The 112756-nt window shown below is 71.7% G+C and carries 108 protein-coding genes and 2 tRNA genes (1 of these 110 cut by a window edge); 61 read left to right on the top strand and 49 right to left on the bottom strand.

Annotation, left to right across the window (positions count from 1 at the left end; translation table 11 throughout):
- Positions 1–532, bottom strand: partial view of a hypothetical protein gene (locus KME79_RS08725; protein WP_219544004.1) — the 5' portion only. The gene continues 347 nt to the left of window position 1, outside the view; 532 of the gene's 879 nt are visible here — the first part of the coding sequence; it begins with the start codon at positions 530–532; its stop codon lies off the left edge, out of view.
- A 76-nt stretch (positions 533–608) separates the two neighbouring features.
- Between KME79_RS08725 and KME79_RS08720 the strand changes: the two genes are divergently transcribed.
- Positions 609–1040: a hypothetical protein gene (locus KME79_RS08720; RefSeq protein WP_148029233.1), complete on the top strand. Its 432-nt coding sequence runs from the start codon at positions 609–611 to the stop codon at positions 1038–1040.
- Between the two features lie 30 nt (positions 1041–1070).
- Positions 1071–2006 (top strand): MBL fold metallo-hydrolase, encoded by a 936-nt coding sequence (locus KME79_RS08715; protein WP_219544003.1) that lies wholly within the window; start codon positions 1071–1073, stop codon positions 2004–2006.
- A 4-nt stretch (positions 2007–2010) separates the two neighbouring features.
- Here KME79_RS08715 and KME79_RS08710 read toward each other — a convergent pair whose 3' ends face one another.
- The 8 genes from KME79_RS08710 to KME79_RS08675 all read right to left on the bottom strand — a co-directional run bounded on the left by KME79_RS08710 (position 2011) and on the right by KME79_RS08675 (position 14686).
- Positions 2011–4512, bottom strand: a complete 2502-nt coding sequence (locus tag KME79_RS08710; protein WP_246639544.1) for a penicillin acylase family protein — start codon at positions 4510–4512, stop codon at positions 2011–2013.
- Positions 4513–4777: 265 nt separating this feature from the next.
- On the bottom strand, positions 4778–5938 hold the full coding sequence (locus KME79_RS08705) for a cysteine--tRNA ligase (RefSeq protein ID WP_219544001.1): 1161 nt from the start codon (positions 5936–5938) through the stop codon (positions 4778–4780).
- Positions 5939–5954: 16 nt separating this feature from the next.
- Positions 5955–7796, bottom strand: coding sequence for a sigma factor-like helix-turn-helix DNA-binding protein (locus tag KME79_RS08700; RefSeq protein WP_148029236.1), 1842 nt, complete (start codon positions 7794–7796; stop codon positions 5955–5957).
- Between the two features lie 47 nt (positions 7797–7843).
- Positions 7844–9664 (bottom strand): UvrD-helicase domain-containing protein, encoded by a 1821-nt coding sequence (locus KME79_RS08695; protein ID WP_219544000.1) that lies wholly within the window; start codon positions 9662–9664, stop codon positions 7844–7846.
- Between the two features lie 4 nt (positions 9665–9668).
- A complete protein-coding gene (locus KME79_RS08690; protein WP_219543999.1) occupies positions 9669–12344 on the bottom strand; it encodes a hypothetical protein in 2676 nt (891 codons plus the stop codon).
- Between the two features lie 169 nt (positions 12345–12513).
- On the bottom strand, positions 12514–13290 hold the full coding sequence (locus KME79_RS08685) for a class I SAM-dependent methyltransferase (protein WP_219543998.1): 777 nt from the start codon (positions 13288–13290) through the stop codon (positions 12514–12516).
- 101 nt (positions 13291–13391) lie between these two features.
- On the bottom strand, positions 13392–14453 hold the full coding sequence (locus KME79_RS08680; RefSeq protein ID WP_187280948.1) for an ABC transporter substrate-binding protein: 1062 nt from the start codon (positions 14451–14453) through the stop codon (positions 13392–13394).
- Positions 14454–14470: 17 nt separating this feature from the next.
- Positions 14471–14686, bottom strand: coding sequence for a putative acetyltransferase (locus KME79_RS08675; RefSeq protein WP_271276306.1), 216 nt, complete (start codon positions 14684–14686; stop codon positions 14471–14473).
- Between the two features lie 120 nt (positions 14687–14806).
- On the opposite strand from KME79_RS08675, the gene fdxA reads away from it, so the two are divergent.
- The 3 genes from fdxA to KME79_RS08660 all read left to right on the top strand — a co-directional run bounded on the left by fdxA (position 14807) and on the right by KME79_RS08660 (position 17104).
- Positions 14807–15127, top strand: a complete 321-nt coding sequence (gene fdxA, locus KME79_RS08670; protein WP_148029241.1) for a ferredoxin — start codon at positions 14807–14809, stop codon at positions 15125–15127.
- A gap of 118 nt (positions 15128–15245) precedes the next feature.
- Positions 15246–16316, top strand: a complete 1071-nt coding sequence (gene dapC / locus KME79_RS08665) for a succinyldiaminopimelate transaminase (protein ID WP_219543997.1) — start codon at positions 15246–15248, stop codon at positions 16314–16316.
- A 113-nt stretch (positions 16317–16429) separates the two neighbouring features.
- Positions 16430–17104, top strand: coding sequence for a DUF4178 domain-containing protein (locus KME79_RS08660; RefSeq protein WP_246639503.1), 675 nt, complete (start codon positions 16430–16432; stop codon positions 17102–17104).
- On the opposite strand, the gene KME79_RS08655 is transcribed toward KME79_RS08660, so the two are convergent.
- Positions 17105–18013, bottom strand: coding sequence for a hypothetical protein (locus tag KME79_RS08655; RefSeq protein ID WP_246639502.1), 909 nt, complete (start codon positions 18011–18013; stop codon positions 17105–17107).
- Between KME79_RS08655 and KME79_RS08650 the strand changes: the two genes are divergently transcribed.
- The 6 genes from KME79_RS08650 to KME79_RS08625 all read left to right on the top strand — a co-directional run bounded on the left by KME79_RS08650 (position 18006) and on the right by KME79_RS08625 (position 22825).
- Positions 18006–18836, top strand: a complete 831-nt coding sequence (locus tag KME79_RS08650; RefSeq protein WP_372452409.1) for a 2,3,4,5-tetrahydropyridine-2,6-dicarboxylate N-succinyltransferase — start codon at positions 18006–18008, stop codon at positions 18834–18836. The genes KME79_RS08655 and KME79_RS08650 overlap by 8 nt on opposite strands.
- Complete coding sequence (gene dapE / locus KME79_RS08645) at positions 18836–19903, top strand: succinyl-diaminopimelate desuccinylase (protein WP_219543995.1); 1068 nt, start codon at positions 18836–18838, stop codon at positions 19901–19903. Before KME79_RS08650 ends, dapE begins: the two co-directional genes overlap by 1 nt.
- Positions 19904–20124: 221 nt before the next feature.
- Positions 20125–20922, top strand: a complete 798-nt coding sequence (locus KME79_RS08640; protein ID WP_219543994.1) for an LOG family protein — start codon at positions 20125–20127, stop codon at positions 20920–20922.
- Positions 20923–20933: 11 nt separating this feature from the next.
- On the top strand, positions 20934–21518 hold the full coding sequence (locus tag KME79_RS08635) for an LOG family protein (protein ID WP_219543993.1): 585 nt from the start codon (positions 20934–20936) through the stop codon (positions 21516–21518).
- Between the two features lie 69 nt (positions 21519–21587).
- Entirely contained in the window at positions 21588–22280 is a 693-nt protein-coding gene (locus KME79_RS08630) for an ICP22 family protein (RefSeq protein ID WP_219543992.1), read from the top strand.
- Positions 22277–22825 (top strand): DNA-3-methyladenine glycosylase I, encoded by a 549-nt coding sequence (locus KME79_RS08625; protein WP_219543991.1) that lies wholly within the window; start codon positions 22277–22279, stop codon positions 22823–22825. Before KME79_RS08630 ends, KME79_RS08625 begins: the two co-directional genes overlap by 4 nt.
- 12 nt (positions 22826–22837) lie before the next feature.
- On the opposite strand, the gene KME79_RS08620 is transcribed toward KME79_RS08625, so the two are convergent.
- A complete protein-coding gene (locus KME79_RS08620) occupies positions 22838–23614 on the bottom strand; it encodes an enoyl-CoA hydratase-related protein (RefSeq protein WP_148029250.1) in 777 nt (258 codons plus the stop codon).
- Positions 23611–24387 carry a PaaX family transcriptional regulator gene (locus tag KME79_RS08615; RefSeq protein ID WP_148029251.1) on the bottom strand — a complete coding sequence of 259 codons (777 nt, stop codon included), beginning with the start codon at positions 24385–24387 and terminating at the stop codon, positions 23611–23613. The genes KME79_RS08620 and KME79_RS08615 overlap by 4 nt, the downstream gene beginning before the upstream one ends.
- 188 nt (positions 24388–24575) lie before the next feature.
- On the opposite strand from KME79_RS08615, the gene KME79_RS08610 reads away from it, so the two are divergent.
- A complete protein-coding gene (locus KME79_RS08610; RefSeq protein WP_020545024.1) occupies positions 24576–24743 on the top strand; it encodes a DUF3117 domain-containing protein in 168 nt (55 codons plus the stop codon).
- A gap of 76 nt (positions 24744–24819) precedes the next feature.
- Positions 24820–26229, top strand: a complete 1410-nt coding sequence (locus KME79_RS08605) for a leucyl aminopeptidase (protein WP_148029252.1) — start codon at positions 24820–24822, stop codon at positions 26227–26229.
- Positions 26230–26235: 6 nt separating this feature from the next.
- Here KME79_RS08605 and KME79_RS08600 read toward each other — a convergent pair whose 3' ends face one another.
- Positions 26236–26874 (bottom strand): O-methyltransferase, encoded by a 639-nt coding sequence (locus KME79_RS08600; RefSeq protein WP_148029253.1) that lies wholly within the window; start codon positions 26872–26874, stop codon positions 26236–26238.
- Between the two features lie 248 nt (positions 26875–27122).
- Here KME79_RS08600 and sigE point away from each other — a divergent pair, with 248 nt between their 5' ends.
- The 4 genes from sigE to KME79_RS08580 all read left to right on the top strand — a co-directional run bounded on the left by sigE (position 27123) and on the right by KME79_RS08580 (position 30759).
- Positions 27123–27692, top strand: coding sequence for an RNA polymerase sigma factor SigE (gene sigE / locus KME79_RS08595; RefSeq protein WP_372452411.1), 570 nt, complete (start codon positions 27123–27125; stop codon positions 27690–27692).
- Position 27693: 1 nt separating this feature from the next.
- Positions 27694–28218: an anti-sigma factor family protein gene (locus tag KME79_RS08590; RefSeq protein WP_148029255.1), complete on the top strand. Its 525-nt coding sequence runs from the start codon at positions 27694–27696 to the stop codon at positions 28216–28218.
- Positions 28219–28383: 165 nt separating this feature from the next.
- On the top strand, positions 28384–30195 hold the full coding sequence (locus KME79_RS08585; protein WP_246639501.1) for a trypsin-like peptidase domain-containing protein: 1812 nt from the start codon (positions 28384–28386) through the stop codon (positions 30193–30195).
- 210 nt (positions 30196–30405) lie between these two features.
- Entirely contained in the window at positions 30406–30759 is a 354-nt protein-coding gene (locus tag KME79_RS08580; RefSeq protein ID WP_148029257.1) for a sec-independent translocase, read from the top strand.
- Between the two features lie 18 nt (positions 30760–30777).
- Here KME79_RS08580 and KME79_RS08575 read toward each other — a convergent pair whose 3' ends face one another.
- From KME79_RS08575 to KME79_RS08565, 3 genes are all read right to left on the bottom strand, one after another.
- A complete protein-coding gene (locus KME79_RS08575) occupies positions 30778–31917 on the bottom strand; it encodes an Mrp/NBP35 family ATP-binding protein (RefSeq protein ID WP_148029258.1) in 1140 nt (379 codons plus the stop codon).
- Between the two features lie 186 nt (positions 31918–32103).
- Entirely contained in the window at positions 32104–32571 is a 468-nt protein-coding gene (locus KME79_RS08570) for a DUF1003 domain-containing protein (RefSeq protein ID WP_148029259.1), read from the bottom strand.
- Position 32572: 1 nt separating this feature from the next.
- Complete coding sequence (locus KME79_RS08565; RefSeq protein WP_308248843.1) at positions 32573–33769, bottom strand: magnesium transporter MgtE N-terminal domain-containing protein; 1197 nt, start codon at positions 33767–33769, stop codon at positions 32573–32575.
- A gap of 96 nt (positions 33770–33865) precedes the next feature.
- Between KME79_RS08565 and KME79_RS08560 the strand changes: the two genes are divergently transcribed.
- Positions 33866–34837: an EamA family transporter gene (locus tag KME79_RS08560; protein ID WP_148029260.1), complete on the top strand. Its 972-nt coding sequence runs from the start codon at positions 33866–33868 to the stop codon at positions 34835–34837.
- Here KME79_RS08560 and KME79_RS08555 read toward each other — a convergent pair.
- Positions 34765–35166 (bottom strand): hypothetical protein, encoded by a 402-nt coding sequence (locus tag KME79_RS08555; RefSeq protein WP_308248842.1) that lies wholly within the window; start codon positions 35164–35166, stop codon positions 34765–34767. The two genes, KME79_RS08560 and KME79_RS08555, sit on opposite strands and share 73 nt — an antisense overlap.
- Positions 35167–35208: 42 nt before the next feature.
- Here KME79_RS08555 and KME79_RS08550 point away from each other — a divergent pair, with 42 nt between their 5' ends.
- Positions 35209–36150, top strand: coding sequence for an HpcH/HpaI aldolase/citrate lyase family protein (locus tag KME79_RS08550; protein WP_219543989.1), 942 nt, complete (start codon positions 35209–35211; stop codon positions 36148–36150).
- Here the strand turns inward: KME79_RS08550 and KME79_RS08545 are convergent.
- On the bottom strand, positions 36147–36692 hold the full coding sequence (locus KME79_RS08545; protein ID WP_148029262.1) for a DUF6529 family protein: 546 nt from the start codon (positions 36690–36692) through the stop codon (positions 36147–36149). The two genes, KME79_RS08550 and KME79_RS08545, sit on opposite strands and share 4 nt — an antisense overlap.
- The gene (locus KME79_RS08540) at positions 36689–37396 is read right to left on the bottom strand and encodes a hypothetical protein (protein ID WP_219543988.1); all 708 of its coding nucleotides are present in this window, start codon (positions 37394–37396) and stop codon (positions 36689–36691) included. Before KME79_RS08540 ends, KME79_RS08545 begins: the two co-directional genes overlap by 4 nt.
- Positions 37397–37488: 92 nt before the next feature.
- Between KME79_RS08540 and KME79_RS08535 the strand changes: the two genes are divergently transcribed.
- Together KME79_RS08535 and KME79_RS08530 are read left to right on the top strand one after the other, a co-directional pair.
- Entirely contained in the window at positions 37489–38487 is a 999-nt protein-coding gene (locus KME79_RS08535; protein WP_219543987.1) for a CPBP family intramembrane glutamic endopeptidase, read from the top strand.
- A 349-nt stretch (positions 38488–38836) separates the two neighbouring features.
- Positions 38837–42196 (top strand): hypothetical protein, encoded by a 3360-nt coding sequence (locus tag KME79_RS08530; protein WP_219543986.1) that lies wholly within the window; start codon positions 38837–38839, stop codon positions 42194–42196.
- A gap of 21 nt (positions 42197–42217) precedes the next feature.
- Here KME79_RS08530 and KME79_RS08525 read toward each other — a convergent pair whose 3' ends face one another.
- Positions 42218–42613, bottom strand: a complete 396-nt coding sequence (locus KME79_RS08525) for an NUDIX hydrolase (RefSeq protein WP_219543985.1) — start codon at positions 42611–42613, stop codon at positions 42218–42220.
- A gap of 74 nt (positions 42614–42687) precedes the next feature.
- Here KME79_RS08525 and KME79_RS08520 point away from each other — a divergent pair, with 74 nt between their 5' ends.
- The 3 genes from KME79_RS08520 to KME79_RS08510 are packed head-to-tail and all read left to right on the top strand — an operon-like array spanning position 42688 to position 45044.
- Positions 42688–43314, top strand: a complete 627-nt coding sequence (locus KME79_RS08520) for a DUF6758 family protein (protein WP_219543984.1) — start codon at positions 42688–42690, stop codon at positions 43312–43314.
- Between the two features lie 49 nt (positions 43315–43363).
- Positions 43364–44080 carry an MBL fold metallo-hydrolase gene (locus tag KME79_RS08515; protein ID WP_219543983.1) on the top strand — a complete coding sequence of 239 codons (717 nt, stop codon included), beginning with the start codon at positions 43364–43366 and terminating at the stop codon, positions 44078–44080.
- 28 nt (positions 44081–44108) lie between these two features.
- Complete coding sequence (locus tag KME79_RS08510; protein WP_219543982.1) at positions 44109–45044, top strand: RecB family exonuclease; 936 nt, start codon at positions 44109–44111, stop codon at positions 45042–45044.
- Positions 45045–45049: 5 nt separating this feature from the next.
- On the opposite strand, the gene KME79_RS08505 is transcribed toward KME79_RS08510, so the two are convergent.
- Both KME79_RS08505 and KME79_RS08500 read right to left on the bottom strand, forming a co-directional pair.
- Positions 45050–45934 carry an alpha/beta fold hydrolase gene (locus KME79_RS08505; protein WP_219543981.1) on the bottom strand — a complete coding sequence of 295 codons (885 nt, stop codon included), beginning with the start codon at positions 45932–45934 and terminating at the stop codon, positions 45050–45052.
- 155 nt (positions 45935–46089) lie between these two features.
- On the bottom strand, positions 46090–48054 hold the full coding sequence (locus KME79_RS08500) for a DEAD/DEAH box helicase (RefSeq protein WP_219543980.1): 1965 nt from the start codon (positions 48052–48054) through the stop codon (positions 46090–46092).
- Positions 48055–48403: 349 nt separating this feature from the next.
- Between KME79_RS08500 and KME79_RS08495 the strand changes: the two genes are divergently transcribed.
- Entirely contained in the window at positions 48404–49048 is a 645-nt protein-coding gene (locus tag KME79_RS08495) for a ferritin-like fold-containing protein (protein ID WP_148029271.1), read from the top strand.
- A 50-nt stretch (positions 49049–49098) separates the two neighbouring features.
- On the opposite strand, the gene KME79_RS08490 is transcribed toward KME79_RS08495, so the two are convergent.
- From KME79_RS08490 to ligD, 4 genes are all read right to left on the bottom strand, one after another.
- Positions 49099–49332, bottom strand: a complete 234-nt coding sequence (locus KME79_RS08490; RefSeq protein ID WP_246639500.1) for a DUF3107 domain-containing protein — start codon at positions 49330–49332, stop codon at positions 49099–49101.
- Between the two features lie 83 nt (positions 49333–49415).
- Complete coding sequence (locus KME79_RS08485) at positions 49416–50036, bottom strand: TetR/AcrR family transcriptional regulator (protein ID WP_148029272.1); 621 nt, start codon at positions 50034–50036, stop codon at positions 49416–49418.
- Positions 50037–50098: 62 nt separating this feature from the next.
- Complete coding sequence (locus KME79_RS08480; protein ID WP_246639498.1) at positions 50099–50311, bottom strand: Rv3202a family protein; 213 nt, start codon at positions 50309–50311, stop codon at positions 50099–50101.
- A gap of 33 nt (positions 50312–50344) precedes the next feature.
- Positions 50345–51229 carry a non-homologous end-joining DNA ligase gene (gene ligD, locus KME79_RS08475; RefSeq protein ID WP_219543979.1) on the bottom strand — a complete coding sequence of 295 codons (885 nt, stop codon included), beginning with the start codon at positions 51227–51229 and terminating at the stop codon, positions 50345–50347.
- Positions 51230–51452: 223 nt separating this feature from the next.
- On the opposite strand from ligD, the gene ku reads away from it, so the two are divergent.
- Both ku and KME79_RS08465 read left to right on the top strand, forming a co-directional pair.
- Complete coding sequence (gene ku / locus KME79_RS08470; RefSeq protein WP_219543978.1) at positions 51453–52388, top strand: non-homologous end joining protein Ku; 936 nt, start codon at positions 51453–51455, stop codon at positions 52386–52388.
- A 316-nt stretch (positions 52389–52704) separates the two neighbouring features.
- On the top strand, positions 52705–52989 hold the full coding sequence (locus KME79_RS08465; protein ID WP_219543977.1) for a hypothetical protein: 285 nt from the start codon (positions 52705–52707) through the stop codon (positions 52987–52989).
- Positions 52990–53773: 784 nt separating this feature from the next.
- Here the strand turns inward: KME79_RS08465 and KME79_RS08460 are convergent.
- Entirely contained in the window at positions 53774–54127 is a 354-nt protein-coding gene (locus tag KME79_RS08460) for a hypothetical protein (RefSeq protein ID WP_219543976.1), read from the bottom strand.
- A gap of 636 nt (positions 54128–54763) precedes the next feature.
- Positions 54764–55129, bottom strand: a complete 366-nt coding sequence (locus KME79_RS08455; protein WP_148029277.1) for an SH3 domain-containing protein — start codon at positions 55127–55129, stop codon at positions 54764–54766.
- 118 nt (positions 55130–55247) lie between these two features.
- On the opposite strand from KME79_RS08455, the gene KME79_RS08450 reads away from it, so the two are divergent.
- The 11 genes from KME79_RS08450 (at position 55248) to KME79_RS08400 (ending at position 71750) form a co-directional block, all read left to right on the top strand.
- Positions 55248–56144 (top strand): alpha/beta fold hydrolase, encoded by an 897-nt coding sequence (locus KME79_RS08450; protein WP_219543975.1) that lies wholly within the window; start codon positions 55248–55250, stop codon positions 56142–56144.
- 42 nt (positions 56145–56186) lie between these two features.
- Positions 56187–57368, top strand: coding sequence for an adenylyltransferase/sulfurtransferase MoeZ (gene moeZ, locus KME79_RS08445; RefSeq protein ID WP_148029279.1), 1182 nt, complete (start codon positions 56187–56189; stop codon positions 57366–57368).
- Between the two features lie 56 nt (positions 57369–57424).
- Positions 57425–58141, top strand: a complete 717-nt coding sequence (locus KME79_RS08440) for a hypothetical protein (protein ID WP_261808307.1) — start codon at positions 57425–57427, stop codon at positions 58139–58141.
- A complete protein-coding gene (locus tag KME79_RS08435) occupies positions 58135–59391 on the top strand; it encodes a S8 family serine peptidase (protein WP_308248841.1) in 1257 nt (418 codons plus the stop codon). The genes KME79_RS08440 and KME79_RS08435 overlap by 7 nt, the downstream gene beginning before the upstream one ends.
- Positions 59392–59448: 57 nt before the next feature.
- Positions 59449–60357 (top strand): hypothetical protein, encoded by a 909-nt coding sequence (locus tag KME79_RS08430; RefSeq protein WP_261808309.1) that lies wholly within the window; start codon positions 59449–59451, stop codon positions 60355–60357.
- Entirely contained in the window at positions 60351–61508 is a 1158-nt protein-coding gene (locus KME79_RS08425; RefSeq protein WP_219543974.1) for a S8 family serine peptidase, read from the top strand. Before KME79_RS08430 ends, KME79_RS08425 begins: the two co-directional genes overlap by 7 nt.
- 22 nt (positions 61509–61530) lie before the next feature.
- On the top strand, positions 61531–61890 hold the full coding sequence (locus tag KME79_RS08420; protein WP_148029281.1) for a hypothetical protein: 360 nt from the start codon (positions 61531–61533) through the stop codon (positions 61888–61890).
- Complete coding sequence (locus KME79_RS08415) at positions 61878–62198, top strand: MGMT family protein (protein WP_148029282.1); 321 nt, start codon at positions 61878–61880, stop codon at positions 62196–62198. The genes KME79_RS08420 and KME79_RS08415 overlap by 13 nt, the downstream gene beginning before the upstream one ends.
- Positions 62199–62292: 94 nt before the next feature.
- Positions 62293–65145, top strand: coding sequence for a CDP-glycerol glycerophosphotransferase family protein (locus KME79_RS08410; protein ID WP_246639497.1), 2853 nt, complete (start codon positions 62293–62295; stop codon positions 65143–65145).
- 186 nt (positions 65146–65331) lie between these two features.
- Positions 65332–68502: an ATP-dependent helicase gene (locus KME79_RS08405; RefSeq protein WP_219543973.1), complete on the top strand. Its 3171-nt coding sequence runs from the start codon at positions 65332–65334 to the stop codon at positions 68500–68502.
- The gene (locus tag KME79_RS08400; protein WP_219543972.1) at positions 68496–71750 is read left to right on the top strand and encodes an ATP-dependent helicase; all 3255 of its coding nucleotides are present in this window, start codon (positions 68496–68498) and stop codon (positions 71748–71750) included. Before KME79_RS08405 ends, KME79_RS08400 begins: the two co-directional genes overlap by 7 nt.
- 81 nt (positions 71751–71831) lie before the next feature.
- On the opposite strand, the gene KME79_RS08395 is transcribed toward KME79_RS08400, so the two are convergent.
- Positions 71832–73388: an IucA/IucC family protein gene (locus KME79_RS08395; RefSeq protein ID WP_219543971.1), complete on the bottom strand. Its 1557-nt coding sequence runs from the start codon at positions 73386–73388 to the stop codon at positions 71832–71834.
- Positions 73389–73503: 115 nt separating this feature from the next.
- Here KME79_RS08395 and nudC point away from each other — a divergent pair, with 115 nt between their 5' ends.
- Complete coding sequence (gene nudC / locus KME79_RS08390; protein ID WP_219543970.1) at positions 73504–74478, top strand: NAD(+) diphosphatase; 975 nt, start codon at positions 73504–73506, stop codon at positions 74476–74478.
- A 45-nt stretch (positions 74479–74523) separates the two neighbouring features.
- Here the strand turns inward: nudC and KME79_RS08385 are convergent, their stop codons facing one another.
- Both KME79_RS08385 and KME79_RS08380 read right to left on the bottom strand, forming a co-directional pair.
- Positions 74524–74772: a glutaredoxin family protein gene (locus KME79_RS08385; protein WP_148029287.1), complete on the bottom strand. Its 249-nt coding sequence runs from the start codon at positions 74770–74772 to the stop codon at positions 74524–74526.
- A 76-nt stretch (positions 74773–74848) separates the two neighbouring features.
- The gene (locus tag KME79_RS08380) at positions 74849–75751 is read right to left on the bottom strand and encodes an alpha/beta hydrolase (protein WP_308248840.1); all 903 of its coding nucleotides are present in this window, start codon (positions 75749–75751) and stop codon (positions 74849–74851) included.
- A gap of 152 nt (positions 75752–75903) precedes the next feature.
- On the opposite strand from KME79_RS08380, the gene KME79_RS08375 reads away from it, so the two are divergent.
- From KME79_RS08375 to KME79_RS08355, 5 genes are all read left to right on the top strand, one after another.
- Positions 75904–77940 (top strand): ATP-dependent DNA helicase UvrD2, encoded by a 2037-nt coding sequence (locus KME79_RS08375; protein ID WP_219544094.1) that lies wholly within the window; start codon positions 75904–75906, stop codon positions 77938–77940.
- Positions 77941–78073: 133 nt separating this feature from the next.
- On the top strand, positions 78074–78958 hold the full coding sequence (gene tesB, locus KME79_RS08370) for an acyl-CoA thioesterase II (protein WP_219543969.1): 885 nt from the start codon (positions 78074–78076) through the stop codon (positions 78956–78958).
- A gap of 96 nt (positions 78959–79054) precedes the next feature.
- The gene (locus KME79_RS08365) at positions 79055–79351 is read left to right on the top strand and encodes a hypothetical protein (RefSeq protein ID WP_219543968.1); all 297 of its coding nucleotides are present in this window, start codon (positions 79055–79057) and stop codon (positions 79349–79351) included.
- A 131-nt stretch (positions 79352–79482) separates the two neighbouring features.
- Entirely contained in the window at positions 79483–79752 is a 270-nt protein-coding gene (locus KME79_RS08360) for a WhiB family transcriptional regulator (protein WP_148029290.1), read from the top strand.
- 40 nt (positions 79753–79792) lie between these two features.
- The gene (locus KME79_RS08355; protein ID WP_148029291.1) at positions 79793–79990 is read left to right on the top strand and encodes a hypothetical protein; all 198 of its coding nucleotides are present in this window, start codon (positions 79793–79795) and stop codon (positions 79988–79990) included.
- Positions 79991–80082: 92 nt separating this feature from the next.
- On the opposite strand, the gene KME79_RS08350 is transcribed toward KME79_RS08355, so the two are convergent.
- Complete coding sequence (locus KME79_RS08350) at positions 80083–80673, bottom strand: hypothetical protein (RefSeq protein ID WP_219543967.1); 591 nt, start codon at positions 80671–80673, stop codon at positions 80083–80085.
- 25 nt (positions 80674–80698) lie between these two features.
- On the opposite strand from KME79_RS08350, the gene KME79_RS08345 reads away from it, so the two are divergent.
- Positions 80699–80950 carry a hypothetical protein gene (locus tag KME79_RS08345; protein ID WP_219543966.1) on the top strand — a complete coding sequence of 84 codons (252 nt, stop codon included), beginning with the start codon at positions 80699–80701 and terminating at the stop codon, positions 80948–80950.
- A 28-nt stretch (positions 80951–80978) separates the two neighbouring features.
- On the opposite strand, the gene KME79_RS08340 is transcribed toward KME79_RS08345, so the two are convergent.
- The 3 genes from KME79_RS08340 to KME79_RS08330 all read right to left on the bottom strand — a co-directional run bounded on the left by KME79_RS08340 (position 80979) and on the right by KME79_RS08330 (position 85983).
- Positions 80979–83126 carry a heavy metal translocating P-type ATPase gene (locus KME79_RS08340; protein ID WP_219543965.1) on the bottom strand — a complete coding sequence of 716 codons (2148 nt, stop codon included), beginning with the start codon at positions 83124–83126 and terminating at the stop codon, positions 80979–80981.
- Between the two features lie 150 nt (positions 83127–83276).
- Positions 83277–84614 carry an ABC1 kinase family protein gene (locus KME79_RS08335; protein WP_219543964.1) on the bottom strand — a complete coding sequence of 446 codons (1338 nt, stop codon included), beginning with the start codon at positions 84612–84614 and terminating at the stop codon, positions 83277–83279.
- A gap of 16 nt (positions 84615–84630) precedes the next feature.
- A complete protein-coding gene (locus KME79_RS08330) occupies positions 84631–85983 on the bottom strand; it encodes a ThiF family adenylyltransferase (protein ID WP_219543963.1) in 1353 nt (450 codons plus the stop codon).
- A gap of 324 nt (positions 85984–86307) precedes the next feature.
- Here KME79_RS08330 and KME79_RS08325 point away from each other — a divergent pair, with 324 nt between their 5' ends.
- Entirely contained in the window at positions 86308–86823 is a 516-nt protein-coding gene (locus KME79_RS08325) for a M48 metallopeptidase family protein (protein WP_261808313.1), read from the top strand.
- Positions 86820–87404: a glycosyltransferase family protein gene (locus KME79_RS08320; RefSeq protein WP_219543962.1), complete on the top strand. Its 585-nt coding sequence runs from the start codon at positions 86820–86822 to the stop codon at positions 87402–87404. The genes KME79_RS08325 and KME79_RS08320 overlap by 4 nt, the downstream gene beginning before the upstream one ends.
- Here KME79_RS08320 and KME79_RS08315 read toward each other — a convergent pair.
- The 3 genes from KME79_RS08315 to KME79_RS08305 form a co-directional block, all read right to left on the bottom strand.
- Positions 87391–88392, bottom strand: a complete 1002-nt coding sequence (locus KME79_RS08315; RefSeq protein WP_308248838.1) for an endonuclease/exonuclease/phosphatase family protein — start codon at positions 88390–88392, stop codon at positions 87391–87393. The two genes, KME79_RS08320 and KME79_RS08315, sit on opposite strands and share 14 nt — an antisense overlap.
- A gap of 63 nt (positions 88393–88455) precedes the next feature.
- Positions 88456–89028: an NUDIX hydrolase gene (locus tag KME79_RS08310; protein ID WP_148029298.1), complete on the bottom strand. Its 573-nt coding sequence runs from the start codon at positions 89026–89028 to the stop codon at positions 88456–88458.
- On the bottom strand, positions 89025–90230 hold the full coding sequence (locus KME79_RS08305; protein WP_219544092.1) for a zinc-dependent metalloprotease: 1206 nt from the start codon (positions 90228–90230) through the stop codon (positions 89025–89027). Before KME79_RS08305 ends, KME79_RS08310 begins: the two co-directional genes overlap by 4 nt.
- A gap of 130 nt (positions 90231–90360) precedes the next feature.
- Between KME79_RS08305 and KME79_RS08300 the strand changes: the two genes are divergently transcribed.
- From KME79_RS08300 to KME79_RS08275, 6 genes are all read left to right on the top strand, one after another.
- On the top strand, positions 90361–91434 hold the full coding sequence (locus KME79_RS08300) for an NAD-dependent epimerase/dehydratase family protein (RefSeq protein ID WP_219544091.1): 1074 nt from the start codon (positions 90361–90363) through the stop codon (positions 91432–91434).
- Positions 91435–91454: 20 nt separating this feature from the next.
- Positions 91455–91880, top strand: coding sequence for a molybdenum cofactor biosynthesis protein MoaE (locus KME79_RS08295; protein ID WP_148029300.1), 426 nt, complete (start codon positions 91455–91457; stop codon positions 91878–91880).
- Positions 91881–91890: 10 nt separating this feature from the next.
- Positions 91891–92931, top strand: coding sequence for a YlbL family protein (locus tag KME79_RS08290; protein WP_219543961.1), 1041 nt, complete (start codon positions 91891–91893; stop codon positions 92929–92931).
- Positions 92932–93063: 132 nt separating this feature from the next.
- Positions 93064–96015, top strand: coding sequence for a UPF0182 family membrane protein (locus tag KME79_RS08285; RefSeq protein ID WP_219543960.1), 2952 nt, complete (start codon positions 93064–93066; stop codon positions 96013–96015).
- 54 nt (positions 96016–96069) lie between these two features.
- Positions 96070–96146: transfer RNA gene (locus tag KME79_RS08280), tRNA-Met, on the top strand.
- Between the two features lie 165 nt (positions 96147–96311).
- Positions 96312–96385 (top strand) — tRNA-Met (locus tag KME79_RS08275).
- Between the two features lie 109 nt (positions 96386–96494).
- Here the strand turns inward: KME79_RS08275 and KME79_RS08270 are convergent.
- The gene (locus KME79_RS08270; protein ID WP_219543959.1) at positions 96495–97418 is read right to left on the bottom strand and encodes a CPBP family intramembrane glutamic endopeptidase; all 924 of its coding nucleotides are present in this window, start codon (positions 97416–97418) and stop codon (positions 96495–96497) included.
- Positions 97419–97615: 197 nt separating this feature from the next.
- Here KME79_RS08270 and KME79_RS08265 point away from each other — a divergent pair, with 197 nt between their 5' ends.
- Positions 97616–99208 carry a peptide chain release factor 3 gene (locus tag KME79_RS08265; RefSeq protein ID WP_219543958.1) on the top strand — a complete coding sequence of 531 codons (1593 nt, stop codon included), beginning with the start codon at positions 97616–97618 and terminating at the stop codon, positions 99206–99208.
- 13 nt (positions 99209–99221) lie between these two features.
- On the opposite strand, the gene KME79_RS08260 is transcribed toward KME79_RS08265, so the two are convergent.
- The 4 genes from KME79_RS08260 to KME79_RS46195 all read right to left on the bottom strand — a co-directional run bounded on the left by KME79_RS08260 (position 99222) and on the right by KME79_RS46195 (position 103281).
- Entirely contained in the window at positions 99222–100025 is an 804-nt protein-coding gene (locus tag KME79_RS08260; RefSeq protein WP_219543957.1) for a hypothetical protein, read from the bottom strand.
- A gap of 201 nt (positions 100026–100226) precedes the next feature.
- Positions 100227–100964, bottom strand: a complete 738-nt coding sequence (locus KME79_RS08255) for a hypothetical protein (protein ID WP_219543956.1) — start codon at positions 100962–100964, stop codon at positions 100227–100229.
- Complete coding sequence (locus KME79_RS08250; protein ID WP_219543955.1) at positions 100961–102187, bottom strand: vWA domain-containing protein; 1227 nt, start codon at positions 102185–102187, stop codon at positions 100961–100963. The genes KME79_RS08255 and KME79_RS08250 overlap by 4 nt, the downstream gene beginning before the upstream one ends.
- A complete protein-coding gene (locus KME79_RS46195; protein ID WP_219543954.1) occupies positions 102184–103281 on the bottom strand; it encodes an AAA family ATPase in 1098 nt (365 codons plus the stop codon). The genes KME79_RS08250 and KME79_RS46195 overlap by 4 nt, the downstream gene beginning before the upstream one ends.
- Positions 103282–103396: 115 nt before the next feature.
- On the opposite strand from KME79_RS46195, the gene KME79_RS08240 reads away from it, so the two are divergent.
- Positions 103397–103864: a class I SAM-dependent methyltransferase gene (locus tag KME79_RS08240; protein ID WP_219543953.1), complete on the top strand. Its 468-nt coding sequence runs from the start codon at positions 103397–103399 to the stop codon at positions 103862–103864.
- Positions 103865–103882: 18 nt separating this feature from the next.
- Here the strand turns inward: KME79_RS08240 and KME79_RS08235 are convergent, their stop codons facing one another.
- Positions 103883–104185, bottom strand: coding sequence for an EthD family reductase (locus KME79_RS08235; RefSeq protein WP_219543952.1), 303 nt, complete (start codon positions 104183–104185; stop codon positions 103883–103885).
- A gap of 293 nt (positions 104186–104478) precedes the next feature.
- Here KME79_RS08235 and KME79_RS08230 point away from each other — a divergent pair, with 293 nt between their 5' ends.
- The 4 genes from KME79_RS08230 to KME79_RS08215 are packed head-to-tail and all read left to right on the top strand — an operon-like array spanning position 104479 to position 108043.
- Positions 104479–106710 carry a sensor histidine kinase gene (locus KME79_RS08230; RefSeq protein WP_219543951.1) on the top strand — a complete coding sequence of 744 codons (2232 nt, stop codon included), beginning with the start codon at positions 104479–104481 and terminating at the stop codon, positions 106708–106710.
- On the top strand, positions 106703–107128 hold the full coding sequence (locus tag KME79_RS08225) for a roadblock/LC7 domain-containing protein (RefSeq protein ID WP_148029312.1): 426 nt from the start codon (positions 106703–106705) through the stop codon (positions 107126–107128). The genes KME79_RS08230 and KME79_RS08225 overlap by 8 nt, the downstream gene beginning before the upstream one ends.
- A complete protein-coding gene (locus KME79_RS08220) occupies positions 107125–107475 on the top strand; it encodes a DUF742 domain-containing protein (RefSeq protein WP_219543950.1) in 351 nt (116 codons plus the stop codon). The genes KME79_RS08225 and KME79_RS08220 overlap by 4 nt, the downstream gene beginning before the upstream one ends.
- Entirely contained in the window at positions 107456–108043 is a 588-nt protein-coding gene (locus tag KME79_RS08215) for a GTP-binding protein (protein WP_148029314.1), read from the top strand. The genes KME79_RS08220 and KME79_RS08215 overlap by 20 nt, the downstream gene beginning before the upstream one ends.
- Here KME79_RS08215 and KME79_RS08210 read toward each other — a convergent pair.
- Positions 108040–109383 (bottom strand): glycoside hydrolase family 6 protein, encoded by a 1344-nt coding sequence (locus tag KME79_RS08210; protein WP_219543949.1) that lies wholly within the window; start codon positions 109381–109383, stop codon positions 108040–108042. The two genes, KME79_RS08215 and KME79_RS08210, sit on opposite strands and share 4 nt — an antisense overlap.
- A 192-nt stretch (positions 109384–109575) precedes the next feature.
- Between KME79_RS08210 and KME79_RS08205 the strand changes: the two genes are divergently transcribed.
- Positions 109576–110151, top strand: coding sequence for a hypothetical protein (locus KME79_RS08205; protein ID WP_219543948.1), 576 nt, complete (start codon positions 109576–109578; stop codon positions 110149–110151).
- On the opposite strand, the gene KME79_RS08200 is transcribed toward KME79_RS08205, so the two are convergent.
- A complete protein-coding gene (locus tag KME79_RS08200; RefSeq protein ID WP_219543947.1) occupies positions 110148–110726 on the bottom strand; it encodes a class I SAM-dependent methyltransferase in 579 nt (192 codons plus the stop codon). The two genes, KME79_RS08205 and KME79_RS08200, sit on opposite strands and share 4 nt — an antisense overlap.
- 56 nt (positions 110727–110782) lie before the next feature.
- On the opposite strand from KME79_RS08200, the gene KME79_RS08195 reads away from it, so the two are divergent.
- Positions 110783–111250: a group II truncated hemoglobin gene (locus KME79_RS08195; RefSeq protein WP_219543946.1), complete on the top strand. Its 468-nt coding sequence runs from the start codon at positions 110783–110785 to the stop codon at positions 111248–111250.
- Here the strand turns inward: KME79_RS08195 and KME79_RS08190 are convergent.
- The 3 genes from KME79_RS08190 to KME79_RS08180 all read right to left on the bottom strand — a co-directional run bounded on the left by KME79_RS08190 (position 111247) and on the right by KME79_RS08180 (position 112183).
- Entirely contained in the window at positions 111247–111471 is a 225-nt protein-coding gene (locus KME79_RS08190) for a hypothetical protein (protein WP_148029319.1), read from the bottom strand. The genes KME79_RS08195 and KME79_RS08190 overlap by 4 nt on opposite strands.
- Positions 111472–111476: 5 nt before the next feature.
- Entirely contained in the window at positions 111477–111650 is a 174-nt protein-coding gene (locus tag KME79_RS08185) for a hypothetical protein (RefSeq protein ID WP_246639496.1), read from the bottom strand.
- 128 nt (positions 111651–111778) lie between these two features.
- Entirely contained in the window at positions 111779–112183 is a 405-nt protein-coding gene (locus KME79_RS08180) for a hypothetical protein (RefSeq protein WP_219543945.1), read from the bottom strand.
- Positions 112184–112756 lie beyond the last annotated feature (573 nt).

Raw genomic sequence — 112756 nt, 5'->3', positions numbered from 1 at the left:
CCGTCGCTGTAGGCGTCAACGTGGGGGTTTCCGTCGGAGGCGCGGGCTGACAGGTGAACGTGACCGTCGCCGTGGCCGTCTCGGTGACCGTTTCCGTGACCGTCACCGGGGGTTCCGTGACCGTGACCGTGGGGCCGGGGAGCGGCCACATCCTGATCCTCGGCTTGCCGCGCAGCCAGTAGTCGCCGCGGCCGAGCCGCTTGGCGGCCTCGCCCGTGCCCGAGGCCACCGTGAGCCCGACACGCACCGTACGGCAGGACTTGCGCTTGCAGACCCGCTGCCTGACGCTGAACTTGGCCGCGGTCTCGTACGTGACGGCGACGTCCAGATAGGTCACGCCGTCTCTCTCGACGATCTCGGTCTTCGCCACGTACGCCCCCGGGGCGGTGGTGGCGGGTAACGCCGCCGCGGCGGCGGCTGGGGAGTCGGCGACGCGTAAGGGGACGGTGGCTGATGTCTGGGTGATCGCGATTCCGCCGGCTCCGGCCAGTGCCGCGGAAGCCAGCAGCGCGCCCAGGATGGTGAATCTCATAAATCCTGCTCTTCTGGGAGATTTCAGGACTCAGATCATTATTCCGATTTGTCAAGATTGGTCAAGACTGAGACGCATGGACAGGCGATATCGGTTCCGCCGAGTCATCAATTTTCTTAATCTCACCACTCCACTCGGCCTGCTCATCGCCGCTATCGGCGGCGCGACCAGGCGATCCGGCCCGGACGGGCTCGTGCTCGCCTGCGGTTACCGCTTCCGCTTCCCCATCGCCGGGGCGTTCACGGTGGGGAACGTCGTGATCACCAGACGTGACGGTCTCGACGAGACCCTGATCGGTCACGAGAGCAGGCACGCCACCCAGTGGGCCTGGTGCGCCGGTCTGCCCATGCTCCCGCTGTACCTCCTGGCGATGCTGGTCTCGGTGATCGTCTGCGGCGACCAGGCGTCGTACAACCCCTTCGAACGGCTCGCCGGTCTGGACGAGGGCGGCTACCGGCGGGCGCAGCCCCGCTGGCGCGGACGCGCAGGTGAGCCTCCACGCGCGTGACTGATCCATTACGCGGGGCAGGGGATCTCCATGACGCAGATCATCCGTGCTCCGAAGAGACCCGAGAGCTATCGGGACCGCCTCACCGACACCCCGTCGGGGCTGCGGGAGGTCCTCAGCATCGCCTGGCACACCGCCTTCCCTCCTGACTTGAGCGAAGCCGCCCGCATCCCCGTGGCGGGCGGCGAGCTGCCCCCGGTCGCGCGGGGGGAGACGTCCGTGACGTGGGTCGGGCACGCGACCTACCTGCTCCGGACGGGCGGACTGTCGATACTCACCGACCCGGTGTGGTCGCGGCGCATCCCCGGGGTGCGGGCCCGCGTGAGCATGCCCGGCCTGGACTGGGAGGACCTGCCGCCGATCGACGCCGTGGTCATCAGCCACGACCACTACGACCACCTGGACTGGCCCACCGTGCGCAGGCTGCCCAGGACGACGCCGATGCTCGTGCCGGCCGGGCTCGCGAAGTGGTTCACCGATCGCGGCTTCACCGAGGTGATCGAGCTGGACTGGTGGGAGTCGGCCACCGTCGGCGGCGTGAGCTTCGAGTTCGTGCCCGCCCACCACTGGAGCAGGCGCACGCTCTTCGACTTCTGCAAGACGCTGTGGGGCGGGTGGGTGATCGGCGGGTCGGTGTACTTCGCCGGCGACACCGGTTACGGCGAGCGGCTCGCCCAGATCGGCGCCCGCCACCCCGGCCTGGACCTGGCCTTGATGCCGGTCGGCGCCTACCAGCCGCCGTGGGCGATGGAGCCCGCCCACGTCGACCCGCCGCAGGCCGTACGGGCCTTCCTGGACGTGGGCGCGCACCGGATGGCCACCATGCACTGGGGCACGTTCGTGCTGTCCGGTGAGCCGCTGCTGCGGCCCCTGGAGTGGATCCGCGAGGAGTGGGCCGCCCACGGCCTGCCCCGCGAGTGCCTGTGGGACCTGGCCGTGGGCGAGTCGCGCGCCTTCGCCACCTGAACGGTCAGGGGCGGAGCCGGAGCGTGTGCACGGCGGCCTTGGTCACCGAGCCCGCGTCCGAGCGCATCGGCAGCATCTCGCCCCTGGCCCACAGCTCCGCCTGGTCCCAGTAGTTCTCGTGGAAGGCGTGCCCCGACGCGCCCGTCAGGTTGATCCACCGCGACTCGTCCAGGTCACCCAGGTCCACGACCATGCGCATGGACGGCACCGTCGTGACCGCGTACCCCTCCAGCACGTTCCAGCCGGTGGCGTTCACCGCGTCCTTGCCGCCCGCCGAGGCCAGCGGCCCCCGGTTGAACAGCGCCTCGATCGGCGCGATCCCCGAGGTGCCGAGCGAGCCGTGGGTGAGCTTCAGCCCGTGCAGGTCGCCCCAGCGCCACGCCTTCACGTCGTCGCCGAGCAGCTCCGACAGCTCCTGGAAGGCCGAGGCCATGGCCTGGCGCAGGATGTCGTCGCGCCGCTCGGTGATCCCCTCGGTGCGGGTGTCGTCCCAGTACGGGTCGTCGGGGTCGCGCAGGAGCCCGGCGACGACCTCGTACCAGCGGTCGCCCCCGTTCGGCCTGGCGCCCTCCGGCAGCTCGTCGTGGAAGGTCAGCTCCAGCAGGTGCCGCCAGACCGCGTTGAAGTACGCCGCGGCGGCCGATCCCGCGTCCTGGGCGCCGTCCCAGCCGTCGAGCAGCCCGCGGGCCTCCTTGGCGGGCCCGGCCAGGTCCACGGCCATCAGCGAGGGCACCAGGGTCCCGGCGAACAGGTTGCGGTCGTCCCGCTGGACGCGCGCCATCGTCGCGGCGTCCACCTGGCCCTTGCCGATCTCCTCGCGCAGCAGGTCGAGGATGCGCTGCGAGCGGTATCCGTACGACCAGTCCTCCGTCAGGTGCGGCCGGTAGCGCCGGGGGTCGATGACGGCGTTGTTGGCCGTGACCACGAACCCCTCCGCCGGGTTGCGCACCGACGGGAGCTGGTCGTACGGGATGGGCGCGGTGTTCCAGTCGTACTCGCCGGTCCAGCCGGGCACGGGCACGGTGCCGTCGCCCGACTTGCGCACGGGGATGCGGCCGGGCGCCTGGTAGCCGATGGTGCCCGAGGTGTCGGCGTAGACCAGGTTCTGCGCGGGCACCTCGAAGAGCGCGGCCGCCGCCCGGAACTCGTGCCAGTCGCCCGCCTGGTTCAGCTCGAAGATCGCGTCGACGGTGCGGCCGGGCATGAGAGCGGTCCACGACAGGGCCACCGCGTTGGCCTCGCCGCTCGGCTCCACCGCGCCCATGACCTCGTTGACCAGCGGCCCGTGCAGGGTGCTGCGCACGGTGATGGTGACCGGGGCGCCGCCCGCCACCTCGATCCGCTCCTGACGGGTCTCCAGCGGGACCTGCTCGCCCTGGTAGAGGTACGTGTCGCCGTCGACCTTCTCCAGGAACAGGTCGGCCACGTCGGGACCCAGGTTGGTGAACCCCCAGGCGATCTTGTCGGTGTGCCCGATGATCACACCGGGGACGCCCGAGAACGAGAACCCGGTCACGTCGTACGGGCACGCCTCGCTCGGCACGCGGCAGTGCAGGCCCACCTGGTACCAGACCGAGGGCAGCTGCGCCGACAGGTGCGGGTCGTTGGCCAGGAGAGGCTTGCCGCTCTTCGTGTGCTCGCCGGAGACCACCCACGAGTTGGAGCCGATGCCCTCCCGGTCCGTCGCGCCGATCGTGCTGGGCACCGCGTCGAGCGCCCGCGCCGCCTGGGCGAGGGCCCGCGCGCCGGTCCGCGTGTCCTGCCGGGTGCGAGGCTCGGCGGTCTGGTCGAAGCGCTCCCGGTCGATCGTGCCCCGGGTGACGATCGGCTCGTGCTCGTCGTACGGATAGCCGGGGTAGAGCTGGGCCACCCGCTCCGGCGGCAGCGTGGTGAGCGCCAGGGCGCGGTCGATCTCGTCCTCGAGGTTGGAGCGGAGGTCCCAGGCCATGGCCTTGAGCCAGGCCACGGAGTCGAGCGGGGTCCACGGCTCGGGGTCGTAGGCGCCGTTCTGCGCCTTGAGAATCGAGTATTCGAGACTGCGGTCGGAGGCGTTGGGGTTGGCGGCGGTCCAGGAGTTCACGCCCTTGGCGTAGGAGTCGAGGAAGCGCCTGGTGCGCTCGGTCAACTCGGGCAGCTCCTGCTCGGCCACCTTGCGCCAGCCCATGGTCCTGATGGCCTTGTCGCTGTCGAGGGTCGTCGCGCCGAACAGCTCGGAGAGCCTGCCGGCGGTCACGTGGCGGCGGAAGTCCATCTCCCAGTAGCGGTCCTGGGCGTGCACGAAGCCCTGGGCCATGAAGAGGTCTTCGGCGGTGTCGGCGTAGATGTGCGGGATTCCGTATTTATCACGATAAATCTCCACATTCCCGGTTAAGCCGGGGAGCCGCACCGTACCCGCCACCTGCGGGAACGACTGCCGCACGGTGATCACGAGCACCGCCGCGAGCACCAGCGCGATCGCCAGGAGAAGGGTAACCACCCGCGCGAACCACCGCAGCGGCCCCGGCATCCACGCGTACGGCCTCAACCTCACGAAAACCTCCATACTCCCCGCGCTGGCACCCAGTGTGGCAGTCCTCGCCGACTCCTCTCGCCGCCGTCACACCGCGTTTTCCTCCACGCACCGGGAGGTACCTCGCAACCCAGATGCAACCCGAGATCTGCCTATCGTTTCGCTTGGCGCGCTACCGTCCACACCCCCGCACCAGGACGGCGCCATCCCGGGCGGACGGCTCCTGCCATGCCGTCCGCCCGACCCGCGACGGGCCGCCCGCTCAGGGCCGGGGCTTGCCGATGTCGGCGGGCAGGTCGAGAGCCAGGACGTGGTCCAGGTGCAGGAACGCCTCGAACTTCGCGCCCGGCGGCACCGCGTCGTCGCGCTCCAGCTCCTCCAGGACACGCAGCGCGACAGGGGTGTCGAGGTCGTCGTCCAGCGCGGACTCGGCCCGCCGGACGTACGCGGCGGCCATCGGCGCGCTCGGCGACTCCGACCATTCGGCCACCCGGGCGCGCAGGCGTCGCAGGGTGCCGTCGGCGGCGCGCAGGACGTCCCAGGTGAGGTCCAGCGGGCCGCGGTAGTGGTGCCGCAGGAACGCCAGCCGCACCGCCAGCGGGTCGAGCCCGGCCTCCGCCACTTCGGCGAGCTCCCGCGGCCCGTCGCCGGGCGTCACCCCGTCGGGACCGGGCACCCTGCCGCCCGGCGCCAGACCCGCGCTGTGCGCCCAGCGGCGGACCACCTCGTGCCCGGCCGCCGCGTCCGACTGGGCGCGCATGGCCTCGTGGTGCGGGAAGATCAGCTCCGTGCCGCCGGTCTGGATGTCGACCCGGTCGCCCAGCCGCCGCGACGACATCGCCGAGCACGCGACGTGCGGGCCGGGCACTCCGCGCCCCCACGGCGAGTCCCAGGCCGGCTCGCCGTCCGCGGGCCGCCACAGCACCCAGTCGGCCGGGCGCCGCCGCTCCGGCCCGTCGTGGGGGAATCCATCCCCGCCGTGCGGGTCCTTCTCCCCGGACAGCTCGCCGTACGAGGGAGAGCCGGCGGAGTCGAAGAACACCCAGCCGCCGTCGGCCGCGTACGCGTGACCGCGCTCGACCAGCGCGGCGACCAGCTCGACCACCTCGACTGCGTGCTCGGCGGCGCGCGGGGACAGCTCTGGCGAGCGCAGGTTGAGCGCCGCCGCGTCGCGGGCGGACGCCTCCTCGTACGCCCGAGCGCTCTCCACCGGGCAGCCCACGTCGTCGACGCCCAGGCAGACCACCATGCGTACCCGATGCCGTTCCAGGACCCGGCGGATCAGATCGGACAGCAGCGCCGGGCGCAGGTCGCCGAGGTTCGCCCGGCGGTGGACGGGCGGCGCGCAGGCGTACATCCGCAGCCCCCGGGCGGGCGCGATCTCCTCGACCTGCCCGGTCAGCGTGTCGTAGATCCGCAGCATGCCTCGACCCTAGCCGTCATCTCCCCAGGAAGCCGAGGATGTCGCGGTCACCCCGCTCGCGCAGCCGGGCGAGGACCTCCTCGCGGGTGGCGGTCTCGGGCAGCCCCACCCGCGCGCCGATCAGCCGCAGCCCCTCCAGCTCGGAGTTCACCGGCGCGGTGTAGCCGATGAGGTAGAGGGCCCGGTTGAGCGCGGGCATCCCGGGAGGGGCGGCCGGCAGGTAGCGGGTGAGCAGCTCGCCGCCGTCGGAGACGGTGAGGAACACGTGGTCGCCCTCGCTCGCCTTGAAGTCGGCGAGTACGTTGCGTATCGAGCCCATCGTCGGCTGGTTGTGCCAGCTGATGACCACGTCACCCGAGGGCGTCGAGGCGGTGAGCGACCCGCCCGGCGCCATGCCCAGGTGCGCGGCGAACCCGGTCGGCAGCGGCGAGCCGGAGCCGCGCAGGTGCTCGGCGTTCACGTCCACCCGGTGCCACCAGCGCCCGTCGCGGCTGCGGAAGCTGCGCCGGGTCTCCGAGACGTCCTTGCGCGGCTGGTACGCGCCCGCCTCCCCGGAGGGCGAGGTGCCCGCCACCCGGATCCAGCCGCGCTGGCTGCGCTCGAACCCGGGACCGCCCGAGTAGGCGCGCACCGAGCTCTCGCTGACGTCGTAGCGGGAGGTCAGGTTGGCCACGATCGTGCTGACCGGGGCCTCGCCGCCGGCCCGCTCGATCTCCCTGACGATCATCTCCCGGATGCCCAGGTACTGGTCGCCGCCCCAGCGGGTCAGGCCGTACTTGTTCCTGTCGAGCCGCAGGAACCGGTCGTCGGCGGTGAGCTGGTTGCGGATGCCGACGAGGCTGTAGTCCTCGCCGATGCGTTCCTGGATCTCCTCCGGGGACATCGGCTTCCCGGAGACGGCCAGCACCGCCTCCGCCTTGTCGTTGATGCTGCGCGGCCACGGCACCACGTGCCCGTCGAGCACCCGCAGCTGCGGCACGGCGAGTATCCACCGCTCGGCCACGTCCTCGCGGACGCCGAGCTGGGTCACCATGGTCACCGCCTCGGCGAGCGGGTGCGGCCCGTCGGCGAACAGCTGGCGGGTCTTCTCGCGCAGGTCGTCGGCGCCGCCCGCGATCAGCCAGCCGTCGGTCTGCTCGTAGCCCGTCAGCAGCGTGCGCACGAACCGCCAGGCCGGGATGCCCAGCGTGCGCAGCTCGGCGCGGTGCCACGGCACGGCCGCCGTCAGGTCGTCGGCGGGCGCGGCCGAGCCGAGCCGGCCGCGCAGCCAGGTGACGTGCGCGACCAGCGCCGCCGCCTCCGGCCCCGCGAGCCACAGCTCCACGTGGTCGCGCAGGTCGCGCTCGATCTGCCTGATCCGCTCCCTGGTCACCGAGAAGCGCTGGGCCAGCTCGTCCAGGGTGGCCCGGTCGGCCGCGTACAGCCGGTCGCGGGCGATGGCCCGCTGCCGCTCGTCGAGCGCCGCGAACAGGGCGTCGACCAGCTCAGGCAGCGGCTTGTCCTGCTGGACGGGCGCGGCGACCGCGGCCGCGGGTTCGAGCAGCCGGTCGAGCACGCCGCCGAACAGCTTCTGCACCACGTCCTTGCCGAGCGTCTCGGGTGTCCGCTCGGCCTCGGCGGGGTCGGAGAAGCGCAGCAGCGGCAGGATGTCGCCCAGCACCAGATGCCCCCAGAAGGCCACGGCGAGGTCGGCGAGGCGGCCCGCCACGACCTGCGTGCCCACGATGGCGCACGCCCGGTCGAGCGGGATCGCCTGCCACCATGCCTCGGGCAGCTGTGGCTCCTCCGCGATCGGTGCGATCTGGCCAGGTGCGGTCCAGCGCAGTGGTGGCGCGATGTCGCTCAGACTGAGGTTCATTGGGGTCCAACCGGCAACGATAGATATCCGCAGTTCAGACTATGTGATCAGAAGGACAGAAAAGGGCTACCTCTTCCGGAATGCGAAATGTAGAGCATCGTCCGGGCCCGGGTGCACGCCACGAACAGCATGCTCCGTTCCCGTTGCAGCGCGCGGGCCCGGGCGCCCGGATCGTCGGGAGGGCGCTCCGGCACGACCCCCTCGGCCACGCCGATGAGCGCCACCCTGTCGAACTCCAGCCCCTTGAGGTTGGCGAACGTCGACACCCGTACCGGAACGTCCCGCAACACCCGCTTGGCGGCCCGTACCAGCCCCTGGTTGCGCGCCCCGACCGCGATCCGGTCGGCGGGCACGCCCTCGTCGAGCCAGTCGGCGACGGTGCGCTCCAGGCCGGCCAGCTCCGCCTCCTCGCTCTCGTACGCGCGGACCACCGGCCGCGGCCCGAACCGCCCCGACCGGAACCCGTAAAGCGCCGACATGCCCTTGACCAGCCCGTCGGCGGGCCCGCCGCCGCGCAGCCGGACCGCGAACGTCAGCAGCTCCTGCGTCAGCCGGTGCGAGACCTTGAGCGTGTACTGGACGGCCGGGATGCCGACGGCGCCGAGCGCGACCCGCGTGTCGGTGACGCGCTGGTGCGGGTCGCCGACGATGAACAGGTCGTCCGCCGCGCGCGGCGCCGCCGCCCGCAGCAGCCGCCACTGCGCGGGGCTGACGTCCTGCGCCTCGTCCACCACGATGTGCCGGTACGGTTTGCGCCCCGGTTCGACGTCGTCGAGCAGATCTCCCGTGGTCCTCGACAGCAGCCGGAGCGCCTCGTCGATCAGCTCGTCCATGGTCCGCGCGCCAGGCCCGACCAGCGCCGGGCGGCGGCCCTCCACCTGGGCCACGATGCGCATCGCCAGCCGCTCCGGGTTGTCCACCTCGATGCGCTTGCGCATCGGCTCGTCCTGGACGAGCTGGTCCAGCCGGCCGGTCAGCTCGTCGCAGAGCCCCTGGGAGAACGTCACCAGCAGCACCGGCCCGCTGCCGTGCGCGGCCAGGTGAGCGGCGCGGCGCAGCGCGAGCACCGTCTTGCCGGTGCCGGCCCCGCCCACCACCAGCACCGGATGGTCGTAACGGGCCCTGGACAGCCGGTGCTGCGGCGGATGCGGGAACACGCACCACTCGGGCGCCGTCAGCAGCCGGTCCAGCTCCGTCTTGTCGGCGGCGAACGCGGCCCGGTCAGGGCTGCGCAGCAGCGCCTGGTGGAGGTCCTCGGCGTCGACCGGATCCTCGGGGTCCTCGTCGAAGGCGCGGCAGCCGTCCAGCTCCCGCCACGCCTCGGCCAGCGTGCCGCCCCTGGCCAGCACCGCCAGCGGAACGTACTGGGTGGGCGGCAGCAGCGGCTCGAGCGCGGCCACGTCCGCCTCGGTGGTGATGAGCCGGACCAGCGGCAGCGCGTGCACGTCGATGCCGAGGGCCAGCAGGTCGCCGTCGCAGATCGGGTCGAACAGCCTCGCGACGCCCGCCGACCGGCGTAACGCGGGCTCGACCCGCTCCAGCGCCTCGGCGTCCCACTCCTCGACCACGCCGAGCACCGGGTTGATCCCGTACCGGTGCCGCGCGGCGTACGACCAGGCCTCGGGGTCGGGCAGCACGGTGCGCAGCCAGTAGACGTCCCGCCGGCGCACCACCACCCCCCGGTGCCCCCCGGCGAGCCGGAGAGTCGCCACCCGGGGGTCCCTGGCGCCCCTGACCGACTCGGGATGCGGGGCGCCCGACACGTTCAGCAGGAACCGCCGCAGCGCGACCACGGCGTCTCGGCGCACCGGCTGTGCCAGTGCGCCGAGTTCCCTGGGAACCTCAGGGCCGATCGCGAGCCGCGGCACCGCATCAGTCCAGGAGTTGGAGAAGGTCGCGGTCCCCGCGCTCGCGGAGCCTGGTGAGCAGGTCCGGCAGCTTCACCGGGCCCGTCATGCCGATCCTCGTCGCGATCACCCGCGCCGCCTGGTCGCGGGTGCCGCCCGGGGCCGTGTAGCCGACCAGGCGGAGCGCCTTGGTGATCTTCTCCGCGCCGGCCGCGGCGACCGGCAGGTGCCGGGCCCTGAGCACGCCCTCGTCCGACAGCGTGAGGAACAGGTGACCGCCCTCCTTCGCGCCGACGTCCGCCAGCAGCCTGTCGATCGACTCCAGCACCGGCCGGCCGTGCCACGTCATGGTCAGCTCGCCCGCGGCGCTCCTGGCCGCCTTGCTCTCGCCCGGCGAGAGCCCCAGGTAGGCGGCGAACCCGGTCGGCAACGGGCACTCGCCGCCGCTCAGCTGCTCGGCCGTCACGTCCACGCGCAGCCACCACCGGCCGTCGGGCTGGCGGAAGCAGCGCCTGGTCTGCGAGACGTCCTTCAGCGGCTGGTACGGCTTGCCGGCCGCGCCGTTCTCCTCGCTCTGCACCGGCACCGCCGGGGCGAACGCCTGGAACTGCGACGGCACCGGATCGGGCGGCATGAACCCCGGCGGCAGCCCCGTCGGGGCCGGCTTCTGGACCGGCTTCGGTACTGGTTTCGGGGCCGGTTTGGGGGCGAAGGCGGGGGGCGGCGGCTCGGGCAGCTTGCCGTACGGCGCGCTGAACGCCGACGGCGACGCCGGCGAGCGCTGCGGCAGCGGCCGGTCAGGCAGCGTGGCGAGCACGAACTGCCAGGCGGGCACCTCCAGCGCCTTGATCTCCTTGCTGTGCCAGTCGGCGGCCTTGATCAGGCGCTCCTTGGGAGCGGACGGGCCGATCTTCTCCCGCAGCTCCTCCAGGTGCGCCCGGTACGGGGCGGCCTCGTCGCTGGCCAGCCACTCGTCGAGCATGGCGCGCAGCCGGTCCTCGGTGGCGGTGATCTCGGCGGGGGCCACGGCGAACAGCTTGGCGAGCTGGTCCACGGCCGACGGCTGGTCGGTGAACACCCGGTTCTGGGCGACCGCCCAGCTCTTGTCGTCGAGATGGGCGAACGCGGCCTCTATGAGCTGCGGCAGATCCGAGTCTTCCTCCGGAGCCCCAGGGGCGGCCTCCACCGGCTCCCCACCGGCCTCCTCCTGCCGCCCATCCGAGCCCTGCACAGCGAAGAACCCCGGCGCGACGCCCTCCTCAGCCCCATCCTCCCGGCGGCCTTCCGGCGTCTCCGCCCCACCGGAGTCGCCACCTTCCTCGGCAGCCTCGGGCCGCTCGTCGTCGGCGGTGTCACCGTCCTGAAGATCGGCGCCCACAGGAGCAAGCTCGTGCCCCGCCACACCCTCTTCACGGGAGCCGCGCTCATCGGAGACGCGCCCCTCGACGGAGTCGTGCCCTTCGTCGGAGCCGAGGTCCACGCGAGCCGCCTGCTCCGGGTCGGAACCGAGGTCCGTGCGAGCCGCCTGCTCTTCGTCGGGGCTGAGGTTCGCGTTAGGCGCTCGGCCCTCGTCGGGCGCGAGGTCCGCGCCAGGCGCCCGGTCCTTGTCGGAGGCGAGGCCCGGACGAGGAGCCCCGTCCTCGTCGAGGGCGCGGCCCTCGCCAGGCGCTCGGGGCTCCTGTGCGGGGTCGCCCTGGAGGTCCTCTTCGGGGGTTTCCGTCCCGTCGGGGGCGTCGCCGTCTACGGAGGCGAGCTCCTTGTGGGACGCGGGGACCTGTGCCGCCTCGGGATGCTCTTCGTCGGCGGTGTCGCCGTCTACGGAGGCGAGCTCCCTGTGGGACGCGGGGACCTCCGCCTCGGGTCGCTCGTCATCGGCGGTGTCGCCGTCCGTACGGGCCGCGCGGTCGTGCTCTTCGCCGGAGGCGCGGTCCTCGTCGGGGCTGAGCCCCGCGCGAGGCGCCCGGTCCTCCTCGGAAGCGCGGTCCTTGCCGGAGTCCTCTTCTGGGATGCGGTCCCCGCGAGGCGTCCGGTCCTCGTCGCGGCTGAGGTCCGCGTGAGGCGCTCGATCCTGCTCGGGGGCGAGGTCCCCGCGAGGCGCTCGGTCCTGGTCAAGGACGAGGTCCCCGTGAGGCGTTCGGTCCTTCTGCGCGGGGTCGCCCTGGAGGTCGTTTTCGGCCGCGCCGTCGACGGGGGTGAGTTCCCTGGGGGTGGCGCTGTGCGGGAGGGGCGCGGGTCCGTCCACCGGCTGTTCGGCGAGGAGGGACGCGGGTTCCCCGGCGGACTCGCGCACGAGCGGCCGGGCGGTCCCCTCGCCCGGGGCGGCGCCGGACGACGGCGACAGACGCACCAGGGCGGCGGAGAACAGCGCCGTCAAAACCGGCCGGGCCTGGACGAAGGGCTGGTCCCTCAGCTCCCGGCTGGTGAGCGCCAGCAGCCCGGGCCACGATCCGGCCCGGTCGAGCGCGATCGCCACGTGCGGCTCGTCGGCCTCGTCCGGGTCGAGCATGTGCAGCGCCGGCAGCACGTCGCCCACGGCGGCCGCGGGCCAGTGCTCGATGGCGATCTCGGTGAGCAGCTCACCCAGCGACTCGGGCCCGATGGCCGCGAGCACCCGCGGCATGGGCAGGCTGCGCCACCAGGCGTCCGGCAGCCCCGGCTGCCCGGTGAGCAGCGTGATCGTGGACGTGTCGCTCCACCTCAACGGTGGTACGAGGTCGCTCAGGCAGAAATTCATCCCGTTCCGTTCACCAGCCCCTCACGCCGCCGTGCCGTCGCGGGCCATGCGACGCCGTGTCGCGGTGCCATCATCGCGCCACCCACTGAAGAGACCATAGTCCGGCAAAACAGCCCTACGCATCCTGCACTACGCATCAGCGCCGAACGGCGGCAAACCGTAGGCGCACGTAGTCGGCCATCCAGCCGGACTCCCGGCGCAGCGCGGGCGCCGCGAGCTCGTTCACCCGCCGGAGCAGGGGATCGACGAGGCCGGGAGCCAGCCCGTCGAGCGCCGAGGACGCGAACATCCTCACCCAGTCGGCGGCCCCTCCAGGGCACTCCTCCAGCGGCGTCGGCCGGTCGAAGTACTCCAGCAGCCGCACGACGAAACCCTCGGACTCCAGCCGCCGGGCGTACTCGGCGGGGGAGGGGAAGTACCACGGCAGCTCGGGCTCGCGCAGCCCGTGCTCGCGCCAGGCGGTCAGCATCGCCGTGGTCAGCTCGGCGCAGTTGCCGGCCCCGCCCATCTCGGCGACGAACCGCCCCCCGGGCAGCAGCGCCTCCCGCACGCTGGCGATCACGGCGTCGGGGTCGCGGCTCATCCAGTGCAGCGCGGCGTTGGAGAAGACGGCGTCGTACGGGCGGGCCACGGTGAAGTCGTGCGCGTCGCCGACGATGAAGTTCATGCCCGGATACTGCGCGAGCGCCTTCTCGATCATGGCGGAGGACCCGTCGATCCCCAGCACCTCGGCGCCGCGGAAGGCGATCTGGGCGGTCAGCACGCCGGTGCCGCAGCCGAGGTCAAGGACGCGCTCACCCGGCTGCGGGTCGAGCAGGTCCACCAGCGGCGCGCCCTGGGTGGAGACGTAGCCGAAGCTGCTGTCGTAGGCGCGACTGTTCCACCGCTCCAGGCCCGGTGTGTCATATCGCAAGACGATCAGCTCTCAATCGTGAGACATCGGGCCCCCGTGGCCGTAGTGTCGGTTCACTTTAGAGCCAGTTTGTCGCAGCGACATACCTGATCACACCGGTATCACCCCGTGCTTTTTGCCCACTGTTTCTTCACGTAGGTCTTCCCGGCGTCGGTCTGCGGGATCGTCAGCAGCACGGGCGGCCCGGGAGCCTTCGGCAGCTTGCTCGCCTGCTCGGTGTCGAGCGTGCCGCGCATGAGCATCGCCTCGCCCCGCGCCGGTCGCGTCCACCCCTTCTGGAACAGGTTCTGGCCCTGGTCGGAGAAGAGGAACTCCTGCCACAGCCGGGCGGCGGCGGGGTGCGGCGCGGCCTTGTCGATCGCCTGCACGTGGAAGGCGCCGAGCGGCGCGTCCCTCGGGATCACCACCTTCCAGGCGGCCGAGTCGCGGGCCTCGCGGGCGGCGTTGACGTGGTCCCAGGTCACGACGGTGTTGGCGGAGGCCGGACTGGTGAGCTGCCCGGCCTGCTTGAGCCTGGCGAACAGCGCCACCCCCTGCTGCGGCTGCGGCGAGCCGGCCCGCAGGGAGGCGGCCATCACGCCGGAGAACGCCGCCTGGGAGCGCAGCGGGTCGCCGTCGAGCGCCACCTTGTATCCGGGCTTGGCCAGATCGGCGAAGGAGGCGGGGGCGGGCACCGCGCGGGGGTCGTACCCGATGGACATGTAGCCGCCGTAGGCGGCGTACCAGGCGCCGGCCGGATCCTTGACGTGGTCGGGCACGTCGAGCCAGCCCTGCACCTTGTACGGCGCGAACCGCCCGCCGGCGCCCACCGCCTCCTCAAGGGTGAGGTCGAACACGTCGGGCTTGAGCTTGGCGGCGGTGTCGAGCGCCCGGCGGCTGCTGGCCCCCGGTTCGAGCTGCTTGACCTCGATGCCGTACTCCTCGGCGAAGGCGTCGATGATCTCGCCGTAGTTCGCCCAGTCGCGGGGGAGCCCGACGACGGTGAGCGTGCCCTCCTTCTGGGCCGCCTGGACCAGCCGTTCCATGGTGCCGAAGCCCTCTTTGAGCGAGGCGGCATGGACGTTGACGGGTGGCCCGGAGCCGGGCTGCTCAGCGGACGGCGACGCGCCGCATCCGGCGCTGGCGAGGATGGCGGCTACGGCGGCGCAGGTACGTACGGTCACACAATGAATACTTACCGTTACTTCCGTCCAGGTCGAGGAGGCGCGGCCGGAACCACCCTGCCCGCGACCAGCGTCTCCTCCGGGATCTCGACGAGAGTGCCGTCGCGCTTGCGGACGCGCAGCACTCCGCCCTCCCACGATTCGAGCGTGCCGACGGCGTCTCTGAACCCTTCCGGGACCCGCCTGCGCGTGGTGACGCGCGCTCCGACGTCGGATGCTGAGATAGTGATCACGAGGCGAGCGGCCACGAGTTTGCCACCCTCCGTTTCAGTCGCCTGGCAGGCACGGCAATACTAGGGCGTAGCAAACCGCGGTCAGAGTCATGCCATGGTGCGGAGAAGAAGGAGCTCGAGGTGACCTACGTCATCGCGCAGCCTTGCGTGGACGTCCTGGACAAGGCGTGCATCGAGGAGTGCCCCGTCGATTGCATCTACGAGGGCGAGCGCATGCTTTACATCCACCCCGACGAGTGCGTCGACTGCGGAGCGTGCGAGCCTGTGTGCCCGGTCGAGGCGATTTTCTACGAGGACGACCTTCCCGAGCAGTGGAAGGACTTCTACAAGGCCAACGTGGACTTCTTCGAGGACCTCGGATCGCCCGGTGGCGCGTCCAAGGTCGGCAAGATCGAGAAGGACCACCCGGTCGTGGCGGCGCTCCCGCCGCAGAGCGAGTAACCGGAGCGGCCCGCGCGCGGGCCGCTCACACGGCGGGGCGGCAGGCCGTTGCCGCACGCGCCGCGTGCCCGCCGTGCGGGTGCGCGGTCCCAGCCCGTACGTATGAGCCTGGAGAACCGTGAACAAGCTGCCTGACTTCCCCTGGGACCGGCTGGAGCCGTACAAGGAGCGCGCCCGCGCGCACCCCGGCGGCATCGTCGACCTCTCGGTCGGCACTCCCGTGGACCCGGTGCCGGGGCTCGTCCAGGAAGCGCTGTCCCGGGCGGCCGACAGCCCCGGCTACCCCTTCACCCACGGGACCCAGGCGCTGCGGCAGGCGGCGGCGGGCTGGCTGGCGCGCAGGCACGGCGTACGGGTCGACCAGCGCGACGTGCTGCCGGTGATCGGCTCCAAGGAGTTCGTCGCCTGGCTGCCGACCTATCTCGGCGCCAAGCGGGTGGTCTTCCCCGAGCTGGCCTATCCCACCTACGACGTGGGGGCCAGGCTGGCGGGGGCCGCGGGCACGGCCGCCGACGGGCTGCTCGCGCTCGGCCCGCAGCAGGCCGACCTCGTCTGGGTCAACTCGCCGGGCAACCCGACCGGCAAGGTGCTCCCCGTGGAGCACCTCCGCAAGGTGGTGGCCTGGGCGCGCGAGCGCGGCGCGATCGTCGCCTCCGACGAGTGCTACATCGAGCTCGGCTGGGAGGAGCGTCCGGTGTCGATCCTGCACCCGGACGTGTGCGAGGGGTCCCACGAGGGCCTGCTCGCCGTCCACTCGCTGTCGAAGCGGTCCAACATGGCCGGATACCGCACCGGTTTCGTCACCGGCGACCCCGCGCTGATCAAGCGCCTGCTGGAGATCCGCAAGCACGCCGGCATGCTGATGCCCGAGCCCGCGCAGGCGGCGATGACCGCCGCGCTGGGCGACGACCGCCACGCCGACGAGCAGCGCGAGCGCTACGCCGCGCGCCGCGCCCTGCTGCGTCCGGCGCTGGAACGGGCCGGCTGGCGCGTCGACCACTCCGAGGCCGGGCTCTACCTGTGGGCGTCCGACGGCCGGAACTGCTGGGATCAGGTCGGCAAGCTTTCCGAAACCGGCATTCTGGTCGCGCCCGGTGAGTTCTACGGACCGGCAGGTGGGCGGCACATCCGGGTCGCGCTCACGGCCACTGACGAACGCATCGATGCGGCAGTGCGCCGCCTCCAGTAGGATCGCCCCTCAAACGCCCCTCCCGCCGTCGGAAGGGGCGAGCCGGATAAACAGCAACACAAGTAGATACCGGGCGTTCGCCGAGGCGAACCGCGAGTGGAGCGAGCCGTACGATGAGCATGACCTCCATGGTCGTTCTCGGGCTGAGCATCGCCACCGTCCTCCTCCTGCTTGGGGCGTTCCTGGCCACCCTGCGCCAGGACAGGAAGGACCGCACGGCGGTCGAGCAGCCGGTCGAGGTCGCTCCCGCCGAGCCCCCGCTACCCGCGCCGGTCGCGGCGGCCGGGCATGCCGGCATCGACTACACCGACCCGCGCACGCTCAGGGTCGGCGACAAGATCGAGGTTCTCGGGTCGCCGGTGCGCGTGCTCGGCGCCCTGTACGTGTCGTGGCAGGGCCAGCAGTGGGTCGAGTACCGCCTGCGCGACGGCGCCCGCCGCGTCCAGTGGCTGACGGTCGAGATGCGCAAGGGCCAGACCCCCGACCAGCCGCCGCACCTGGAGGTGCTGCTCTGGACCGACGTGCCCACCCAGGGCATGGTCCCGGCGCGGAGCAGCCTGATCATGGATGACGTCGAGTTCCACCCGCTGGAGCGGGGCACCGCCGCGTTCCGGTCGGAGGGCAGCACGAGCAAGCCCGACCGGGGGCTGCTCGACTTCGCCGACTACCGGTCTACCGACGGGCGGCTGCTGTCGTTCGAGCGGGTGCAGGGCCAGGCGTGGACGGCAGCGTACGCGCAGCCGCTGCCGCCCGGCTCGATCGGCATCATCAGCCGCGCCTCCTCCTAGTCAGGCCAGCTCGACCTTCCGGCTGCCGGACGCGCTGCCGTCGACCCAGCCTTCCACCCGCGTGTCGTTGGACCAGCGGGCGCCGGCGTACTCCACCCGGCTCAGCCCGTACTTCTGCGCGTGGGCCACAGACCAGGCGGCGATCAGCCAGCCGCGCTTGCTGCCGGTGACGGTGGTGCTGCCGAGCGCCCGCTTGAGCTGGCGGCGGGCCTGGGCCGTCTTGGGCCGGGGCGCGGCGGCCTGCTCGGCGCCCGCCTTGCCGCCGCTCGCCTGCGCATCGCCGGCCTGGCCCGTCTCCGGCGGATACCAGCAGTGGACGGCGCGCGGGACGCGCCCGGTGAACGCCGCCGCGAGGATCTCCGCCTCCTCCTGGTGGGGGCCGTAGGCGTAGCCGGCCGCCGAGCGCTGCACCTCCTGGGCCGCCTCCGCGACCGGCATCTTGCGGTAGCCCTTGACCTTGACCAGGGCGGCGAAGAAGCGTTCGGTCGCGTAGACAGGGTCCATGATCTGCTTCTTGGTGCCCCATCCCTGCGACTCGCGCTGCTGGAACACGCCGACCGAGTCGCGGTCGCCGTAGTCGAGGTTGTAGAGCTTGGACTCCTGCAGCGCCGTCGCGTACGCGATCACCACGGCCCGCTCCGGCAGCTTGCGCCGGGCGGCCACGGCCGCGATGGTGGCCGCGATCTGGGCCTGCTCGATGTCCATCTCCCGATCGCCGCCGGGGGTGCGCACGACGCAGTGGGCCTCGGGGACGGCCAGGGGCTTGGGCGCCCGCTTGAGCAACTGGTAGACGCCGAACGAGATGCCCACCGCGAGGATCAGCACGATCGCCGCGATGGTGATGACTCCCCGTGAGAAGCGCAGGTGCACGCTGTAGAACCTACCCGGCGGGATAGGCTCCGTGGCCATGACCGAAGTGAGCACCCTGTCACCGGCGATCGACCGGTTGTGGGCGCGGCGCGCCGAGCTGTCACCCGCCGACGCGGAGGCTCGCGCCGCGGTGGTGGCCGCCGTGGACCTGCTCGACCGGGGGCAGGCGCGGGTGGCGTGGCCGTCGGGTGACGAGGTGGTCGTGGACGAGCGGGCCAGGCGGGCGATCCTGCTGGCGTTCAAGGTGCTCGGCATGGCCAGGTCGCAGGTGGGCGACTTCCACCACCACGACAGGGTGCCGCTGAAGACCTCCTTCGACGGGGTCAGGGTGGTGCCGGGTGCGATCGTCCGCTGGGGCGCCTACCTGGCGCCGGGCGTGGTGCTGATGCCGTCGTTCGTCAACACCGGCGCCTACGTCGGGCCGGGCACCATGGTCGACACCTGGGCCACGGTCGGCTCGTGCGCCCAGATCGGCGCCGACGTCCACCTGTCCGGCGGGGTCGGCATCGGCGGCGTGCTGGAGCCGCCGAACGCGGCGCCGGTGGTGGTGGAGGACGGCGCGCTGATCGGCAGCCGGGCGATGATCGTGGAGGGCGCCCGGGTGGGCCGCGGCGCCGTCGTCGGCGCCGGCACGATCCTGTCGGCGTCCATGCCCGTCGTCGACGTCCAGACCGGCGAGGAGCTGGCCCGCGGCCGCGTCCCCGACTGGTGCGTGGCGGTGGGCGGCACCCGCCAGAAGGAGTACCCCGGCGGGACGTTCGGGCTGCCCTGCGTCCTGGTGCTCAAGCGCCTGGAGCCGGGGCGGCGCCACGACAAGGCAGCGCTCAACGAGGTGCTGCGCGAACACGGAGTGAACACCTGATGCTTGACCTGACGCAGGACGTCCGCACGCTGACGGCGGCCGTCGTCGACATCGAGTCCGTGAGCGGCGCGGAGGAGCACCTCGCCGGGCTGGTCGAGCGGGCGCTGACCGGGTTGCCGCACCTGAAGGCCGACAGGTCGGGCAACACCGTCGTGGCCCGCACCACGCTGGGCCGGGCCGAGCGGGTGGTGATCGCCGGTCACCTCGACACGGTGCCCGTCGCCGGCAACCTGCCCAGCCGGGTCGAGGACGGCCTGCTCTACGGCTGCGGCACCTCCGACATGAAGGCCGGGGTGGCCGTCGCGCTGAAGCTGGCGGCCACGGTGCCCGACCCGGTCCGCGACGTCACGTACGTCTTCTACGACTGCGAGGAGATCGAGGCCGCGCGCAACGGGCTGACCCGGGTCGCCCGCGAGCACCCCGGCTGGCTGGCGGCCGACTTCGCCGTGCTGATGGAGCCGACCGACGGCGTCATCGAGGGCGGCTGCCAGGGCACGCTGCGCGCCGAGATCCGGGTCACCGGCAAGCGCGCCCACAGCGCCAGGTCGTGGTTCGGGGTCAACGCCGTCCACGGCATCGAGCCGGTGCTCGCCAGGCTGAACGCCTACGAGGCGCGGCGGCCGGTGGTCGACGGGCTGGAGTACCACGAAGGGCTGAACGCGGTCGGCGTGCGCGGCGGCGTGGCCGGCAACGTCATCCCCGACGAGTGCGTGGTCACCGTCAACTACCGCTTCGCCCCCGACCTGACGGTCGAGCGGGCGCAGGCGCACGTGCGCGAGGTGTTCGACGGGTACGAGGTCGCGTTCGTGGACGCGGCGCCCGGGGCGCGGCCTGGCCTGACCCACCCGGTGGCCGCCGCCTTCACCGCCGCCGTCGGCGGCACGCCGCGGGCCAAGCTGGGCTGGACCGACGTGGCGCGCTTCTCCGACCTGGGCGTCCCGGCCGTCAACTACGGCCCCGGCGACCCCAATCTGGCACACCAGCAGGGCGAGTACGTGACGCTGGAGAAGATCGTGGAGAGCGAGCGGGCGATGCGCGCCTGGCTCACCGGGGGCCGGAAACAGTGAAAGTGGCTCTCCTCGCCGGCCATTTGACGGGGAGAGCCACTTTCAGTCCCGAGCAGCACCCTCGCCGGTTAGACGCAGGGGTCGCGAAATCTGGTTCCAGGTTTCCCGGGAAGTTTTTCAAGATTCTTCCGGAGGCCTTCCTGGCGGCATCCCGGCCATGTCCCCGCAGGGTAGGCAGATACCGGACATCCAGCGAACTGTTGAGGGATAGCGTGGTCCGTATGAGAGCGAATCGCCGCGAACGGCGGCAAGGCCAGGCGGTGGTGCGCGGCAACCTGGTGCCCGAGTCGACCCATGACCAGAGGCTGCTGGCCCGTCAGGGGCCCGCCGACTGGGTGCACCAGGACCCGTGGCGCGTGCTGCGGATCCAGGCGGAGTTCGTCGAGGGCTTCGGCCAGCTGGCCGAGCTCCCCCGCGCGGTCACCGTGTTCGGCTCGGCCAGGACCCCCGCCGACTCGACGGAGTACAAGGTGGGCCGGGAGCTCGGCAGGGCGCTGGCGCAGGCCGGTTTCGCGGTGATCACCGGGGGCGGGCCCGGCGTCATGGAGGCGGCCAACCAGGGCGCCACCGAGGTCGACGGCGGCGTGTCGGTCGGGCTCGGCATCGAGCTGCCGTTCGAGCAGCGTTTGAACGACTACGTGGACCTCGGCATCGAGTTCCGCTACTTCTTCGTACGCAAGACCATGTTCGTGAAGTACTCGTGCGGGTTCATCGCGCTGCCCGGCGGGTTCGGCACGCTCGACGAGCTGTTCGAGGCGCTCACCCTGGTCCAGACCCACAAGGTCACCAGCTTCCCCGTGGTGCTGATGGGCTCGGAGTTCTGGGGCGGGCTGCTCGACTGGGTCAAGAGCCAGCTGTGCGGCACCGGCAAGATCGCCCCCCACGACCTCGACCTGATCACGGTCACCGACGACGTCGACGAGGCGGTGCGGATCATCACCGACTCCGAGCTGAACCGGTCGCGCCGGCGGGAGGACGAGGAGGAGTCCGTCAGGGCGCAGGTGGCCGAGCCGCAATAGGCTGGCTCTCCGTGAACATCTGCGTCTTCTGCGCCTCAAGCCGGCACATCGACGACAAGTACCTCCGCCTGGCGGCCGAGGTGGGGGGTGAGCTGGCCCGGCGCGGCCACACCCTGGTGAGCGGCGGCGCGACCGTCTCCTGCATGGGCGAGGTCACCAGGGCGGCCCGCGCCGCCGGCGGCCGCACGATCGGCGTCATCCCCCAGGTCCTCGTCGAGATCGAGATCGCCGACGAGGATTCCGACGAGCTGATCGTCACGGCCGACATGCGCGAGCGCAAGGGCCAGATGGACGCCAGGTCCGACGCCTTTTTGGTGCTGCCCGGCGGCATCGGCACGCTGGAGGAGCTGTTCGAGATCTGGACGGCCAGGGTGCTCGGCATCCACGACCGTCCCCTGGTGATCCTCGATCCCTGGGGGCTCTACCGGCCGCTCAGGGACCTGGTCAGCGGCATGTACGACGCCGGGTTCACCCGCGCCGGCGTCTTCGACGCCATCTCCTGGACCACCACGGTCGACGAGGCGCTGGCCCATCTCGAAGCCCGCGCGCAGCCCGTCCGGCCGAGCGTGGAGGAGCTCAGCGAGGCCGTCGACTGAGCGCCCGGCTGCGCACCGGGTGGGGCAAGTGCGGGACTCGTGCCCCGGTGGTATGAGTACGATGCCAATGTGCTGCTGGTCATCCTCGCCATCGCCGCGCTCGCCATCCTGGCCGGCGTGGTTCTGGTGTCCCTGGGCAAGGGCGGTGAGCTGACCGAGTTCCCGCCGGACGTGCCGCCGCTCAACCTTCCCGAGGCGGGCAATCTCGCGGCGGTCGACGTCCTGGCGTTGCAGTTGCCGGTCAACCTGATCGGTTACCACACGCAGAGCGTCGACGAGTCCCTGCGCCGGATGGCCAACGCCATCAGCGCGCGTGACACCAGGATCGCGATCCTGGAGCAGCGGGTGTCGGAGCTGCTGTCGAGCAGGCTGTACGCCCGCCAGGAGGTCTACGCCGCGCCGGGCAACGGGCCGCGCACCGAGCACGAGCCGCCCGCCTCGCCCCTCGCGCTGACCGCCGAGAGCGGCCCGCCGTCCAACGGCCACGTGCCCCCGTCCGCGCTGGAGGCGCCGGCCGGCGTCGAGCACGAGCCGGTCTCCTGGGTGGGTCCCGACGGCCAGGACCTCGCCGCATCATCCGAACACGACGAGCCCGAAGACCTTGAGACCGGGGAGAGTTCCGCGGAGCGGGACGGGTCTGAACCGTCCGAGGCCGAGCAGGGTCCGGCGGAGCGGGACGAGTTGGTGCGGGTCTCCGGCGACAAAGACGGCGACGACAAAGCGCGCGACGAGGACGGCAAGGAGGGGGACGGGCGGGCGTGAGCGAGGTGATCCGCTGCTCGTGGGCGGGCATGGCCGACCCGCTCTACCTCGCCTACCACGACGAGGAGTGGGGCCGCCCGGTGCGGGGCGACGACCGGGTCTTCGAGCGGGTGACGCTGGAGGCGTTCCAGTCGGGCCTGTCCTGGCTGACGATCCTGCGCAAGCGGGAGAACTTCCGCGCCGCCTTCGACGGCTTCGCCATCACCAAGGTGGCCGCGTACACCGAGGACGACGTGCGGCGGCTGCTCGCCGACGTGGGCATCGTGCGCAACCGGGCCAAGATCGAGGCCACGGTCGCCAACGCCAGGGCGGCGATGGAGGTGCCGGGCGGTCTGTCCGACCTGATCTGGAAATATGCCGACCCGTCCGCGCCGGTGCCCGCGACCATGGCCGACGTGCCCGCCGTGACCCCCGCGTCCAAGGCGCTGGCCAAGGAGCTGAAGAGCCACGGGTTCAGGTTCGTCGGCCCGACCACCTCGTACGCGCTGATGCAGGCGATCGGGCTGGTCAACGATCACATCAAGGGCTGCGTGGCGCGGGCCTGAGCCCGCGCGCCGTCAGCGGCCGTGGAAGACCGGCTGCTCCTTGGCCAGGAACGACGCCGTGGCCCGCAGGTGGTCGTCGGTGGCCGCGCACGCGTCCTGCAGGTCGGCCTCCAGCGCCAGCGCCTCGGGCAGCGGACGCGCGGCGGCGTGGGCCAGCGCCCGCTTGGTGGCGCCGTAGGCCTTCGTCGGCCCCTGCGCGAGCCGTACGGCCAGCTCGTGCGCGGTCTTGAGCACGTCGTCGGCGGGCACCACGCGGGTGACCATGCCCAGCTCCAGCGCGCGGGCGGCGGTGACGGGCTCGCCGAGCAGCATCAGCTCCGTCGCCCGGCCCAGGCCGACCAGGCGCTGCAGCGTCCACGAGGCGCCCGAGTCGGGCGCCAGCCCGATGCCCGCGAACGCCAGCGCGAACTTGGCCTTCTCCGAGGCGATCCGCAGGTCGCAGGCGAAGGCGAGGGCGGCGCCCGCGCCCGCGGCCACCCCGTTGACCGCCGCGACGACCGGCTGGTCCATCGTGGTGATCAGCTCGATGATCGGGTTGTAGTGCTCGCGCACCGTGTTGTCCAGGCCGCGGCCGGCCTCCAGGTTGGCGGCGTGCTCGCGCAGGTCCTGCCCCGCGCAGAAGGCCCGGCCCGAGCCGGTGAGCAGGACGGCGCGCACGCCGGGGTCGGCCGCCGCCCGCCGCAGCGCGTCCAGCAAGGCGGTCTTGACCTCCGCCGTCAGCGAGTTCATCGCGTCGGGCCGGTCGAGCGTGATGGTGGCGACGGCGTCGGCCACGTCATAACGGATCAATGCAACTCCCTGTCGACGAACGCGGCGGCTGCGGGCAGCAGCCGGGCTGCCTCCTGCTCGAAGAACGCCCTGGCCTTCTCACCCGGCCAGCCCGCGGGCAACAGCTCGGGCGGCAGGCCGGGGTCACGGAAGAGGAAGTTCCGCCATCCGTGCACGAGCTTGCTCCTTGTCGCGAAGACTAGGTCGGGCCTGGCCTGGGCGGGCAGGGCGGTGATCAGTGTGTCGGCCTCGGCGTGCCACTGCTCGTAGGCCTCGCCGATGGCGTCCAGATCCCAGGCCCGCGCCACCAGCTCGCGCGGGTCTCCCTCCAGTGCCGCCTCGAACCTATCGGCCCGCACTCCCTCGCTCTCCAGCAGGTGGTCCAGCTCGGCGGAGGAACGCGGGCCGATCCAGGTGCTCTCGGAAAGCGCCGCGTAGCCGAGGAAGGCCAGCGTGATCCTGATCCGCTCGCGGCGCGGCCGTTCCTTGACGGGCGGGAACACGATCAGGTGCCAGCGGCTGTTCCAGCTCAAGGTTCCGGCTCGGTAAATTCTCAGCGCCGCCTCATCCAGCCGTCTGACGCACTTCGGGGTGAGACCGTAGCCGGGCCCGCGCGGCAGCCGGACCGGCCGCAGCCAGCCCTGCCTGACCATGCGGGAAACGGCTGTACGCACGGCCGGCGCGGCGATTTCCAGGGGTTTCATCAATCGGACGAGAGCGGCCACGGACGCCTGCCCACCGCGAGAGCGCAGGTGGTCTCCATACAGGTCGAACAGGGCGGCGCGTGCGTGCACGAAGTCCAGTTTGGATGGCTTCGCCCCGCTCGACAACGCATTCTGGGAGGAGATCGTTACCCATGAGGGCTCTCGATGCGGGAGAATAGGACATCACAGAAGACGTGAATACGCCGACCACCCGTTTCGGGAGGTCGGAGGTCGGAGATCGCGGGCCGCGGGAGCCCAAGGCAGGAAGGGATGCACGCATGGCGGCGATGAAGCCGCGGACCGGCGATGGTCCGCTCGAGGTCACCAAGGAAGGGCGCGGCATTGTCATGCGGGTCCCCCTGGAGGGGGGCGGACGGCTCGTCGTGGAGATCTCCGCGGACGAGGCCAAGGCTCTCGGCGAAGCATTGAAGAACGTCGTCGGCTAGAGCTTCCGACCGATCTTCACCCCACGGCCCTGGCGTGCACCCGCGTGCCAGGGTCGCCGACGTATGAGGAGAGAACGTGCCGATCGAGACCGCTGCCTCGGTGGTCGCCCAGGTTCCCGACGACGCCCCGCTGCTGGCCGTCCCTTACGACTCCGCGCTCGCCCCGGCGCTCCGGCTCGACCTGCACGTGCCGGTCGCCGGGCTGCTCGCGCACTACGAGGCCGAGGGAGAAGCGGGCGAGGTCGTCGAGGTCCCGGTGGCCAGGGGCGACGGCGTCGGCCGCGTCCTGCTCTACGGGGTGGGCGACGGCTCTCCGCGGGCCCTGCGCAAGGCCGCGGCCACGCTGACCCGCCGCGCCCGCGGCAAGGAGTCGCTGGCCGTGGTCACGCCCGAGGGCGACCCGCGGGCCTTCGCCGAGGCCGCGCTGCTGGCCGCCTATTCGTTCAAGATCGGTTCGGCGGGGAAGCGGCCGGTGGGCGCGATCACCTTCGTCGGCGCCGACGAGGAGCAGGTCCGCAGGGGCGAGAGCGTGGCGCGGGCCGTCGCGCTGGCCCGCGACCTGGCCAACATGCCGTCGTCGGTCAAGGGCCCGTCGTGGCTGGCCGAGCGGGCCGCCGAGCAGGGCGTCCCGATCCGCGTCTGGGACGAGGAGCAGCTCCAGGCCGAGGGCTTCGGCGGCCTCCTGGCCGTCGGCCGCGGCTCGGCCCGGCCGCCGCGGCTCATCCAGCTCTCCTACACTCCCGACGAGCCCGCCGAGCGCCACGTGGTGCTGGTCGGCAAGGGCATCACCTTCGACTCGGGCGGGCTGTCGCTCAAGCCCACCGAGAACATGAAGACGCAGAAGACCGACATGGCCGGCGGCGCCGTGGTGATCGCCGTGATGGGCGCGCTGGCCCGGCTCGGCCTCCCGATCCGGGTGACGGGCCTGGTGGCCGCCGCCGAGAACATGCCGTCCGGCACGGCCCAGCGCCCCGGCGACGTGATCAGGCCGTACGGCGGGCGCACCGTCGAGGTGCTCAACACCGACGCCGAGGGGCGCCTGGTGCTGGCCGACGCGCTCGCCTACGCCGACGCCCGGCTCGACCCCGACGTGGTCGTCGACGTCGCCACGCTCACCGGCGCCGTCACCGTCGCGCTCGGCCGCCACCGCGGCGGCCTCTACGCCTCCGACGACGAGCTGGCCAAGCGGCTGCTGGAGGCCGGGGAGGCCAGCGGCGACCGGCTGTGGCGGCTGCCGCTGATCGACGACTACGCCGGGGCGCTGGAGTCGCCGGTGGCCGATCTGGCCAACGTCGAGATCGGCTCCCGTTACGGCGCCGGTTCGATCACGGCCGCGCTGTTCCTGCGCGAGTTCGCCGGCGACCGGCCGTGGGCCCACCTCGACATCGCCGGGGTGGGGCGGAGCACGGTCGACGAAGGGCTCCTGACCAAGGGCGCCACCGGGTTCGGCGTGCGCGTGCTGCTGGAGTGGCTGTCCGGGCTGTGACGCGCCTCAGCCGGAGACCTTGACCGCGGCCAGCAGACCGTCGCCGAGCGGTATGAGCAGCGACCGCAGCCGGTCGTCGGCCTGCACGAGCTTGCCCAGCTCGCGCAGCGACACGGTGTCGGGGTCGCGCTGGGCGGGGTCGGCCACCCGGTGGTGCCAGAGCACGTTGTCGAAGGCCACGATGCCGCCGACGCGGAGCAGGCGGACCGCCTCGGAGAGATAGTCGGCGTACTCCTGCTTGGCCGCGTCGGCGAAGACCAGGTCGTAGCCGCCGTCGGAGAGCCGCGGCAGCACGTCGAGCGCCCGTCCGGTGATCAGCCGCACCCGGCCGCCCGAGAAGCCCGCCTCCGCGAACGCCTGCCGGGCGAGCCGCTGGTGCTCGGGCTCGACGTCGACGCTCGTGAGTGTGCCGTCGGCGCGCATGCCCCGCAGCAGCCACAGCCCCGAGACGCCGCAGCCGGTGCCGACCTCGACCACCGACTTGGCGTTGATCGCGGTGGCGAGGAAGCAGAGCGCCGCGCCGCCGCCGGGAAGGATGGGCGGGGCACCCATCTCCAGCCCGCGCTGCCGCGCCGCGTGCAGGATCTCATCCTCGTGATGGAACTGCTCCGCATAGGCCAGAGTGGCCTCCAACGGACTGGTCATCGGCCTCCTCCCCCCACTTTCGTGCGATTGGTCACCGATCGCAGCCTAGGGGAGTAGTGCCGGGACGGGAACTCAGGAGGGCCTCGAGGCGTTGCAGGTTTAAACGGGCTTTGCCGGTCCGGATGGCAGTGAGTGCGCACGAAGGGACAAAACCAGGCACTATGACGGTAGCGGTGGTCCCAGAGAGAGGAGTGCTGGTGGACGAAAGTGACCACCAGGCCGATACTCCGTTGTCCGATGTCCCCGGCATGGTCCCCGAACCGGAATGGACCCCTCCCACCTGGGAGGAAGTGGTGCGGACCCACTCCGCGCGTGTCTACCGGCTGGCGTACCGTCTCACCGGCAACGTCCACGACGCGGAGGATCTCACCCAGGAGGTCTTCGTCCGGGTCTTCCGATCTTTGTCCAGTTACACCCCCGGCACGTTCGAGGGCTGGCTGCACCGGATCACGACCAACCTGTTCCTCGACATGGCGCGGCGCAAGCAGCGCATCAGGTTCGAGGGACTGGCCGACGACGCGGCCGAGCGGCTTCGCGGCCGGGAGCCGTCGCCGGCGCAGGCCCTGCACGACGCTCACCTGGAGCCTGACATCCAGGCCGCTCTCGACGCGCTCGCACCCGAGTTCCGGGCGGCGATCGTGCTGTGTGACATCGAGGGATTGTCCTACGAAGAGATCGCGGCCACGCTCGGCGTCAAGCTGGGAACGGTCAGAAGCCGGATTCACCGTGGCCGGGCACAGTTGCGCGAGGCGCTCGAACATCGGGCACCCCGTAATTCCCAACTCCCCCCGACCGTAACCCGTGGGGAGGAAGTCTGACATGGCTCACCTTGAAGAACGCATATCCGCGCTCGTCGACGGCGAACTCAATCACGCCGAGCGAGAGCGCGCGCTGGCCCACCTGACGTTCTGCGCCGACTGCAGGAGAGAAGTGGAGTCGGTGCGGGCGCTCAAGTCCCGCCTGCGCTCGCTGGAGACCCCCGCGCTGCCCGCGGACCTCACCATGTCGCTGCTGCGCATGGCCGAGCCCGGCGGTCCGCTGCCGCCCAGGGAGCGGCCTTTCCCTACGCGTACGTTCGGAGGGGTGCCCATCCCGGGGCCGCACAGCATCGCCCCTTTGGACAACCGGCCCCGAAGGAACGGCACTGGTGGCGCCTCCTCGGGCCCTGGCCGCGCGACTAGGCGCGGCACGTACGTCGCCGTCAGCGTCGTGTCGGCGGCCGTGGCGCTCGGCACGTTCTTCGCCGTCTCCGGCGTCGGGCAGAACACCCAGACCCCGCCGGTCGAGCTCGTCAAGCGCGTGCAGCCGACGCCCACGGGCGCGCCGTCCACCGCCACTCCTTGAGACCGATCCCGGCTGGGATACTCGTGATGGCGTAGTCCATGGCGTGAGGGGCATACGATCTGAGATCGGGATATGTCAGGAGAATCGGGCTGACAATTGCTTTACAGCACCCGTATGCCGTACAGACCATGGTTGCGGTGTCGTGAGCAAGGAGTGGTGGATTAGATGACCGACGAGACGCGCCCCGAAGGACGCACGCCGTCGGGACACCCTGAGCCACAGGGCCGGCCGGAGTTCCTCCCCGCCGGAGACCGGCAGGACGGGCGGCCGCCCACCCCCGGCGGTGACGACGCCGGCGAGACCTCCGTCTTCGGCACCTCCCGCCCCTACGACGAGCCGGCCCGCCCGGGCGACACCCGCGCGTACGAGCCCCCCGGCCCGCCCCCCGCCTTCGGCCACCCCAGCGGCGAGAGCTCGTCCTTCGGCAACCCGAGCGGCGAACGCCCCTCTTTCGGCCACCCCGGCGGCGAAGGCCCGCCCTTCGGCCATCCGGGCGGCGAGCGTCCGTCCTTCGGCCATCCCGGTGGCGAAGGCTCGCCCTACGGCGAGTCACCCCGTTTCGGCGACTCAGGCGAAGGCCCGCCCTTCGGGCATCCGAGTGGTGAGCGTCCCTCTTTCGGGCACCCCGGTGGTGAAGGACCGCGCTTCGGTGGCCCGGCCGGCGAGAACGCGTACGCGACCGGCGAGTGGCCGTTCTTCGGCAGCGGCGAGAAGCGCCCCGGCTCCTTCACCAACCCCAGCGGCGAGGGCCCGTTCGGCGGGAGCGGCCCGCCGCCGCCGCCGAACGCCCTGCCCATGGGCGCCAACTGGGCGCCGCCGCCCGGCGCCACCAGGGTCGCGGCACCCCGCCGCGGCCCCAGCACCCCGATGCTGCTCGTGCTGGCCCTGGTCGTCGCCCTGGTCGCGTCCGGGCTCGGCAGCGTCGGCACCTACCTGCTGACCCGCCCGAGCGGCAGCACCGACCCCTCCTACAGCCTCGGCCCCATCCCCACCGGCAACGTCGACCGCGCCCCCACCTCCGTCGCCGGCGTGGCCGCGCGGGTGCTGCCCAGCGTGGTCTCGCTGGAGGTCGGCAACGGCAGCAACACCGAGGGCGCCTCCGGCTCCGGGTTCCTGATCAAGAACGGGTACGTGGTGACGAACAACCACGTGGTCGCCCTGGCCGCCGGCGGCGGCGACATCAAGATCATGTTCAACAACCGCAAGACCACGACGGCCCGCATCGTCGGCCGCGACCCCGGCTCCGACCTCGCGGTGCTCAAGCCCGAGGAGACGTTCGGCACTCCCGAGATCACGCTCGGCAACTCCGACCAGGTGGTCGTGGGCGACCCGGTCATCGCGATCGGCTCGCCGCTGGGCCTGACCGGCACCGTCACCACCGGCATCGTCAGCTCGCTCAACCGGCCGGTCATCGCCGGCGACGAGAGCGGCGGGGGCGGCGAGGAGACGGCGTACATCAGCGCCATCCAGACCGACGCCGCCATCAACCCCGGCAACTCGGGCGGCCCGCTCGTCAACGGCCGCGGCGAGGTCGTCGGCGTCAACTCGGCGATCGCCACCCTCAGCCGGTCCATGACGAGCCAGAGCGGCAGCATCGGCCTCGGCTTCGCCATCCCGGTCAACCAGACGCGCCGCGTCGCCGAGGAGCTCATCACCACCGGCAAGGCCAAGCGTCCCAAGATCGGCATCGTGCTCGACACCGAATACCGCGGCGAGGGCGTACGCATCGCCTCCGGCATCCAGAACGGCCGCCCGCCGATCGACGAGGGCGGCCCGGCGGAGAAGGCCGGGCTCAAGCCCGGCGACATCATCCTTGAGGTCGACGGCCTGCGCCTCCAGGACGGCAACGAGCTCATCGCGCTGATCCGCAGCAAGGCGCCGGGCGCGAAGATCAACATCAAGTACGAGCGCGACAACGAGGAACGCACGGCCACCCTCGTGGTCAGCGCCGACGCTCCCACGCCCACTCCGTCCTGATCTCGCGCGCTCCCGCCGAAGGGAACCCCCTCGGGTGAGGCGCCGTGACGCGTGCCTCCGGCCCGCTCGGCTGAAAAGCCGGGGAAGGTCCTGGAGCCTCTTCGGAGGCGGGATTCGTCCGCGAGGAGGAGACCGAGCTACCCGTTAGAGCCCTTAGTCTGTGGGATAGCCGGGGTTGTCCCCGGGGCGGTTGACTGCTTGGAGCTGACGGTGTTCGGACTTGGCTGGCTGGAAGTCGGCGCGCTGATCATTATCGCGCTGCTGGTCTTCGGCCCGGATAAGCTGCCCCAGGCGGCTTCCCAGGCCGGGAAGACCCTGCGCAACCTGCGCCGCATGGCCAACAACGCGCGTGACGACCTGCGGGCCGGCCTGGGGCCCGAGTTCTCCAATTTCGACCCGGCCGACCTCAACCCGCGCAACTTCGTCCGCAAGCATCTGCTGGAGGACGACGAGGACGACTGGAAGAAGCCGGCCGCGGCCGAGCTGGAGCCCGCCGACACCGTCCCGGTGGGCGGCGAGCTGGGCGTGGGCGAGATCCCCCCGTACGACAACGAGGCGACCTGACCCACGCCCGTCGCGGGGTCAGCCCCGGTTGGGCGAGAGCCCGAGCTGCATGCCCTTGAGGCTCGACGAGCGCTTGCCGAGCGTGGCCGCGATCGAGCGGAGCTGCGTCGCGGCGGGGGAGTCGGGGTCGGTGAGCACCAGCGGCTTGCCTTCGTCGCCGCCCTCGCGCAGCCGCAGGTCGATCGGGACCTGGCCGAGCAGCGGCACGCGCGCGCCGAGGATGCGGGTCAGCGCGTCGGCGACCGTCTGACCGCCGCCCTCGCCGAAGACGGCGATGCGCTCGTCACAGTGGGGGCAGGGCAGCCAGGCCATGTTCTCGATGACGCCGGCGATCTGCTGATGGGTCTGCGCCGCGATGGAGCCGGCCCGCTCGGCCACCTCGGCGGCGGCCATCTGCGGGGTGGTGACGACCAGGATCTCGGCCCCGGGCAGCCGCTGGGCCACCGAGATCGCGATGTCGCCGGTGCCGGGCGGCAGGTCGAGCAGCAGGACGTCCAGGTCGCCCCAGTAGACGTCGGCGAGGAACTGGTGGAGCGCCCGGTCGAGCATCGGCCCGCGCCACACGACGGGGGTGTTGCCCTCGGGCTTGAACATGCCGACCGAGATGACCTTGATGTCATGGGCCATCGGCGGCATGATCATGTCTTCGACCTTGGTGGGCCGTTCGGCCGCGCCCAGCATGCGGGGGACGCTGTGGCCGTAGATGTCGGCGTCGACGATGCCGACCTTCATCCCGCTCGCGGCCATGGCGGCGGCGAGGTTGACCGTCACGGACGACTTGCCGACGCCGCCCTTGCCGCTGGCCACCGCGAAGACGCGGGTCAGCGAGCCGGGCTTGTTGAACGGGATCTCCTTCTCGGGACCCCGGTCGCCGCGGAGCTTGGTCTGCAGCTCCTTGCGCTGCTCCTGGCTCATCACGTCGAGTTCGAGCTCGACGGCGCTGACGCCGTCGACCTTGGCGACCGCGGCGGTGACGTCGCGCCGGATGGTGTCCTTCATCGGGCAGCCGGCGACCGTGAGGTAGACGCCGACGCGCACCTTGCCGTCTGCGGCGATGTCGACGCCCTTGACCATGCCGAGGTCGGTGATCGGGCGGCGGATCTCGGGGTCGATGACGGTGGCGAGGGCGGCCGTCACCTGGTCCTGGGTTGGTGCCATCGAAGTCTCGGCACGCCCGGATGAGGGGGTGCCGTCCCTCCTTTGCCGGTATATGTGTGACAGGCGCTGGACGCCAGTTGAGGATGCCCCTCCATGGTATGAACCTGGAAGCCGGTCCCGTTAATCCAGTCGGATCCGTCGGTTTTCCGGGCAGCCCTCCAAGGTTACTCCCTGGCTCCCACGGCGTCAGCGCCGCTCCTTGAGCTCCTCGCCCAGCCGCTGCAGTTCGGAGCGCAGGTAGTCGCGGGTCGTCACCTCGCCGAGCGCCAGCCGCAGCCCGGCGATCTCGCGGGTGAGGTACTCGACGTCGGCGCGGTTGCGCTCGCCCGTCTCCCGGTCCTGCTCGTACTGGACGCGGTCGCGGTCGTCCTGCCGGTTCTGCGCGAGCAGGATCAGCGGGGCCGCGTACGAGGCCTGCAGCGACAGCATGAGCGTGAGGAAGATGAACGGGTACGGGTCGAACTGGAACCGGGCCGGGGCGGCGACGTTCCAGCTCACCCAGACCGCCACGAACACGGTCATGTAGACCAGGAAGCGCGCGGTGCCGAGGAAGCGGGCGATGCGCTCCGCCAGCCGCCCGAACACCTCGGGGTCGTAGTGCGGGCGCAGCGAGCGGCGCAGTTCGCGGGGCTGGTCCAGGCGTTCGGTGGTCACGTCAGAGCCTCTCGCGCCAGTCTTCGGGCAGCAGATGGTCGAGGACGTCGTCGACGGTCACCGCGCCGACGAGCCGGGTGTGCTCGTCGACGACCGGGGCCGCGACGAGGTTGTAGACCGCCAGATAGGCGGCCACGTCGTGGAGCGGCAAGTCCGGTTTGATCGGGTCGATCGACGGGTCGATGACGCTGCCGAGGAGAGTGGAGGGCGGGTCGCGGAGCAGCCGCTGGAAGTGGCTCATGCCGAGGTAGCGGCCGGTCGGGGTCTCGTTGGGCGGCCGGGTGATGAACACCTGGGCCGCCACCGAGGGAGTCAGCTCCTTCTGCCGGACGTGCGCGAGCGCCTCGGCGACCGTGCTGGTCGGCGGCAGGATGACCGGATCGGTGGTCATCAGGCCGCCGGCGGTGTCGTGCGGGTAGGTGAGCAGCCGCCGCACCGGGGCGGCCTCCTCCGGCTCCATCAGCGCCAGCAGCGCGGCCGCCTGCTCCGGGGGCAGGTCGTGGAGCAGGTCGGCGGCGTCGTCGGGGCCCATCTCCTCCAGCACGTCGGCGGCCCGCTCCGGTTCGAGCGTGCGCAGGATGCCGACCTGGTCGCCGGGCGGCAGCTCCTCCAGCACGTCGGCCAGCCGGTTGTCGTCGAGCGCGCGGGCCACCTCCTCGCGCCGCTTGCCGGACAGCTCGTGCAGCGCGCTGGCCAGGTCGGCGGCGCGCAGCGACTCGAACGAGGCGATCAGCCCGGCGGCGCCCTGGTCCTTCTGGAGGATGTCGAAGCCCGACACCTCGCTCCAGTCGACCACCCGCGCGTCACGCCGCCTGCCCCGGTGGACCGCGATCCGGGTCACCTGCCACTCGGACCGCTTGACCTCGGCGACGGCCACGTCGTAGACGGTCATCGGCTCGCCGTCGACCCGCACGGTCAGGTCGAGCATCTCGCCGATCACCAGGGTCTCGGTGGGCCGCTGCTCGAACCGGCGGACGTTGAGCCTGCCGGTGAAGATCACCGCGCCCGCCTGGATGCCCCGTACGCGGGTGATGGGCAGGAACACCCGGCGGCGCGGGCGGACCTCGACCACCATGCCGTGCACCCGGGGCGGGCGCGTGCCGCGCAGCCCGACCACCACGTCTCTGATGCGCCCGATCTGGTCGCCCGCCGGGTCGAAGACCGGCGTGCCTGCCAGGCGGGCGACAAAGATCTGCACGTCAGCAGGCTAACAGTGCTATGGCATTGCGCCGCGGACCCCCGGCGTGTCAGTATCAAACCCGCTAAACAGTGATTACTTCTCACGGGGGTTCGCGTGCGCTACGCGGGACTCGCGATGGCGTTCGCGTCCTCGCTCTGCTTCGCCTTCTCCGGGCCCATGGCCAAGTATCTCAACGAGGCCGGCCTGGCGCCGCTGGAGGCGGTCTGGGTGCGGATGGCCGGCGCCGGGCTGCTGCTGCTCGCCGTGCTGGCCGTGGTGAAGCCGTCCGCGCTGCGGATCGCCCGCTCGCGGCTCCCGTTCTTCGCGGTGTACGCGATCGTCGCCGTCGCCGGTGTGCAGTCACTGTACTTCGCGGCCATCACCCGGCTGCCCGTGGGGATCGCCCTGCTGCTGGAGTTCATGGCGCCGGTGATGGTGGTGGCGTGGGTGCGGATCGTGCGCAAGATCCGGCTGGCCAGGGCCGCCTACATCGGCGCGGTCATGGCCGTGGCCGGGCTGGCCATCGTGGTCGAGGCCTGGGAGGGCATCCGGCTGGACGCGATCGGGCTGGTGCTGGCGCTGATGGCCGGGGCGTGCTGCGCCGGATATTTCCTGATGAGCGATAGCTTCGGGGACGACGTCGACCCGCTCGGCCTGATCGCCTGGGGCATGACCGGCGCCGCCGTCGTGCTCGCCCCCATCTCCCAGCCCTGGAACATCCCCTGGGACGCCTTCACCCTGACCGTCGCGCCGGCCGGCGGCGCCACGCTCCCGGTGCTCGGCGCGTACCTGTGGATGGTGCTGGCCGCCACCGTCGTCGCCTACATCCTCGGGGTGAACGCGGTGCGCAGGCTCTCGGCGGCCGTGGGCGCGACCGTCGCCTCGCTGGAGGTCATCGCCGGCGCGGTCGTGGCCTGGCTGCTGCTCGGCCAGGCGCTCGGCGCGTATCAGATCCTCGGCGGGGCCATCGTGCTGACGGGCGCGCTCCTCGCGCAGACCGCGACCGTCAGCCGTCAGGCGCCCGCGCTCGCCGAGCCGGTCGCGCCCGTGGACGCGGGCGTGAGCCGCAGCACCGTCGACTCCTGAGCCCAGCGCCCGGGCAGGCCCTCGCTGTCGCGGGCGTTGAGCCGCTCCTTGGCCAGCACGGCCACCACCTCGGGCGCCGCCGCCTGCTCGACGACCGCCACGGCGGCGTCGAACTCCACCAGCCGGGCCCCGTTGTCCTTGCTGCGCAGCGTGACCCGTACGCGCTCACGGCTGGTCAGCCCCGGCAGCTCCTGCTCCTCGCCGCCGGTCACCAGATAGATCGCGCCGTCGTGCCACGCGTGCCAGGCCAGTCGCGGCCGGTCGAGATCGAGCCAGAGGATGCCGGACTTCTTGGCGCCCTCCTCGATTGCCAGGGTGTTGTCGGTCACAGCTTGAATGTAACCGGCCCGGGTGCCGTTACGGTGTGGCTCATGTTGCGTTCGCGTAGATCCGTCCTGGCCGTGCCCGGTAGCAACCCCCGGTTCGTGGAGAAGGCCCGCGGCCTGCCCGTCGACGAGGTGTTCCTGGACCTGGAGGACGCGGTCGCGCCGCTGGCCAAGGAGGAGGCGCGGCGCAACGTGGTGGCCGCGCTGTGCGAGGGCGGCTGGGACGGCAAGACCGTCGCGGTGCGGGTCAACGACCTGGCGACGCAGTGGGCGTACAAGGACGTGATCGAGGTCGTCGAGGGCGCCGGCGACCGGCTCGACTGCCTGATCCTGCCCAAGGTGCAGGACCCGACCGAGGTCGTGTGGCTCGACACCCTGCTCACGCAGATCGAGAAGGCCATGGGTTACGAACCCGGCCGGATCGGCATCGAGGCGCAGATCGAGAACGCGCGCGGGCTGGTGAACGCCGACGCCATCGCGGGCTCGTCCGGGCGGCTGGAGACGCTGGTCTTCGGGCCGGCCGACTTCATGGCCTCGATCAACATGCGCACCCTCGTGGTGGGCGAGCAGCCGCCCGGCTACGAGGAGGGCGACGCCTACCACTACATCCTCATGCGCCTGCTCATGGCCGCCCGTACGCATGACCTCCAGGTCATCGACGGCCCCTACCTGCAGATCAAGGACGTCGACGGGTTCCGCAGGGCCGCCCGCCGCTCGGCCGCGCTCGGCTACGACGGCAAGTGGGTGCTCCACCCGCTGCAGGTCGACGCGGCCAACGAGGTGTTCTCGCCGCCGCAGGACGACTACGACCGCGCGGAGCTCATCCTCGACGCGTACGAGCACTACACGACGGTCGAGAAGCGCGGCGCGGCCATGCTCGGCGACGAGATGATCGACGAGGCGTCCAGGAAGATGGCGCTCGTCGTCGCGGCCAAGGGGCGGGCCGCCGGGCTGAAGCGCACCACGCGCTTCAGCCCGGAGGGTTAGACCTTCAGCCCGACCGCGGTGAAGAACCAGAACGACGAGGTCAGCCAGAGACCGACGAGCGCGGCGAACACCAGCCCGCCGATCACCGGCAGGGTCCAGCCGGGGGCGTCCTCCTTGCGCAGGGCCAGCATCTTCGTGGTGAACACCCCGTAGAAGAAGCAGCCGAGCAGCGAGTGGACCATCACCCTCGGCACGTCGTACTGCAGGCCGAGCGCGTACAGGCAGTGGAAGGCCACCGGGATCGTGAGCAGGAACGCCAGCCTGCCCGACCACCGGTGGACCCCGGCGGGGATGTCCACCCCGAGCTTGCCCCACATCGACAGGGCCGAGACGACCTGCACCACGGCCAGCGCCGCCGAGGCCGTGGTCAGCCAGACCTTCATCGGCAGCGCGGCCGAGAAGCCCGCGACGCCGACGGCGAAGCCGGTGGGGGCGTGCACGCGCCCGTACACGCCGAGCGCGACCATGAGGACGCCGCCGGCCAGCAGCGGCACCAGCAGCGAGACGGCGCCCCGGGCAGGGCGGTGGTGGAGGGCGGTCATGACATCTCCTCGATGAAGCCGTCGACGTCCTCGGGGGTGACGGTGGCCCCGTTGACGGAGACGGGGCTGGTGGGGTCGTCGCCGTCGAGCCGCGGGATGTCCACCGGCTCGCCGTCCTGGGAGGCGGCGCCGACCTGCGTGTAGCCGCCCGACGGGTTCCTCACCACGATCCAGCCCGCGCGGACCTGGGCGCCCCTGACGACGGCGCTGGCCCGGTACAGGCCTGAGGGCTTCTTGGCGGTGCCGGCGACGAAGCTCCACTTCCTGCCGCCGACGGCGACCTGCCCCTCGGCCCCGCCGTCGCCGAGCTCGGCCTTGACCGTGGCCTTCCCCGAGCCCTTCAGGGTCAGCCGGCCGCTGGTCGCGTTCCCCTTGAACCAGGCCTCGGTTTTGCCGTCGCAGAAGTATCCGACGGCCTTGCCGTCGCGGATCGAGATCGCGATGAGGCCGCCGTTGTCCTTCACCCGGCCCGCGTAGTCGGCCTTCTCCGGGACGAGCGGCTCCGGCTCCTCGAACGTCGGCGTCTCACTGGGCGAGGGCTCGGCCGCGGCCGTCTCCTCGCCGGTTTCCGGTGATCGCGTCGCCTCATCGGCGGTGGCGACGGCCTGCTCCGCCGCCGGCGCCGCGGTGATGCTGGCGACACCCAGCCCCGCGGCGAGCACCGCGCCCGCCGCCAGGGTGACGATAGGTCCCAGCCTTGACATGGCTTGCTCCCAGGGTCGACATGCGTACGTCCCGAGCATCCGCCGAAAAGGCCGCGCCGTCTGTGAACTATTGCGCACCGGATGGACAGAATATGGAGATGCAGGATAATCCCGAGCCTTCACCAGGCCCTTACGGCGGTCCGCCGGCGGGCTATTACCCGTACCCGCCGCCACGGCCGTCCTGGTACGCGCCCGTGCCGCATGACGCGCGGTACGACCAGCTCGCCAGGACCCCGGTCAGCCGGGTGTGGCGGCAGGTCGTGGGCACCCTCGCGGTCGCGGCCGCGTTCTTCGTCATCGGCGCGATCGTGCTGCTGGCGGGGGTGATCATCGGGGCCGTCCTGGGCATCCCGCAGCCCGAGCGGCCCGAGCAGATCTCCGGCGATCCGGTGTACGGGATGATCCTGCTGCTGTTGTCGATCGCGGCCGTGCTGCCGGTGGTGTTCGGCGTGGCCGCCTTGGTGCAGCGGCGGCGGCCGGGGACGCTCTCGTCCGTGGCCGGGCGGGTGCGCTGGTCGTGGCTGCTGATCTGCGTGGGCGCGGCCGTGCTGTCGATGGTGCTGGCCCAGATCGCGCAGGTGGTCCTGCTGGTCGCCACGGGGGAGCGGACCGAGGGCATCTTCGGGTGGACCGGGTGGGAGCGGTTCCTGCCGGCGCTCGTCGTCATCGTGCTGCTCGTGCCTTTCCAGGCGGCCACCGAGGAGTACCTGTTCCGGGGGTGGCTGCTGCAGGCGTTCGGGGCTCACCTGCGCAACCCGTGGTGGGGGATCGTGATCAGCTCGGTGCTGTTCGCGTCGTTGCACGGATACCAGTGGGCAGGGCTGCTCGACGTGTTCGCCTTCGGCCTGGCCATGGCGGTCCTGACGGTGTGGACCGGCGGTCTGGAGGCGGCCATCGCGCTGCACGTGCTGAACAACACGGTGGCGTTCGGCATCAGCGCGGCGGCGGGGCAGCTGGACCAGGCGCTGGATCAGGCGTCGGTGCCGGTGCCGTGGCAGTCGCTCGTGGGGACGGTCGTGCAGTTGGGAGTGTTCATCCTCCTGGTGCTCTATTTCGCTAAAAAGCGGTCAATCAGCACTACTTCTGGATAAATCAACCGGCGGGTGCCGGGAATCTCGCTAGAGAGGTCTCGCCATTCCGGCTCCGGCGTGCTGGTCTGGTTCTTGTGGACTCGGGCGTACGAGATGAGGGGTGATCGTTTCGGGCGGCGGGGTAGGAGTAGTCGTTGTGCGAGCGATCCTGTGGCGCGATGCCGGAGGAGGGGACGCGAAGATCGAATTCAATCCATATAGCGCATATGTTCGGATAAGTCATCCTTGGAACGGTCCCCCTGTTCCTGCCGGTTCCGCCGAGCAGACTCGAACCCGACCCTTCGAGCCGACCGGCCCGCCCGCTCCGGGCCCCGTCCCGCTCGACCCGTCCGACTAGGAGGTACGGCGCGTGGCCTCCGGCGCCAGTGACCAGCATCGGCAGCCGCCAGACGACCCTCGTCCCGGCGACGCCACAGCCCCGGACTCACCCCCCGCCGACGAACCCGCCTCCCCCGGCCCGGGAGCCCCCGGCGACGCGCTCGCGCCCGGCCCGGGAGCCCTCGACGACGTGGTCGCGCAGGGCCTGGGCGGCGCCCCGTCCGACCCCGCCGGGCTGGAAGCCTTCGGCCGTGGCGAGCCCGTCCCGCCGGCCGAGTCCTCAGCCCCGGGCGGTGCGCATGCGCGGGAGCCCCGCATCCGGCACAGCCCGCCGGGGCCGACGGACGACCGGGCGCGCGGGTTACCGCTGACCTCGCCCTGGGGGATGCCGCCGTTCGCCGCGCCCACCCCGGAGGACGAGCCCCAGGAGCTCCCCAAGGGCCGCCGCCCGTACAGCTCCCCCACCGCGGAGCCGGACACGGAACCCAGGCGTCGCCGCCGCACGGTCGACCGCCCCGACAAGCTCGTGGCCAGCGGCCCGCCACGCCCCGTCCCACCACCCCACGACCCGCCACGAGAGCCCGAGCCTTCCCCGCCCGGCGAGGGGGCGGGGAAGGACCTCGGCTCCCCCCACGACACCACCGGCACCCATCCCGATGCCGTCGCCGCCGGGAACAACCCCCCCACGGAAGCGGAGCCCGCCCCCGAAACCCGGACCAGGCGAGACGCCCGCACGGCCCCGTACGGAATCGCCCACCAGCCTCCGGCGCCAGACCGAGGAGACGACGCTCCGAGGGGTGGGGAAGCCCTCGGCACACGGGCTCCCGGGAGCGGCGAGGTCACTGGCACCTCGGCTCAGGCTGGAGAGGAAGTTCGTACGGCTCCGTACGGGATCGCGCATCAGCCCGGCCGAGGGGAGGAGACCAGCGGTGAGCCGTCACGGGGGGTCGCTTCCGGCGGAGCCGGGAACGCGGGGGACGGGCAGGACGAGAACGCTGACAAGGACGAGCCGGTGCGGCGGGTGGGGAGGCCGCCGGGCGGCAGGCCGGCGCGGCCTGATCTGCTGGTCGCGTCGGGCCCCGAACGGCCCGGGGGAAGGCACCAAAGGGGCCCGGCCCCGGCGGCGATGCGGCGGGCGAGTCCCGTGCGGCGGGGGCGCAGCCCGGCCGCGCCGATGGCCGTGGCGCTGGCGGTCGCGCTGCTGGTGGCCGCCGGCGTGCTGGTGTGGCAGTGGCGCGCCGACGACGAGGCCCGGCTCAGGCTCGCCACCGGCACCGGCAGGTCAGGCGACAACCTGTTCACGGTCCCGGCGGCGGCCCAGGGCACCGACCAGAAGCTCAACGACGTGGCCGCCGTCGGCCGCGCCGTGGTGGTCGTGGGCAGCGACACCACCGGCCCGACGCCCAGGCCCCTGTTCCTCTACTCCGCCGACGGCGAGAAGTGGCAGCTCGGCCGCGTCACCGGCGCGAGCACGCCCATCGTGCAGCGGGTGGCCGGCGGCGACGGCCGCTGGCTGGCCACCGGCGGCGACGGGGTGCGCGAGCGGGGTCTGTGGACCAGCGCCGACGGCCTGAACTGGCAGGCGGTCGGCGGGGGAGAGGCCTTCAGGGACGGCGATCTGATCCATGACATCGCCAGGACGGGCTCCGGGTTCGTCGCGGTGGGCGAGGCGGCGCTGCGCGACGGCGGCGCGGGCCCGGCCGCCTGGCACTCCGCGGACGGCCACGCCTGGGAGCGGGTGGAGACCCGGGGCCTGGAGGCGGGCGAGATCCGCGCAGTGGTCGCCAGAGGCGACACGGTGGTGGCCATGGCCAGGCCGGCGCAGGGCGACGGCTCCCGCGTCCTCAGGTCGGCCGACGGCGGACGAACCTGGCAGGCGACCGGCTTCCAACTGCCGGAGGCGATGCCCAAGGCGGGTTCGCTGGCGGTCGCGTCGAAGCGGTTCGTGCTGGTGGCCACCAGGCAGCGCACGATCACCGGCGACGTGCGCGCCTACTGCTCGCCCACCGGCGCCGAGTGGTCGCAGTGCGGCACGATCGACGGCCTGCCCGCCGCCAGCCCCGGCGTGGAGCGGCTCGTCTCGTACGAGGACGGCGTGGCCGCGGTGAGCCAGGCGGGGATCGGCTCGTACGCGGTGCTGACCAGCACGGACGGCCGCTCGTGGAGCGGGCGGGCGGGCATCGGGGAGCTCCGGGGCGCGACGCTGCGCGGGTTCGCGATCGCCGCGGGCGGCACCCTGTACGCGGGCGGCGACCGCGCGGTCTCGGACGTGGACAACGAGCCGGTCCTCATGGCGGTGCCCCGGCGCGGCGAGCCCGTGCGCGTGCCGCTCGACCAGGTCCGCGGCCTGACCAGGATGGCCCGCGAGACCAGCGGCCTGGCCAGCCACGACGGCCGCTACGTGGCCGTCGGCTCGGCCGGGGGCGAGGCCGGCGTCTGGACCAGCCAGGACTGGAAGGACTGGAGGTCCATCGGGCTCGGCGGCCCGCGACGGCAGCAGCTGAACGACGTCGCGTTCGGCCGCCGCGGCTGGCTGGCCGTGGGCGGCACCCAGGCCGGCCTCCAGGAGACGGAGCCGCTGCTGGTCAGTTCCGGCGACGGGCGCGCCTGGAAGAAGGTGCCGCTCTCGGGCGATCTGGCCAGGCCGGGCGACCACCCGTACCTGGACGTGCGGACGGTCGCGGCGGGCCCGGACGGCTACCTGCTCGCGGGCGAGGATCGCGGCCCGGCGGGCACGGCGGCGGCCGTCTGGTTCACCCCCGACCTGCGCTCGTACACCCGCTCGGAGCGGCTGCCGCAGGGCGGCTCGGGCGTGCGCCTGCACGACGTGGCCGCCACCCCCGACGGGTACGTGGCGGTCGGCGGCGCGGGCGCGGGCGGGAACGAGAGCGGCATCGTCTGGGTGTCGCCGGACGGGCTGAACTGGACGGCCCGCGAGCGGCTCTCCCCGCCGGACGCGTCCTCGGCAGGGCTGCGCCAGGTGGCGGTGTACCAGGACAGGCTGGTGGCCATGGGGACCGCCTCCACCACCTCGGGCGCGTCCCGGGCCTTCTCGGCGGTCTCCGAGGACGACGGCGTGACCTGGGAGACGTCATGGCTTCCCGCCGAACGGGCGGCGGGCGTGTACGACCTGGCGGCGGCCGGGCAGGGCCTGGTCGCGGTCGGCTGGCACGGCGAGCAGGGCGAGGGCGACAGCGCCGCCTGGATCTCCCAGGACGGCCTCTCGTGGAGCCGGCTCGACCTGAAGGAGGACCGTCTGGCCGGGCCGGGCGCCCAGTGGCTGGCGGCGGTGACGATCTCGGGCGAGGAAGTGGTGGCGCTGGGCCGGTCCACCACCTACAGCGACGACCACCTCATCCTCTGGACGTCCACCCTCACCGCCGGCCGCTGAGTCCCGCCAGGGGCCGCGGCGTCACGTGGGCAGGACCCGCCAGGCGCGCAGGGTGTCCAGCAGGCCGGTGGTGAGCGGCAGCCGGGCGAGCTCCTCCCGCGTGCACCAGCGCGCGTCGGCGGCGTCGTCGCCCGGCGTGAGGGTGCCGCCGACCACGGTGGCGCGGTAGTCGCGGACCGCGTACGTGTCGCCGCCGGGAGCGGGCAGGTTCACCGTGCCCGCGAGCGGGCCCACGGCCACCTCCAGCCCGGTCTCCTCCAGCACCTCGCGCCGCACCGCCACGGCGTCGGACTCGCCGGGCTCCACCCGGCCGCCCGGCAGCGACCAGCGACCCACGTCCGGAGGATGCCCGCGCCGGATGAGCAGAAGGCGGCGCGCGTCGTCCAGGACGATCGCGCCGACACAATTTACGCGCACATGGTCAAGATTACGACGTGATAACGGACTGCGGTCTTGACGGGGCGGTGCCCGACGAAGCACCGTGGGTAGCTGTGAGAGCGGCTCCAACCTGCCCACGGTGCTTCGGCCCGCTGCACGCGCCGAGCGTGTGGTCCAGTGCCTGGCGTTGCGATGCGCACGGCGACGTCCTGCCGTACCAGCCGCCCTGGCCGCCGTCGCAGACGGCCGCGGAGGCGATGCGCAAGACCTCGCTGGTGCCGGTCTGGCTGCCCTGGCCGCTGCCGTCCGGATGGCTGGTGACGGGGTTCGGCGAGGTCGGCGACGAGCGCAAGGGCATACGGGCGAGCCTGGTCGCGCTGTCCGGGCCGTCCTTGACGCAGGGGCCCGCGGACATCCTCGTCATCGCCGAGGAGCCGGGCATCGGCCTCGGGGCCGCGTTCGCCGGTCTGGACGGGGCCGACCCCGGCGAGGGGTTCGACTCGGGCCCGCCCAACGCCAAGATCGAGGTCCTCGGGCATCCGGCCCCGCTGTGGTGCGTGAACGGCGCCGCCGACCGGGCCGTATATGCCGGTGAGGCGCTCGGCAACTGGCTGTGGGTCATCGCCTGGCCCGCCGAGGCCGGCTGCCTCATCGTGCTCGCCGAGCTGAGCCTGATCGACCTGCGCGACCACGACCTCGACATCCCCTTCGGCGCGTTCTCCCCCCGGCTCGAAGACTGATGCCCAACGGGATTCGCTCACCGGTGCGGACGGGCTAGAGTTCGGAGGCGTGACAGCGCGTATCGAGCGAGTGGTGACCGAGGGCCTCGTCGACATCGACGGCACCGAGCACAAGGTCGAGAACAACACCTGGATCATCGGCGACGACGAGGAGGCCATCGTCATCGACCCCGCCAGGGACGCCGAGAAGATCCTTGAGCAGGTGGGTGAGCGCGAGGTGCTCGCGGTCATCTGCACCCACGGCCTGCCCGACCACGTCGGCGCCGCCATCGAGGTGGCGGCCAGGGACGAGGCGGTCGTCGCACTCCACCCCAAGGACAAGCCGCTCTGGCGGGAGACCTGGACCGAGACCTGGCCCGACATCGACATGGAGGACGACGGCATCTTCCAGGTTGCCGACGTCCAGCTCGACGTCATGGAGACGCCCGGCATCACGCCCGGCGGGGTCTCGCTCTACTGCGAGGGCCTCGGCGCGGTCTTCTCCGGCAAGACGCTCCAGGCCGACGGGCCCGGCAAGCTCGGCGGCGAGTACCCCCGCCTGGCCGACCAGCTCACCGCCATCGGCGGGCGGCTGTTCACGCTGCCCGGCGACACGCGGGTGCTGCCCTCCCACGGCGAGGAGGTCACCATCGGCGACCTGGAGCCGCACTTCGACGACTGGATCGGCGGTTCGCTGACGCGGGTCGAGACCGAGCCCGAGGAGGAGGGCCCGCTCGTCGACGGCACCAGGGCCGCCCGCATCAGGCTCGACTCCGGCGACGACTAGGGTGTACGACCAGCTTCCGCTGGATGGGATGCCGCGGCGGCTCTACTCGTGCACGCCGTCGCGGCTGAACGCCTGGCTCGACTGCCGGCGCCGCTACCGGTTCACCTACCTGGACCGGCCGCAGCCGTCGAAGGGCCCGGGCTGGGCGCACAACAGCGTCGGGGCGAGCGTCCACAACGCGCTGGCGGCGTGGTGGCGGGAGCCGTACGAGCGGCGCACGCCGTTGACGGCGGCCGTCTTACTCACCAAGGGCTGGATCACCGAGGGGTTCAGGGACGAGGCCCAGTCGGCGCAGTGGCTCGGCCGCGGCCGCGACCTGGTCTCCGGATACGTGGCCACGCTCGACCCGTCCGACGATCCGGTCGGCGTCGAACGCACCGTGGCCACCCGGACCTCGGTCATCGCGGTCTCCGGCCGCATCGACCGGCTCGACCGGCGCGGCGACGAGCTGGTGGTGGTCGACTACAAGACCGGGCGCCGGCCGCTCACGCAGGACGACGCGCGCTCCTCGCTGGCGCTGGCGATCTACGCGGTGGCGGCGTCCCGCATGATGCGCACCCCGGCCCACGCCGTCGAGCTGCACCACCTGCCGACGGGCGAGATCGTGCAGTGGCGTCACACGGACGAGTCGCTCGACCGCCATCTGCGGCGCGCCGAGGAGATCGCGCTGGAGGCGGCGGAGGCGGACGAGCGCTACCGGACGGTGATGGGCGAGCCGGCCCAGGCCAAGCGCCCTCGGCCCCGCGACGCGGGCCGTTCCTCACCGGCGGCCCGTGACGACGCGCCGGCCCCTGAACGGCGTGACCGGCCCCTGGTGAGCCCGCCACGCGTGCCCGCGGAGCTGGACGAGGTGTTCGCCCCCAGCCCCGGCCCGATCTGCGGCTGGTGCGACTTCCGCCGCCACTGCCCCGAAGGCCTGACCGCCGCCCCCGAGCACCGCCCCTGGGACGGCCTGGCGGAGTGACGCTGTCAGGTGGCGCGGGTGTCGAGGGTGTGGCTCTCGGCCTCGTTCCAGAACCTGACGAGCGCCGCCGCCGTGGTCTCCGGGGCCTCCACCGCGGGTGAGTGGGCCGCGCCCGGCACCACCACGCAGTCGGCGCCCAGGGCCGCCGCCATCTCCTGCTGCGTCTCGGCGGGCCAGCCGTCGTCGTGTTCCCCGTACAGAACGAGCGTGGGCACCTCGATCTGGCGCAGCTCCTCGGTGCGGTCGCGCACGGACACCACCTCGTCGGCCATGCGCGCCAGACCCGTCGGCGAGTTGGACAGCAGCCGTTGGCGCAGGAAGGCCAGGATGTCGTCGGGCACGCCCGCGGCCAGCGCCTCCGGCTCGAAGCCGGCATGCCACACGTGTTCCAGCCCCGACAGGGGGATCGTGCGCGTCAGCCATCGGGCGTGTCCGGCGCGCCGGCCGGTGATGCCCGCCGGGCCGGAGCCCATCAGCGTGAACGAGGCGAACTTGGTGCGCCCGTCGATCGCCGCCTCGCGCGCCACCAGCCCACCGAAGGAGTGGCCCACCAGGTGGACCGGCTCGCCGTCGCCGAACCGCTGGGCGAGCGCGTCGACGTCGGCACCCAGCGCCGCGCAGGTGTAGGCGGCGGGGTCGTCGAGGCCCGGCGTCTCGTACTGGCCGCGCAGGTCGACGGCCAGCACGCGGCGGCCCGACAGGGCGAGCGTCTGCAGGACCGCGATGAAGTCTTCCTTGCTGCCCGTCAGGCCCGGAAGAAGGATCGCGGGCCATCGCTCCACCACGCCGGTCGCCGGCAGCGCCTCGAGGGCCGCGAACATGCCGCGGTCGGTCTCGATCTTGCGTGGGGTGACGCCAGGAGGCAGGTGCAGGAATCGCGGCGTACTCACGTGGGGCAACAATACCCAGAGCCCACCACCTCGACACCGGTGAACACGGTACGCCGGTGCGATCTGGGGCGAGTCGTGCCCATGTCCGTGAGAAAGCCTGTGACATGCGGAAAGGCGCGCACCCCGGTCGGGATGCGCGCCTTTCGCCGAACGTGTCAGCCGGTGCGGCGGCGGTTGCCGCGGTTGCCGCCGCGGCGCTGCTGCTTGCGCTCCGTGGCCGCCGACGGCGCGATGTCGTCGTCGTCCGTCGCCAGGTCAGGTGACTGGAAGATCACCGTGAACGGGCTGGCCGGGATGATCCGCTCCGGCTCGCGCCGCGGTGCGGCGAACTCCGGCTCGCCCGGCGCCGTGGCCTCGTCACGCGACGAGGACTCGGTCTCCTGGCGTGCCGGCGGCACGACCTCGTCCCGCTGGGAGGCGGCGATCCGGTCACGCGACGCCGTGGCGACCTCGTCCCGCTGGGCGGCGGCGATCCGGTCACGCGACGGCGTCGCGATCTCGTCCCGCTGGGCGGCCGTGACCCGGTCACGCGACGGCGTGGCGACCTCGTCACGCTGGGCGGCCGTGACCCGGTCACGCGACGGCGTCGCGATCTCGGCACGCGGCGGGGCCGCGATCCGGTCGCTCGGCGGGGCCGTGACGGACCGCTCCTGGCGGGCGGTGACGTCCGCGACCTGCTCCTCCTGGACGGCGGACCGCCGGGTGCGGCGGCGCGGCTCGGCGACCGTCGCCACCTCCTCGGCGGTGATGATCGCGGGCGTCTCCTCCTGGTGCTGGCTGGAGCGACCGGTCACGAGCTCGACCTCCGGCGTCTCGACGGCAGGGCTGCCCGCGGGGCTCTCCTCCGCGGACCTGCCGCCGCGGGTGCGGCGGCGCTGGCGCGTGCGGGCCGGACGCTCCCGCTCCCGCTCTCGCTCCTCACGCTCGTCGCGGCGCCGGCCGCGCGCGCGTGGCCGGCCCGTCTCGCCGAGGTCCTCGATGCGCTCCGCGGAGAGACCCGCCCGGGAGCGGCTGGCGTGCGGCAGCACGCCCTTGGTGCCCTCGGGGATGTTGAGCTCGGTGTAGAGGTGAGGAGAGGTGGAGTAGGTCTCCTCGGGCTCCGGGAAGTCGAGGCCCAGCATCTGGTTGATCATCTTCCAGCGGGTCAGCTCCTCCCACTCCACGAACGTGACCGAGATGCCCGTGCGCCCGGCCCGGCCGGTGCGGCCGATGCGGTGCACGTAGGTCTTGTCGTCGGTGGGGCAGTCGTAGTTGACCACGTGGGTGACGTCGTCGATGTCGATGCCGCGAGCCGCCACGTCGGTGGCGACCAGCACGTCGACCTTGCCGTTGCGGAACGCCCGCAGCGCCTGCTCACGCTGGCCCTGGCCGAGGTCGCCGTGGACGGCCGCGACCGCGAACCCGCGGGTGTCGAGCTGCTCGGAGACCATGTCGCAGGCGCGCTTGGTCTCGCAGAAGATCATCGTGAGCCCGCGGCCCTCGGCCTGCAGCAGCCGGGACACGATCTCGATCTTGTCCATCCGGTGGGCGCGCCACACGATCTGGCGCACCTGCGGGGTGGTCTCTGCCTCGCCGCTCTCGTTCTCGGCGCGCACGTGGGTGGGGCGGCTGAGGTACTTGCGGGAAAGGGTGACGATCTCGCCCGGCATGGTGGCGGAGAACAGCATCGTCTGCCGCTCCGCCGGGATCAGCTTGAAGATCCGCTCGATGTCCGGCAGGAAGCCCAGGTCGAGCATCCGGTCGGCCTCGTCGAGGACCAGCGTGTTGACCTGGCCGAGGTCGAGATGCTTCTGCTTGACCAGGTCGAGCAGCCGGCCGGGGGTGCCGACGATGACGTCGACCCCCGCCTTGAGCGCCTCGATCTGCGGCTCGTACGCGCGCCCGCCGTAGACGGTGAGCACCCGCGAGCCGAGCTTGCCGGCGGCGGTGACCAGGTCCTCGCTCACCTGGGTGGCGAGCTCGCGGGTCGGCACGACGACCAGCCCGCGGGGCTTCTTGCGGTTCTTGCGCGGCTTGCCGATGCTCTGCAGCATCGCGATGCCGAACGCGTAGGTCTTGCCGGTGCCCGTGCGGGCCTGGCCGATCAGGTCCTGGCCGTTCAGCGCCAGCGGAAGCGCCATTTCCTGGATCGGGAACGGTGTCGTGATGCCCTCGGTCTCGAGGGCATCGGCGATTTCTGGTGTGACTCCGAGGTCTCGGAAAGTCGTCAGCGTGGCCTGCCTCAGTCTCAAATGAAGGCGGGCCTGCCGGGACCTACGGGCGGAAATCCGACCTCGTATCTGGGTCCTCGCGGTAGAGCCAGCCCTCTCGCGTCATTACGACCGCGCACCCGGGGATCGGGGGATTCGGGGGAGAGACCCCCGAATGTACACAGTGCGGTCGCACTTTCTCAGAGCAGTGTACTCGATACCACAACGCTGACCAGGCTTACGGATGTTCCCGAAGATTCCCGGAAGTACGCTGCCTTCCATGAACGAGTCTCCTGGGGTCGCCGACCTGCTCGGCGTCCTGGCCTATGCCGAGCTGAGCGCATTCACGAGGATGACCGAGGACGCCGCCACGCTGGCGCCCACGCTCGCCGACCGGACGGCGCTGTGCGAGCTGGCCGTCGCCGAGTATCAGCACTTCCGGCTGCTCTACGACCGGCTGCGGGAGCTGGGGGCGGACCCGGAGCGGGCGATGCAGCCGTTCGCCGGGGCGCTGGACGCCTGGCACACCCAGACCAGCCCGGCCGACTGGTTGCAGGCCCTGGTCAAGGCCTACGTGGGGGTGGGCATCGCGCTCGACTTCTATCGCGAGGCGGCCCGGAGGCTGGACCCGTCGATCGTGGAGCTGGTCGACGAGGTGCTGACGGACGAGGGGCGGGCGGAGTTCGCCGTCGAGCGCGTACGGGCCGGCGTCGCGGCGGACCCGGCGGTGAGCGGGCGGCTGGCGCTGTGGGCCAGGCGGCTCGTCGGCGAGGCGCTCAGCCAGGGCCAGCGGGTGGCGGCGGAACGCCCGGAGCTGGCGCTCATGCTGGTGGAGTCGGGCGCGAACGACCAGGCGGAGATCTCCCGCCTGTTCGCCAAACTGACGGAGCAGCACGGCAAGCGCATGGCGGCGCTCGGCATCTGAGGCGTCACGCCCGGGAGCCGCACCTCAAGGCGGCTCCCGGACGGCGGCGCCTAGAGGGTGCCGCCGAAGCCCACCGGACGCGACTCGTCCTCGCCGATCTCGATGAAGCCCAGCGACGCCACCGGCACCACCACACGCCTGCCCTTCACGTCGGTGATGGCGAACACGCCGCGATCGGCGGCAAGGGCCTTCCGGATTTCCTCCTCAACCTGCTCGGACGACAGGTCGGTCTCCACAACGAGCTCACGGTGCACCGAACGCACGCCGATCTTGATTTCCATCATGCTCCCTTTCCACGGGGCGGGGCTTCCCTCATCGTGGCCGTTCGACGCCGGAAAAACGCAGCTGATCGCGCCCAGCGAACGGGTTAAGCCGTACGCGGAAAACCGCTGATGCCCCGCCAGGCGAGCCGGGCCATGAGCTGCTCGGCCGCGTCCTTGGGGATGGAGCCGTGCTCGCTGACCCAGTAGCGGGCGCTCACCTCCGCCATGCCGACCAGCCCGACGCCCAGCAGGTGGGCCTCGTCGCTGGTGCAGCCGGTGTCTTCCTGGATCACCGCGCTGACCATCTCGGCGCACTCGTTGAGCGAGCGCTCCACGCGCTGCCGCACCGGCGCCACGTTGCGCAGGTCGGACTCGAAGACCAGCCGGAACGCCTCGCCCTGGGTGGAGACGAAGTCGAAGAACGCGCTGAACGTCGCCTGCACCCGCAGTTTGTTCTCGGTCGTGGAGGCGAGCGCCTCCCTGCACCGGGTGACCATGTCGTCGACATGCAGGTCGAGCAGCGCGAGGTAGAGCTCCAGCTTGCCCGGGAAGTGCTGGTAGAGCACCGGCTTGCTGACCCCCGCGCGGTCGGCGATCTCGTCCATGGCGGCCGCGTGGTAGCCGTTCTCCACGAACACTTCCTGTGCCGCGCTCAGCAGCTGCCTGCGGCGGGCGAGTCGGGGCAGCCGGGTGCCCCGGGGCTTGGCGTCCGGGGTAGCGGTCACACGGGTCTCCAACGGGTTTCGTGCCGGGTCTGCCGACATCCTACGGGCGGGTAGTCATCACCTCAGCGATAGTCGTCGTCGTCGTACCCGACCACGCGGTCCTGCTCGATCGCGTCGGCCGGGTTGACCTCAAGGGGAAGCTCGAGGCGCCACTGCTCGTCGTCCTCCCGCAGCGGACGCTGTTGCTCGGCGGCGTCGGCCGGCGTCGCCTCGATCGGCAGCTCCTGGTCATCGGCGAAGTTGTCGTCGTCCCCGCGTACGTCCATCTCCGACATGTCGGTCCCCCTCTTCGTGTGGACTGAACCAGATTACGCTCGGCTGAAAAGGTCGCCGTGCTTCTCCATCCTGGCCAGCACGTCGGACGACGTGAACACCAGGTCTTCCGGGCTCTCGCAGCGTTCGACCTCCTTCCACAGCAGTGGCGTGGAAACCGTCGGACGCGTCCTGGCCCGCAGCGAGTATGGCGCGACCGTGGTCTTGGCGGGGTTGTTCTGGCTCCAGTCGATGAAGACCTTGCCCGGCCGCTGCTTCTTCGCCATCACGCTGACGATCCGCCCGGGGTGCCGCTTCGCCAGCGCCTGGGCCAGCCGCTTGGCGTACGCCGACGGCTCCTCGCGGCCGTCCCACGCGGCGTACAGCTGCATGCCCTTGCTCCCGCTGGTCTTCGGCCTGGCCTCCAGGCCGTCGGCCGACAGCACCTCGCGCAGCATCAGGGCGACCTCGCAGCACTCCACGATCGTCGCGGGCGGCCCGGGGTCCAGGTCGAACACCAGCGTGTCCGGCGGCAGCGCGCGTCCTTGCCCGTCCACCCGCCACTGGGGCACGTGCAGCTCCAGCGCGGCCAGGTTCGCGTAGTAGACCAGCCCCGGCAGGTCGTCGATCAGGGCGAAGTCGATGGTGTCGCGGTCCTTGGTGCTGCCGGGCGCCGGCAGCCGCGCCCTGCGCACCCAGCCGGGGGTGTGCTCGGGGGCGTTCTTCTCGAAGAACGACATGCCCTCGACGCCGTTCGGGAAGCGCTTGACCGTCAGCGGCCGGCCTTCCAGGTGCGGCAGGAGCACCGGGGCGATCCGACTGTAGTAGTCGATGACCTCGGCCTTGGTGAAGCCGGACTCGGGATAGAGCACCTTGTCCAGGTTGCTCAGGACGAGCTCCCGCCCGTCCACCCGCACCGGGACCTTGCTCGCCGGGCTCATCGGGCCGTCACCTCCGGGGGCAGCTTCTCCGGGCCCGCGCCACACGGGACGGCGCGGCCTTCGTGTACGCCACCTCCCCGGCGAGATCGGGTCTAACCCATCGATAACGCCACAGGACCGGGTCGTGGATACCCGGCATGGGTTCGACGAGCTATGGCATTGGTCGCACCGGGACGGGTATGTCCCCGTTGGCGAACCGCCCGACACTACTGAGGAGTTGCCCATGCGCAGCATCTGGAAAGGTGCGATCTCCTTCGGGCTGGTCACGATCCCGGTGAAGCTCTACTCGGCCACCGAGCAGAAGGACGTCAGCTTCCACCAGGTGCACCGCGAGGACGGCGGCCGCATCCGCTACAAGCGGGTGTGCACACTCGACGGCGAGGAGATCGCGTACGCGGACATCGCCAAGGGTTACGAGCTGGCCACGGGCGAGATGGTCGTGCTCACCGACGAGGACTTCGAAGGGCTGCCGCTGAGCACCTCCCGCCGGATCGACGTGCTGCAGTTCGCCCCCGCCGAGCAGATCGACCCCATCTACTTCGCCAAGTCCTATTACCTGGAGCCCGACGCGCAGGGGGCCAAGCCGTACGTGCTGCTGCGCGACGCGCTGGAGAGCTCCGGCCAGGTGGCGGTGGTCAAGGTGGCGCTGCGCCAGCGCGAGTCGCTGGCGACGCTGCGGGTGCGCGACGGGGTGTTCGTGCTGGAGACCATGCTGTGGCCGGACGAGATCCGCAAGCCGGACTTCGAGTTCCTGGACGAGGACATCGACGTGCGGACGCAGGAGCTCAAGATGGCCGAGTCGCTGATCTCCACGATGGAGGCCGACTTCGACCCGGCCGAGTACCACGACACCTACCGCGAGGCGCTGCAGGAGGTCATCGAGGCGAAGGTGGCGGGCAAGGAGGTCATCACGCCTCCGGAGGCCGAGGAGGAGGGCGGCCCCGCCGTCGACCTCATGGCGGCGCTGCGGGCCAGCGTCGAGGCCGCCAAGCGCGAGCGCGAGGGCGCTCCCGCCAAGCCGAAGCGGGCCGCCTCGGGCAAGGCGAAGGCCAAGGACGACGAGGCCAAGCAGGACAGGGCCAAGGAAGAGAAGGCCAAGGAAGAGAAGGGCCAGGAAGAGAAGGCCCCCGCCAAGCGGAAGGCCCGCAAGTCGGCCTGACGCCTCCTGCCGCTGAACTCACCCCCGCTGTCCGTTCTCACGCGCGGCCATACGGCCGCGTACACGGATGATCCTGCCGGCGCTTGCCTTGCATTAGCGGACATATCGGACAATTCGTGCAGTTACATTCTATAAACGCTTAATTTAAGCAATAGCAACGCTAATGCATAGCAAAATGGAAGGATGACCGTTTGCTCACCCAGAGTGACGGGAATATCACTTACCGGATGAGTCTTCAGCATCATCCGGGGACCTTTCTTGGACCTTAAGAAAGGTCCTGAGTACGGGGCAATCGAACCTTTAGGGGGAAAACGCAATGCCCAAGCTCAAGAGTGTTCTCGCGGGCCTCGCCCTCAGCACCGCCGTGACAGGTGGCGTCGTGGTCGCGGGCGCGACCATGACCACCACCAGCGCAGCTGCCGCCACTCAGGTCAGCGCGGGCACGTCGGTCCTGACCGGCGGGCACTGCGGCCACCGCTGCTGGTGGCGTAAGCACCACCGCAAGCACGTCCGGGTCATCGTCGAGAACTTCAACATCAACCGGAACCCGTTCGAGCACCGGCGCCACCACCGGAACTGGGGCTGGGACGACCTCGACTGACGTCGACAACCTCGCCGGCCGTCGCATGGCGCAGCCAGTGGATGACACGTCGGCTGGTGTTCGATCGTCGTTGACGGCGCAGGAATGAGTGCTCGTTCTCATTGAGGATCGGTTCGGGGCCCCTTTCTGGGGATACGGTTTCCGCTCTGTGGTGAATTCCGGGCTCTCGGGGACGGGTCGCGTTCTATGGCGCGGCCCGTCCTGAGTTTTTCCTTCTCGTCTCCACGGCAACTTCGAGGGCTCCACCGGCACTGGCGCCGGGGGAGCCCTCTCTTTTTGCCGTGTACGGGCGCAGTTCCGTTCGGCATGTCCCTGTCCGGGCGGTGTTACGGAGCGCTGAGAGCTCTCGTGACGCGGAACGCGCGGACGCGAACCGGCCGCGGCCTGGTCCCGGGGTGCGCAGAGGACATGAAAGAGCCCGTATCCAGCGGTGCGGCCTTTCGTGGGAAGGGCCGCACCGTGGGATACGGGCGTTTGCGGCTCGCCGGAGCTCGGCGCCTGAGCGGACTCCGGGAGCGGATCCTGGCGGCTCAGAGGCCTCGGTCGTCCATGAGGCGACGCAATGAGGGCTCCGCCGGCGCCATTGCCGGCGGAGCCCTCGAAGTTGCCGTGGAGACGAGAAAGGAAATCTCAGGACAGGCCGCGCCATCGCACACGGCCTGTCCCGAGAGCCCGGAATTCACTCCAAGCCGGGAAACCATATCCCTGGAAAGGGATCGGACGACCATCAATGAAAACGGGCGCTCATCCCATCCGTACCCGACGGTCGGCGAGGTTGCTCGCCTTAGTTGATGAGGTTGCCGTGGTGACGGTGGTGGTGACGGTCGTGGTGGCGCCGCTTGTTGTCGTTGAAGTTGAAGTTCCGCACCACGACGCAGATGTTCTTGTGCTTGCCGCGACGGCCCCAGCCGCCGCCGTGGTGGCGGCCGCACTTGTGACGGTGGCCGAAGTGGTGGTGACCGAAGAAGCCGAAGCCGAGGCCGTTGTTGAAGCCGAGGTCGTCGCCGAAGTCATCGTTGGCGACGACGGGCGCGGTGGTCGGCATGGCGACGGCTGCGGTCGCACCTCCGGCGACCAGGGCGCCGGTAAGTGCGGTGCTGACGGCGAGGCCCGCGATAACACTCTTGAGCTTGGGCATTGCGTATTCCCCCTAAAGGACGGATTGCCCCGTTCTCGACGATCTGGACGGCTACTAATGAGTCATCCTGTGAATGTCATTTCCGGCCTGTGGCCTATGAAACGGAGTTCGCCCTATTTTGCTATGCAATAACAGTCTTATTGCTCAGCTTGTAGATCTTTCTCGCAAAATGGCACGATATGTCCGATTCGGGCGGAAATGCGGTGCGACTTCGCGGGGCGGTGAACCGTCATTCCGGCCTGTTCTCCCGCAACGAATTCCCTGTGGAGAAAGGCGGGCCGTAGCGCCCCCGTAAATGCTGCTCTGAAAAAGCAGAAACGCGCGTATGTCATGTTCGCGCTGAAACGGCGGCACCCAGCGAGCGAATTATCGCGGGGGCGCTTCCGTGACCGGCGTCAACCGGAGGAGGCATGTGACGGGCTCCTCCGGCGCATGCCGTGGATGTGGCGCCATGTGCCGCGTCGTCGACCCTGACCGTTCGTCACGATGAGTGCCGTTGACATCACGCTGGGTGCCGCTGCTCTCATGTTTTCCGGCGATGGCTGCCATAAACGGCATGTGGTGGCTTTTGCCATGTTCTCGGCGTATCAAAAGATCGATTAGATCCCTAAACACGAAAAATCGGGATCTGTCCGGTCAGCGGGTGTCGATCCGCCTCAGGTAGTACGCGTGGCTGAACCCGAGCCGGTCCGCGTCCACCCCCCGCACCTTCCGCCACCTGCCGAACTTCCGGCAGCTACCCCACGCGTAGTCGCCCGGGTAGAGCTTGTCCACGATCCGGTACCGGGTCCCCGGCCCCCCGCGCACGTTGAGTCTCGTCTCGATCCGGCGCACCGCGTACCTGCACCGCTTCGGCGCCCGCCCGTCCCCGTCCCGCGCTCCTCCGACGGCGGCGGCCACCGTCGGGGCCGGCCCCCGGGCGGCCCCCGCCGTGCCGGTCGCGAACCCGCCGCCCGCCACGACCGCGACCGCGAGCACCACCGCGACACGGCTGAACCTCATCACATTTCCCCTGTCCGTATCGTTGGACGTACGCGGCTGATGTCCTGCGGCGCGAGGCGAAAACGCGTCTGTACGGAATGCAGACCGCCCCTAAGCAGGATGGTTATGAGGAGGAGCCATGGCAGAGCCGGTCCCGCACTGGCCGGGACGGATGATCGGACCCGTGCACGTCAGATCGACCCCGCAGGGCGCCCCCGAGCAGGCGGTGTTCGTGCACGGCCTGGCCGGCTCCGCGACCAACTGGACCGACCTGATGGACGAGCTGAAGGACGTCGTCACCGGTCACGCCGTCGACCTGCCCGGATCCGGATGCTCGCCCGCCGCCTCCGACGGCGACTACGGCGTCCCCGCGCACGCCCGCGCGGTCATCGGCCTGCTGGAGCACACCGGCCCGGCCCACCTGTTCGGCAACTCGCTCGGCGGCGCGGTCTCCGTGCGGGTCGCCGCCACCCGCCCCGACCTGGTGCGCTCGCTCACACTCGTCTCGCCCGCGCTGCCCGACCTGATCCCCAGGTACGGTCCGGTCCGGGTCGCGGCGGCCGCCACGCCCTGGGTGGGGGAGTGGCTGGCGGGCAGGCTCAGGCTGCTCCCGGCGGAGCGGCGGGTCGAGGCCACGTTCGCCATGGTCTGGGCGAACGCGCGGGCGATCCATCCGGTACGGCTGAGCGAGGCGGTCGAGGAGCTGCGCCGCCGCGACGACCTGCCGCACACCATCGCCGCCATGCTCGGCTCGGCCCGCGGCATCGTGGCCGAGTACCTGCGCCGCGGCCCGCAGTCGCTGTGGCGGCTGGCCGCCAGGGTCGAGGCGCCCACGCTGATCATCCACGGCAGGCACGACCGGCTCGTCAGGCCCGCCATGGCCGCCCGGGCGGCGCGCACGTTCCGCCAGGTGAGGCTGGTTCTGCTGCCCGGATCCGGGCACGTGGCGATGATGGAGCAGCCTCGTCTCGTCGCGCTGGAGACGCGTCGTCTGATCGGTGAGACGCGATTGGGGAATGCCCCACTGCCCGGCTAGGTTTCAAAGGGAGATAAGACCCCTGGAACGGGAGCGTAGAAAGTGTCGTTGCCACCGCTGGTCGAGCCGGCTGACGAGCTGACCGTTGACGAAGTGCGCCGCTACTCGCGCCACCTGATCATCCCCGACGTGGGGATGGCCGGGCAGAAGCGGCTGAAGAACGCCAAGGTGCTGTGTGTGGGCGCCGGCGGCCTCGGTTCGCCCGCGCTGCTGTATCTCGCCGCGGCGGGCGTCGGCACGCTCGGCATCATCGACTTCGACGTCGTCGACGATTCCAACCTGCAGCGCCAGGTCATCCACGGCCAGGCCGACGTCGGCCGGCCCAAGGCCGAGAGCGCCGCCGACTCCGTGCGCGCCATCAACCCGCTGATCGACGTGGTGATCCACAACACCACGCTCACCACCGAGAACGTCATGGAGATCTTCTCCCAGTACGATCTCATCCTCGACGGCACCGACAACTTCGCCACCCGCTACATGGTGAACGACGCCGCGGTGCTGCTGGGCAAGCCGTACGTGTGGGGCTCGATCTACCGCTTCGACGGCCAGGCCAGCGTCTTCTGGGCCGAGCAGGGCCCCTGCTACCGCTGCCTCTACCCGGAGCCCCCGCCTCCCGGCATGGTCCCGTCCTGCGCCGAGGGCGGCGTGCTCGGCGTGCTGTGCGCGTCGGTCGGCTCCATCCAGGTCAACGAGGCCATCAAGCTGATCACCGGCATCGGCGAGCCGCTGGTGGGCCGGCTGATGATCTACGACGCCCTGGAGATGAAGTACCGCGACGTCAAGGTCCGCAAGGACCCCGAGTGCGTCCTGTGCGGCAAGAACCCGACGGTCACCGAGCTGCTCGAAGACTACGAGGCGTTCTGCGGCGCGCTGTCCGACGAGGCCGCCGAGGCGGTCTCCGGCTCCACCATCACCGCCCGCGAGCTCAAGGCCATGCAGGACAACGGCGACGGGATCTTCCTCGTCGACGTCCGCGAGCCCAACGAGTACGAGATCGTGAGCATCCCCGGCGCCACGCTGATCCCCAAGGGTGAGTTCCTCAACGGCTCCGCCCTGGAGAAGCTGCCGCAGGACAAGCGCATCGTGCTCCACTGCAAGTCGGGCGCCCGCTCCGCCGAGGCCCTGGCGGTCGTCAAGGACGCCGGGTTCTCCGACGCCGTCCACGTCGGCGGCGGCGTGCTGAGCTGGATCAAGACCGTCGACCCGAGCCTGCCGGAGTACTAGACCGGCGGTCCGGTTTCTGCGGATGGCGGAGGGTCGGCCGCATTAAGGTCGATCCTGTGGACAACGCTCGCCTCTGGCCCATCCTGGTGGTGGCCTCCGCGCTGACCTCGGTCTGCGCGGTGGCCGCCGGGGTCGCGGCGAGCTCGGTGAGCTCGGAGCTCACCCGCGGCCCGACGGCCGCCGAGCTCAGGGCGGCCTCCCAGCGCGAGGTCGCCGAGCGCTGGCGCACCTGGGACGCCGGCCGCATCTTCCCCGCCACGCTGTCCTACTCCGCCGAGCAGGGCGGCAAGGAGCGGGCCCGCAGGCTGGGCATCTCACCGACGACCGGCTGCGCCGGCGCGGTCGACGCCGTGGCCGTCCCCGCGCTGACGGAGTCGGGGTGCCGCGCCGTGCTGCGCGCCACGTACATCGACGCCCTGCGCGGCGTGCTCGTCACCATCGGCGTCGTCGCCCTGCCCGACGCGGCGCGCGCCGCCCGGGCCAAGTCCGCGTTCCCCGCCGGCGGCGAGCCGGTTCCCGGCCTGCTCCCGCTGGCCTTCCGCGGCACGGTGGCCGACCGGTTCGCGCCGGCGGTGCGTCAGCGGGGCTCCGTACGCCAGTCCGGCCCGTACCTGGTGCTGACCACGGCCGGTCAGGTGGACGGACGGCCCGGTGGCGCGGCCGAGCAGCGGCCGGCCGTCTTCGCCTTCGCCACCGAGATCTCCGAGCGCGTCCTCGCCGAGCTGACCATGCCGCGGATGCCCGACTGCGCCTCCGAGGACTGGCAGTGCTGACCCGCCGCCCGCGTACCTCGCGCCCCGGCAGAGGCGGGCGCGGGCAGGCCGCGCTGACCGGGACGCTGGCGGTGGCCGGGGTGCTGTTGCTCGACGCGGCGCCCGCGGTGGCCGACGAGGTGCGGGCCAGGCAGGAGCGGGTCATCAAGACACTCGACCTGCCCGCCGCCTGGGAGGTCAGCCGGGGCGCGGGCGTCACCGTGGCCGTGCTCGACTCCGGCGTCGACCCCGGCCACCGCGACCTGGCCGGCTCCGTGACCGTGGGCGAGGACTTCACCGAGGGCGCCAACGCGCCGGGGGTGGCGCCGCGTCGCCTGCACGGCACGTACATGGCGTCACTGATCGCCGGCCACGGTCACGGCCCCGGCGGCGCCGACGGGATCATCGGCGTCGCCCCGGAGTCCGAGGTGCTGTCGGTACGGGTGATCCTGGAGGACGAGGAGCCGGGGTTCCGGACGTTCAACGTCGACCCGAGGTTCGAGGACGTGGTGGCCAGGGGCATCCGCTACGCGGTCGACCAGGGCGCCGACGTCATCAACCTGTCCATCTCGAAGGAGCTGGCCAGCAAGGCCGACCGGGCCGCGGTCCGCTACGCCATCGGCAAGGGCGTCGTGCTGGTCGCCGCGGCCGGCAACGAGGGCACCCGCAAGGTGGCGGGGGCGGCACCGTACTCCTACCCGGCGGCCTTCCCCGGTGTGGTGGCGGTCGGCGCGGCCGACGCGGGCCTGCGGCGGGCGGCCTTCTCCAACGGGAACGCCTCGGTGCTGGTGGCCGCGCCCGGCGTCGACATCATGGGCGCGGGTCCCGGCGACGAGTACTGGACGGGCCGGGGCACCTCGCAGGCGACCGCCCTGGTCTCCGGCGTCGCGGCTCTCGTCAGGGCGAAATATCCGAAGATGTCGCCGCCGCTCGTGGCCCGCGCCCTCGCCGCCGGGGCCGTCGACAGCCCGCCCACCGGCTACGACACCGGCACCGGCTTCGGCGTCGTCAACGCCGCCAGGGCGCTGGCCGAGGCGGCCAAGCTCGCCGGGCACACCGAGGCCGCGCCCGCCGCGCTGGCGCACGACCCCGACCGGCCGCTCGGCGGCGGAGCCGCGGGCCCGGTCAAGGTCGTCCACAGGGACGAGCGGCGCGTCGTGCTGCACGCGTCGATCGCGGTGGCGTCGGCCGGAGGCGCGGTCGGCTCGGTGGCGGTCATCCTCGCCTTGGTGAGGAGGGTGCGACGAGCGCACAATGACCAAGACGCATGATCCGCCCTGTTACGGGGACGAATGACACAGAAAGCCGAGCTTGGGAACGAGGCGGTGGTGAAGGCACGTAGGTCCACCACAGGGCTGCCGCGCGCCGCGGGGGACGCCACGCCGGGACGGAAGAACCCGCTCGGCGCCGGTACCGGCCGCAGGTCGCGGGTGCGCGACTGGTCGCCGGCGACCGGCCGGTCCATGTCCAGGCAGCGTGCCAGGCAACGGGCCGAGACCGACCAATTGCAGCAGGGCGTCCGCTACCGGCGGGCGTTCGTGGCACTGGTGGGCGTCATCGTGGCACTCTCGGCCGTCGTCGTGCTGCTCGGCACCGTGGGCCTGTTCAAGGAGACGCGCTCGCGCCCGCTGACCGCCGAGGAGCAGAACCGTTACAAGCAGGAGGAGATCGCCCGGCGCTGGCAGTCGTGGCCCACCACCGGCATCTTCCCCGAGGAGCTGAAGTACCTCGGCCTCGACCGCACCCAGCAGTACGCCAGGCGGGTCGGCATCGCCCCCGAGGCCAGGTGCCGCGACGCCGTGGACCCCGCGGTCGGCGCGATCCTGGCCGAGCACGGCTGCGTGAGCCTGCTGCGCGCCACGTACGTCGACCAGAGCTCCACCTTCGTCTTCACCATCGGCGTGGCCGTGCTCAAGGACCAGGAGGCCAGGGTCTCGGCCGGTGGGGACCTCACCCAGGACGACCGGGTGGGCGTGCTGCCCGTCGCCTTCCCCGGCACCGTGGCCGAGCGGTTCGGCGCCGAGCAGCGCCAGCGCACCGGCTGGGCCGGCGCCGGGCCCTACCTCGTCTTCACCACCGGCGGCTACGCCGACGGCCGCACCAGGGCCGCGATCCCGCCGGAGGAGGAGCTGCACAGCGAGCTCTGGCCGGCCGCCCGGTCGATCGGCAACCAGATCGCCTACTTCCTGGCGGATCCGCCCAAGGTCCCGCCGTGCACCCAGGGGAACGTGTGCTGACCGTCGTGCGCGCCCTGGTCGCCGGCCTCCTCCTGCTGCAGACCCCGGCGCACGCCGCGCCCATCCGCGACCGGCAGCAGTGGGTGCTCGACGCGCTCAACGTCGAGCAGGCGTGGCGGACCACCAAGGGCGCCGGCGTCACCGTGGCCGTCATCGACAGCGCGGTCGACCCCGACGTCAAGGAGCTGCGCGGCCGGGTCACCGTCGGCCCCGACATGAGCTCGGGCGCGGTGCGCCGCGAGGTGACCCCGGGCCGCCACGGCACCGCGATGGCGGGGCTCATCGCCGCCTCCGGCGCCGACGACGGCTACGTCGGCGTCGCGCCCGAGGTCCGCGTGCTGTCCCTGCCGCTGGCGGTGGCGGAGGACCCGGACCGGGTGGACCCGCCGCTGGCCGACGACCGCGCGGTGATCGAGAGCCCGCTCGCGCGGGCTCTGCGGTACGCGGTCAACCAGGGCGCGCAGGTCGTCAGCATGTCCATCGGCACGTACGGGGCGCACAGGTCCGAGCGTGAGGCGGTCTCGTACGCGCTCGGCAAGGGCGTGGTGCTGGTCGCGGCCGTCGGCAACGACGGGAAGACGGAGTACGCCAGGGAGAACGGCACCTCCTACTGGAGCTTCCCGGCCGGATATCCGGGCGTCATCGGCGTCGCGGCCGTCGACAAGCAGCGCAGGGTGGCCTCGTACAGCAGTGACAACCTGTCGGTGCTGGTCGCGGCGCCGGGCTCGGGGGTCCCCGTGGTCAGGCGCGGCAGCGGCTACGAACTGTCGGAGGGCACCAGCTCGGCGGCGGCTCTGGTGTCGGGGGTCGCCGCCCTGATCAAGGCGCGTTACCCCGGCCTGCGGCCCGACCAGGTGGCGCAGGCGCTGGCCGCGGGCGCGAAGGGCAGGCCGGCCGACGGCTATGACGAGGAGGTCGGCTTCGGCGTGGTCGACGCGGGCGCCGCGCTGGACGCCGCGGCCACGCTCGGCGGGCAGCGCCGCAGCGTCCCCGTACCCGACGATCAGCACTTCGGGCAGGGGGAGGACTCCCCGCCGCCGACGGCGCCGGGGCCGGACGCGTGGCGGCTCTGGCTGTACGGGATTGGGGTTCTGGTGGCCCTTGTCATGTTCTGCGGTGGAATCGTGGTTCTCAACCAACGCAGGGAGTGAAGATCCGCTAAGGTCGCGCCCCATGGGATACGAACTGCGCGTGGTTCGTGAGTCGCCGATCGCCCTCGCGGACCTCGCGAAGGCGATCGAGCCGGCGGGGTTCGAGCTGCGCGGTTCCGAAGAGATCGTCGCCAGGCACGGCGACGGCGCCCACGCGGTGGGGGCGTGGCGCGGCCAGGTGGTCGGCGAACCCGGCTCCGACTGGCAGGTGGCGCAGCTCGTGAGGCTCTCGGCGGCGCTCGGCGCCCGGCTCGTGGGCGAGGACGGCGAGGTCTACGCGCTGCGCGACGGCGCGGTCGAGGTGCTGGCCGAAGGACTGGCGACGGAGCTCGGCAGGCTCGACGAGATGCTCCGAGCGGGCCCGGCGGCGTGGACCCCCTGAACCCGTACGCCGAGCGGGTGCTCGACGTCGTCGACCGCATCCCTCCCGGCAAGGTCATGTCCTACGGCGACGTCGCCGAGTATCTCGGCGAGGGCGGCCCGCGTCAGGTCGGGCGGGTCATGTCCACCTGGGGAGGCGGCGTGCCCTGGTGGCGCGTGGTACACGCCGACGGCACGGGCGCCCCCGGACACCAGGCGCGATGCCTGTCCCACTGGCGCGAGGAGGGCACCCCGCTGCGCGGCGAACGGGTCGACATGCGCCGGGCGCGCTGGGACGGGCGTTCAGCGGATTCACAGGAAGCCCGTTGACCTGCCTCTTCGCGAACTGTGCGAATTCACATCTTGTGACTCCTATTACCATGGGCTGAACATAACGGCGGCCTGAAAGGCGGTGCCTACCGCGATGGCTAACGGCCTGACAGCCCAGAGCCCCGGCGGCGAAGCGATCCCCGACCGCCTGAAGGCTGTCCAGGACCTTTGCGACCGCGGCGAGCCGCTCGACGAGATCATGGCCCTGGTCGGGACCGGCGGGCGCAGCGCGGAGTTCGACACCGAGGTGCTCAGCGGGCCGCTGGGCGCGCGGATGGACCTGGCGGTCAAGCGCGGCCCCGACACGCGGCGCGAGCTCCTCACCCTCGTGCGCCCGTACCTCTCCGGGGTGGACCCGAAGGTCAAGCGCGAGCTGCCGGTCGCGCGCCGCCTCATGTGCCACCTCATCGAGACCCGCGCCGACGAGGAGCTGGTCGAGGGAGAGACGCTCGCCCAGGTCGTGGCGGCCGCCGCCGAGCCGTCCAAGCGCATCCGCAAGGGCCTGCGCTGGTACGCCGACCTGCCGCTCAAGGACGAACTGCCGGCCGACCTGTACCGGCTGCGCAAGGCCGACCTGGTGCCCGTCACGCACATCGACGACATCGTGTGGGACGGCCGCAAGCTGCGCATCTCCGGCTACGCCTACCTGGCCGGGCTCTCGGTCCGCAGCCGCCGGGCCAACTGGGCGACGGTGGTCCTGCGCGGCCCGCGCTGGCTGCCGCCGGTGCGCCTGCGCACCCGGCGCGTGCTGGCCCCCGAGGCCACCCACGGCGCCCGCGAGGTCGGCTGCAACTACGACTGGTCCGGCTTCACCGCCGAGCTGAACCCGTGGGCGCTGCGCTGGCGCGGCGCGGCCAGGGGCATGGTCTCCGCGGTGCGCCGCCGGCTGCGCCGCCGCCCGGCCGTGGCCGACACCACGACGTGGCGGGCCGAGATCGTGTTCTGGAGCCGCGGCGCCAGGGCCACCGGCCTGCTGCGCGGCTACGGCGTCGGGCGCAGCGAGCGGCCCGCCGGCCGCCAGCTCAGCCCCGGCTGGTGGGTCAGGCCGGTGTGGACCTCCGACCGCGCGCTCCAGGTGGCGTTCCAGCCCAACCGGGCCGAGCTCACCGGCGTCCGCGTGGACGACGAGCACCTGCAGCTGAAGATCACCCTGGCCGGCCGGGTCGTGACCAAGGGCCACGCCCGGGTCGGCGGCCACCGCATGGCCGCGGACTTCACCCCCAAGGGCGCCGCCACCGAGGTGACGCTCGACCTCGCCGTGCCCGCGCTGCTGCAGGAGAAGGACGGCCGCCGCCTGTGGGTCGAGCCCAAGGGCGACCCGGCCGCCACCGTCATGCTCGGCGACCTGGGGGAGACCAGGTTCACCAGCGGCGACCGCGAGATCACCGTGCTGGGCGACCGGCGTGACCGCGTGATCATCTCGGCCCACCGCATCCGGCCCGTCATCGTCTCGGCCGTGTGGGAGGGCACCACGCTCGTGCTGCGCGGCCGCTACCCCGACGCCGCGGGCCCGCGCGCCGTCTCGCTGCGCCACCGCTCCGGGCTGTCCTACCAGCTGCCGATGACGCGTACCGGCGAGGACTTCGAGGTGCGGTTCGAGCCCGGCGCGATGGACCGCTTCGGTGAGCCCGTGCCGCTGGCCTCCGGCACCTGGAACATGTCCATGCGGCACCCGTCCGGCGAGATCGTCCCGGTGCGCATGGACCACGCCGCGCTGGAGGGCCTCGACGAGAGCCCGCGCACGGCCGGCGGCCACTGCTTCCGCATCGTGTCGACCCGCTTCGACGTGCCGGTGGTGCTGTCGGAGGAGGACCGGCCCGCGAACGAGAAGGGCCTGGCCGGCACCCACGTGCTGCGCAAGGTCTTCTACCCGCAGCAGCGCACCGAGCCGCTGAACGACGCCACCGTCTACGTGGTCAACGAGGGCCGCCTGTACGCCGACAGCGTCCGCGCCATATACGAGGAGCGGCTGCGCCGCGGCGACGACCGCGAGCACATCTGGATCGTCAAGGACGGCGCGTTCACCCCTCCCGGCCCCGCCACCGTCGTGCGGGCCGGCAGCCGCGAGCACAAGGCGGCGCTGGCCAGGTCCCGCTACATCGTGACGAACTCGTTCCTGCCCGTCTGGTTCCGCTCCCGCGAGGGCCAGGTGGTGCTGCAGACCTGGCACGGCACCCCGGTCAAGCACATCGGCAACGACCAGCCGCACATGCGCCGCGACCCCAGACCGCCGGTCTGGCACCGGCAGGCCGCCGACGTGCGCGGCTGGGACGTGCTGCTGTCGCAGTCGCCGTGGGCCACGCCCGTGCTGCGCAAGGCGTTCGGCTACCAGGGCGAGGTGCTGGAGAGCGGGCTGCCCCGCAACGACGTGCTGACCTCGCCCGACCGCGAGCAGCTCGCGGCGAAGGTACGCGAGCGCCTCGGGCTGGCCGAGGGCAAGCGGGTCGTCCTGTACGCGCCCACGTGGCGTGACTACGACCGCAAGAACGCCATGGTCAAGCTCGACCTGGCGAAGGCCAGGGAGGCGCTGGGTGCGGACCATGAGCTGCTGGTGCGCGCGCACCCGATGCAGGCCGCGCCCGCCGTTCCCGACATCGCTCACGACGTCACGACTTATCCGGATATGGCGGATCTGCTGCTCGTGACGGACGTCCTGGTGACCGACTACTCGTCCGTCCTGGCCGACTTCGTCGTGACGGGCAGGCCGATCGTCCTGTACGGGTACGACCTGCCCAAGTACTCGGCCAAGCGCGGCCTCTACCTGGACCTGCCGGAGATCGCGCCGGGCCCGGTGCTGCCGACGTCGGCCGAGGTGATCGACGCGCTGCGGTCGATCGACGAGGTGGCGGCGGCCCACGCCGACCGCTACGACGCCTTCCGCGCCACGTTCGCGCCCCGCGACGACGGCAAGGCCACCGCCCGCGTCGTGGACCACATCTTCTCCTGACGCCCGTTTTCCCGCCCGGCGTGTCGGGCGGGAAAACTCAGATTTGCCCCGCTACCCTGGACGATCGCTCGGGAGACCGGTCAATCCGGCACGATCTACCCCTGTGGTCTGGTGGAATCTAGGGTTGTGAGTGGTCAGACCTGGCGGCTGGTGCGCCGTGGCAGTCGGGGGCCTGCTGAGCCTCCTGTGCTGGACGAACATCAGCGCGCGGTGGTCGGCCATCCCGGCGGCCCGCTGCTCGTGCTGGCCGGGCCCGGCACCGGCAAGACCACCACGATCGTCGAGAGCGTGGTCGACCGGATCGAGCGCCGGGGCGCCGACCCCGAGCGCGTGCTGATCCTCACCTTCAGCCGCAAGGCGGCCGAGGAGCTGCGCCGCCGCGTCACCGGGCGGCTGCGCCGCACCACCCGCACGCCGGTGGCCATGACCTTCCACTCCTACGCCTACGCGCTGCTGCGCCGCGCGGCGGTGCAGGCGGGCGAGCCGCCACCCCGGCTGCTGACCGGCCCCGAGCAACTGCTGGAGGTGCGGCGGCTGCTCCACGGCGAGCTGGAGGACGGCGCGCTCGACTGGCCGGAAGACCTGCGCGAGCCGCTCAGGACCCGCGGGTTCGCCGAGGAGCTGCGCGACTTCCTGTCCCGCGCCGCCGAGCGGGGGCTGGACGGCGAGCGGCTCAGGGAGCTCGGCAGGCGGCACGGTCGTGGCGACTGGGTGGCCGTGGGCCGCTTCGCCGACCGCTACGAGACCCGCTTCGACCTCGACCCTGAACGGACGCTCGACTACGCCGAGCTGATCGCCGAGGCGGGCAGGCTGCTGGCGGACCCCGGCGTGCGGGCGCGCGAGCGTGCCGCGCTCGACGCCGTGTTCGTGGACGAGTACCAGGACACCGACCCGGCCCAGGAGTTCCTGCTCCAGCAGCTGGCCGGCGACGGGCGCGACCTGGTCGCGGTGGGCGACCCCGACCAGTCGATCTACGGCTTCCGCGGCGCGGACGTGCACGGCATCCTGGGCTTCCCGCAGCGCTTCCGTACCCTCGACGGCCGCGACGCGCCGATCGTGGCGCTGCGCGTGTGCCGCCGCAGCGGCGCCGACCTGCTGGCCGCGACCCGGCGCGTGGCCGCGCGCCTCCCCGCAGCCCCCCTGCCGACCACGGACCCCGCGCCGAACCCTGCCGCACCGGAACCCGCCGGGCGGGCCTTCGGCGGGCGCGGGCATCGCGACCTGGTGCCGTCGCCCGACGCGCCGCCGGGTGAGGTGCGGGTGCTGCTGGCCGACAGCACCAGCCAGGAGGCCGCGGTGGTGGCCGACACGCTGCGCCGCGCCCACCTGATCGAGGGCGTGCCCTGGCACCGGATGGCGGTGCTGGTGCGCTCGGCCAAGCGCCAGGTGCCCCTGCTGCGCCGGGCGCTGGTCAACGCGGGCGTGCCCACGATGATCGCCGGCGACGAGGTGCCGATCGCCCAGGAGCCCGGCGTCCGCCCCCTGCTGACGATGCTCAAGGTCGCGGTCGACCCGGCCGAGCTGGACGAGAACGTCGCCGAGGAGTTGCTGACCGGCCCGCTGGGCGGCACCGACATGATCGGCGTGCGCCGCCTCCGCCGCGCCCTCAAGATCGCCGAGAACGAGCTCGCCGCCGACCCCCCTGAGCTCCCGTACGTGCCGCGCTCGTCCGGCGAGCTGCTGGTCGCCGCGATCAGGGACCCCCGCGAGCTCGTACGGATCGAGCCGCATGTCGCGGTGCCCGCCGAGCGCGTCGCCAAGCTGCTGGCCACCGCCCGCGCGGCGGTGGAGGAGCAGGGCAGCGCCGAAGAGGTGCTGTGGGCCGTCTGGCAGGCCGCCGGGCTGGCCGGGAAGTGGACCGACACCAGCCTGTCCGGCGGCACCAGGGGCGCCCAGGCCGACCGCGACCTCGACGCGGTGGTGGCGCTGTTCGACCAGGCCGCCCGGTTCGTCGACCGGATGCCCAAGGCCGGGCCCGAGGTGTTCCTGGACGACCTGGCGTCACAGGAGATCCCCGGCGACACGCTGGCCGAGCGGGCCCCCGACGGCGACGCGGTGCGCGTGCTGACCGCCCACCGGGCCAAGGGCCTGGAGTGGGACATCGTGGTGGTGACGGGCGTGCAGGAGGCGGTCTGGCCCGACCTGCGGCTGCGCGGCACCATGCTCGGTGTGGAGGACCTCGTCGAGGTGATCGAGGGCGGCCGCCCGAACGCGGCCTCGCTCGCCTCCAAGCTGCTGGCCGAGGAGCGGCGGCTGTTCTACGTGGCCGCCACCCGCGCCCGCCACCGGCTCGTCGTCACGGCGGTCGGCGGCGAGGACACCGACGAGCGGCCGTCCAGGTTCCTGTCCGAGCTGATGCCGGGCGCGGTCGAGGAGGCCGGCGTCGGCGACCGGTCGCGCTGGCTCAGCATGCCCGCGCTCGTGGCCGACCTACGCAGCGCCGTCACCGACCCCACCAAACCGGCGAAGATGCGCAGGAACGCGGCCAGACAGCTCGCCAGGCTCGCCGCCGCCGGCGTGCCCGGCGCCCACCCCAACGACTGGTACGCGCTCACGCCGATCTCCGACGACCGGCCGCTGAGCTGGCCCGACAACGTGGTCACCATCTCCCCGTCCGCCGTGGAAAGCTTCACCAAGTGCGGCCTGCGCTGGCTGCTGGAGACGGCCGTCGGCGCCGCCGGCACCAGCACCGCGCAGGGCCTCGGCAACGTCATCCACGCGCTCGCCGTGATCGCCGCCACCGGCCTGCCCGACGAGGACATGCTCGGCAAACGCCTCGACGACGTCTGGAAGGAGCTCGACTTCGGCGGCGTCTGGTTCAACCGCAAGCAGCGGCAGGTGGCCGAGCAGATGATCGGCAAGTTCCTGCGCTGGCAGGAGGACAACGGCCGCGACCTGATCGCCCTGGAGGAGTCGTTCGTGGCCACCATCGCCGAAGGCGTCCAGATCAAGGGCCGGGTCGACCGGCTGGAGCGCGACGAGGACGGCCGCGCGGTGATCATCGACCTCAAGACCGGCGGCTCCAAACCCAGGCCCGGCGACCTCGACCGCCACCCCCAGCTCGGCGTCTACCAGCTCGCCGCGCTGCTGGGCGCGTTCGCCAGGCACGGCATGGACGAGCCGGGCGGCGCCGCGCTCGTCCAGCTCGGCAAGGCCGCGGGCAAGCACGACGCGATCGAGCAGAAGCAGGACGCGCTCGCCGACGACCAGAACCCCGGCTGGGCCAAGGACCTGGTCGACACCGTGGCGATAGGCATGTCCGGCCCGCTCTTCCAGGCCAGGACGAACGACGGCTGCCGCACCTGCGCGGCCAGGGCGAGCTGCCCCGTGAACGACAGCGGGGGACAGGTGTGCTGAACCCGGTCGAACTGGCCGACAAGCTCGGCATCCTGCCGCCCACCGCCGAACAGGCCACCGTCATCGAGGCCCCGCTGGAGCCGATGGTCGTCATGGCCGGCGCGGGCTCGGGCAAGAGCGAGACCATGGCCGGCCGCGTGGTCTGGCTGGTCGCCAACGGCCTGGTCAAGCCCGCGAACGTGCTCGGCCTGACGTTCACCCGCAAGGCCGCCGCCGAGCTGGCCACCCGCGTCAGGGAACGGCTCGCCGGGCTCGCCGAGGCCGGCCTGGTCGAGCCCGAGCTGCTGCACGACGAGCCGACCGTCTCCACCTACCACGCCTACGCCTCGCGCCTGGTCACCGACCACGCGCTGCGCGAGGCGCTGGAGCCCACCATGCGGCTGGTCACCCCGGCCGTCTCCTGGCAGCTCGCCTCGCGCGTGGTCGCCATGTACGACGGGCCGATGGACAGGATCGAGCTGGGCCCCGCCTCGGTCACCGCCGCCGTCCTGGAGCTCGCCGGCGAGCTGTCGGAGCACCTGCGCGGCCCCGGCGACGTGCGCAGAATCGGCGAATGGCTCCGCGACCGGTACGCCGAGCTGCCCGGCCGCGTCACCAAGGCGCAGGGCCGGCCGGTCGTCGTGCACGAGGCCAGGGAGCAGCTGCTGCCGCTCGTGGAAGCGTACGAGAGACTCAAGCGCAGGCGGGAGGTCATCGACTACGGCGACCAGATGGCGCTGGCGGCGCGGATCGCCGCCGGGCACAAGGAGGTCGGCGAGATCGAGCGCTCCCGCTTCGCGGTGGTGCTGCTCGACGAGTACCAGGACACCAGCCACGCCCAGCTCGTGCTGCTGCGCTCGCTGTTCGGCGGCGGGCACCCCGTCACCGCCGTCGGCGACCCCTGCCAGTCCATCTACGGCTGGCGCGGCGCCTCGGCCGGCAACCTGCGCCGCTTCCCGGCCGACTTCCGCGCCGCCTCCGGAGACCCGGCGCCGGTGCGGCAGCTCAGCGTCAGCTTCCGCAACGGCGACCGGGTGCTCGACGTCGCCGCCCGGGTCCAGCTCCCGCTGCGCATGGAGGCCCGCGAGGTGCCGGTGCTGGTCCCCGGTGCCAACCGGGTCGACCGGGGCCGGGTCACCTGCGCCTTCCACGAGACCGCCGAGGACGAGGCCGGGTGGATCGCCGGCATGGTCGCCAAGCTGATCGGCCAGGAGGTCGCGCCCGACGGGCTGCCCTGGGGCGACAAGGAGCGCAAGAAGACCCTCGCCATCCAGCCGCAGGACGTCGCCATCCTGGCCCGCAAGCGCTCGCAGTTCCCCGCCCTGCGCAGGGCGCTGGAGGACCGGGACATCCCGGTCGAGGTGGTCGGTCTCGGCGGCCTGCTCACCGTGCCCGAGGTGAGCGACATCGTGGCCACGCTGCGCGTGCTCTACGACGCGACCGCGGGCGACGCGCTGGCCCGGCTGCTGGCCGGGCCGCGCTGGCGGATCGGCCCCGCCGACCTGCGGGTGCTCGGCGACCACGCCCGCGAGCTGGTCCGCCAGTCCCGCGAGAGCCGCCACGAGGACGACCCGCTGGAGCAGGCCGTCGCCGACCTGGCCGACGAGCAGGGCAGCCTGGTCGACGCGCTGGACGAGCTGCCCGACAGGGAGGAGTGGCTGGCGTCGTTCTCGCCGCTGGCCGGCACCCGGCTGGTCGCGCTCGCGCACGAGCTGCGCCAGCTCCGCGCGCACACCGCGCAGCCGCTGCCCGACCTGATCAGCGAGGTGGAGCGGCGGCTCGGCCTGGACATCGAGGTGGCCGCCCGCAGCGGCACGGCGAGCGCGTTCGCCGCCAGGGCCGACCTGGACGCGTTCCTGGACGCGGCCTCCCGGTTCGCGGGCGACGCCGAGGACCCGACGCTGGGCGCGTTCCTCGCCTACCTGGAGGCGGCAGAGAGCGAGGAGTTCGGGCTGGAGGGCGGCCGGGTCGGCGAGAGCAACAGCGTCAAGCTGATGACCGTGCACGCCTCCAAGGGCCTTGAGTGGCCCGTCGTGGTCGTGCCCGGACTGTCGCAGCTCCTCAGCTCCATGGGCACGATCACCACGGGCAGCGTGTTCCCCGCCACCCCCGTCGTGAACGGCCGCTGGACGGAGAACCCGCGCAAGCTGCCCTACCCGCTCCGCGGCGACGCCGCCGACCTGCCCCGGCTCACCGGCCTCGGCAAGGAGGAGCTGGCCGCCTTCGACGAGCACTGCCGCGCCAGGGACCTCATGGAGGAGCGGCGGCTGGCGTACGTGGCCGTCACCCGCGCCCACTACCACCTGATCGCCTCCGGCTACCGGTGGGGCACCGCCTCCAAACCGCTCGCGCCGTCGGAGTTCCTGCTGGAGATCCGCGACACCGCCGACCGGGTCGCGGTCTGGGCCCCGGACCTCGAACCCGGCGCCACCAACCCGCTGCTGGCCGAGCCGCCCCAGGCCATCTGGCCGGTCGAGCCTGCCGGTCTGCGGTACGAGTCCGTCCTCGACGGCGCCCGGCTGGTGGAGGACGCGCTCGCGGGCGGCCTGGACGGCGACGAGGACGAGGCGTTGCGCGCCTTCGAGGAGGAACGCGTCCAGGCATGGGAGCGCGACACCGACCTGCTGCTGCGCGAGCGCGAGCTGCACCGGCGGCCCGACTCCACCACCGTCGAGCTACCAGCCAGGCTGACCGTCTCGTCCCTCGTCACCCTGGCGGACGACCCGCGCGAGCTGGCTCGCAGGATCCGCCGCCCGGTCCCGATCAAGCCCGCCCCGCTGGCCCGGCGCGGCACCTCCTTCCACAGGTGGCTGGAGACCCGCTGGGACCAGCAGCGGCTCATCGACGACTTCGAGCTCGGCCTGGACGTCGAGCCGGAGGAGGCGGACGTGCGGCTGGCTGAGCTGCAGGAGCGGTTCGAGCAGAGCGAGTGGGCGGATCGGCGGCCGGTCGACATGGAGGTGCCGTTCGAGACCATGATCGCCGACCGGCTGGTGCGCGGCCGCATGGACGCCGTCTTCGAGCTGCCCGACGGCCGCTACGAGGTCGTCGACTGGAAGACCGGGCGCCCGCCCAAGGGCAAGGCGGCCCGCGCCGCGTCCGTGCAGCTCGCCGCGTACCGCCTGGCCTGGTCCCACCTGGCCGGCGTGCCCCTGGACCGCGTCGGCGCGGCCTTCCACTACGTCCGCGCCAACCTCACCGTCCGCCCCGTCAACCTGCTCGACGCCGACGGCCTGGTAGCACTCATCGAATCGGTCCCCACAACCTGACCCAACACCCCACCGCCGCGCATCCGCCCTCCGGGAAGGTCAGCACCACTGGGTCGCGGTGGCGCGTCTGGGTTGAGGGCGTCAGCGTAGGCGTAGGTAGTTCGGGCCGCTCATGCGTGGCGGCTTGGTGGACAGCCGCTTCGCTGACGCCAGCGTGCCGGCCGTCAGCCACGGCCTGCCGGTGAGCCTGGCCGCGTCGAGCGTTCTGGCCCGTAGCAGCCTGGCCGTCGGATGGGCGTCGTACGGTCGCAACGCCTCCTCCAGCGAGCGGCGCAGCAGCGCGGCCGCGTCGGCCGGAGGCAGCACCGCGAACGCGACCGCCGCCGCGCCCAGGTGCAGCGCGCCCGTCACGAACGCGTCCGCCAGCGCGTGCGGGTCGTCGGTCAGCATCCGCTCGGGCAGCCCCGGCGCCGCGATCCCCGCCGCATCCAGCCTCGGGGGCGAGACCAACACCCCGTCATGCCCCTGCACGAGCACTTTCACCGCGCCGTCCACCAGCACCAGCGCCGCGTCGTGCCACCGGACCTGCGGCACCACCCCGTACTCCACCAGCAGCCGCACGCTCCACCGCAACAGCGCACGCACATAGGCGACCGGCACATCCACCACCTCGCCTTGCAGCTCGACCTCAGCTCCCACCCAAGCCCGGGCGCACAGATGTTGAGCGTCAGGCTGGTCCTGTGTGCCGGGCTTGTCCGGGGTGTCAGGCAGGGTCAGCGCCGCCACCGGGATGCGACGGCCCTGCGGAAGTCGGCGCACCAGCCAGGCGAGGTGGTCGTGCCCGGCGCGCGCGTACTCCTGTTCGCCCGCCACCAGCACGTCAGGGCCGGCCAGCGCGCGCAGGAGCGGCTCCACGCGGGCCGCGGCGCTCAGGCTGCCCGGTTCGATGCCGAGGCGGTCGCGCGTGCCGAGGACGCTGACCGGCAGCGGCAGCACCAGGTGCGTGCGCGGCCCGGCCTCGACGGCGCGCATCGACGCGGTAGGCCGTACGGTGCCGCGCCGTACGTCGAGCACCCGCGCCCCGGCCCGCCGCGCCTCGTCGACCGCCAGCGGATGGACGGGGAACAGCACCTCGTCCGGCCCGAGAGGCTCCCGGGGGAACGCACCGGCACCCTGGGACGCCAGGACGTCCGGCGGCAGCCGTGGCGCCGAGCCCGGCTCCAGCATGCGACGCGGCACCGCCGCCCAGCGCAGCTCGAACACGGGCCCGAACTCCGGCGCGTACGCGGCCAGTTCCCCGTCCGGCACCCCGGGCCGTGCCCGCGCGGTCGGATAGCAGGGATGGTCGGCGAGGGCCGCCAGCGTCTCGTACGACCGCACCGCGGGAGGCCGCGCGTCGTGCAGCTCCAGCGCGGCCAGCGCCGCCACGCACTCGTCGAAGAACGCCTTGACCCCGTCGGCGTCCTCCTCGGGAGCGATCTCCGCCAGCGTGTCCAGCACCTGCTCCAGGCCCAGCAACTCTCCGGCCGCCACCACGAAGTCCTGGAAGGGCGCACCCGGCGCCAGCCGCACCAGTCTCCCGTCGGCCAGTGTCAGCCCGACGCCGCCCCGGCCCCTGACGACGTGGGACGACAGGCCGCCGTAGTCTTCGCGCAGCAGCGCGTCCAGCACCCGGGCGGCCAGGTGAGACTCCCGCACGCGGCACCCCCGGGCCCTGCAAGTAAGGTCTGCCTAACTACCCAAGATCCTAACCCCTTCGAAGATCTTCCCGAAGCAGCCATAGGATGACAGAGAGTTTGGAAGGGTGGACCCTGTGGAAACGCAAGCGGAAGAGCAACTCATCGGACCGCTGCTCCTGGCCCGGGGCACCATCGACAGATCGGCCGCCCTGAGATCCGACAGCGCGTGGCTGGAACGTGCCTGGAACGCCCCCTCCACCCGGGTGCTCGTCATCGACAACGGCCGAACCCTCGTCGAACGCGCCGGCGACGAGGTGCGGGCGGTGCTCTACACCACGGCCGACGCCCCGGCCGGCGAGCGCTTCCTGCTCGGCGTGGCCGACGGCGTCGCCTACTTCGCCGTGGCCGCCCCGCTGCCCGGTTCCCCGCCGGGCGACGTCAACGGGCGCGTCACCGTACCGATGAGCCCGCACGACGCCCCCGAGGGTCACCCGGTGCCGGCGGGGCTGCGTCAGGCGGGCGGTCTGCTCGGCGACCGCGACGCCGGCCTCCTGGTCTACGCCGTGGCGCTGGAGGCCTGGCACAGCACCCACCAGTTCTGCCCGCGCTGCGGCGCGGGCACGGCCGTCGAGGCGGGCGGCCACATCCGGGTCTGCCCTCACGACGGCAGCCAGCACTTCCCCCGGGTCGACCCGGCGGTCATCATGCTGATCCGCGACCCCGACGACCGCTGCCTCCTGGCCCGCGGTCCTCAGTGGCCGGAGGGGCGCCTGTCGATCCTGGCCGGGTTCGTCGAGCCCGGCGAGTCGCTGGAGGCCGCCGTCGTCCGCGAGGTGGCCGAGGAGGTCGGCATCCTCGTCACCAACCCGCGCTACCTCGGCAGCCAGCCGTGGCCCTTCCCGCGCAGTCTCATGCTCGGCTTCTTCGCCCAGGCGCTCTCCACCGACCTCACCCCGGACGCCGAGGAGATCGCCGAGGCCCGCTGGTTCTCCCGCGAGGACCTGGCCCGCGCGCTCGAAACCGGCGAGGTCCGCCTCCCGCCGCCGGTCTCGATCGCCCGCCGGCTCATAGAGACGTGGTACGGCAGCGCTCTGACGGGCGACTGGTAGAAGACCTGGGTGATCCACGCACCCAGGTCTTCGGAGTAGTTCGTCTCAGGCCGGTTCGAGGAGAGCCTTGACCTCGCGGGCGGACGGGTTGGTGCGGACGATGCGCCCGTTCGGGGTTTCGATGACCACCGTGGGCACCACCTGGTTGCCGCCGTTGACGCTCATGACGAAGGTGGCCGCGTCCGGGTCGCGCTCGATGTCGACCTCGGTGAAGCTGATGCCCTCCCGGGTCAGCTGGGACTTGAGCCGCTTGCAGGGGCCGCACCACGTGGTGCTGTAGACCGTGAGCGTCATCGCTGGAGAATCCCTCCAAGGTCAGGGGAAACACGAAGGCGTTCGGTGCAACAACGCGGGTGGCCTGGTTAATCCCTCACCCGATGCGGCTGGCGATCCACGCCTGGACGCGCTCGGCCACGCCCATCTCGCGGTAGAGGGTGGTGCTGTGGGACTGACCGGGGACGGTGATGATCTTCACGGGCACGCCGAGCTTGCCGAGAGCGTCCTTGACCAGCTCGCTCTGCTGCGGTGGCACGAACTCGTCCTGCGCGTGCACGGTGAGCATCGGCGCGTCCTTGCGGCTGGCGTGCCAGGCGACCTCCATGCTGGCCCACACCCGCGAGCACTTGCCCTTGGGGTGGCAGCCGCCGGCCAGCCGGACCGCCGCCTTGCGCAGTCGTACCTTGTTGGGCTGGGTGGCCGCGGCGCCGTCGGTGTAGGCGCGCAGCGGGGAGATGATCGGCGACAGCCCGACCACGCCCTTCAGCCCCTGCGTGCCGTTGCCGAAGGTGCCGACGGCGGCGGCGATGTGGCCGCCGGCGGAGAAGCCGACCACCACGTAGTTGTTCGCGTCGAACGCCCACCGGTCGGCGTGGCGGCGGGCGGCGGCGATCGCGGCCAGCGCGTCGGTGCGTTGCGCGGGCCAGGCGGCCTGGGTCGACAGCCGGTAGTTGATGTTGAAGACCGTGTAGCCCATGTCGGCGTACGAGCGGGCGATCTGGGTCATGCCCCGCTTGTCGCCGCTGGACCACCAGCCGCCGTGGATGATGAAGACTCCGGGCCGTTGCATGCCGTCGGGGGTCCACCACACGTCCATCTGCTGGCGGCGGTGCTTGCCGTAGGAGATGGTCTCCGTGGCATGCCCGCCGATGCCGTCAGGGTCGGTCGGCATGGTCACCGCGGGACCCGGCGTCGGATCCTGCGCCGCCTGCGCGCCCACCGGGGTGAGCGCGACACAAGCGAGCGCGATCGCGCTCAGGGAAACCGCTGTACGCACGGCTTTCCTTCCTCCCCGCCAGATGGTCGGGCCCCATTGTGGTGGAAGAGACCGGTTGTTTGCATCTCGTTGCCTGTGAAACGGGTGCGGCCACCTGTTGCCAGAATGGCTCTCGGACCGCCACCGGCTGGGAGGATGGACAGGTGAGCAGCGTGGACGACGTGTTGTCCGGGCTCGACCCCGAGCAGCGCGAGGTGGCCGAGACCGTGCGCGGCCCGGTGTGCGTGCTGGCCGGAGCCGGCACGGGCAAGACCAGGGCCATCACCCACAGGATCGCGCACGCGGTGCGCAGCGGGGCGGTCGACGCGCGGAGCGTGCTGGCAGTGACGTTCACCACACGTGCCGCGGGCGAGCTGCGCCAGCGGCTGCGCGAGCTGGGCGCGCCGGCGGTGCAGGCGCGCACGTTCCACGCCGCCGCGCTGCGGCAGCTCACCTACTTCTGGCCGCGGGTGATCGGCGGCGAGGCGCCGTCGGTGATCGAGTCCAAGCTTCCGGTGCTGATCGAAGCCTGCCGCCAGATCCGGAAAAATCCCGAACGGTCCGAGCTGCGAGACATCGCCGCCGAGGTCGAGTGGGCCAAGGTCACCCAGATCGGCCCCGACGACTACGTCGCCGCCGCCGCCAAGCACCACCGCACCCCTCCGGTTCCCGCCGAGGAGGTGGTGCGCCTGTACGAGGCGTACGAGCGGATCCGGCGCGAGCGCCACCTCGTCGACTTCGAGACGATCCTGGAGCTGACCGCGGCGGTGATGACCGAGCACGCCGAGGTCGCCGCCCAGATCCGCCAGCAGTACCGCTACTTCGTCGTCGATGAGTATCAAGACGTCAATCCGCTGCAGAAGCTCCTGCTCGACACCTGGCTCGGCGGCCGCGACGACCTGTGCGTGGTCGGCGACCCCAATCAGACGATCTACAGCTTCACCGGCGCCACCCCGCGCTACCTGACCGGCTTCGCGGTCGAGTTCCCGAACGCCGCGGTCATCAAGCTGGTGCGCGACTACCGCTCCACCCCCCAGGTGGTCAACCTGGCCAACCTCGTCATCGCCAAGAGCAAGTCGCCTCACCGTCTGGAGCTCGTCGCGCAGCGCCCCGACGGCCCCAGGCCGGTGTTCGCCGACTACGACGACGAGCCCGCCGAGGCCGCCGGCGTCGCGCGCGGCATCCGCAAACTGATCGACCAGGGCGTCCCGTCCCGCGAGATCGCGGTCCTCTTCCGTACCAACTCGCAGTCCGAGTCTTACGAGGAGGCGCTGTCGAAGGCGGAGATCCCGTACGTGGTGCGCGGCGCGGAGCGCTTCTTCGAGCGGCCCGAGGTGCGGCAGGCCGTCGTGCTGCTGCGCGGCGCGGCCCGCTCCCACAGCGGCGAGCCGCTGGCCTCCGAGGTCCACGACATCCTGACCGGCGTCGGGCTGACCCCCTCGCCGCCCGGCGGCGGCAAGGCGCGCGAGAAATGGGAGTCGCTCAAGGCCCTGGCCGACCTGGCGGAGGATCTGGCGGCCGAGGGCGCCGACCTGCCGGCGTTCGTGGCCGAGTTGGAGCGCCGCGCCGCCGAGCAGCACGCGCCGCCCGTCGAGGGCGTCACGCTCGCCTCCCTGCACGCCGCCAAGGGCCTGGAGTGGGACGCCGTCTTCCTGGTCGGCCTCACCGACGGCATGGTGCCGATCATCTACGCGGAGACGCCGGAGCAGATCGAGGAGGAGCGCCGGCTGCTGTACGTCGGCGTCACCCGTGCCCGGCTGCACCTTTCACTGTCGTGGGCGCTGGCCCGCGCGCCGGGCGGGCGCAGGAGCCGCCGCCCGTCCCGGTTCCTCGACGGGCTGACGGGCCGCCCGTCCGCGCCGTCGCGGCCCGCCGCGCCCGCCCGCGACCGCAGGGAGGTGGCGGCCCCGGTCAGCTGCCGGGTCTGCGCCAAGACCCTGGTGGCCGCGGCCGAGCAGAAGCTGGGACGGTGCGCGACCTGCCCGGCCGACTACGACGAGGCGCTGCTGGAGAGCCTGAAGGCCTGGCGCACGGCCACGGCCAAGGAGGCCAAGATCCCGCCGTACGTCGTGTTCACGGACGTGACGCTGCAGGCCATCGCCGAGCGGGCGCCGACGACCGAGCAGGAGCTGCTGTCGATCGCGGGCGTCGGCCGGGTCAAGCTCGACCGCTACGGGGAGGCGGTGCTGGGCCTGTGCCGCGGCTCCTGACCCTGACCCCGCTTATCCTGTCCTGTCGTCTCCGGCTCAGGACGACACCGTCGTAACCACCGCGAAACCACGGGATGCCACCATAAGGGGCGAGCCCGGGGGGTGCTCGCGCGTGCCGCGTGAAGGGGGATGAGTGAACGAGGCCCTGAAGGAAGTGCTCGACCTGCTCGACCTGGAGCAGATCGAGCAGGACATGTTCCGCGGCCGGAGCCCGGAGGAGCGCGTCCAGCGCGTCTTCGGCGGGCAGGTCGCCGCGCAGGCCCTCGTCGCCGCCGGGCGCACCGTCCCGGCCGGCAAGAACGTCCACTCCCTGCACGCCTACTTCATCCGCCCCGGCGACCCGGCCATCCCGATCGTCTATGACGTCGAGCGGGTCCGCGACGGCCGGTCGTTCTCCACCCGGCGGGTGGTGGCGATCCAGCACGGCAAGGCGATCTTCACGATGTCGGCCTCGTTCCACGTCGAGGAGCCGGGCATCGAGCACCAGGCCTCGGCGATGCCGGTGGTGCCCGACCCCGAGACGCTGCCGACCTTCCAGGAGCAGATGACCGCGCTGGTCGGGGAGGACCACGAGCAGCGCGAGTGGCTGGCCCGGCCGCGCCCGGTCGACGCCCGCTACGTCTCCCCGCTGGTCTGGGAGGCGCATCTCGACCCCGACCTGCGCAGCACCGAGACCAACGTGTGGTTCCGCTTCGACGCCGACCTGCCCGACGACCCGCTGCTGCACGTCGTGCTGGCCGCCTACGCCTCCGACTACACCCTGGTCGACACGATCCTGCTCGCGCACGGCCTGGCCTGGGGCGCCTCCGACATCATGGGCGCCTCGCTGGATCACGCCATCTGGTTCCACCGGCCGTTCAGGGCCGACGAGTGGCTGCTCTACGCGCAGCAGTCGCCCTCCGCCGGAGGCGCCAGAGGGCTCGCGCGGGGGGAGATGTTCAACGCCTCGGGCGAACTCGTGGTGTCCGTGGTCCAGGAGGCCATGATCCGCACGAATTTGTCACGAAATCGCAGGTAGAAAATACGTTGCCCAACCCGGAGATCCGGGTTTAGGGTCATGGTCAAGCGAGTCGGGCGTCTCTGCCCGACGATCCCAGAGCGGAGGTGAGTCACAGTGATCAGCATCAACAACACGCCGGCCACGCAGTGGCTGCTTTCCGCGTGCCGTGACTCGGTGAGGCTCGTCAGTGGGCCGGCCAAGCTGCGGCAGGACGAGTCTGCCCGTCGCCAGGAGTCCCTGATGTATGCGCGCGCCCACGCCGGCGCCGCCACCTCCGGTGCTCCCGTCTTCGCCGCAGCCGTCGCTCTGGGCGTCCCTGCGGGCACCGCAGGCGCCGAAGTGCCGACCCAGCCGATCGCCAAGCGTGGAGTGGGTCCGCAACCCTGGAGGGATGCTCCGGTCATAACCTGACCGGCACACAGCAGCCCCCAGGCCGCGGATCCGCAGACAGGATCCGCGGCCTCTTTGTTTGTCCGTGATCCCGATCACCCACGAGGTGTGTCCCGACCAAGAACAACGTGTTCGATCAAAGGAGAATCCTGATGGGGGCGAAGACGATCATGGACCTGATCGACGAAGCCGAGATCCCCTGTCGTACCGACCCTGACCTGTGGTTCGCCGAGTCGCCGGAGGACGTCGAGTTCGCCAAGGCGCTCTGCACCGGGTGCCCGATCCAGAAGGCCTGCCTCGAGCGCGCGCTCGAGCGCGAGGAGCCGTGGGGCGTCTGGGGCGGCGAGCTCATCCTCCGCGGGACCATCGTGCCCCGCAAGCGTCCGCGTGGCCGTCCGCGCAAGCACCCGGTCGCGGCCTGACCCACCGATCCAGCAACACCAGCCGAAAGAAGACGATCTGATGAGCCTCATCCCGACGAGCGGCGAGTTCTCGGCCCCGTATCTCTACCATGAACTGGTCAACGACCGAATACGGACCCTCCACCGCGAGGCGGAGGAGCAGCGCTTGGCCTCCCGCATCAGCCGCGTCCGCAGGGCGCAGCGTGGTGTCCAGCGCGCCAACGAGCGCCTGAACCGGGCGTTGCGACTGGTGCTATGACAGGGGAGGTCCTGCCGCCGGCGCAGGACCTCCCCGCCGAGAATCAGACCCGCGCGGAACGACGGTTCCGCGCGGGTCTTCCGCGTTCGGTTCTACGCGTGCTGGCCGGCCGGTCTCCTCACGGGATCGGCCGTCCCGGCGGCGGCGAAGAGGCGGGCCGACATCCACGCGATGCCCGCCGCCGCGACGACCAGCCCGCCGAGGTAGGCCCACTCCGGAACGACCCCGCGCAGCGACCCGGGCACCATCCCCGCCGCGTAGAGCAGCACGGCGGCGACCGGCAGCGTCCCCGACCGGATCGCCGCCACGCCGAACAGCAGCACCCCCGACAGCAGCACCGCCGAGGTCACCAGGAACGCCGTCCCCGTCCCTCCGGCCAGCAGCCCGCTCACCGTCGCGCCGGGGAGCGACGGGAAGACGAAGTGCAGCGTGTACTCGACGGCGAACGCCCCGGCCAGCCCGGCGCCGTTGAGCACGTACCCGGCCAGCCCGAGCCCGCCGGTCCTGCTCCGGATGAGCAGGTACAGCCCGGTGATCGCGAACAGCCCGGACAGCGCCGCGAACGGCGCCACCGCGTGCGTGACCGGCGTCTCGGGGACCGCCCCGGCCCGCCGGAACACGTTGAAGATGAGCAGCACGGCGCAGACATAGCCGGCTGACCCGGCCATGCGGAAGAGACCCATCCCGGATCCCGCCTTTCACTCGACGATGGTTGCCGCCATCATCAGGCGCGCTTCCCGGCCGGGCCGATGGCCCGCCGCCATCCGTAAGAACCCCGAAAGAGGCCACGGGGACGTCCGAACCGACGGCGGCCACCCACGGAACGCGCTGGTCGTCGACGCCTTCACCACCTCGCACCGCGAACAGCCGCCGACCGCACCCGCCGCCGGTCGTCCAGGTACCGGCCCGTGCGCGCCCGGCGGCATCCGCCGCCAGGTCGTCCGGATGTCGGCCCCCTGAACGCCCGGCCGCATCCGCCGCCGGGCGATCAGGGTGTCCGGGCGGGTGTCGCGTGGTCGAGGAACGTTTTCGTGCTGTGTGCCGGAGTGAGGTCGAGCCGGCGCAGCAGCTGGGCGTTCAGCGCGACCACGACGGTCGAGGCCGACATGAGGATCGCCCCGACGCTCATCGGCAGTACGAACCCGATCGGCGCGAGCACCCCGGCTGCCAGGGGCACCGAGATCAGGTTGTAGCCGGCGGCCCACCACAGGTTCTGCTTCATCTTCCGGAAGCTCGCCCGCGACAGATCGATGACGGAGAGCACCGAGCGCGGATCCGAGGAGACGAGGATCACTCCGGCCGAGCCGATCGCCACATCGGTGCCGGCCCCGATCGCGATGCCGACGTCGGCCTGGGCCAGCGCGGGAGCGTCGTTGACGCCGTCGCCGACCATGGCGACCTTCTTGCCCTCCGACTGCAGCTCCGCGACCTTGGCCGCCTTGTCCTCCGGCCGCACCCCGGCGAACACCCGGTCGATGCCGAGTTCGGCGGCCACGGTGTCGGCGACGGCCCGGGCGTCACCGGTGATCATCACGACCTGGACGCCCGCGGCGTGCAGGGCGTCGACGGCGTCGCGGGACTCGGGCCGGATCTCGTCGGCCAGCCGGAGCGCGCCGATCACCTGGCCGCCGGCGAGGACGTGCAGGATGATCGCCCCCTCCGTCCGCCACTCACCGGCGACGGGAAGCTCGTCCAGGCCGCGCTCGTCGAGGAGGTACGGGCCGCCGACCTCGATCACGGTGCCGTTCGCGGTCGCCTTCACGCCGACCGCGGGAGAGGAGGAGAACTCGCTGGCCTGGGGCACGTCCAGCCCACGCGTACGGGCCGCGCCGACGATGGCCTTGGCCAGCGGATGCTCGCTGTCGCTCTCCGCCGCCGCGGCCAGGGCCAGCACCTCGTCCGCGCCGCGACCGCCGACCGGCTCGATCCCGGTCACGGTGGGTTCGCCCTTGGTCAGGGTGCCGGTCTTGTCGAACAGGACGGCATCGACGGTGCGCATCGACTCCAGCGCGAGACGGTCCTTGACCAGCACGCCTCCCCGGGCGGCGCGCTCGGTGGCGATGGACACCACCAGCGGGATCGCCAGGCCCAGAGCGTGCGGGCAGGCGATGACGAGCACGGTGATGGTCCGCACGATCCCGCTGTCGGGCAGCCCGACGAGAGCCCAGACGACGGCGGCGATCGCGGCGGCCCCCAGGGCGAACCAGAACAGCCACGCCGCCGCGGTGTCGGCGACGCGCTGGGCGCGCGAGGACGAGGCCTGGGCGTCGGCGACGAGTCGCTGGATGCCCGCCAGGGCGGTGTCGTCGCCGATGGCGGTGACCTCGACGCGGAGGCCGGAGTCGGTGGCGACGGTGCCGGCGACCACCTGTTCGCCGGCCCCGCGGCGCACCGGCTTGGACTCTCCGGTGACCATGGACTCGTCCATGCTCGCGGAACCGTCGATGATCTTCCCGTCGGCGGGGACCGAGGCGCCGGGACGGACGATGACGACGTCACCGACCACCAGGTCGGCCGGGGAGACCTTGACCACGTCGTCGCCGTCGACCTTCTCGGCCTCGTCGGGCAGCAGGGCCGCCAGGGAGTCCAGGGCCGAGGTGGTCTGCGCCAGGGAGCGCATCTCGATCCAGTGGCCCAGGAGCATGATGACGACCAGCAGGGCCAGCTCCCACCAGAAGTTCAGCTCCTCGTCGAGCACGTGCAGGCTGGCACCCCAGGAGGCGACGAACGCCACCGTGATAGCGAGACCGACGAGCAGCATCATGCCGGGCCGGCGGGAGCGGATCTCCGAGACCGCCCCGGTCAGGAACGGCCGTCCGCCCCAGAAATAGACGACGGTGCCCAGCACCGGTGAGACCCACGGCACCCACGCGGAATCGGGCAGGCGGTAGCCGATGATGTGGGCGAACATCTCGTTGAACCCCACCACGGGGACCGCCAGGACCAGCATGATCCAGAACAGCCGCCGAAACTGCCCGACATGATCACCATGACCGCCGTGACCGCCGTGAGCGTTATGCCCGCCGTGCCCGTCCTGACCTTCGTGAGCGCCATGGATGCCATGACCGTCGTGATCGGCCTGATGGCCGGGCGTGTCCGGTCCTGGAGTGTGCGGATGGTTGCGGCGCGTACTCATGGTCGGATCTCAACCCCGGTATGTCGGCGGGAAGGGAGCCCGTTCCCCCACGGAGGAGGAGCGGGCATTCATACCCCGACTTACGCGTGTTCCACCAATCCGCGGTGATACGCCCGTTCGAACCTGGCCATGGAGGCGCGGGTGCGGAGATCAGGTGGTGACGAGGGCCATGTCGTCGGGGTCGATGGTGTCGTCGGAGAAGCCCGGAACCCAGCGGATCACCTCGTCGCGAAAGCGTGCCGTGGTGCCCAGCTGGCACAGGACCCCGATCCCCGCCATGTGAACCCGGTGGATGAGCACGTACGAGGCCGGCAGGTTGAGCTGGCGGACCACGTTGCCGGGCCGCAGGTCGGTCGCCGAGGCGGCCTGCGTCTGCAACCAGGCGCGGCTGAACGTGAACTCCTCCACCGCCGTCGGCTCCACGTAGGGCGAGAGGAAGGCGCGCAGCGCGTCGGGGTCGATCTCGATGTCGGGCCGGATGAACCCCTCCGCCCGCAGCCCGGCGATCACGGTGTCCATGTCGCCCTGGTTGAAGATGCGGGTGAGCTGCCCGAACGCCAGCGGGTAGCCGCCCCGGTTGACGGCGCCGAAGTCGAGGACGCCCAGCTTGCCGTTGGGCAGCATGCGGAAGTTGCCCGGGTGGGGGTCGGCGTGGAGCATGCCGACCCTGGCGGGGGAGCAGAACAGGAAGCGGACGAACAGCAGCCCGGCCCGGTCGCGCTCCTCCTTCGTGCCCTCGGTGATGACACGCGACAGCGGGACGCCGTCCATCCACTCGGTGACCAGCACGGTCTCGTTGGCGGCGATGACGTCGGGCACGTGGAAGTCGGGGTCGTCGTGGAACTCGAGCGCGAAGGCGTGCTGGGCCTCGGCTTCGCGGAGGTAGTCGAGCTCCTCGGCGACCCGCTCGCGAAGCTCGGCGAGGACGGACTTGATGTCGAGGCCGGGCATGAGCACCCCGAACAGCTTGCCGAGCCGGGCGAGCTGGGCGAAGTCGCCGAGCAGGGCCTTGCCGGCGCCGGGGTACTGGATCTTGACCGCGGCCTCCCTGCCGTCATGCCAGACGGCCCGGTGGACCTGGCCGATGGAGGCGGCGGCGGTCGGCTCGTCGTCGAAGGACTGGAAATGGTCGCGCCAGTCGTCACCGAGCTGCTCGGTCAGCACCTTGTGGACGGTGGCGACCGGGAGCGGGGGCGCCGCGTCCTGGAGCTTGGTGAGCGTGGCGCGGTAGGGGGCGACGATCTCGGGCGGCAGGGCGGCCTCGAAGATGGACAGCGCCTGGCCGAGCTTCATCGCGCCGCCCTTGAGCTCGCCCAGCACCTTGAAGATCTGCTCGGCGGTGCGCTGCTGGATCTCCTCGGCGACCATTTCGGCGGACTTGCCGCCGATGCGCTTGCCCAGCCCGAGGGCGGTGCGTCCGGCGAAACTGAGGGGCAGGGTGGCCAGCTTGGCGGAGCGCGTGACGGCGCGGCGAGGAAGATCGCTCATCCTGATGTGCGGAATCTCAGCCGAGATGCCGCTTCCCCCCTTCGTCGGTCGTTACCTGGGCTTGTGAATCGCAGGTAGCTGACATGACCATTGTTAGCGGATATGGATAGGTTCGTATACAACGACATTGCGGGTGGATTGTCCACGATCGGTGCTTCCAATATCGATCAGGCGATATGTCGGTTGTGCCGTTCGTCACAGCCGAGGCGTGACCATCGAGGAAGTTCAGGGCATGACCGGCCACCGCGGCGGCGACGGAGGCCGCCAGGGAGGCGTCGCAGGCGATCTCCCCGGGGGGATAGCCACCGAGCCCGGCGGTGACGACCGGCCAGGCCGGATCATGATCCCGTCTGGTCAAGTCTAGGCAGTGCAAACAGGCGGTCTGTCCAGGTACAACGAGCGGACCCGCGGATCCATGCCCTTCAAAGGCGGATCCGAGCAGATGCGGGATGCCCAGCGCCGTCAACTCGTTGACCAGCACCATGTCCAGCGGCCGCACCGGAGTGAGGATCACGAGATCGGGCCGCTCGGTCCCGTCACCCAGATAAGGCCCGCCCGCCCGCACCTCCACCACCGCACGCTCACCCAAGCCGCTGACCGCCCGTCGCTGCCCTGCGGCAACGCGACCCGCACCGGCACGAGCGGCCCGCACCCCACCATCGCCGGCACCAGCGGGTCGTCCCTCTCCATCACCGGCCCGAGACCGCTTCCCGCCGCCGGAACGAGCCGGCCTTGGGCCATCCCGGCCCTCGCCGCCACGAGCCACCCCCGTGACTTCCCCGCCTTCGCCGGGATGGGCCAGTCTCGCGGCCACCGCGACCGCGCCGTCCTGCCGCGGCATCCCCACCTCCGCCCACGTCAGCCCGCCGGGCACCAGGTCGCGGGGCCGCGTGGGCTCGGGGTCGAACACCCGGATCCCGCCCACGCCGCCCGCCGCCAGCAAGGCGACCACCTGCGCCCCCACCCGGCCCGCGCCGTAGACCCGCACCCGCGACCGCGCCCTGCGCAGCAGCGACTCCCGCCCGCCGCCGGGCGCGGCCCCGGCCAGATCCATCGCGTCCAGATCGGGCCGCATCCGGTCGAGCTCGGCCAGCGGCAGCGGCAGGGCGGGCCCGCCCGCGTCGTCGAGCACGCCGGACCGGCCGAGCTGGTCGAGCAGGTCACGGGCGGCGACCTCCGGCAGCCCGGCCGACCGCGCCTCGCGCAACGCCCCGGCCAGGTCGCGGACGCCGTCGAGCCTGTCGAGCCACCGCCGGGCGGCCCTGCTGAGCCCGGTCAGGACGACGGCCCGCCCGGGATGCGCACCGAGCTGGAGCGTCCGCTCGTCACGGTCGACACGGGGGAGGGCGGGATGCACACGTGGCCTCATGGCCCGAAGATTTGCACGTGAATTCAAGATCCCGCTCCGGAACGCCCGCCGCTGTGGATAACCGGCCAGCCCCCGAAACCCTGTGGACAACCACTGACATTAAATTCTTGGTAAAGTCGAAACCGCAGAACGATCGCACCGCGAGCCCTTGACCGGATGTCACCCAGCTCTTGAATCCACGCTCAGAACGACACTTCCGGCGTGCCGCGGTGATCAGGATCGGGAAACCGCGCTTGCCCAAATTCACCGGCTCTTAATCATCTGACCAGCAGAAACATGACTCGCCCTCTGGGGAATTCCGCGAGTGTCGGCTACCGTGCATATGTGCCCCCCGAGACAGTCGAGGTCCGTCGCAGTTCTCGTCGCCGGCGTACGGTCTCCGCTTACCGCGACGGCGACAAGACGATCGTGCTCCTGCCCGCCTGGCTCAGCGGCGAGGACGAGGACGAATGGGTGAGCCGGATGCTCGATCGGCTCGCGGCCAAGGAGCGCAAGCGACGGCCGACGGACGAGGCGCTGCTGGAGCGGGCGAAGGACCTTTCCGCGAAATACCTCGACGGCAAAGCCCGGCCCGCGAGCGTGCGGTGGGTCGACAACCAGCACCACCGATGGGGCTCCTGCACCCCGGAGACAGGCACGATCCGCATCTCGACCCGCCTTAAGGGCCTGCCCGAGTGGGTCATCAACTACGTCATCGTCCACGAACTCGTCCACCTGCTCGTGCCCAGCCACGGCCCCCGGTTCTGGACCCTGGTGGAGCGCTACCCGAAGGCGGAGCGCGCCCGCGGCTTCCTGGAGGGATTCTCCGCCGCCGCCCAGAACGCCCCGGAGGAGTGTTGACGCGTACCGTCGCGGTTCTCGTACGGGAGCGCATGGCCCGATCCGCGCCGCCAGGGGTCGACCCCGCCCGCTGGCTGGAGGCGATCGCGGAAGACACCTACGAGATGGTCGCCGGCCTGGAGCTGGTCACCCCCGTCCTGGCGACGAGCGTCCCCGGTCTCGACGACCTCGTCTGGCCCGGCACCGAGATCCTCGAAATAGGCGAGGACGACCCGGTCAGGGACGTTCTCCAGCTGCTCAAGGGCGATCAGGCCGCGATCGTCGCCGCCGACGCGCCCGACCTGCCGCCGCTGCTGATCGGCAAGCTCTTCCGCGAGCTCGGACGCGCGCAGATCACCGTCAGCCCCGCCGAAGGGGGCGGTGCCGTCGCGCTCGCCTGCCACCTGCCGCCGCCCGCCTGGGCGGATCCCGACCTGGACGACCCCGATCCGGTGGCGGCGCTGCGCGCGCAGGCGCCCGGCCGCCGCATGGTGGCGGCCACGCCCGGATGGCACCGGCTGCGCGCCCCCGGCGACGCCGAGCGTCTCGACCCCGGCCTCGAAGGCTGGGAGAGCACCCGCGCCCTGCTCACGGCACGCTGAGCTCCGCGAACACCGCCCGGTGGTCGGTGCCGGGCACGTCGTGCACGCTGACCGCCTTCACCCCCACCCGCTCGTCCACCAGCACGTGGTCGATCGTGATGATCGGCGGGATCCGCCTGTTGGCCGGCCAGGTCGGGATCAGCCCGGCGCCCACCTGGTCGGCGGCGTCCTTGTAGCCGCGCGCCAGCAGCCGGCGCATCGGCACGTGGTCGAGCGAGGCGTTGAAGTCGCCCGCCAGGATGCGCACCGTGCCGCCGGACGGGCCGGGCAGCGACTCCAGCGCCTTCTGCCAGGCGGCGGCATGCGGCCCGATCGGCGGCACCGGATGCACGTCGAAGAGCTCGACCGGCGCCCCGCCGGGCAGCGACAGCCTGGCCACCGGCATGTTGTGGCCCTCCAGCGGAGGCAGCGCGTCATCCAGCGGCTCCAGCGGGAAGCGGGAGAAGATGCCGCTGCCGCCCGCGCTCCACTCCGCCTGCAGCACGCGGTGCGGCATGACCTCCGTCAAACCGGCCACGTCGAGCCCGTCGACCGCGCCGGGCGTCAGCTCCTGCGTGTTGAGCACGTCGGGCCGCAGCTCCCGCACCATGTTCATGATCGTCTGCGTGTCGGCCCTGCCGAACAGCAGGTTGACGGTCAGCACCCGGAGCGGCCGGCCCGCCGTCGCCTCCGCCACGCCGAGGGTCCTGGGCAGCACGCTGAACCCCAGCACCGTGCTGGCCAGCAGCGCGACCGCGGTGGCGGCCCGCCTGCGCCCGAGCGCGGCGATCATCAGGGGGACCAGCGAACCGGCGGCCGCGTACGGGGTCGCGGTCATGATCTGGGTGGGGATCGCCCCCCGTTCCAGCCCCGCCAGCCTCGTCACCGCCCACGCCGCGAACGGCGTCACGGCCAGCCACGTCAGCACGGCCCCGGCGCGCCCGGTGCGCCTCCGGCGCGCGGGCGTGACGATCGTCCCCCCGACGGGACTCTCCGAGGACACGCCCACTGCCGAAACCTCTCTGGAACGTTACGAAACCTCAGCGGCCTCCGCTGACGGCCGGACCGCCGGTCAGCCAGCCGTCCCCCGACCGGCGGCGACCCTCTCCGCCAGCGCGGCGCGTCCCCTGGCCGCGAGGCGGCGGGTGGCCTCGTCGGACAGCTCGGGGATCTCCTCCACCGGGAACCAGCGCAGGTCCAGGGACTCCTCGCTGATCACCGCCTCGGCGCCCTCCGGGGCGACGGCGGCGTACTCGACGTCGAGATGCCAGCTGTGCGGCGGATGGCACCACACCCGGTGGCGGTCCAGCGCGAGCGGGCCGGGCAGCGGCTCCAGGTCCGCGATGCCGGACTCCTCCTCGGCCTCGCGCAGCGCCACCCCGGCCAGCGTGGTGTCGGAAGGCTCGCAGTGGCCGCCCATCGGCAGCCACATCCCGGCCTTCGGATGCAGGGTGAGCAGCACCCGCGCGCCGTCGTGCGACAGCACGGCCGTGGTCGCCGTGAGATGGCCGGGCACGCACTCGCGCAGCATCGCGTCCTCGTGAGCCGCCAGGTGGTCGAGGAACTCCGCGCGCAGCGACTCCTCCCCGGCCGTCGGCGCGGTCCACGCGGTGAGCACGGCCACCGCGTCGTCGTGCAGGCTCAACTCTGGTCGCCCTCGTCGCGGGGCTTCTCCTCCAGCTGGGAGATGTCCCACGTGCTCTCGCCCCGGACGAACGCCTCGGGATCGTCGAGGTCGTCGGCCGTCGGGATGAGGTCGGGGTGCGACCACAGCGCGTCGCGGCCGTCGACGCCGCGCGCCTCCTTGACGGCCTGCCACAGCTTGGCGGCCTCGCGCAGCCTGCGCGGGCGCAGCTCCAGCCCGACGAGCGTGCCGAAGGTCAGCTCGGCCGGCCCGCCGGTCGCGCGGCGTCGTCGTACGGTCTCCGCCAGGGCGACCGCGGAGGGCAGCTTGCCGGCGGCGGCGTCGTCGACCACCGTCGCGACCCAGCCCTCGACCAGGGCCAGCATCGTCTCCAGGCGGACCAGGGCGGCCTTCTGCCGCTCGGTCTCCTCGGGCTTGAGCAGCGCGCCGCCGCTCAGCGCCTCCTGGAGAGCCTGCGGGTTGTTGATGTCGAGCCCGCGGATCTGCTCCTCAAGGGCCGAGGTGTCGACCGTGATGCCCTTGGCGTACTCCTCGACGGCGCCGAGCAGGTGGCCGCGGAGCCACGGCACGTGCTGGAACAGCCGGTGGTGCGCGGCCTCGCGCAGCGCCAGGTAGAGCCTGATCTCGTCGGCGGGGTGTTCGAGGCCGGAGCTGAAGGAGGCGACGCCGCCGGGCAGCAGCGCGGCCGTGCCGGACAGCGGCAGGCCGATGTCGGTGGTGCCGATCACCTCACGCGCCAGCGAGCCGATGGCCTGGCCGATCTGCTGGCCGACCATCATGCCGCCCATCTGCTTGAGCATGCCCATCAGCGGCCCGGCCATCTGCTGGGCCTCGGGTGGCAGCCCGGAGCCGCCGATGGCGCCACCCATGGTCTCGACCATGCGCTCGGCGATCGGCTCGGCCAGCTTGCGCCACACCGGGATCGTGTTCTCGATCCACTCGGACCGGCTCCACGCCTGCGGGTTGGACACGCCGCTGGGCAGCGTGGTCGCCTCGTTGAGCCACAGGTCGGCCAGGCTGAGCGCCTCGACGATCTGGCGGCGCTCGCCCTCCATCACGCTCGGGTCGCCTTGCGCGACGACGGCGTGGCGGGCGATGTTCTTGGCCATGTCCCAGTTGACAGGGCCTGAACCCTGGGGCGCCGACAGCATGTCGGCGAACTGGCGCATCGCCTGAGCCATCTGCTCAGGGTCACCGAACATGGCGAACGGGTTTTCGTTGGGGTCGTTTTCACGACCTGGCAGGTCAGTCACCGCGTTACCTCGTGCAGGATGGAGGAGTCCACATCCGCCACGTTAGTCGTCCTGTGGCGGATCAGTGCAAAGTGAGGACCTGGTGCCTACCTCGAAACGCTCGCGCCGACCAGTCGTAGCCGTCACCGGCGCCGCATCCGGCCTGGGCCGCGAACTGCTCGTCAGGCTCGTCACCTCCGCGGATTTCCGCAGAGTCGTGGCCATCGACGAGGAGCGCGGTGACGTGCAGGAAGCCACCTGGCGGGTGATCGACGTACGGGATCCGCTCTTGGCGAACCGGATCTCCGACATCGACGTCGTGGTCCACGTGGCCGGCGACTACGCCCTCGACTCCGATCCCGGCGAGCGCCGCGCGTACAACCTGAGAGCCGCCCAGACCGTCCTCACCGCCAGCGCGGCCGCGCGCGTCCGGCGCGTGGTGGTCGTCACGAGCGCGATGGTGTACGGCGCCGCGGCCGACAACGACGTGCCCCTCGCCGAGCACGCCCCGGTGGCGGCCGAGCCCGACACCGGCGTGGTCGGCGACTACCTGGAGATCGAGGCGCTGGTGCGCACGTCGCTGCGCAGCCATCCCGGCCTGGAGGTCACGGTGCTGCGCCCGGCCGCGGTCGTCGGGCCCGGCATCGACACCGTGATCACCCGCCACTTCGAGTCGCCGCGGCTGCTGACGGTCAAGGGATGCGCGCAACGCTGGCAGTTCTGCCACATCGACGACCTGGTCTCCGCCCTCGAACTGGCCGCCAAGGGCGCCGTCACCGGGGTGGCGGCCGTCGGCTGCGACGGCTGGCTCGAACAGGAGCAGATCGAGGAGCTGTCCGGGATCCGGCGGTTCGAGCTGCCGGCCGGGCTGACCTTCGGCACCGCCCAGCGCCTCCACCGGCTGGGCATCACGCCCGCGCCTGCCACCGACCTCCACTACGTCGTCTACCCGTGGGTGGTCGACTGCGCCGCCCTGCGCGAGGCCGGCTGGAAGCCGTCGTGGACCAACGAGACGGCCTTCAACCAGCTCCTGGAGCTGCGCGAGAACCGCACCACCGTGGTCGGCAGGCGGCTGCCCGTCAAGGAGGCCACCCTCACCGCGGCGGGCGCCACCGTCGCCGTCATCGGCACCGCCGCGATCGTCCGTCAGGTGCGCAAGAAGCGCCGCCTGTGAGAAATATGTAGGCTCTTCGCGTGGACGTCATCCGGTTGCTCGGCATTCGTGACACCCCGCTGTCCGTCGACGAGGTGACGGCCGCGGTGGCCGACCACGCGGCGGGCGGCACGACCCTGTTCGTGGGCACCGTGCGTGAGCAGGATCACGGCAAGCCGGTGACGAAGCTGTCCTACTCCGCCCACCCGTCCGCCGAGCAGGAGCTGCGCTCGGTGGCCGAGAAGGTGGCCTCCGACTTCCCCGTGACCGCGCTCGCCGCCGTCCACCGGGTCGGAGACCTGGCGCTCGGCGACACCGCGGTGATCGTGGCCGTGGCCTGCGCCCACCGCGACGAGGCGTTCAAGGCGGCGCGCAGGCTGATCGACGATCTCAAGTCCCAGGTGCCGATCTGGAAACACCAGGAGTTCGCCGACGGATCGACCGAGTGGGTCGGCGCCTGCGAATAAGCTCGGATCCATGTCACGACGTGCCTTGACCCTGCTGGTTTCGGGCTTCCTCGTGCTCGCGCTCGGCATCGGCGGCGCGCTCGTGGACGTTCCGTACGTCGTGCTCAGCCCAGGGCCCACGGAGAACACCCTCGGGCAGATCGACAAGCAGCCGGTGATCAAGATAACCGGGCGTGAGACCTATCCGACCAGCGGTTCGCTCCGGCTCGTCACCGTCGCCTACCAGGGCGGGCCGACCTCCCAGATCGACCTGCTCACCGCGCTGCGCGGCTGGATCGACCCCACCGTCGCCGTCGTGCCGCAGGAGACGATCTTCGCTCCCGACCGCAGCCAGAAGGAGGTCGAGGAGGAGAACACGGTCGAGATGACCAACTCCCAGGACGACGCCACGGCCGCCGCCCTGAACGAGCTGAAGATCCCGTACAGGACCGTCATCTCGGTCGTCTCGGTCGCCAAGGACAAGCCCGCCGCGGGCAAGATCGAGAAGGGCGACGAGATCACCTCCGTCGACGGCAAGCCGGTCACCAAGACCGAGGAGGTCGGCGAGGCGGTGCGGGCGCGCCGGGCGGGCGAGGAGGTGACGTTCGGCATCACCAGGGGTGACGAGGATCTCAAGATCACCGTGCCGACCGTCGCCGCCGACGGCGAGCCGGTCGTCGGGGTGAGCATGCGGGCGACCTACAAGTTCCCCTTCGAGGTCGACATCAACGTGGGCGAGGTCGGCGGGCCGAGCGCGGGGCTGATGTTCTCGCTCGGCATCGTGGACAAGCTCACCGAGGGGCCGATGACGGGCGGCAAGCAGATCGCCGGCACCGGCACCATCAAGCCCGACGGCACGGTGGGCCCGATCGGCGGCATCCCCCAGAAGCTGGTCGGCGCCCGCGACGCCGGCGCCACGATCTTCCTCACGCCCGCGGGAAACTGCGCCGAGGCCATGAAGGCCGTGCCTGACGGGCTTCGGCTGGTCAAGGCCGAGACACTCAACAGTGCGAGGCTGGCGATCGAAGCCTTGGTCTCAGGTAAAGGCAAGGTCCCGTCTTGCTCCGGATGAAACTTCCCTCAATCGCCGCGCGTTAGCCGTAGTGGTGACACTGCGGTGTAGGTTGCCAGACACGGACCGTTTCTTCATCACGACGAGGGGTTGGCCTTGAGCTTCCGGACCCCAGGAGCCGGCGGCAGGGCGATGCGCTTGCCCCGCCGACCGCGACTGCTTCTGCCCGTCGCGATCGCACTCGTGGCGATTGTGGCGCTCTTCTTCCTATTTTCCGGGATTTATACCGACTATCTATGGTTTAGCGCTGTCGACTACACGCGGGTCTTCTCCAGCGTGCTGCTGACCCAGGTGGTGCTGTTCCTCATCGGAGCGGTGCTCATGGTCGGCATCGTCGGCGGCAACATGCTGCTCGCCTACCGCACGCGGCCGACGTTCGGCCCGGCGGTCTTCGGCGGGGGCAGCGGCGCCGACCGCTACCGCGCCGCGCTCGACCCGCACCGCAAGCTGATCTTCATCGTCGGCCTGGCCCTGCTCGCGCTCTTCGCGGGCTCCTCTCTCGCCGGCCAGTGGCATACCTGGATCGAGTTCGCCAACGCCCAGCCGTTCGGCACGACCGACGCCGAGTTCAAGCGCGACATCTCGTTCTTCATGTTCGAGCTCCCGTTCATCAGGCTGGTGCTCAACTTCCTGTTCACCGCCGTGATCCTCTCGGCCATCCTGGCGGCGATCACCCATTACCTGTACGGCGGGTTCCGGCTGCAGTCGCCCGGCGTGCACGCCTCCAAGGCCGCGCGCATCCACCTGTCGGTGCTGCTCGGCGTGTTCGTCCTGCTCAAGGCCATCGCCTACTGGTACGACCAGTTCGACCTGGTCTTCTCCGACCGCGGCTTCGTCCACGGCGCCTCCTACACCGACATCAACGCGGTGCTTCCGGCCAAGAACATCCTCGCGATCATCGCCCTGATCTGCGCCCTGATGTTCTTCGCCGGCATCTTCCGGCCGGGCGGCATGCTTCCCGGGGTCTCGTTCGGCCTGCTCGCGCTCTCGGCGGTGCTGATCGGCGGCGTCTACCCGATGCTCGTCGAGCAGTTCCAGGTCAGGCCCAACCAGCAGGCCAAGGAGTCCCCCTACATCGCCCGCAACATCGAGGCGACCCGAAACGCCTACAACGTCGACGACGCCAAGGTGGAGCCCTACAGCGCCGTGGCCGACCCGAGCCAGGTGCGGGAGAACGCCGCCGGCGACACGTCCGTGACCGGCGTCCGCCTGCTCGACCCCGCGCTCGTGTCCGCCACCTACGAGCAGACCCAGCGCATCCGGGGCTTCTACAACTTCGCCGACCAGCTCGACGTCGACCGCTACCCCGACGCCAACGGCAAGCTCACCGACCACATCGTGGCCGTGCGCGAGCTGACCGGCCCGCCCGAGGGCCAGAACAACTGGATCAACCGCCACCTGGTCTACACCCACGGCTACGGCTTCGTGGCCGCCCCCGGCAACCAGGTCGACTCCAGCGGCCTGCCCGCCTACGACGCCAAGGACATGCCGGTCACCGGCCCCCTGGCGGAGCGCACCGGCCTCAAGGAGTCGCGCATCTACTTCGGCGAGACCACCGGCGCCGACTACGTCATCGCCGGCGGCAACCCCGAGCGCCCGCAGGAGCTCGACTACCCGGAGACCGGCGGCACCGGCCAGAAGAACACCACCTACACGGGCAAGGGCGGAGTCCCGGTCGGCTCGTTCATCAACCGGCTCTTCTACGCCGCCAAGTACAGCGAGGTCAACATCCTGCTGTCCGGCGACGTCAACGACAACTCCAAGATCCTGTACGAGCGCAGCCCGCGTGACCGCATCGCCAAGGTCGCCCCGTTCCTGACGCTCGACTCCGACCCGTACCCCGCGATCATCGACGGCCGGGTCACCTGGATCGTCGACGCCTACACCACGTCCAACTCCTACCCCTACTCGCAGAGCGAGAGCCTGCAGGAGATGACCCGCGACACGGCCACCGACCGGTCCCGGGTGATCGCCCAGCAGCCGCAGGACAAGATCAACTACATGCGCAACTCCGTCAAGGCCACGGTCGACGCCTACGACGGCACCGTCACGCTCTACGCCTGGGACCCGGACGACCCGGTGCTCAAGACCTGGAGCAGCGCGTTCCCCGGCATCATCCAGCCGAAGACCGAGATGAGCGAGAGCCTGCTCGCGCACGTCCGCTACCCCGAAGACCTGTTCAAGGTGCAGCGCTACACCCTGTCGCGCTACCACATCACCGACGCCGCGGCCTTCTACAGTGGCCAGGACTTCTGGAACGTCCCCAACGACCCGTCGCAGGGCGAGCAGAACGTCAAGCAGCCGCCCTACTACCTGACCACCACGATGCCGGGTGACCAGCCGAAGTTCTCGCTGACCACCACGTTCGTGCCACGGCAGGGCCCCAACCTGGCGGCGTTCATGGCCGTCGACTCCACGGCCGGCGACGGCTACGGCAAGCTGCGCATCCTGCGCATGCCGTCCAACACCCCGATCCCAGGCCCCGGTCAGGCGCAGAACGCCTTCCAGAGCCGGTTCGCGGGTGAGCTCAACCTGCTGGGCGTCGGCGCCTCCTCGGTCCGCTACGGCAACCTGCTGACGCTGCCGTACGCGGGCGGGCTCGTCTACATCGAACCCGTCTACATCCAGGTCGCGGCGGGAGGCGGCCAGGAGCCGTACCCGATCCTGCAGCGCGTCCTGGTGTCGTTCGGCAGCGAGATCGGCGTCGCCCGCAACCTCGACGAGGCGCTGGCCCAGGTCTTCGGCAAGGAGCAGACCACCGGAGACCAGCAGCAACAGCAGTCTCAGGAGAACCAGCAGCAGGAAAACCAGCAACAGCAGCAGTCCGCCCTGCAGACCGCGATCGGCGACGCCCAGAAGGCGTACGACGACGCCACCAAGGCCCTGCAGAGCGACCCGCCCAACTGGGAGGAGTTCGGCAAGGCGCAGCAGCGCCTGGACGACGCCCTGGAGAAGCTCCGCACCGCCGGGGTCCAGGCGCCGGTCACCCCGACCCCCTCGCCGACCGGTTCACCGTCACCGTCGCCGTCCCCGACCGGGTCGGCGACCCCGGCGCCGACCGAATCACCGGAGCAAGGGTCCTAGCTCTCTCGATTTGCGTGAGTCCCGCGTCGGGGATAGTCTTTAGACACACACCGACGCGGGGTGGAGCAGTTCGGTAGCTCGCTGGGCTCATAACCCAGAGGCCGCAGGTTCAAATCCTGCCCCCGCTACCAAGAGGAAATGCCCTCCAGGATCTTCCTGGAGGGCATTTCGCATGTACAGCCATCTTCAGGCAGAGGAACGTCGCAGGCGATCCGGTCGGCGGCAGTCGATCTTCCCGCGGGCGCCCGTCGATTTGCGTGAACTCCCGTTTCAGGGATAGTGTCAAGACACACCGACGCGGGGTGGAGCAGTTCGGTAGCTCGCTGGGCTCATAACCCAGAGGTCGTGGGTTCAAATCCTGCCCCCGCTACAAGAAGAAACGCCCTCCGGGATCATCCCGGAGGGCGTTTCGCATGTCCGGGCAGCGGAGCCGCCCGTTCCCGCAGGGCCCGCGCACGCCCAGTCCCTGGCTGGAGCGTTCAGCTCCGATGGACAGCCTCCGGCGCGGGCTCCGGCCGGTACCCGAGCCGGCCGCGCGTCGCGACGAGCACCACGAGCGCCGCCGTGGTGCCGGCGAGCAGAGTGACGTGGGACGCCTGCTCGGCGGTGGCGAGCGAAGGGAACACGTCCGCGTACATGATCGACATGAAGTTGTTGACGCTGACGTGCAGCAGCATGACCAGCGGCAAGCTCTGACCGGTCCGGTTGAACACCCAGGTGACGACCACGCTGAAGACGCAGGCGAAGGCGACGAACTCGCCGACCCTCATCCAGGTGACGTCCGGCCACCCGCCCCACTCGCTCAGGAACAGCGGCAGGTGCCAGATGCCCCAGAGCGGCCCGAGGACGAGGGTCGCGCCCAGCGGGCCGAACCTGCGCTGCATGCGGGGCAGGGCGAAGTCACGCCAGCCGGGCTCCTCCGCCAGGCCGGTCGTGACCATCTGGATGAGCAGGCCCGGCAGGTAGGCCACCAGCATGACGGCGGACGGCAGGCGGATCTCTCCGCCCGACAACGCCAGGCCGCTGACGATGATGGCGGCGGGCACGCCGACGGCCGTCGCGACATACCAGACCCAGCTGACCCGCCACTTGGTCATGCGGCCGATCCACCGGCGGACGCCTTCCCTGCCGTCCGCGACCGCGGTCACGATGAACGCGGCGAGGATGGGGCCGAGATACGCGCCGGGGAGGACGCCCAGGATCTGGGTGCCGCCGAGCGCCGAGGGGAAGGTGAAGTCCAGGACCCCGAGACCGGTCGCCGAGAGGATGTAGGGCGTCCAGGCGGCCCAGCTCATCAGGTTGGCCAGGACGAAGAAGCTGATCAGCGGACGGCGGCGGATGAACCCCCGGATCCCGGTCCGGCTCGGCCGCTGATCGACGCCTGGCGGGCTGTCGACTGACATGACATCGCTCCTTGGGGAGTGGCTTGGCTGACGCTGATCAGCACACCAGCCGCGGCCCCGCCGGTCGCTCCCGCGTACGCCCCAACCCGCGGTACAGCCAGGGGTACCAGTCGGCCCGGCAGGTGTCAGGCGGTCGCCGGGCGGCCACGCGGGTAGAGTGATGCGGTCCGCGGGGTGAGCACGGCAGGGGTAGGACGATGATCGACATCATGGGCGAAGGCGGCCGGCGCCGGACGTTCGCCGTCATCAGCCACCCCGACGCGGGCAAGTCCACCATGACCGAGGCGCTCGCCCTGCACGCCTCGGCGATCACCCAGGCGGGGGCGGTCCACGGCAAGGCCGGGCGCCGCGGCGTCACCTCCGACTGGATGGAGATCGAACGCTCGCGCGGCATCTCGATCACCTCCGCCGCGCTGCGCTTCGACTACCGGGGCCACGTGTTCAACCTCGTCGACACCCCCGGCCACGCCGACTTCTCCGAAGACACCTACCGGGTGCTGGCCGCCGTCGACTGCGCGGTCATGCTCATCGACGCGGCCAAGGGCATGGAGCCGCAGACCATGAAGCTGTTCGAGGTGTGCCGCCACCGCCGCATCCCGGTCATCACGTTCGTCAACAAGTGGGACCGTCCCGGCCGCGACGCCCTCGAACTGCTCGACGAGATCGAGGACCGCACACGCCTGCGCCCCACGCCGGTCACCTGGCCGATCGGCGCCGCCGGCCACTTCCACGGCGTGATCGACCGGCCGGCCGGGCGCGCGGTCCGCTACGAGCGGACTCCCGGCGGCGCCACCAAGGCGCTGACCCGCGAGCTGACCGACGAGCAGGCCCTGGCCGAGCTGGGCGAAGACTGGCGGCGCGCCGGTGAGGAGACCGCGCTGCTGGCGGCCATCGGCGCCGACCACGACCAGAAGGCCTTCGAGGCCCACGAGTCCACCCCGGTGCTGTTCGGCGCGGCGCTGCCCAACTTCGGGGTGGCACGGCTGCTGGACACGATGGTCGAGCTGGCCCCGCCGCCGGCGCCGCGTCCGGACGTGCACGACACGCCCAGGGCGCTGGACGCGCCGTTCTCCGGGCTGGTGTTCAAGGTGCAGGCCAACATGGACCGCGCGCACCGCGACCGGATCGCGTTCGTCCGCGTGTGCTCCGGGCGGTTCGAGCGCGGGATGGTGCTCACCCACGCCGCCACCGGGCGGCCGTTCGCCACCAAGTACGCCCAGAGCGTGTTCGGCCAGGATCGCACCACGCTCGACGAGGCCTACCCGGGTGACGTGGTCGGCCTGGTCAACGCCGGTGCGTTGCGGCCCGGCGACACCCTGTTCGACGGGCCGCCGGTGACCTACCCGCCGATCCCCAGCTTCGCCCCCGAACACTTCGCGGTCGCCCGGGGACGCGACTCCGGCAAGTCCAAGCAGTTCAGGCGCGGCATCGACCAGCTCGATGCCGAGGGCGTCATCCAGGTGCTCCGCTCCGACCTGCGCGGCGACCAGGCGCCGGTGCTGGCGGCGGTCGGGCCGATGCAGTTCGAGGTGGTGCAGCACCGCATGGCCGCTGAGTTCGGCGCCGAGATCAGCCTCGACCGGCTCGACTACACGCTGGCCCGCCGCACCGACGCCGCCTCCGCGCCGGCCCTCGACCGCGAGCGTGGCTGCGAGGTGCTGACCCGCTCCGGAGACCAGGCGATGCTGGCGGTGTTCACCGACCAGTGGCGGATGCGCACGATCGCCCGCGACCAGCCAGGCCTGACCCTGGAGCCGCTGATCGCCGACACCAATCGGGAGCAGCGCTGACCGGCCCGCGCCGCTAGCCGTTCTCCGCCAGCCAGCGGTCCAGCTCCTCCCGGTCCCGCCGCAGCTCGGGAACCCAGACCCCGGCGTCGCGAGGGTCGTGCTTGAGCAGCTCGGGGATGTCCGCGTTCCAGTCTTCGGCGATCTCGGCGACCGCCTCACGGAGCTTGGCCTCCAGCTTGCTCCGCACGAACAGCAGGCCGACCGCCGCGAGCGGCCGGACCCAGCCGCGTCCCCGCACGACCAGCGTGAAACCGAGCCGCCACTTCCCGCCGCCCTCGGCAGCCGCCCTGACCAGCAGGCGCGCCTGCCCATAGTGATGACGGAGCAGCACGGTCGCCGGCGCCTGCCCGCCTCCGCCCTCCACCTGGCGCCACCACTGCCGGAAGTCGAGCCGAGCGGCCCACGACAGCCGGTGGAGGCGCTTGGCGGCGTGGTGCTCGCCCCCGGCCACGAGCGACCGCGGCGCGCCGGGATCGGACAGTTTCACCGTCCACGTGGTCTTCTGGTCGTCGGGGTGCCAGGTGGTGACGGCCGCGCTCACCTCTCTCGTACGCTCCCATGAGGTGATCAGCAGCTCGCTGGTGGTGCCGTTCCCGTCCTCGCCCTCCGGCGGGTCGGTGTGGCGCTGGTAGCGCGCGCCGGCGGTCAGGTGGTCGCCCTCGACGAGCGCGACGTCGGCGAGCTCCTCGTCGCCCTGGATCCAGCCTTCCTCGTCCGTGCGCAGGTCCTCCGCGCGGTCGAGCAGGGCGCGTACGTACTCCTCGAACCAGTCGCGGGGGATCGCCTCGACGACGGCTGCTGCCTGTAAACGGGCCATACGAAGCATGGTCGCGGCGATACCGGGCCCGTGTCCACAAGCCGGCGCCCTCCGGGGTCTCCCTCGGAGGGCGCCGGTCGGGGCATGGGGGTCCTTACGCCATCAGCACCTCCTGCGGCTGTCCAGGGCTCTGTCTCTCGGGAAGCCACGGTCATGGAGAGGTACGGAGGAGCGGGCGGTCGAGTTCACCCCTGGCATCGCTCAATCGCCCCGGAGGGCGCGGAGCACGGCCGCCTGCTCGGCTGTCGTGCCCACCTCGCGGGCGCGGGCGGCGTCCGCGGCCGAGAACCCCGCGACCACCCAGGCGGCGACCTCGGTACGCGGTATCGCCGCGTCCCACCAGTCCCGCATCAGGCCGAGCGCGTCGACGCCGCGTCCGGCCAGGCCGGCGGCCTCGGCAGGAGTGAAGCCGATGGCGCGGTAGACGGCCGCGCCGGCCGGGTCGATGCCGGTTTCCGCCCAGGACACGGCCACGGCGCCGGTCCATCCCGCGTCGAGATAGGCACGCGCCGTCGCGGCGGGCACACCGCCTCCCAGGAGCGCCCGCATGGTCTCGCGCTGCTCGCCGTCGAGCGCGCTGGGCCGGGGCGAGCGGGAACGGAGCAGGGTGCGCAGCCACCCGCGGGGGCCGGGACGCTCCCCGGCGAGGTGCCGCTCGGCCGCTTCCTCGTGCGGGTAGCCGAGTTCGTGCCAGCGCACGGCGTCGCGGGGCGTCATGCCCGCCCGCAGGAGAGGCTGCACCGTGTACGGGGAGAGGCCCGCGGTGCGCCAGGCGAGGGCCTGATCGGGGGTGTGGACGCCGCCGGCCCGCCATCGTTCGGCGGTGTCCAGCGGGAACCCGCCGCCGATCCAGCGCCGCGCCTCGGCGACGGTGAACCCGCGGGCGGTCCACTCGTGCAGATCCTCGGGCTCGGGGCGGTCGGCGTAGGCGATGCTCATGATCTCTCCCGGTCGAGGTCTTCGTCTCGGATCGTGACGGTGTGGGCCCAGGCGGGCGGTCGTCCGGTGCCGACGAGCCCGACCAGCACGGGGACGGACGGCCGGTGCTCCGGCCACGGGGTCTGCCCGTCGGTGAGGACGACGACCAGGTCGGGGCGCGGGCGCAGGGCCAGGGCGGCGGTGATGCCTTCGCGCAGGTCCGTTCCGCCTCCGCCGGTCAGCTCGATGTCCTCCGTCCTGCGTACGGTCTGGACGGGGTGCGCGTGCAGGTCGCAGCAGATCACCCGCAGCCGCCGTCCGGGCCCCCGGGCGAGAGCGGTGATCTCGGCGAGGAACCGGGCCAGCATGGGCTGCGGGATGCTGCCTGAGGTGTCCGCGACCAGCACGATCTCGGGCGCCGGGGCGACCATCGCGGGCAGCACCACGCCGTTCACGGGCGGGCGCCGCGCGGGACGGCGGTAGGAGAAGTCCACCCGTCCCGAGGCCTGCCTTACGCCGCGCCGGACGCGCGCGCCGAGCTCGGCCCGCCAGTCGACGGCGGGACGCAGGCGTTCCCCGGCCCAGCGCCGCCACCCGCCGGCCACCGGAGACCGGGCGGCGGCCCTGGTCTCGATCTCGCGGGCGATCGCGAGTTCGAGGATGTCGCGCTCGACGCCGTCCAGCCCTCCGCCGGAGATCTCGTACGGGCGCTCCACCCCGTCCGCCGCGCTGCCGCAGTCGATCAGCTCGGCGAGCGGGCGGCCGCCCCGGCGGTGCGCGGCGTCGAGAACCTCGATCAGCGACAGGTACTCCTCCGCCATCCGCCCTTCCGGCAGGCCGAGAGCGCGCGGGGAGATCACCCCTGCGGGCGCGCCGGCTTCGAGATCGTCGTTGACCTCGGCGTCGGCGGCCTGGATCCAGTGCGGTGACGGCCCGGGGGAGCGGGCGGCATGGTGGCGGACGAGGTGGCCGATGTGGTGCAACAGCCACCATCCGATCTCCCCGGCGGGCGTGGCCAGGGTCGTGCCGGGGTCGAGGTGGACGTGCCACCGGGTGTCGGTGGGGAAGGCGCGGAACTCGGCGTCGGCGACGGGCTCGCCGGTCACGTCGTCCAGATACGGTTCGAGGACGACCGGCCTCAGCGCGAACAGCGCGCTCGCCAGGTAGGGCGCGCGGGCGGCGGCCCACACCCGCGCCTCGGCGAAACGCCGCAGCACGTCGGGGGTACGGTCCACGGGGTTCATGGCATGAGGCCCGCGGATCGCAGGATCGGCGCGAGGTCGAGGAGCGCGGAGGGCAGGCCCGCCCCGGCCGGACGGTTCGCGGCCAGCGTCCGCGCCGAGGCCGCGGCCACGTCGGGCGTCGTCTTCGAGACCCGGCCGATCACCGTCCAGGCGCGTTCCCAGGCCGCCGCGCCGCCGTCGGCCACGACATGCGCGACCAGCCCGCCCAGCAGCGCGTGCAACCGGTCCGCCCGATCCGGCAGCGGCGCATCGGGGTCGTCCAGCAGGGTCTCCGGGTCGGGCAGGTCCAGCGTGCGCAACCAGGACAGCAGCTCGAACCCGGCCGCCTCGCCCACCGCCCCGATCACCAGCGCCGCCACCGCCGCGTCCACATCGGTCACCGCCGCGTCGGCCTCTCCGGCGGCCAGCGCGATCGCGGCCATCTCCCAGCTGCGCGGGCTCGGCCAGCTCCTGCCCGCGCGCTCCGGCGTACCCGGCACGGCGAGCACCAGCTCGGGCCTGACCCGCAGGAAGGCGCCGACCCGCGCCTTCGCCGCGGCCACCCCCGCCCGCGACGGAGGGACGACCCGGACGGCGTCCGGCTCGGGGAACCCGTGGGCCAGGCCGTCGGCCACGTCCACGGGCGAGACCTCCCAGTCCAGGTGGACGAGCCGGTTCGCGAGCGGCGCCGACAGCTCCCAGCCGTCCGCGGCCAGGTCCGGCGGGTTCGCGGCGGCCACGATCCGCACCCCTTCGGGAAGTACGAGGTCGCCCACGGCGCGTTCCAGCACCACCCGCAGCATCGCGGCCTGCACCGCCGGCGGCGCCGTGGTCAGCTCGTCCAGGAAGAGCAGCCCCGACCCGGCGGACGCCAGCCGTTCCGCCCAGCGCGGCGGCGCGAACCACGTCCCCTCCTGGCGGACGACCGGGAGCCCGGCGAAGTCGCCGGGCTCGCGGACCGATCCGACGACCACCTCCACCGGCAGGTCCAGCTGCCGCCCGAGCGCGACGACGGCGGACGTCTTGCCGGTGCCCGGCGCTCCCCACAGCAGGACGGGCAGGCCCGCCCGCACCGCCAGGGCGAGGGCCGTGCGCACGCTGTCGTTCTTCGTCATGGGAATCCTCCAAGGTGTCGCGTCAACCATAGTTGACCCTCCGGAAGACGGTCAACTATGGTTGACGGGAATGGAGGCCCGCGCGGCCACGAGCGCGTCGACGTATGACTGGATCATGAGCGCTCGCTACGACGGCCTGGCCGAGTGGTACGACGAGTTCAACGCCGAAGGCGCCGCGGGGAACGCGCCCGAGCTGGCCGAGCTGCTCGGACCGGGCGACGGCCCCTGCCTCGACCTGGGCTGCGGCACCGGCCACTATCTCGGCACGATCCGCGCCACCGGCAGGACCGTCGTCGGGCTCGACCGGTCAGCCGACCAGCTGCGGCTCGCCCGCCGCAGGGACCCGGCGCCGCTGTTACAGGGCGACGGCCACGCGCTGCCGTTCGGCGACGGCGCGTTCGGGACCGTCACCGCCCTCTGGCTGTCCACCGACATCCCCGACTTCGCCGCGCTGACGAAGGAGGCCGCCCGAGTGCTGCGCCCGGGCGGCCTCCTGCTGTTCTACGGGGTGCAACCCTGCTTCAACGGCCCGCACATCGAAAAACGTGAGGACGGCGCCGTGACCATCATCCCGCGCCGTTGATCCTTGCCGTGCGCGCCGTCAGACCACAGTCTCCGCCGGGCCCGTGAGCATCGTGACGCCCGCGCCCGCGAAGTTCGCCAGGTCCGTCACCGCCTGCTGACCGACGTCGCTGCCCATGGCGGTGTTGAACGCGGCCTCGTCGTCGAACGTCAGCACCGCCACCAGGTAGTAGGCCGGCTCCGCGCCCCCGGGCCGGGTGGCCGTGTAGGAGCGCAGGCCGGGAAGCCGGGCGGCGAGCGGCGCGTGCACCTCGTCGTAGTGCTTGTCGAACGCGGCCGTGCTCTCCGGGTGGTGGTAGAGCGCGAGGAGCTGGTACGCCATGACGCCTCCAGATGTCGGTTGCCTCGATCAAACATCGGCGGAGCCGCGAGCGGTAGCCCCGGCCAGGAGCGCGGACCACGAAGCGATACATCATGACAAACGGTTGTAAACGCGAGTATGTGGCGAGTTGGATATCAAACTCTCAACTTTTGTGACGCCGGGTTGTAGCCCGTGACCCTCAGCGGCATAGTGGGGCAAATCACAGCGCGCATCCGTCGCGGGAGTGCTCTGCAGGCACTCACCGCCTCTTCGGCATCGACTATGCGCAGGCACGCGCGGATTGGATGAAGCGTATGAGAGCCGCCCCACCGATCCGCTCCAAGCTGGTCCGCATCCTCATCGTCCCGCTGGTCTCGCTGATCGGCTTATGGGTGTACATCGCGTACACGATGGTGGGCGAGACCTCCGGATTCGCGGGCAGTCGCAGCGAGTGGGACGCCGTCGGCGTCCCCGCCCGCGACCTGATCGCCCAGCTGCAACGCGAACGGCAGCTGACCGCCGAGGCCGCCGGGAACACGTCAGGCAACGCCCAGCTCGGCACCCAGCGCCAGCACACCGACCAGGCCGTGGCCCGCATCAGGGACGTGGCCGCCACGGTGACGAGCGACGTCAGCACCCCGCCCGACGCGGTGCGCGACCTGCTCGGCGAGCTCGACGGGCTGCCCAGCATCCGGGCCGGCGCCGACCTGGACCAGGTGCCGGTGCTCGCCACCACCGAGAAGTTCAACAACGTCATCAGCGTCGCCAACCGCCAGTTCGCCGGCACCGAGATGATCACCGCGGTCTCCTCGTACCGAGTGCTGCGCGGCCTCGGCTACTACGGCGCCGTCGACGAGTACGTGGCCAGGGAGAACGCCATCCTCACGCCGGCGCTGCAGCGCGGCGAGATGACCAGGGCCGAGCACGGCGCGTTCGTCGCGGCGATGGCCGGCCGCCGCGTCCAGCTCGTGAACGCCGAGCGGGACATGGGCCCCGAGCTGCGGGTCTGGCACGAGCAACTGTTGGCCGAGCCCGCCTACCAGCGGTTCACCACCGCCGAGGACGCCGTCTTCCACTGGAACAAGAGCGGCAGGCCGCCGATCCTGGCCGAATCCTGGCGGCGGGACGCCGGCGCCGTCCACACCATCCTGAGCGACAACTACGCCAAGGAGCTGGCCCGCGCCTCCGCCAAGGGCGAGGACCTGGTCTTCGCCGGCCTGATGCGCATCGTGCTGGTCGTCGGCCTGGGCCTGCTGGCCGTGGTGCTGTCGATCGCGCTCTCGTACCGGTTCGGCCGGTCGCTGGTGAACGAGCTGAAGAAGCTGCAGGGCTCGGCCGTCGAGCTGGCCGAGGTGCGGCTGCCCCGGCTGGTCGAGCGGCTGCGCAAGGGCGAGGACGTGGACCCGGCCGAGACGCCGGAGCTGGAGAGCGCCCGCACCGCCGAGGTGGAGCGGGTGGTGCAGGCGTTCTCGGCCGTGCAGCGCACCGCCGTCGAGGCCGCCGTCGGCCAGGCCACCCTGCGCAAGGGCGTCGGCCAGGTCTTCCTGAACCTGGCCCGCCGCAACCAGGCGCTGCTGCACCGCCAGCTCTCGCTGCTGGACGCGATGGAGCGCAAGGCCGAGGACCCGGACACCCTTGAGGGCCTGTTCAAGCTCGACCACTTCACCACCCGCATGCGCCGCCACGCGGAGAACCTCATCATCCTGTCCGACGCCGCCCCCGGCCGCCGCTGGCGGGACCCGGTGCCGATCTTCGACGTGGTACGCAGCGCCGCGCTGGAGGTGGAGGACTACACGCGCGTCACCATCCAGCCGATGCCGGACAGCCCGCTGCTCACCGGCGGCGCGGTGACCGACGTCATTCACCTGGTCGCCGAGCTGCTGGAGAACGCCACCGCCTTCTCGCCGCCCAACACCAGCGTGCAGGTACGCGGTCTCACGGCGGCCAACGGCTTCGCCCTGGAGATCGAGGACCGCGGCCTGGGCGTGAACCCCGGCACCCTGGAGGAGCTGAACGCCCAGCTCATCACCCCGCCGGAGTTCGACCTGGCGCGCAGCGACCGGATGGGCGTCTTCGTGGTCTCCCGGCTGGCCGCGCGGCACGGCGTCAAGGTCACACTCCGCCCGTCCCCGTACGACGGCACGACCGCGATCGTGATGCTGCCGACGAGCGTGCTCGCCGAGCGCGCGCCGGTCCCGTCGCAGCTCAGCCAGTCGCTGTTCGAGCCCGTCCGGCAGGTCCCGCCCCCGCCGCCCAGGGAGGTGCGCGCGTCCGGCCCGGTGCGGACGCTCGACCCGCCCACCGGGCCGATCCCGCGGCAGACGGAGCCGGACGACGACCTGGACGGCCTGCCGGTCCGGGTACGCCAGGCACATCTCGCACCACAACTACGGAAAACACGTCCGGAGCAGGAGCCCGACGTCTCCGCCCGCGCACCAGAGGAACTGTTCAGCCTCATGACCTCCATGCAGGAGGGCTGGCGGCAGGCGCGCAGAGAGACGAACGGCGACCGCGACGTGCGCGACGAAAGGGATTCCCATGGCTGACGCGAGATCTGAGCTGAGCTGGCTGCTCGACGACCTGGCCAACCGGGTCGCGGGAGTGCGGCACGCGATCCTGCTGTCCGCCGACGGCCTCACCATGGGCGGATCCCAGGGGCTGACCAGGGAGGACACCGAGCACCTCGCGGCGATCGCGGCAGGCAGCCACAGCCTGGCGATGGGCGCGGGCCGGCACTTCGGGATGGGCGGCGTCCGCCAGACGATCATCGAGCTGGAAGGCGGCTTCCTGTTCGTCACCGCGGCCGGTCAGGGCGCCCGGCTGGCGGTCCTGGCCGCGGGCGACTCCGAGCTGGGCCTGATCACGTACGAGATGGCCCTGCTCGTCCGTCGGGTGGGCGAGCACCTGACCGCGCTGCCGAGAGGCGCGGCGCCCGCGCCGGTGTGGAACGGGATGACACCGTGACAGACGACGATCCGGGGCCTCTGATCCGGTTGTACGGTCTCACGGGCGGCCGGGCGCGGCCCCAGGGCGAGGCGTTCGACCTGGTGGCCATCGTCGCCACGGTCCACCTGCCGCAGGAGCCGTCCGTGCTGAACCCGGAGCATCACACCATCCTGCGCATCTGCCGCAGGCCGACCCCCGTGGCCGACGTCGCGGCCGGGCTCGGCCTGCCGCTCAACGTCACCCGCGTGCTGCTCGGTGACCTGCGGCGCGAGGGGCTCGTGAGCATCACCCCGCCGAAGCCCGCCAACCAGTCGATCGATGAACGTACCTACAGGGATGTACTGCATGGAATTCGCAGGCTTTGATCGCCCCCGGCCCTCCGGAGGGACGCTCACCGCGACCGCCCTGAAGATCCTGGTGGCCGGCGGCTTCGGCGTGGGCAAGACCACCATGGTCGGCACGATCAGTGAGATCCGCCCTCTGCACACCGAGGAACTCCTCAGCGACCGCGGCGTGGGCGTGGACGACGTGTCCGGCGTCGAGCGGAAGGTCGCCACCACGGTGGCGCTCGACTTCGGCCGCATCACCATCCGCCAGGATCTGTGGCTGTACCTGTTCGGCACGCCAGGGCAGGACCGTTTCTGGTTCATGTGGGACGAACTCGCGCTCGGCGCGCTGGGCGCCGTCGTGCTCGCCGACACCCGCAGGCTGGCCGACTGCTTCCCGGCCGTCGACTACTTCGAGCAGCTCAAGCTCCCCTTCGTGGTCGCGGTGAACTGCTTCGACGGGGCCCGCCGGCACGATCCTGGGAAGGTGCGGCGGGCCGTCGGACTGGACGAGACGACTCCGGTCATCATGTGCGACGCGCGTAACCGGTCCTCGGTCAAAGAGGTCCTGACCATGCTCGTCACCCATGCGATGGAGGTCCGCTAGCGGGCTGTGCAGGCGATCGGCGCCGGGGTGGCGGCCGAGCCGTTGGCCAGGAAGCCGAACGTGGTGGTGCCGCCCGCGGCGACCGCGCCGTTCCAGCCGAGGTTGCCGACCGTCACGGACGAACCGGAGGAGCTCAGGTCGCCGTTCCAGAGCTGGGAGATCGACTGGCCGCCGGCGAAGGACCAGCCGACCTGCCAGCCGGAGATGGCCGACGCGCCGGTGTTGCGCACGGTGACCTCGGCCTGGAAGCCGCCCTGCCAGCTGTTGACGATCGTGAACGCAGCGGCGCAGCCCTGGCCGGTCGGCGTCACGGTCGGGGTGACCGTCGGGGTGACCGTCGGGGTGACCGTCGGGGTGACGGTGGGCGTCTGGGTCGGCTCGCCCGCCGCGATGGCCAGGTCGTAGGCGCGCTGCGGCACGAACTGGCCTGCCGCCGCGATGCAGCCGTCGGCCTCACCCGGCGGCTTCACCCACAGGAACGCGTCGATCATCGAGTCGCCCGTCGCCGTGGTGCTCCACGTGCCCGTGGCGCGGCCCGCGGGGTCGCACCACTCGCTCCCGGCCGGGCCGTTGCCGTTGCGGCTGGTGTCGATCACCGCGCGCAGTCTGGAGTCGCCGGTCGCCGCTATGACGCTCTTCGCGTACGACACCAGACCGGGCGACGAGCGGTAGTTGGAGGTGTTGACCGCGATGCCGTCGGCGCTGCTGGACACGTTGGCGCCGCGCAGCCGGTTCGCCGCCTCCCCGGCCGACAGCCAGGCGTCGTGCCCGATGTCGTAGTACACCTTCACCTGTGACGACGTCGCCTTGAACCGCTGGCCCGCGTACGACATCGACGCCTGCACCTGGGCCTGCTCGGTGGAGTTCATGCAGTTCGACATGATGGCCAGGGCGTCCGGCTCCAGCACGATCGTGGCCGGGCGGCCGCCGAGACCGGCCGCGATCTGGTCGATCCAGGCCCGGTACGCCGTGTGGTCCGGCGCCCCGCCCGCGCTCGGGCCGCCGCAGTCGCGGTTCGGCATCGCGTACACGGACATGATCGGGATCTTGCCCGCCCTCGACGCCGCGCCCACGTACGCGTCGACCTGCGCCCGGACGGTGGACGGGTTGTACGTGGCGAACCAGCGGCCCTGCGGGACCGCGGCGATCCGGTCCCTGATCACCGGGGCGCGGCTGTCGCCGGGGTTGGCGGCCACCCACTTGGCGGCGTTCGTCTCCGGGTCCACGTAGAACGCCGAGTCGGCGGCCTGGACGGCGGAAGAGGTGAAGACGGCCGCCCCCGCCACGGCGGTCGCGACCGCGGTGAAGAGGGCGGCCAGCACGGGCCTTCTACGAGACATGGAAACTCCGTCCTGATATGGGAGCGCTCCCACGCATGGTAGGGAGCCCCCGCCTCCTGCCAGAAGCGCGATCGGCCGCCGGAAGGCAAAGGCACAGGCGGGAGGCCGATGAGCGGCTGAAACTTTCAAGCGGGATTACGACTGACGGCGATCGCGCCGGTCAACCGGCCTGCTCTTGCTAGGGTCCCGTGTGTGCGTGTCCCCGTGACGGGTTCCACCGGCAGGGTGCGGTGGCTCTGGCTCGTGGCGCCGGCCACACTCGCGGCCCTTCTCACCCTCATCGCGATGGTCTTTCCCGGCGGCAGCCTTTATGTCCTGTCTTACGCGGTCCTGTTCTGGATCCTGACGACGGCCCTGTGGATCGTCCTGCTCTGCGTCCCCCGCTACCGCCGGAGCCCCGGCATCGTGGTCGCGCCGCTCGTCGCCGCGCTCACCTGCGCGACCGTCGCGGCCGACCTGCCGATGCGCGCGGCGTTCGCGGTGTCGGAGCCGGCGCTGACCGCCTACGTACGGTCACTGCCGCTGCATCCCGACAGCGTCACGGTGGGCGACGCCGAGAGCGGGCTCGGCGTCGAATGGGTCGGGCTCTTCCCGGTCGGGCGGGCCGTGCGCCACGTCGACCGAGCCGACCTGGGCGTCATCGGGTCGGGAGGCTGGCTGGAGTTCTGCGGTCTCACGTACGTGCACGGGGAGCGGCTGAGAACCTACCGGTTCTCGTCCGTCGACCGGCTCTCCGACAGCTGGTACGCGACGTGCGAGGACTTCTAGGGCCTGCGGCTGACCAGCAGATAGCGCCAGAAGAGGAGGCGCCTGACCCGGGCGCCGGGCAGGAGGCGGGCGGTGTGCTCCCTGACCTCGCCGAGCGTCATCACCGGCGGCCTGACCGGCGCCTTCACCGGTGAGGAGCTCCGGCGGCTCAGCGCCAGGCGCGCGGCGGCGTTCACCGGGACGGCCGCCAGGCTGGTCAGGTAGTCGGCCGCGGTGCTCTCCCGGTAGCAGCCGAGCACCGCAAGCACTCCACCGGGCACGAGCGCCGCACGCAACCTGATCACCGTCTCGAACGGCACGTGGTGCAGGCTGGCCAGGCACGAGATGAAGTCGTAGTGGGCCTCGGGCAGGTCCATGGCGGTGACGTCGGCGCGCGCGTATCGGACACCCGCCGCGCGCGGCGCCGTCTCGATGACCTCCCGCGACGGATCGATCGCGTCCACGACGACACCACGGGCGGCCAGCCGGCGCGCGAACAGCCCGGTGCCGCAGCCCACGTCGAGCGCGGTGGCCGCGCCCGCCGGGAGATGGCGGAGCAGCAGAGGGTGGTAGTGGTCGTTGTGATCGAAGGTCATGGATCCGAGTATCTAGGGTGTTGCCGAGGCCCGCATCATGATGATTACATGATTACATGGATAAAGAAGGCATACCGACGCTTTACGAATGGGCCGGCGGCACGGAGGCGCTGGAGCGGCTGACCGAGGTCTTCTACCGCCAGGTCGTGAAGGACGACCTGATCGGGCCGCTGTTCGCGCACATGGATCCCGGCCATCCCCGGTACGTGGCCATGTGGCTGGGCGAGGTGTTCGGCGGGCCCGCCCGCTACACCGGCGAACGCGGGGGATACTCGCACATGCTGGCCCACCACCTCAACCGGGGCATCACCGAGGAGCAGCGGCGCCGATGGGTGAGCCTGCTCATGGACGCCGCCGACGAGGTAGGGCTGCCGGACGATCCCGAGTTCAGGGCCGCGTTCGCCGGCTACATCGAATGGGGCACCAGGATCGCCCGCACCAACTCGCAGCCCGGCGCCACGCCGCCGCGACAGGCGCCGGTGCCACGGTGGGGCTGGGGCGTCGCTCCTCCGTACCAGCCTTAGAACTCCAGCTGCGGCGGGTCCTCGACCTCCATGGGGTCGATGAAGGTGTCGGACTCGCGGGGGTCCTCCTCGTCCACCCATCTGGAGATGCCACGCGGGATCTCGTCGTCGATCTCCACGATCTGGTGCTGCTGGGGGAACACGTCCTCGTACATCGCGGCCCACGACTGCTGCGGGTCGTCCCCCAGATCCTTGCCGATCTCGTACGGTTGCTCACTCATCGAACTCACGCCTTGCCGATCATCTCGACCGTCTTCCTGGCGGCCCAGCCGAGCAGGGACAGGGCGACCACCACCTGGGTGGCGCGCGACCAGAAAGTGGAGGTCACGTCCGCGTAGACGACCACGCCCAGCCACATCAGGTTGAATATGGCTACCAGCGCGATGGCCGCCCAATTCATCCCTCTCTGCCACATATGCGCAGTCTTACAGTCACCACCCCAAGCCCGGGTATGCGTTGGGTCACCGCCGCGTTGTTTGCCGTTCCAGCCCGCCTGTCGAGTGCGGGCCGCGCGGATCACGGCGGAAGTCAGCGACGCAGGCTGCGGACCGGGCCGACGCAGCGGCGCAGCCGCATGCTGTCACGGGGGCGCGGCTTGGTCTGCTGCTCCGCCAGGCAGGCGAGCAGGGCGGCCGCCGCCTGGGCGTCCGACAGGATGCGCTGCACGGCCTCTCCGGGCTGCGGAAGCTGCCCCCGCTCGTCGAGCTCGTGCCTGACGAACGTCATCGGGTCCGGCGCGCCGGCGTGCTCGGCGGCCACGGTCGCGCGAGCGGCGGTCAGCAGCCGCAGGTAGTGCGTCCGCACCATCGCCTCGCGCATGCGGGCCTGCTCCAGGTCCTCCACCAGGGTCCTCGCCACGTCCAGCAGGTCACCCGCCTGGGTCGCCGGGTCGGCGAGGAAAGCACGGATGTCGTCGTATTCCGAGCGGGTCATGCCGGACACCTCCGAGAGCGCGGGACTGCTCGTGGCAATTCGTACCGCCGGGGCATTGCGGACCACTTGCTGTTCGCTTGCCCTGGGCCCTCCCGGACCAGTGAGGTTTGGGTGTCCCCTGGGGAGGGAAGGACCTGATGATTACCTCTGTGGGCCCGAGATGGTCTTGGAGGCTGCTACAGTTGCTCAGGCACGGGCGGCCAGGGACTCACCAGAGTCCCGGAGAAGCCCGGCGAGTCCCACTCCACACTGATCGTCCGGATGGTTCGCATCTGTCCGGATCGGCCGGTAGGGTAGAGGGGTTGCCTCGGAAACGGGGTGGTTGCCGATTTTTGAAGCTCGATGGGGTTCGCGTCAATTTGACACGAACTTGGGGGGCTGCGAAGATTGGTAACACAAAGACGAAATGAACGCCTCTTCGGCGGGGGCCGCTGGTCGGGTCTTGCCGGGTGTACGCGTCCGTTTCTTGAGAACTCAACAGTGTGTTAAAAGCCAGTGCATGATGCACAACCCCGTCATGATTTTTCATGTGACGGATTCCTTTTTGGTTGGGATTCAAATTCATTTTATGGA

The sequence above is a fragment of the Nonomuraea harbinensis genome, from assembly GCF_019396385.1.
Classification (GTDB): domain Bacteria; phylum Actinomycetota; class Actinomycetes; order Streptosporangiales; family Streptosporangiaceae; genus Nonomuraea; species Nonomuraea ferruginea.
The sequence above is the reverse complement of the archived record's forward strand: the minus strand, read 5'-3'. Positions and strand labels throughout refer to the sequence as shown.

What these genes read in the sequence shown, in the direction of transcription:
- KME79_RS08720 (WP_148029233.1), top strand. Translation starts at nt 609, where the DNA reads ATGGACAGGCGATATCGGTTCCGCCGAGTCATCAATTTTCTTAATCTC.
- KME79_RS08715 (WP_219544003.1), top strand. Translation starts at nt 1,071, where the DNA reads ATGACGCAGATCATCCGTGCTCCGAAGAGACCCGAGAGCTATCGGGAC.
- KME79_RS08710 (WP_246639544.1), bottom strand. Translation starts at nt 4,512, where the DNA reads ATGCCGGGGCCGCTGCGGTGGTTCGCGCGGGTGGTTACCCTTCTCCTG.
- KME79_RS08705 (WP_219544001.1), bottom strand. Translation starts at nt 5,938, where the DNA reads ATGCTGCGGATCTACGACACGCTGACCGGGCAGGTCGAGGAGATCGCG.
- KME79_RS08700 (WP_148029236.1), bottom strand. Translation starts at nt 7,796, where the DNA reads ATGAACCTCAGTCTGAGCGACATCGCGCCACCACTGCGCTGGACCGCA.
- KME79_RS08660 (WP_246639503.1), top strand. Translation starts at nt 16,430, where the DNA reads ATGAGCATGACCTCCATGGTCGTTCTCGGGCTGAGCATCGCCACCGTC.
- KME79_RS08655 (WP_246639502.1), bottom strand. Translation starts at nt 18,013, where the DNA reads ATGGCCACGGAGCCTATCCCGCCGGGTAGGTTCTACAGCGTGCACCTG.
- dapE (WP_219543995.1), top strand. Translation starts at nt 18,836, where the DNA reads ATGCTTGACCTGACGCAGGACGTCCGCACGCTGACGGCGGCCGTCGTC.
- KME79_RS08640 (WP_219543994.1), top strand. Translation starts at nt 20,125, where the DNA reads ATGAGAGCGAATCGCCGCGAACGGCGGCAAGGCCAGGCGGTGGTGCGC.
- KME79_RS08610 (WP_020545024.1), top strand. Translation starts at nt 24,576, where the DNA reads ATGGCGGCGATGAAGCCGCGGACCGGCGATGGTCCGCTCGAGGTCACC.
- KME79_RS08600 (WP_148029253.1), bottom strand. Translation starts at nt 26,874, where the DNA reads ATGACCAGTCCGTTGGAGGCCACTCTGGCCTATGCGGAGCAGTTCCAT.
- sigE (WP_372452411.1), top strand. Translation starts at nt 27,123, where the DNA reads ATGGTCCCCGAACCGGAATGGACCCCTCCCACCTGGGAGGAAGTGGTG.
- KME79_RS08590 (WP_148029255.1), top strand. Translation starts at nt 27,694, where the DNA reads ATGGCTCACCTTGAAGAACGCATATCCGCGCTCGTCGACGGCGAACTC.
- KME79_RS08585 (WP_246639501.1), top strand. Translation starts at nt 28,384, where the DNA reads ATGACCGACGAGACGCGCCCCGAAGGACGCACGCCGTCGGGACACCCT.
- KME79_RS08575 (WP_148029258.1), bottom strand. Translation starts at nt 31,917, where the DNA reads ATGGCACCAACCCAGGACCAGGTGACGGCCGCCCTCGCCACCGTCATC.
- KME79_RS08550 (WP_219543989.1), top strand. Translation starts at nt 35,209, where the DNA reads ATGTTGCGTTCGCGTAGATCCGTCCTGGCCGTGCCCGGTAGCAACCCC.
- KME79_RS08545 (WP_148029262.1), bottom strand. Translation starts at nt 36,692, where the DNA reads ATGACCGCCCTCCACCACCGCCCTGCCCGGGGCGCCGTCTCGCTGCTG.
- KME79_RS08540 (WP_219543988.1), bottom strand. Translation starts at nt 37,396, where the DNA reads ATGTCAAGGCTGGGACCTATCGTCACCCTGGCGGCGGGCGCGGTGCTC.
- KME79_RS08535 (WP_219543987.1), top strand. Translation starts at nt 37,489, where the DNA reads ATGGAGATGCAGGATAATCCCGAGCCTTCACCAGGCCCTTACGGCGGT.
- KME79_RS08510 (WP_219543982.1), top strand. Translation starts at nt 44,109, where the DNA reads ATGCCGCGGCGGCTCTACTCGTGCACGCCGTCGCGGCTGAACGCCTGG.
- KME79_RS08500 (WP_219543980.1), bottom strand. Translation starts at nt 48,054, where the DNA reads ATGGCGCTTCCGCTGGCGCTGAACGGCCAGGACCTGATCGGCCAGGCC.
- KME79_RS08495 (WP_148029271.1), top strand. Translation starts at nt 48,404, where the DNA reads ATGAACGAGTCTCCTGGGGTCGCCGACCTGCTCGGCGTCCTGGCCTAT.
- KME79_RS08490 (WP_246639500.1), bottom strand. Translation starts at nt 49,332, where the DNA reads ATGATGGAAATCAAGATCGGCGTGCGTTCGGTGCACCGTGAGCTCGTT.
- KME79_RS08480 (WP_246639498.1), bottom strand. Translation starts at nt 50,311, where the DNA reads ATGTCGGAGATGGACGTACGCGGGGACGACGACAACTTCGCCGATGAC.
- ligD (WP_219543979.1), bottom strand. Translation starts at nt 51,229, where the DNA reads ATGAGCCCGGCGAGCAAGGTCCCGGTGCGGGTGGACGGGCGGGAGCTC.
- ku (WP_219543978.1), top strand. Translation starts at nt 51,453, where the DNA reads ATGCGCAGCATCTGGAAAGGTGCGATCTCCTTCGGGCTGGTCACGATC.
- KME79_RS08465 (WP_219543977.1), top strand. Translation starts at nt 52,705, where the DNA reads ATGCCCAAGCTCAAGAGTGTTCTCGCGGGCCTCGCCCTCAGCACCGCC.
- KME79_RS08460 (WP_219543976.1), bottom strand. Translation starts at nt 54,127, where the DNA reads ATGCCCAAGCTCAAGAGTGTTATCGCGGGCCTCGCCGTCAGCACCGCA.
- KME79_RS08455 (WP_148029277.1), bottom strand. Translation starts at nt 55,129, where the DNA reads ATGAGGTTCAGCCGTGTCGCGGTGGTGCTCGCGGTCGCGGTCGTGGCG.
- KME79_RS08450 (WP_219543975.1), top strand. Translation starts at nt 55,248, where the DNA reads ATGGCAGAGCCGGTCCCGCACTGGCCGGGACGGATGATCGGACCCGTG.
- KME79_RS08420 (WP_148029281.1), top strand. Translation starts at nt 61,531, where the DNA reads ATGGGATACGAACTGCGCGTGGTTCGTGAGTCGCCGATCGCCCTCGCG.
- KME79_RS08410 (WP_246639497.1), top strand. Translation starts at nt 62,293, where the DNA reads ATGGCTAACGGCCTGACAGCCCAGAGCCCCGGCGGCGAAGCGATCCCC.
- KME79_RS08385 (WP_148029287.1), bottom strand. Translation starts at nt 74,772, where the DNA reads ATGACGCTCACGGTCTACAGCACCACGTGGTGCGGCCCCTGCAAGCGG.
- KME79_RS08360 (WP_148029290.1), top strand. Translation starts at nt 79,483, where the DNA reads ATGGGGGCGAAGACGATCATGGACCTGATCGACGAAGCCGAGATCCCC.
- KME79_RS08355 (WP_148029291.1), top strand. Translation starts at nt 79,793, where the DNA reads ATGAGCCTCATCCCGACGAGCGGCGAGTTCTCGGCCCCGTATCTCTAC.
- KME79_RS08350 (WP_219543967.1), bottom strand. Translation starts at nt 80,673, where the DNA reads ATGGGTCTCTTCCGCATGGCCGGGTCAGCCGGCTATGTCTGCGCCGTG.
- KME79_RS08345 (WP_219543966.1), top strand. Translation starts at nt 80,699, where the DNA reads ATGGTTGCCGCCATCATCAGGCGCGCTTCCCGGCCGGGCCGATGGCCC.
- KME79_RS08340 (WP_219543965.1), bottom strand. Translation starts at nt 83,126, where the DNA reads ATGAGTACGCGCCGCAACCATCCGCACACTCCAGGACCGGACACGCCC.
- KME79_RS08335 (WP_219543964.1), bottom strand. Translation starts at nt 84,614, where the DNA reads ATGAGCGATCTTCCTCGCCGCGCCGTCACGCGCTCCGCCAAGCTGGCC.
- KME79_RS08330 (WP_219543963.1), bottom strand. Translation starts at nt 85,983, where the DNA reads ATGAGGCCACGTGTGCATCCCGCCCTCCCCCGTGTCGACCGTGACGAG.
- KME79_RS08305 (WP_219544092.1), bottom strand. Translation starts at nt 90,230, where the DNA reads ATGTTCGGTGACCCTGAGCAGATGGCTCAGGCGATGCGCCAGTTCGCC.
- KME79_RS08290 (WP_219543961.1), top strand. Translation starts at nt 91,891, where the DNA reads ATGTCACGACGTGCCTTGACCCTGCTGGTTTCGGGCTTCCTCGTGCTC.
- KME79_RS08285 (WP_219543960.1), top strand. Translation starts at nt 93,064, where the DNA reads ATGCGCTTGCCCCGCCGACCGCGACTGCTTCTGCCCGTCGCGATCGCA.
- KME79_RS08270 (WP_219543959.1), bottom strand. Translation starts at nt 97,418, where the DNA reads ATGTCAGTCGACAGCCCGCCAGGCGTCGATCAGCGGCCGAGCCGGACC.
- KME79_RS08265 (WP_219543958.1), top strand. Translation starts at nt 97,616, where the DNA reads ATGATCGACATCATGGGCGAAGGCGGCCGGCGCCGGACGTTCGCCGTC.
- KME79_RS08260 (WP_219543957.1), bottom strand. Translation starts at nt 100,025, where the DNA reads ATGGCCCGTTTACAGGCAGCAGCCGTCGTCGAGGCGATCCCCCGCGAC.
- KME79_RS08255 (WP_219543956.1), bottom strand. Translation starts at nt 100,964, where the DNA reads ATGAGCATCGCCTACGCCGACCGCCCCGAGCCCGAGGATCTGCACGAG.
- KME79_RS08250 (WP_219543955.1), bottom strand. Translation starts at nt 102,187, where the DNA reads ATGAACCCCGTGGACCGTACCCCCGACGTGCTGCGGCGTTTCGCCGAG.
- KME79_RS46195 (WP_219543954.1), bottom strand. Translation starts at nt 103,281, where the DNA reads ATGACGAAGAACGACAGCGTGCGCACGGCCCTCGCCCTGGCGGTGCGG.
- KME79_RS08240 (WP_219543953.1), top strand. Translation starts at nt 103,397, where the DNA reads ATGAGCGCTCGCTACGACGGCCTGGCCGAGTGGTACGACGAGTTCAAC.
- KME79_RS08235 (WP_219543952.1), bottom strand. Translation starts at nt 104,185, where the DNA reads ATGGCGTACCAGCTCCTCGCGCTCTACCACCACCCGGAGAGCACGGCC.
- KME79_RS08230 (WP_219543951.1), top strand. Translation starts at nt 104,479, where the DNA reads ATGAGAGCCGCCCCACCGATCCGCTCCAAGCTGGTCCGCATCCTCATC.
- KME79_RS08225 (WP_148029312.1), top strand. Translation starts at nt 106,703, where the DNA reads ATGGCTGACGCGAGATCTGAGCTGAGCTGGCTGCTCGACGACCTGGCC.
- KME79_RS08215 (WP_148029314.1), top strand. Translation starts at nt 107,456, where the DNA reads ATGGAATTCGCAGGCTTTGATCGCCCCCGGCCCTCCGGAGGGACGCTC.
- KME79_RS08210 (WP_219543949.1), bottom strand. Translation starts at nt 109,383, where the DNA reads ATGTCTCGTAGAAGGCCCGTGCTGGCCGCCCTCTTCACCGCGGTCGCG.
- KME79_RS08200 (WP_219543947.1), bottom strand. Translation starts at nt 110,726, where the DNA reads ATGACCTTCGATCACAACGACCACTACCACCCTCTGCTGCTCCGCCAT.
- KME79_RS08195 (WP_219543946.1), top strand. Translation starts at nt 110,783, where the DNA reads ATGGATAAAGAAGGCATACCGACGCTTTACGAATGGGCCGGCGGCACG.
- KME79_RS08190 (WP_148029319.1), bottom strand. Translation starts at nt 111,471, where the DNA reads ATGAGTGAGCAACCGTACGAGATCGGCAAGGATCTGGGGGACGACCCG.
- KME79_RS08185 (WP_246639496.1), bottom strand. Translation starts at nt 111,650, where the DNA reads ATGAATTGGGCGGCCATCGCGCTGGTAGCCATATTCAACCTGATGTGG.
- KME79_RS08180 (WP_219543945.1), bottom strand. Translation starts at nt 112,183, where the DNA reads ATGACCCGCTCGGAATACGACGACATCCGTGCTTTCCTCGCCGACCCG.